This is a genomic window from Actinobacillus porcitonsillarum (assembly GCF_003101015.1).
Taxonomy (GTDB): Bacteria; Pseudomonadota; Gammaproteobacteria; order Enterobacterales; family Pasteurellaceae; genus Haemophilus_A; species Haemophilus_A porcitonsillarum.
Window position 1 is genome coordinate 865072 of record NZ_CP029206.1, and the last position, 115343, is coordinate 980414.

General features: G+C 40.3%; 110 protein-coding genes, 10 tRNA genes and 3 rRNA genes (2 of these 123 only partly in view). 70 read left to right on the forward strand and 53 right to left on the reverse strand.

Features of this window, described 5'->3' with window-relative positions; genetic code table 11:
- The 12 genes from murC to DDU33_RS04390 form a co-directional block, all read left to right on the forward strand.
- Positions 1–949, forward strand: the 3' portion of a protein-coding gene (gene murC, locus DDU33_RS04335) for a UDP-N-acetylmuramate--L-alanine ligase (RefSeq protein WP_108923372.1). Its footprint begins 479 nt before the window's first position; only the last 949 of its 1428 coding nucleotides appear in the window; its start codon lies beyond the left edge, outside the window; its stop codon occupies positions 947–949.
- 256 nt (positions 950–1205) lie between these two features.
- Positions 1206–2117, forward strand: a complete 912-nt coding sequence (locus DDU33_RS04340; RefSeq protein WP_108923373.1) for a D-alanine--D-alanine ligase — start codon at positions 1206–1208, stop codon at positions 2115–2117.
- Complete coding sequence (locus tag DDU33_RS04345; RefSeq protein ID WP_108923374.1) at positions 2117–2914, forward strand: cell division protein FtsQ/DivIB; 798 nt, start codon at positions 2117–2119, stop codon at positions 2912–2914. Before DDU33_RS04340 ends, DDU33_RS04345 begins: the two co-directional genes overlap by 1 nt.
- Before the next feature lie 18 nt (positions 2915–2932).
- On the forward strand, positions 2933–4207 hold the full coding sequence (ftsA, locus tag DDU33_RS04350; RefSeq protein ID WP_005820559.1) for a cell division protein FtsA: 1275 nt from the start codon (positions 2933–2935) through the stop codon (positions 4205–4207).
- A 51-nt stretch (positions 4208–4258) separates the two neighbouring features.
- Positions 4259–5497, forward strand: coding sequence for a cell division protein FtsZ (ftsZ, locus tag DDU33_RS04355; protein WP_005820560.1), 1239 nt, complete (start codon positions 4259–4261; stop codon positions 5495–5497).
- Positions 5498–5528: 31 nt separating this feature from the next.
- Entirely contained in the window at positions 5529–6449 is a 921-nt protein-coding gene (gene lpxC, locus DDU33_RS04360; protein WP_108923375.1) for a UDP-3-O-acyl-N-acetylglucosamine deacetylase, read from the forward strand.
- A 170-nt stretch (positions 6450–6619) separates the two neighbouring features.
- A complete protein-coding gene (gene slyD / locus DDU33_RS04365) occupies positions 6620–7231 on the forward strand; it encodes a peptidylprolyl isomerase (protein ID WP_108923376.1) in 612 nt (203 codons plus the stop codon).
- 136 nt (positions 7232–7367) lie between these two features.
- Positions 7368–8891, forward strand: a complete 1524-nt coding sequence (gene ilvA / locus DDU33_RS04370) for a threonine ammonia-lyase, biosynthetic (RefSeq protein WP_108923378.1) — start codon at positions 7368–7370, stop codon at positions 8889–8891.
- 24 nt (positions 8892–8915) lie between these two features.
- Positions 8916–10247 (forward strand): phosphoglucosamine mutase, encoded by a 1332-nt coding sequence (gene glmM / locus DDU33_RS04375; RefSeq protein ID WP_005820567.1) that lies wholly within the window; start codon positions 8916–8918, stop codon positions 10245–10247.
- An 86-nt stretch (positions 10248–10333) separates the two neighbouring features.
- Complete coding sequence (gene rpiA / locus DDU33_RS04380) at positions 10334–10993, forward strand: ribose-5-phosphate isomerase RpiA (RefSeq protein WP_005820569.1); 660 nt, start codon at positions 10334–10336, stop codon at positions 10991–10993.
- 129 nt (positions 10994–11122) lie between these two features.
- Positions 11123–12352 carry a phosphoglycerate dehydrogenase gene (gene serA / locus DDU33_RS04385; protein WP_108923380.1) on the forward strand — a complete coding sequence of 410 codons (1230 nt, stop codon included), beginning with the start codon at positions 11123–11125 and terminating at the stop codon, positions 12350–12352.
- A 101-nt stretch (positions 12353–12453) separates the two neighbouring features.
- On the forward strand, positions 12454–12777 hold the full coding sequence (locus DDU33_RS04390) for a zinc ribbon domain-containing protein YjdM (protein ID WP_005820574.1): 324 nt from the start codon (positions 12454–12456) through the stop codon (positions 12775–12777).
- 45 nt (positions 12778–12822) lie between these two features.
- On the opposite strand, the gene DDU33_RS04395 is transcribed toward DDU33_RS04390, so the two are convergent.
- The 9 genes from DDU33_RS04395 to yceD all read right to left on the reverse strand — a co-directional run bounded on the left by DDU33_RS04395 (position 12823) and on the right by yceD (position 18599).
- Positions 12823–13692: a VirK/YbjX family protein gene (locus DDU33_RS04395; RefSeq protein WP_108923382.1), complete on the reverse strand. Its 870-nt coding sequence runs from the start codon at positions 13690–13692 to the stop codon at positions 12823–12825.
- A 29-nt stretch (positions 13693–13721) separates the two neighbouring features.
- The gene (gene yggU, locus DDU33_RS04400) at positions 13722–14024 is read right to left on the reverse strand and encodes a DUF167 family protein YggU (protein ID WP_108923384.1); all 303 of its coding nucleotides are present in this window, start codon (positions 14022–14024) and stop codon (positions 13722–13724) included.
- A 1-nt stretch (position 14025) separates the two neighbouring features.
- Entirely contained in the window at positions 14026–14562 is a 537-nt protein-coding gene (locus DDU33_RS04405; RefSeq protein WP_108923385.1) for a YggT family protein, read from the reverse strand.
- 83 nt (positions 14563–14645) lie between these two features.
- Positions 14646–14987, reverse strand: a complete 342-nt coding sequence (locus DDU33_RS04410; RefSeq protein ID WP_005820581.1) for a YggL family protein — start codon at positions 14985–14987, stop codon at positions 14646–14648.
- A 23-nt stretch (positions 14988–15010) separates the two neighbouring features.
- Positions 15011–15769 (reverse strand): tRNA (guanosine(46)-N7)-methyltransferase TrmB, encoded by a 759-nt coding sequence (gene trmB / locus DDU33_RS04415; protein ID WP_108923386.1) that lies wholly within the window; start codon positions 15767–15769, stop codon positions 15011–15013.
- A gap of 12 nt (positions 15770–15781) precedes the next feature.
- Positions 15782–16732 carry a beta-ketoacyl-ACP synthase III gene (locus tag DDU33_RS04420; protein ID WP_108923387.1) on the reverse strand — a complete coding sequence of 317 codons (951 nt, stop codon included), beginning with the start codon at positions 16730–16732 and terminating at the stop codon, positions 15782–15784.
- Between the two features lie 116 nt (positions 16733–16848).
- On the reverse strand, positions 16849–17868 hold the full coding sequence (gene plsX / locus DDU33_RS04425; protein WP_108923388.1) for a phosphate acyltransferase PlsX: 1020 nt from the start codon (positions 17866–17868) through the stop codon (positions 16849–16851).
- Positions 17869–17887: 19 nt separating this feature from the next.
- The gene (rpmF, locus tag DDU33_RS04430) at positions 17888–18058 is read right to left on the reverse strand and encodes a 50S ribosomal protein L32 (protein ID WP_005598552.1); all 171 of its coding nucleotides are present in this window, start codon (positions 18056–18058) and stop codon (positions 17888–17890) included.
- A 16-nt stretch (positions 18059–18074) separates the two neighbouring features.
- Positions 18075–18599, reverse strand: a complete 525-nt coding sequence (gene yceD, locus DDU33_RS04435) for a 23S rRNA accumulation protein YceD (protein ID WP_005820589.1) — start codon at positions 18597–18599, stop codon at positions 18075–18077.
- A 220-nt stretch (positions 18600–18819) separates the two neighbouring features.
- Here yceD and DDU33_RS04440 point away from each other — a divergent pair, with 220 nt between their 5' ends.
- The 5 genes from DDU33_RS04440 (at position 18820) to DDU33_RS04460 (ending at position 23630) form a co-directional block, all read left to right on the forward strand.
- Positions 18820–19611 carry a cytochrome C assembly family protein gene (locus DDU33_RS04440; RefSeq protein WP_108923389.1) on the forward strand — a complete coding sequence of 264 codons (792 nt, stop codon included), beginning with the start codon at positions 18820–18822 and terminating at the stop codon, positions 19609–19611.
- Positions 19612–19665: 54 nt separating this feature from the next.
- Positions 19666–20934 carry an HlyC/CorC family transporter gene (locus DDU33_RS04445; protein ID WP_108923390.1) on the forward strand — a complete coding sequence of 423 codons (1269 nt, stop codon included), beginning with the start codon at positions 19666–19668 and terminating at the stop codon, positions 20932–20934.
- A 326-nt stretch (positions 20935–21260) separates the two neighbouring features.
- The gene (locus DDU33_RS04450) at positions 21261–22787 is read left to right on the forward strand and encodes a sodium-dependent transporter (RefSeq protein WP_108923391.1); all 1527 of its coding nucleotides are present in this window, start codon (positions 21261–21263) and stop codon (positions 22785–22787) included.
- A 5-nt stretch (positions 22788–22792) separates the two neighbouring features.
- The gene (locus DDU33_RS04455) at positions 22793–22888 is read left to right on the forward strand and encodes a methionine/alanine import family NSS transporter small subunit (protein WP_202795059.1); all 96 of its coding nucleotides are present in this window, start codon (positions 22793–22795) and stop codon (positions 22886–22888) included.
- Positions 22889–22967: 79 nt separating this feature from the next.
- Positions 22968–23630 carry a trimeric intracellular cation channel family protein gene (locus DDU33_RS04460; RefSeq protein WP_005820602.1) on the forward strand — a complete coding sequence of 221 codons (663 nt, stop codon included), beginning with the start codon at positions 22968–22970 and terminating at the stop codon, positions 23628–23630.
- A 92-nt stretch (positions 23631–23722) separates the two neighbouring features.
- On the opposite strand, the gene DDU33_RS04465 is transcribed toward DDU33_RS04460, so the two are convergent.
- Both DDU33_RS04465 and nirK read right to left on the reverse strand, forming a co-directional pair.
- Positions 23723–24709, reverse strand: a complete 987-nt coding sequence (locus tag DDU33_RS04465; protein WP_108923392.1) for an IS110 family transposase — start codon at positions 24707–24709, stop codon at positions 23723–23725.
- Between the two features lie 364 nt (positions 24710–25073).
- Positions 25074–26129: a copper-containing nitrite reductase gene (nirK, locus tag DDU33_RS04470; protein WP_108923393.1), complete on the reverse strand. Its 1056-nt coding sequence runs from the start codon at positions 26127–26129 to the stop codon at positions 25074–25076.
- 167 nt (positions 26130–26296) lie between these two features.
- Here nirK and DDU33_RS04475 point away from each other — a divergent pair, with 167 nt between their 5' ends.
- From DDU33_RS04475 to DDU33_RS04485, 3 genes are read left to right on the forward strand one after another with little or no spacing between them, the layout of a single operon-like run.
- A complete protein-coding gene (locus DDU33_RS04475; protein WP_108923394.1) occupies positions 26297–27220 on the forward strand; it encodes an aminoimidazole riboside kinase in 924 nt (307 codons plus the stop codon).
- 58 nt (positions 27221–27278) lie between these two features.
- On the forward strand, positions 27279–28700 hold the full coding sequence (locus DDU33_RS04480; RefSeq protein WP_108923395.1) for a glycoside hydrolase family 32 protein: 1422 nt from the start codon (positions 27279–27281) through the stop codon (positions 28698–28700).
- A 20-nt stretch (positions 28701–28720) separates the two neighbouring features.
- Positions 28721–29740 carry a substrate-binding domain-containing protein gene (locus tag DDU33_RS04485; protein ID WP_108923396.1) on the forward strand — a complete coding sequence of 340 codons (1020 nt, stop codon included), beginning with the start codon at positions 28721–28723 and terminating at the stop codon, positions 29738–29740.
- Between the two features lie 66 nt (positions 29741–29806).
- Here the strand turns inward: DDU33_RS04485 and DDU33_RS04490 are convergent, their stop codons facing one another.
- The 7 genes from DDU33_RS04490 to DDU33_RS04520 all read right to left on the reverse strand — a co-directional run bounded on the left by DDU33_RS04490 (position 29807) and on the right by DDU33_RS04520 (position 35684).
- Complete coding sequence (locus DDU33_RS04490; RefSeq protein ID WP_108923397.1) at positions 29807–30742, reverse strand: DMT family transporter; 936 nt, start codon at positions 30740–30742, stop codon at positions 29807–29809.
- The gene (locus tag DDU33_RS04495) at positions 30742–31380 is read right to left on the reverse strand and encodes a nitroreductase family protein (protein WP_108923398.1); all 639 of its coding nucleotides are present in this window, start codon (positions 31378–31380) and stop codon (positions 30742–30744) included. The genes DDU33_RS04490 and DDU33_RS04495 overlap by 1 nt, the downstream gene beginning before the upstream one ends.
- Positions 31381–31467: 87 nt before the next feature.
- Positions 31468–31761, reverse strand: a complete 294-nt coding sequence (locus tag DDU33_RS04500) for an AzlD family protein (RefSeq protein WP_005818425.1) — start codon at positions 31759–31761, stop codon at positions 31468–31470.
- Complete coding sequence (locus DDU33_RS04505; protein ID WP_157951828.1) at positions 31761–32441, reverse strand: AzlC family ABC transporter permease; 681 nt, start codon at positions 32439–32441, stop codon at positions 31761–31763. The genes DDU33_RS04500 and DDU33_RS04505 overlap by 1 nt, the downstream gene beginning before the upstream one ends.
- A gap of 10 nt (positions 32442–32451) precedes the next feature.
- The gene (locus DDU33_RS04510) at positions 32452–33246 is read right to left on the reverse strand and encodes a peptide ABC transporter ATP-binding protein (RefSeq protein WP_108923399.1); all 795 of its coding nucleotides are present in this window, start codon (positions 33244–33246) and stop codon (positions 32452–32454) included.
- An 82-nt stretch (positions 33247–33328) separates the two neighbouring features.
- Positions 33329–34405 carry a class II fructose-bisphosphate aldolase gene (gene fbaA / locus DDU33_RS04515; RefSeq protein ID WP_005821250.1) on the reverse strand — a complete coding sequence of 359 codons (1077 nt, stop codon included), beginning with the start codon at positions 34403–34405 and terminating at the stop codon, positions 33329–33331.
- Positions 34406–34508: 103 nt separating this feature from the next.
- On the reverse strand, positions 34509–35684 hold the full coding sequence (locus tag DDU33_RS04520; RefSeq protein ID WP_108923400.1) for a phosphoglycerate kinase: 1176 nt from the start codon (positions 35682–35684) through the stop codon (positions 34509–34511).
- A 331-nt stretch (positions 35685–36015) separates the two neighbouring features.
- On the opposite strand from DDU33_RS04520, the gene DDU33_RS04525 reads away from it, so the two are divergent.
- The 5 genes from DDU33_RS04525 to DDU33_RS04545 all read left to right on the forward strand — a co-directional run bounded on the left by DDU33_RS04525 (position 36016) and on the right by DDU33_RS04545 (position 40866).
- Positions 36016–37404, forward strand: a complete 1389-nt coding sequence (locus tag DDU33_RS04525; protein ID WP_208620295.1) for an SLC13 family permease — start codon at positions 36016–36018, stop codon at positions 37402–37404.
- A 295-nt stretch (positions 37405–37699) separates the two neighbouring features.
- Positions 37700–38677 (forward strand): PTS mannose transporter subunit IIAB, encoded by a 978-nt coding sequence (gene manX, locus DDU33_RS04530; RefSeq protein ID WP_108923401.1) that lies wholly within the window; start codon positions 37700–37702, stop codon positions 38675–38677.
- Between the two features lie 10 nt (positions 38678–38687).
- Positions 38688–39488, forward strand: coding sequence for a PTS mannose/fructose/sorbose transporter subunit IIC (locus DDU33_RS04535; RefSeq protein ID WP_005821257.1), 801 nt, complete (start codon positions 38688–38690; stop codon positions 39486–39488).
- A gap of 12 nt (positions 39489–39500) precedes the next feature.
- Positions 39501–40337 (forward strand): PTS mannose transporter subunit IID, encoded by an 837-nt coding sequence (locus DDU33_RS04540; RefSeq protein ID WP_005821258.1) that lies wholly within the window; start codon positions 39501–39503, stop codon positions 40335–40337.
- Between the two features lie 73 nt (positions 40338–40410).
- Positions 40411–40866 carry a DUF986 family protein gene (locus tag DDU33_RS04545; RefSeq protein ID WP_108923402.1) on the forward strand — a complete coding sequence of 152 codons (456 nt, stop codon included), beginning with the start codon at positions 40411–40413 and terminating at the stop codon, positions 40864–40866.
- 31 nt (positions 40867–40897) lie between these two features.
- Here the strand turns inward: DDU33_RS04545 and DDU33_RS04550 are convergent, their stop codons facing one another.
- The 9 genes from DDU33_RS04550 to DDU33_RS04590 form a co-directional block, all read right to left on the reverse strand.
- Positions 40898–42313: a basic amino acid/polyamine antiporter gene (locus DDU33_RS04550; protein WP_005821262.1), complete on the reverse strand. Its 1416-nt coding sequence runs from the start codon at positions 42311–42313 to the stop codon at positions 40898–40900.
- A gap of 9 nt (positions 42314–42322) precedes the next feature.
- On the reverse strand, positions 42323–43213 hold the full coding sequence (locus DDU33_RS04555) for a homocysteine S-methyltransferase family protein (protein WP_005821263.1): 891 nt from the start codon (positions 43211–43213) through the stop codon (positions 42323–42325).
- A 19-nt stretch (positions 43214–43232) separates the two neighbouring features.
- Complete coding sequence (rimI, locus tag DDU33_RS04560; RefSeq protein ID WP_420807411.1) at positions 43233–43682, reverse strand: ribosomal protein S18-alanine N-acetyltransferase; 450 nt, start codon at positions 43680–43682, stop codon at positions 43233–43235.
- A 91-nt stretch (positions 43683–43773) separates the two neighbouring features.
- Positions 43774–44718 (reverse strand): carbamate kinase, encoded by a 945-nt coding sequence (gene arcC, locus DDU33_RS04565; RefSeq protein WP_005821265.1) that lies wholly within the window; start codon positions 44716–44718, stop codon positions 43774–43776.
- A gap of 56 nt (positions 44719–44774) precedes the next feature.
- Complete coding sequence (locus DDU33_RS04570; protein WP_108923403.1) at positions 44775–45779, reverse strand: ornithine carbamoyltransferase; 1005 nt, start codon at positions 45777–45779, stop codon at positions 44775–44777.
- Between the two features lie 294 nt (positions 45780–46073).
- Positions 46074–47699 (reverse strand): phosphoethanolamine transferase, encoded by a 1626-nt coding sequence (locus DDU33_RS04575; protein WP_108923404.1) that lies wholly within the window; start codon positions 47697–47699, stop codon positions 46074–46076.
- A 120-nt stretch (positions 47700–47819) separates the two neighbouring features.
- Entirely contained in the window at positions 47820–49178 is a 1359-nt protein-coding gene (locus tag DDU33_RS04580; RefSeq protein ID WP_108923405.1) for an ATP-binding protein, read from the reverse strand.
- Entirely contained in the window at positions 49171–49848 is a 678-nt protein-coding gene (locus DDU33_RS04585) for a response regulator (RefSeq protein ID WP_108923406.1), read from the reverse strand. Before DDU33_RS04585 ends, DDU33_RS04580 begins: the two co-directional genes overlap by 8 nt.
- A gap of 338 nt (positions 49849–50186) precedes the next feature.
- Complete coding sequence (locus DDU33_RS04590; RefSeq protein WP_005820459.1) at positions 50187–50594, reverse strand: DoxX family protein; 408 nt, start codon at positions 50592–50594, stop codon at positions 50187–50189.
- A gap of 131 nt (positions 50595–50725) precedes the next feature.
- Between DDU33_RS04590 and DDU33_RS04595 the strand changes: the two genes are divergently transcribed.
- The gene (locus DDU33_RS04595; RefSeq protein ID WP_108923407.1) at positions 50726–51619 is read left to right on the forward strand and encodes a LysR family transcriptional regulator; all 894 of its coding nucleotides are present in this window, start codon (positions 50726–50728) and stop codon (positions 51617–51619) included.
- Here DDU33_RS04595 and DDU33_RS04600 read toward each other — a convergent pair.
- From DDU33_RS04600 to DDU33_RS04630, 7 genes are all read right to left on the reverse strand, one after another.
- Complete coding sequence (locus tag DDU33_RS04600) at positions 51605–52294, reverse strand: ComF family protein (protein WP_108923408.1); 690 nt, start codon at positions 52292–52294, stop codon at positions 51605–51607. The two genes, DDU33_RS04595 and DDU33_RS04600, sit on opposite strands and share 15 nt — an antisense overlap.
- A gap of 131 nt (positions 52295–52425) precedes the next feature.
- Complete coding sequence (locus DDU33_RS04605; protein WP_035293969.1) at positions 52426–53733, reverse strand: oxaloacetate decarboxylase subunit beta; 1308 nt, start codon at positions 53731–53733, stop codon at positions 52426–52428.
- Between the two features lie 114 nt (positions 53734–53847).
- Positions 53848–55659 carry a sodium-extruding oxaloacetate decarboxylase subunit alpha gene (gene oadA, locus DDU33_RS04610; protein WP_108923409.1) on the reverse strand — a complete coding sequence of 604 codons (1812 nt, stop codon included), beginning with the start codon at positions 55657–55659 and terminating at the stop codon, positions 53848–53850.
- Positions 55660–55700: 41 nt separating this feature from the next.
- Entirely contained in the window at positions 55701–55958 is a 258-nt protein-coding gene (locus tag DDU33_RS04615) for an oxaloacetate decarboxylase subunit gamma (protein ID WP_108923410.1), read from the reverse strand.
- A gap of 186 nt (positions 55959–56144) precedes the next feature.
- Positions 56145–57419, reverse strand: a complete 1275-nt coding sequence (gene sdcA / locus DDU33_RS04620; protein ID WP_108923411.1) for a sodium/C4-dicarboxylate transporter SdcA — start codon at positions 57417–57419, stop codon at positions 56145–56147.
- Between the two features lie 148 nt (positions 57420–57567).
- Entirely contained in the window at positions 57568–58380 is an 813-nt protein-coding gene (locus tag DDU33_RS04625; protein ID WP_108923412.1) for a DNA ligase, read from the reverse strand.
- A 141-nt stretch (positions 58381–58521) separates the two neighbouring features.
- Positions 58522–59355, reverse strand: a complete 834-nt coding sequence (locus tag DDU33_RS04630; protein ID WP_108923413.1) for a DUF5718 family protein — start codon at positions 59353–59355, stop codon at positions 58522–58524.
- A gap of 397 nt (positions 59356–59752) precedes the next feature.
- Between DDU33_RS04630 and DDU33_RS04635 the strand changes: the two genes are divergently transcribed.
- From DDU33_RS04635 to mltF, 19 genes are all read left to right on the forward strand, one after another.
- Positions 59753–61294 (forward strand): 16S ribosomal RNA (locus DDU33_RS04635).
- Between the two features lie 78 nt (positions 61295–61372).
- Positions 61373–61449: transfer RNA gene (locus DDU33_RS04640), tRNA-Ile, on the forward strand.
- A gap of 61 nt (positions 61450–61510) precedes the next feature.
- Positions 61511–61586, forward strand: a tRNA-Ala gene (locus DDU33_RS04645).
- Positions 61587–61903: 317 nt separating this feature from the next.
- A 23S ribosomal RNA gene (locus DDU33_RS04650) occupies positions 61904–64798 on the forward strand.
- A 158-nt stretch (positions 64799–64956) separates the two neighbouring features.
- Positions 64957–65072, forward strand: a 5S ribosomal RNA gene (gene rrf, locus DDU33_RS04655).
- The 16S, 23S and 5S rRNA genes sit together here with 2 tRNA genes alongside, the layout of an rRNA operon.
- A 172-nt stretch (positions 65073–65244) precedes the next feature.
- On the forward strand, positions 65245–65955 hold the full coding sequence (gene hda / locus DDU33_RS04660) for a DnaA regulatory inactivator Hda (RefSeq protein WP_108923414.1): 711 nt from the start codon (positions 65245–65247) through the stop codon (positions 65953–65955).
- 128 nt (positions 65956–66083) lie between these two features.
- Positions 66084–66719: a cytochrome c biogenesis heme-transporting ATPase CcmA gene (gene ccmA / locus DDU33_RS04665; RefSeq protein WP_108923415.1), complete on the forward strand. Its 636-nt coding sequence runs from the start codon at positions 66084–66086 to the stop codon at positions 66717–66719.
- Complete coding sequence (gene ccmB / locus DDU33_RS04670) at positions 66716–67378, forward strand: heme exporter protein CcmB (protein WP_108923416.1); 663 nt, start codon at positions 66716–66718, stop codon at positions 67376–67378. Before ccmA ends, ccmB begins: the two co-directional genes overlap by 4 nt.
- 51 nt (positions 67379–67429) lie before the next feature.
- Positions 67430–68170 (forward strand): heme ABC transporter permease, encoded by a 741-nt coding sequence (locus DDU33_RS04675; protein ID WP_005825217.1) that lies wholly within the window; start codon positions 67430–67432, stop codon positions 68168–68170.
- 9 nt (positions 68171–68179) lie between these two features.
- A complete protein-coding gene (gene ccmD, locus DDU33_RS04680) occupies positions 68180–68392 on the forward strand; it encodes a heme exporter protein CcmD (RefSeq protein ID WP_108923417.1) in 213 nt (70 codons plus the stop codon).
- 153 nt (positions 68393–68545) lie between these two features.
- A complete protein-coding gene (ccmE, locus tag DDU33_RS04685) occupies positions 68546–69088 on the forward strand; it encodes a cytochrome c maturation protein CcmE (protein WP_108923418.1) in 543 nt (180 codons plus the stop codon).
- Positions 69085–71025: a heme lyase CcmF/NrfE family subunit gene (locus tag DDU33_RS04690; RefSeq protein WP_108923419.1), complete on the forward strand. Its 1941-nt coding sequence runs from the start codon at positions 69085–69087 to the stop codon at positions 71023–71025. The genes ccmE and DDU33_RS04690 overlap by 4 nt, the downstream gene beginning before the upstream one ends.
- Positions 71026–71176: 151 nt before the next feature.
- On the forward strand, positions 71177–71515 hold the full coding sequence (locus tag DDU33_RS04695; RefSeq protein ID WP_108923420.1) for a P-II family nitrogen regulator: 339 nt from the start codon (positions 71177–71179) through the stop codon (positions 71513–71515).
- A gap of 10 nt (positions 71516–71525) precedes the next feature.
- On the forward strand, positions 71526–72833 hold the full coding sequence (locus DDU33_RS04700) for an ammonium transporter (protein ID WP_108923421.1): 1308 nt from the start codon (positions 71526–71528) through the stop codon (positions 72831–72833).
- A gap of 238 nt (positions 72834–73071) precedes the next feature.
- A tRNA-Ser gene (locus DDU33_RS04705) sits at positions 73072–73166 on the forward strand.
- Positions 73167–73179: 13 nt separating this feature from the next.
- Positions 73180–73256, forward strand: a tRNA-Arg gene (locus DDU33_RS04710).
- A gap of 68 nt (positions 73257–73324) precedes the next feature.
- Positions 73325–73401: transfer RNA gene (locus DDU33_RS04715), tRNA-Arg, on the forward strand.
- Between the two features lie 103 nt (positions 73402–73504).
- Positions 73505–74803 (forward strand): NAD(P)/FAD-dependent oxidoreductase, encoded by a 1299-nt coding sequence (locus tag DDU33_RS04720; protein ID WP_108923422.1) that lies wholly within the window; start codon positions 73505–73507, stop codon positions 74801–74803.
- 100 nt (positions 74804–74903) lie between these two features.
- Positions 74904–76400 carry a membrane-bound lytic murein transglycosylase MltF gene (mltF, locus tag DDU33_RS04725; RefSeq protein ID WP_108923423.1) on the forward strand — a complete coding sequence of 499 codons (1497 nt, stop codon included), beginning with the start codon at positions 74904–74906 and terminating at the stop codon, positions 76398–76400.
- Between the two features lie 145 nt (positions 76401–76545).
- On the opposite strand, the gene yjjG is transcribed toward mltF, so the two are convergent.
- From yjjG to gltX, 7 genes are all read right to left on the reverse strand, one after another.
- Positions 76546–77220 (reverse strand): pyrimidine 5'-nucleotidase, encoded by a 675-nt coding sequence (gene yjjG, locus DDU33_RS04730; RefSeq protein ID WP_108923424.1) that lies wholly within the window; start codon positions 77218–77220, stop codon positions 76546–76548.
- 14 nt (positions 77221–77234) lie between these two features.
- Positions 77235–78125: a transcriptional regulator GcvA gene (locus tag DDU33_RS04735; protein WP_005819031.1), complete on the reverse strand. Its 891-nt coding sequence runs from the start codon at positions 78123–78125 to the stop codon at positions 77235–77237.
- Between the two features lie 409 nt (positions 78126–78534).
- Positions 78535–79179: an adenylate kinase gene (gene adk, locus DDU33_RS04740; protein WP_005819029.1), complete on the reverse strand. Its 645-nt coding sequence runs from the start codon at positions 79177–79179 to the stop codon at positions 78535–78537.
- 60 nt (positions 79180–79239) lie between these two features.
- Entirely contained in the window at positions 79240–79839 is a 600-nt protein-coding gene (locus DDU33_RS04745; protein WP_108923425.1) for an aminotransferase class IV family protein, read from the reverse strand.
- The gene (locus DDU33_RS04750) at positions 79817–80788 is read right to left on the reverse strand and encodes an aminodeoxychorismate synthase component I (protein WP_108923426.1); all 972 of its coding nucleotides are present in this window, start codon (positions 80786–80788) and stop codon (positions 79817–79819) included. The genes DDU33_RS04745 and DDU33_RS04750 overlap by 23 nt, the downstream gene beginning before the upstream one ends.
- A 58-nt stretch (positions 80789–80846) precedes the next feature.
- A tRNA-Ala gene (locus DDU33_RS04755) sits at positions 80847–80922 on the reverse strand.
- Positions 80923–80970: 48 nt separating this feature from the next.
- Positions 80971–82410, reverse strand: coding sequence for a glutamate--tRNA ligase (gene gltX / locus DDU33_RS04760; RefSeq protein ID WP_108923427.1), 1440 nt, complete (start codon positions 82408–82410; stop codon positions 80971–80973).
- A 187-nt stretch (positions 82411–82597) separates the two neighbouring features.
- Between gltX and DDU33_RS04765 the strand changes: the two genes are divergently transcribed.
- The 4 genes from DDU33_RS04765 (at position 82598) to DDU33_RS04780 (ending at position 83048) form a co-directional block, all read left to right on the forward strand.
- Positions 82598–82673: transfer RNA gene (locus DDU33_RS04765), tRNA-Val, on the forward strand.
- A gap of 48 nt (positions 82674–82721) precedes the next feature.
- Positions 82722–82797, forward strand: a tRNA-Val gene (locus tag DDU33_RS04770).
- Between the two features lie 57 nt (positions 82798–82854).
- Positions 82855–82930: transfer RNA gene (locus DDU33_RS04775), tRNA-Val, on the forward strand.
- A gap of 42 nt (positions 82931–82972) precedes the next feature.
- Positions 82973–83048: transfer RNA gene (locus tag DDU33_RS04780), tRNA-Val, on the forward strand.
- Between the two features lie 22 nt (positions 83049–83070).
- On the opposite strand, the gene DDU33_RS04785 is transcribed toward DDU33_RS04780, so the two are convergent.
- The 4 genes from DDU33_RS04785 to dnaA form a co-directional block, all read right to left on the reverse strand.
- Complete coding sequence (locus DDU33_RS04785) at positions 83071–83508, reverse strand: methyltransferase family protein (RefSeq protein ID WP_108923428.1); 438 nt, start codon at positions 83506–83508, stop codon at positions 83071–83073.
- A gap of 19 nt (positions 83509–83527) precedes the next feature.
- On the reverse strand, positions 83528–84613 hold the full coding sequence (gene recF / locus DDU33_RS04790) for a DNA replication/repair protein RecF (RefSeq protein WP_108923429.1): 1086 nt from the start codon (positions 84611–84613) through the stop codon (positions 83528–83530).
- A 73-nt stretch (positions 84614–84686) separates the two neighbouring features.
- The gene (dnaN, locus tag DDU33_RS04795) at positions 84687–85790 is read right to left on the reverse strand and encodes a DNA polymerase III subunit beta (protein ID WP_005819748.1); all 1104 of its coding nucleotides are present in this window, start codon (positions 85788–85790) and stop codon (positions 84687–84689) included.
- An 8-nt stretch (positions 85791–85798) separates the two neighbouring features.
- Entirely contained in the window at positions 85799–87139 is a 1341-nt protein-coding gene (gene dnaA, locus DDU33_RS04800) for a chromosomal replication initiator protein DnaA (protein ID WP_108923430.1), read from the reverse strand.
- 170 nt (positions 87140–87309) lie between these two features.
- On the opposite strand from dnaA, the gene prfA reads away from it, so the two are divergent.
- The 6 genes from prfA to asd all read left to right on the forward strand — a co-directional run bounded on the left by prfA (position 87310) and on the right by asd (position 92940).
- Positions 87310–88392 carry a peptide chain release factor 1 gene (gene prfA / locus DDU33_RS04805; RefSeq protein ID WP_005819751.1) on the forward strand — a complete coding sequence of 361 codons (1083 nt, stop codon included), beginning with the start codon at positions 87310–87312 and terminating at the stop codon, positions 88390–88392.
- A gap of 73 nt (positions 88393–88465) precedes the next feature.
- The gene (locus DDU33_RS04810; protein ID WP_108923431.1) at positions 88466–89014 is read left to right on the forward strand and encodes a hypothetical protein; all 549 of its coding nucleotides are present in this window, start codon (positions 88466–88468) and stop codon (positions 89012–89014) included.
- Positions 89014–89883: a peptide chain release factor N(5)-glutamine methyltransferase gene (gene prmC, locus DDU33_RS04815; RefSeq protein WP_108923432.1), complete on the forward strand. Its 870-nt coding sequence runs from the start codon at positions 89014–89016 to the stop codon at positions 89881–89883. Before DDU33_RS04810 ends, prmC begins: the two co-directional genes overlap by 1 nt.
- 8 nt (positions 89884–89891) lie before the next feature.
- Positions 89892–90758: a SirB1 family protein gene (locus DDU33_RS04820; RefSeq protein WP_208620296.1), complete on the forward strand. Its 867-nt coding sequence runs from the start codon at positions 89892–89894 to the stop codon at positions 90756–90758.
- A gap of 55 nt (positions 90759–90813) precedes the next feature.
- Positions 90814–91668: a 3-deoxy-8-phosphooctulonate synthase gene (gene kdsA / locus DDU33_RS04825; protein WP_108923445.1), complete on the forward strand. Its 855-nt coding sequence runs from the start codon at positions 90814–90816 to the stop codon at positions 91666–91668.
- Positions 91669–91824: 156 nt separating this feature from the next.
- Complete coding sequence (gene asd / locus DDU33_RS04830; protein WP_108923447.1) at positions 91825–92940, forward strand: aspartate-semialdehyde dehydrogenase; 1116 nt, start codon at positions 91825–91827, stop codon at positions 92938–92940.
- Between the two features lie 66 nt (positions 92941–93006).
- On the opposite strand, the gene DDU33_RS04835 is transcribed toward asd, so the two are convergent.
- Positions 93007–94959, reverse strand: a complete 1953-nt coding sequence (locus DDU33_RS04835; protein WP_108923449.1) for a site-specific recombinase — start codon at positions 94957–94959, stop codon at positions 93007–93009.
- A 196-nt stretch (positions 94960–95155) separates the two neighbouring features.
- Here DDU33_RS04835 and nudB point away from each other — a divergent pair, with 196 nt between their 5' ends.
- The 5 genes from nudB (at position 95156) to DDU33_RS04860 (ending at position 98021) form a co-directional block, all read left to right on the forward strand.
- Positions 95156–95593: a dihydroneopterin triphosphate diphosphatase gene (nudB, locus tag DDU33_RS04840; protein ID WP_005819763.1), complete on the forward strand. Its 438-nt coding sequence runs from the start codon at positions 95156–95158 to the stop codon at positions 95591–95593.
- Positions 95594–95712: 119 nt separating this feature from the next.
- Positions 95713–96453: a YebC/PmpR family DNA-binding transcriptional regulator gene (locus DDU33_RS04845; protein WP_108923451.1), complete on the forward strand. Its 741-nt coding sequence runs from the start codon at positions 95713–95715 to the stop codon at positions 96451–96453.
- 117 nt (positions 96454–96570) lie between these two features.
- Positions 96571–97092 (forward strand): Holliday junction resolvase, encoded by a 522-nt coding sequence (locus DDU33_RS04850; protein ID WP_108923453.1) that lies wholly within the window; start codon positions 96571–96573, stop codon positions 97090–97092.
- Positions 97093–97167: 75 nt separating this feature from the next.
- Complete coding sequence (gene ruvC, locus DDU33_RS04855) at positions 97168–97746, forward strand: crossover junction endodeoxyribonuclease RuvC (RefSeq protein ID WP_108923455.1); 579 nt, start codon at positions 97168–97170, stop codon at positions 97744–97746.
- 2 nt (positions 97747–97748) lie between these two features.
- Positions 97749–98021 carry an acylphosphatase gene (locus DDU33_RS04860; RefSeq protein ID WP_108923457.1) on the forward strand — a complete coding sequence of 91 codons (273 nt, stop codon included), beginning with the start codon at positions 97749–97751 and terminating at the stop codon, positions 98019–98021.
- A gap of 68 nt (positions 98022–98089) precedes the next feature.
- Here the strand turns inward: DDU33_RS04860 and dusA are convergent, their stop codons facing one another.
- Positions 98090–99064, reverse strand: a complete 975-nt coding sequence (gene dusA / locus DDU33_RS04865; protein WP_108925242.1) for a tRNA dihydrouridine(20/20a) synthase DusA — start codon at positions 99062–99064, stop codon at positions 98090–98092.
- Positions 99065–99427: 363 nt separating this feature from the next.
- Here dusA and DDU33_RS04870 point away from each other — a divergent pair, with 363 nt between their 5' ends.
- Positions 99428–100408: a ribonucleotide-diphosphate reductase subunit beta gene (locus DDU33_RS04870; protein WP_005819774.1), complete on the forward strand. Its 981-nt coding sequence runs from the start codon at positions 99428–99430 to the stop codon at positions 100406–100408.
- Positions 100395–102059 carry a ribonucleoside-diphosphate reductase subunit alpha gene (locus tag DDU33_RS04875; RefSeq protein ID WP_005819776.1) on the forward strand — a complete coding sequence of 555 codons (1665 nt, stop codon included), beginning with the start codon at positions 100395–100397 and terminating at the stop codon, positions 102057–102059. The genes DDU33_RS04870 and DDU33_RS04875 overlap by 14 nt, the downstream gene beginning before the upstream one ends.
- Positions 102060–102188: 129 nt before the next feature.
- Here DDU33_RS04875 and pnuC read toward each other — a convergent pair whose 3' ends face one another.
- From pnuC to nrfA, 6 genes are all read right to left on the reverse strand, one after another.
- Complete coding sequence (gene pnuC / locus DDU33_RS04880) at positions 102189–102923, reverse strand: nicotinamide riboside transporter PnuC (protein ID WP_108923459.1); 735 nt, start codon at positions 102921–102923, stop codon at positions 102189–102191.
- Between the two features lie 189 nt (positions 102924–103112).
- The gene (gene pyrG, locus DDU33_RS04885) at positions 103113–104747 is read right to left on the reverse strand and encodes a glutamine hydrolyzing CTP synthase (protein WP_108923461.1); all 1635 of its coding nucleotides are present in this window, start codon (positions 104745–104747) and stop codon (positions 103113–103115) included.
- 184 nt (positions 104748–104931) lie between these two features.
- On the reverse strand, positions 104932–105897 hold the full coding sequence (gene nrfD / locus DDU33_RS04890; RefSeq protein WP_108923463.1) for a cytochrome c nitrite reductase subunit NrfD: 966 nt from the start codon (positions 105895–105897) through the stop codon (positions 104932–104934).
- Positions 105897–106574, reverse strand: a complete 678-nt coding sequence (gene nrfC, locus DDU33_RS04895) for a cytochrome c nitrite reductase Fe-S protein (RefSeq protein WP_005819784.1) — start codon at positions 106572–106574, stop codon at positions 105897–105899. Before nrfC ends, nrfD begins: the two co-directional genes overlap by 1 nt.
- On the reverse strand, positions 106574–107212 hold the full coding sequence (gene nrfB, locus DDU33_RS04900; protein WP_108923465.1) for a cytochrome c nitrite reductase pentaheme subunit: 639 nt from the start codon (positions 107210–107212) through the stop codon (positions 106574–106576). The genes nrfC and nrfB overlap by 1 nt, the downstream gene beginning before the upstream one ends.
- Positions 107213–107231: 19 nt before the next feature.
- The gene (gene nrfA, locus DDU33_RS04905) at positions 107232–108737 is read right to left on the reverse strand and encodes an ammonia-forming nitrite reductase cytochrome c552 subunit (protein WP_108923467.1); all 1506 of its coding nucleotides are present in this window, start codon (positions 108735–108737) and stop codon (positions 107232–107234) included.
- 398 nt (positions 108738–109135) lie between these two features.
- Here nrfA and ilvG point away from each other — a divergent pair, with 398 nt between their 5' ends.
- From ilvG to DDU33_RS04945, 8 genes are all read left to right on the forward strand, one after another.
- A complete protein-coding gene (ilvG, locus tag DDU33_RS04910; protein ID WP_108923469.1) occupies positions 109136–110791 on the forward strand; it encodes an acetolactate synthase 2 catalytic subunit in 1656 nt (551 codons plus the stop codon).
- Positions 110791–111018, forward strand: coding sequence for an acetolactate synthase 2 small subunit (gene ilvM, locus DDU33_RS04915; RefSeq protein WP_108923471.1), 228 nt, complete (start codon positions 110791–110793; stop codon positions 111016–111018). The genes ilvG and ilvM overlap by 1 nt, the downstream gene beginning before the upstream one ends.
- 60 nt (positions 111019–111078) lie before the next feature.
- The gene (rsmD, locus tag DDU33_RS04920) at positions 111079–111681 is read left to right on the forward strand and encodes a 16S rRNA (guanine(966)-N(2))-methyltransferase RsmD (RefSeq protein WP_108925245.1); all 603 of its coding nucleotides are present in this window, start codon (positions 111079–111081) and stop codon (positions 111679–111681) included.
- 3 nt (positions 111682–111684) lie between these two features.
- A complete protein-coding gene (locus DDU33_RS04925; protein WP_005823581.1) occupies positions 111685–111996 on the forward strand; it encodes an HI1450 family dsDNA-mimic protein in 312 nt (103 codons plus the stop codon).
- Between the two features lie 113 nt (positions 111997–112109).
- Positions 112110–112982 carry an SAM-dependent methyltransferase TehB gene (gene tehB, locus DDU33_RS04930; RefSeq protein ID WP_108923473.1) on the forward strand — a complete coding sequence of 291 codons (873 nt, stop codon included), beginning with the start codon at positions 112110–112112 and terminating at the stop codon, positions 112980–112982.
- 49 nt (positions 112983–113031) lie between these two features.
- The gene (locus DDU33_RS04935) at positions 113032–113337 is read left to right on the forward strand and encodes a DciA family protein (protein ID WP_108925246.1); all 306 of its coding nucleotides are present in this window, start codon (positions 113032–113034) and stop codon (positions 113335–113337) included.
- A 20-nt stretch (positions 113338–113357) separates the two neighbouring features.
- Positions 113358–113735, forward strand: a complete 378-nt coding sequence (locus DDU33_RS04940) for a copper resistance protein NlpE (RefSeq protein WP_108923475.1) — start codon at positions 113358–113360, stop codon at positions 113733–113735.
- A 252-nt stretch (positions 113736–113987) separates the two neighbouring features.
- Positions 113988–115343, forward strand: the 5' portion of a protein-coding gene (locus DDU33_RS04945; RefSeq protein ID WP_108923477.1) for a carbon starvation CstA family protein. Its footprint extends 231 nt past the window's final position; only the first 1356 of its 1587 coding nucleotides appear in the window; its start codon is at positions 113988–113990; the stop codon falls past the right edge of the window.

Below are 115343 nucleotides of genomic sequence, written 5' to 3' on the forward strand. Positions count from 1 at the left end.
AAATGCTCATTTAGGCGCGAGCCGTTACTTAATAGCAGAAGCCGATGAAAGTGATGCGTCATTCTTACATTTACAGCCAATGGTATCTGTTGTTACGAATATTGAACCTGATCATATGGATACTTATGGCGGCGATTTCGAAAAAATGAAAGAAACCTATGTACGTTTCTTACGCAACCTGCCTTTCTATGGTTTAGCAGTAATGTGTGCTGATGATGAAACAGTAATGGAAATTGCCCCGAAAGTGGGTCGCCAAGTGATTAGCTATGGTTTTAGTGAAAAAGCCGATTACCGTATTGAAGATTATCAACAAACCGGTTTCCAAGGGCATTATACTGTGGTTTGTCCGACAGGCGAGCGTATTGAAGTCTTATTAAATGTCCCAGGCAGACACAATGCATTGAATGCAACGGCTGCATTAGCGGTTGCGAAAGAAGAAGGCATTGCGAATGAAGCGATTTTGGCTGCCTTGGCTGATTTCCAAGGTGCAGGTCGTCGTTTTGATCAGTTAGGTTCATTTATTCGTCCAAATGGTAAAGTAATGTTAGTTGATGACTACGGTCATCACCCAACGGAAGTGGATGTAACGATTAAAGCCGCTCGTCAAGGCTGGGAAAATAAACGTGTGGTAATGGTATTCCAACCGCACCGTTATTCTCGTACCCGTGATTTATTTGACGATTTTGTACAAGTGCTGTCGCAGGTTGATGCGTTGATTATGCTCAATGTCTATGCTGCCGGCGAAGCACCAATTGTGGGGGCAGAGAGTAAAGACCTGTGCCGTTCAATTCGTACATTAGGCAAAGTTGATCCGATTTTAGTGTCAGATACTTCTCAACTTGGCGAAGTGTTAGATCAAATTATTCAAGATGGCGATTTAATCTTGGCACAGGGTGCAGGGAATGTGAGCAAACTTTCCCGTGATTTGGCGGAAAGTTGGAAGGCATAAAGAAGATTTAACAAGCGGTAGGATTTCGAGAAATTTTTGATATTGTGTAATTGCACAAAACCGCTCCTACGGTAAATCTGAAAATTTGCTAATAATTTCAATAAATTAACCGTAGGGACACACTGTGTGTGTCCGTTGTAAAAATGGGATATGGTTTATTTTGCGGACACACGCAGTGTGTCCCTACAGTTACCTTAATAATATCAAATTTTTGCAATAAATGACCGCTTGTAAAACATAAATAAGGTATAAAATAATGAGCTTAAAAAACGAAAAAATTGCGGTGTTATTTGGTGGCGTTTCTGCAGAACGTGAAGTTTCGCTTAATTCAGGCAAATCGGTGTTTGAAGCCTTACAAAGTTTAGGCTACAACGTTGAAGCGATTGATACAAAAGAATTTCCGATTGAAAAATTAAAAGAAAAAGGTATTCAGCGTGTATTCAATATTCTTCACGGTGGTATCGGTGAAAATGGCGTGCTTCAAGGAGCGTTAGAACAGCTTGGTATTCCTTATACTGGTTGTGGCGTAATGGCTTCTGCAATTACGTTAGATAAATTCCGCACTAAATTATTGTGGAATGCAGTTGGTTTACCAACGGCGGCAATGGAAGTCGTACGCCGTGGGCAAGCGGTCAATTCCGATGAAATTATTGCAAAATTAGGTTTACCGTTATTCGTGAAACCTGCGAGCGAAGGCTCAAGTGTCGGCGTGAGCAAAGTGAAAACTGCAGAACAGTTACTCCCTGCAATTGAAGAAGCATTAAAATTTGATTCGATCGTGTTAGTAGAAGAAAACTTAGCGGGAGCGGAATACTCTGTACCAGTGCTTGATGGTGAGGTGTTGCCGGCGGTACAAATTATTCCAGACGGTGAGTTTTATGACTACCATGCAAAATACATTTCAGACAACACTCAATATGTTGTGCCAGCGTTAAATGCGGATCGTCAAGCGGAAGTCGCTAAGTTAGTGAAACAGGCTTATGATGTGGTCGGTTGCCGTGGTTGGAGCCGAATTGATGTGATGGAAGATGGCGAAGGAAACTTCCGTTTAGTGGAAGTGAATACCTGCCCAGGTATGACTAGTCACAGTATTTTCCCAAAATCAGCAGCGACTGTGGGTTACAGTTTTGAGCGTTTAGTTGAGCGTGTATTGGAGTTAAGTGCGTAATGGTTGCGGTCATTCGCAAAAAGAAATCATCGAATTTTGGGCCTTTCAAAGCCATTCAAGGTAAAATTTCTTTTTTACCAAAGACATGGTTTGGATACATAAAGCCCCTAATTGTGTTATTATGTTTTTTGGTCGCTTTTTTAGTCTATTCGAATTGGCATAGTTTACTTGAAAGTTTAGATAAAACACCGATTCGATCTTATGCACTTACGCATAAAACACAATTTACGACAAATTCGGATATTCGTGAAACTTTATCTAAAAATCCTACTCTAAAAGGGTATTTCTCTCAAGATATTCAAGAAGTTAAAAATAAGCTGCTTGAAATGCCTTGGGTGCGAGATGTTGTTGTTCGAAAATTTTATCCTGATCGTTTAGGGATTACAATTTTAGAGCATCGTCCGGTTGCGATTTGGAATAACGTTAAATATCTTTCAGAACAAGGTGTGGTTTTCAGTTTACCTGCAGATCGGTTTGATCGAACAGGGCTTCCTTTAATGTATGGGCCGGATACTGAAAGTAAAGTTGTGTTAGAAGCATGGGGCAAAATCCAAGCAGAATTAAAAGCGCGTCAATTAGAACTTAAATCTGTGGCGATAGATAATCGTGGTTCTTGGTCGATAACATTATCAAATAATGTAGAATTAAAATTGGGGCGAGGAGAATGGACATCTAAAATCGATCGTTTTATGTTGATTTTCCCAGAAATAGATATTCCGGAAGGGCAACGTTTAGCTTATGTTGATTTACGCTATGAGCATGGTGCGGCGGTAGGATTCCTTCCATTACAAAAATAAGAATTGCAAACCAGAAATATGACAAAAGTAGCAGAATCAAGAATTATTGTTGGCTTAGATATTGGTACATCCAAGGTGGTTGCGGTTGTCGGTGAAGTGCTCCCCGATGGTGTAATTAATGTGATGGGCGCAGGCGTTTGTCCTGCAAAAGGCGTTGATCGTGGTGGTGTTATTGATTTAGATGCCGCAGTACGTTCAATTCAGAGTGCTATTGAACAAGCTGAATCTATTTCAGAATGCCAAATTATTGGCGTTACATTAGCATTATCAGGACAACATATTACAGCATTAAATGAAACGGGAGCCGTACCTCTAGCTAATACTGTCACAGAACAAGATATTGATTCTGCAATGCATTATGCTCGCTCAGTCCGTTTGCCAGATGGCTTAGATATCCTTCATGTACTTCCTCAAGAGTATAAGGTTGATCGATTACCTGCCACTAAAAATCCACTAGGTTTATCGGGTAACCGTTTAGTTGCTCAAGCTCATCTTATCGCAGCTCATCAAGACTGGTTGAGAAATTTGGTTAATGCAGTTGAACGGGCAAAATTAAAAGTAGATCAGGTTGTGTTTTCTGGATTAGCTTCGAGCTATTCTGTTTTAACTGAAGATGAAAAAGAGCTAGGTGTTTGTTTAATTGATATCGGTGGTGGTACGATGGATGTACTAGTATATACCGATGGCGCATTGCGTTTTAGTAAGGTTATTCCATTTGCTGGAAATAATATTACGGACTACCTTGCGCATGTTTTTGCAACATCTCGTTCAGAAGCTGAGAATATTAAGGTAAATTATGGTAGTGCGATAGAACAGCCAACACATAATGCCGATAAAAAAATTGAAGTTTCTGGTCTTGCAGGCAGTGCACCAAGAATTTACACAAAAACACAAGTTGCGTCAGTCACATCTCAATGTTACGCCGATTTGTTAAAAGTAATTGAGAATGAACTGGTTCAATTACGTCATGATCTTTTCCAAAAAGGTATAAAACAAGAATTAATTGCAGGTTTTGTACTAACGGGTGGTGGTTCACAAATCGAAGATATTGTAGAATGTGCAAAAAATATCTTTGGTTCGCACGTTCGGGTGGGATATCCACTCAATATTACAGGTCTAACTGACTATGTAAACAAACCGCAATATGCAACCGTACTTGGTCTGTTACAATTCAGCCATTACAATGTTGAAGAAAAAGGTGGAATCATTAGTAATCCTAAAGTAGATAACTTTGTGGAAGTATTAAAAAAAGGATTCCGTAAAGCCGTAAATTGGACCAAATCAAGTTTTTAAATAAATTTTATGATATTGACGATACGTCAAATCTTTAGGGGGATAAAAAGAATGTTCGAACCTATTTTCGAATCTACGCCGGATGCGGTAATTAAAGTCATCGGTGTTGGCGGTGGTGGCGGTAATGCCTTAAACCACATGGTCAAAAGTAGTCAAGAAGACGATGTAGGCAGTGTAGAGTTTTTTTCAGTCAATACAGATGCTCAAGTATTACGCACAAGCTCAGTACGTCAAACGATTCAAATCGGTGCTAATATTACTAAGGGGTTAGGTGCTGGTGCTGATCCAAACATTGGTTATCAAGCTGCGGAAGAAGATCGTGAAGCATTAAGTAATATGATTGCAGGTGCTGACATGGTCTTTATTGCTGCCGGTATGGGTGGCGGTACAGGTACAGGTGCTGCACCAGTCATTGCTGAAATTGCGAAAAGCCAAGGTGCTTTAACGGTAGGTATCGTTACCAAGCCTTTTAACTTTGAAGGTAAAAAACGCTCACACTTTGCTGAACAAGGTATTAAAGAACTTTCTAAAAATGTAGACTCTCTCATCATCATTCAAAATGAGAAATTACTTAAAGTTTTACCAAAAAACATTAAATTTAGTGAAGCTTTCGGTGTTGCAGATAGCGTTCTTCGTAATGCGGTATTAGGTATTACTGATATGATCACGAAAGAAGGTCTTGTAAACGTGGACTTTGCTGACGTGAAGAAAGTGATGGCAGAAATGGGACGTGCAATGATGGGTACTGGAATTGCAGAAGGTGAAGGTCGCGCAGAACGTGCTGCGGCAGAAGCGGTTGCAAGCCCATTATTAGAAGATGTTGATTTATCAGGTGCTAAAGGTATTCTAGTAAACATTTCTTCAGGTTATGACCTTGAACTTGCCGAAGTTGATACTATTATGAAGTATGTAACAGAAGCAGCAGATCCAGATGCAACGGTTATTTTTGGTTCTGCATTCTATCCAGAAATGGAAGGTCAAATCCGTGTAACTTTAGTTGCAACAGGTTTAGGACAGGCAGAAGAGCTTTCAATGCCTCGTGCGACAATGTTAAATCATACTCAACCTAACTTGCAGCAACCTCAAAATGTAAATCAAGGAGCACCAACAGGTTACCAAACATCACAAAATGGTGGCGGTTACCAAGGTCAGCCTCAAGTGCAACAGCCTGTACAACAACCGAATGTATTTGGACAACCACAGCAACCAGCACCGTCAAGACCACAAGCGATTGATAGTGCAAACGTATGGTCGCCGAACTCAATTCCAGGCTTTATGCGTAAAGGTTAGTAATTCCGACCGCTTGAATAGGAATCAGGAAATGATTAAACAAAGAACCCTCAAACAAGCTACAAAGGTTACAGGTATTGGCCTACATAGTGGCAAAAAAGTGACTTTAACGTTACGCCCAGCGCCTGCGAATACCGGTATTATTTATGCACGTACAGATTTAGAACCTGCAGTTTATTTCCCGGCAAGTGCTGAATCTATCCGTGATACACAACTTTGTACTTGTATGATCAACGATGACGGTGTACGTATTTCAACCGTAGAACACCTTAATGCAGCAATGGCTGCTTTAGGGTTGGATAATCTTATTGTTGAAGTGAATGCGCCGGAAATTCCAATTATGGATGGCAGTGCGAGTCCATTCATTTATCTGTTATTGGATGCAGGTATTGAAGAACAAAATGCACCGAAGAAATTTATTCGTATTAAAGAAACAGTACGTGTAGAAGAAGGTGATAAATGGGCTGAAATTCGCCCTTATGCTCACGGTTTGAAATTAGATTTTACCATTGATTTTAACCACCCGATGATTAGTAAAGCGGTACGTAATTTTAAAATGGAGCTTTCTGCAGAAAACTTCATTCATCAAATTAGCCGTGCTAGAACCTTTACTTTCATGAAAGATGTAGAATATCTCCAATCTATCGGTCTAGCATTAGGTGGTAGTTTGGATAATGCTATCGTATTAGATGAATATCGTATCCTGAATGAAGATGGATTACGTTATAAAGATGAGCTCGTAAAACATAAAATGTTAGATGCGATTGGCGATCTCTTTATGTGTGGCTACAATATCTTAGGCGATTTTAGTGCTTATAAATCAGGACACGGCGTAAATAATAAATTATTACGTGCGATTTTAGCCAATGAAAATGCGTGGGAATTTGTGACCTTTGAAGATAAAGAAGAAGTCCCACAAGGTTATCGTATCCAAGAACTTGTGCTTATCTAGGCGATATAGCGAAATGAGTCTGCATCCCAAAGGTTAAGAATAGGATTAGCCAAGTAGGATGCAGATTTATTTTATCTCTCACATTGCAAGCGGTTATTTTCTCCGAATCGTTTGCAAATATTGAATAAACCGCTACAATGCGGAATCTTTTTAAGATTAAGGATCATTAAATGAAAATTACAAAAAATGTTGTACCAAGCATTGCTTACCAAGTTCGTACGCAAGATGGTGTTTTAGTTGATGAAGCACCGGTAAATCAACCATTAGAATATTTACACGGCCATAACAACTTAGTTGAAGGTTTAGAAAAAGCATTAGAAGGTAAAGCTGTTGGCGATACTTTTGAAGTGCGTGTAAGCCCTGAAGAAGGTTACGGCGAATATAACGAGAATATGGTTCAACGTGTACCAAAAGATGTATTTATGGGTGTTGATGAGCTAGAAGTGGGTATGCGTTTTATTGCAGACACAGATTTAGGTCCATTACCTGTTGTGATCACTGAAGTTGATGGCGATGAAGTGGTTGTTGATGGCAACCATATGTTAGCCGGTCAAGAATTATTATTCTCTGTTGAAGTGGTAGCAACTCGTGAAGCAACTTTAGAAGAGATTGCTCACGGTCATATCCATCAAGAAGGCCACGGTTGTGGTTGCGGCGGTCATGATGAAGAAGAAGGTCATGGTTGCTGCGGTGGTGGTCATCACCATCATCACGACCATGAACACGATCATCATCACGGTCACGGTGGCTGTGGTTGCGGTGGTCACGGTCATCATCACTAATTCAAGCCAAATCTTCCCTGCCTATGTAGGGAAGATTTTGTCATTTAAGGCAAGAGAAAGCGGTTAAATTTGACGATCTTTTTGCTATTCTCTTGCACCTGATTTTCTTAACGATAATTTCAATAAATAACTTATTATGACACAGCAGCATCTATCCGATACCGATTATCTCCGAACCATTCTCAGTTCTAATATCTACGATCTTGCCCAAGTAACCCCATTGCAAAAAATGGAGAAATTGTCCGAGCGTTTAAATAACAAAATCTTTATTAAACGTGAAGATCGCCAGCCCGTACATAGTTTCAAGCTACGTGGCGCATTTGCGATGATTGCGAATTTATCTAAAGCACAAAAAGAAGCCGGTGTGATTGCCGCTTCAGCAGGGAACCACGCACAAGGTGTTGCACTTTCGGCAAAACATTTAGGACTAAGAGCGTTGATTGTTATGCCACAAAATACGCCAACGATTAAAGTCGATGCGGTAAGAGGTTTTGGTGGAGAGGTGTTGCTTTTCGGGGCAAACTTTGATGAAGCGAAAGCGAAAGCCTTAGAATTATCGCAAGAGTTGAATATGACCTTTATTCACCCCTTTGATGCGCCTGCGGTTATTGCCGGTCAAGGCACAATTGGTATGGAGCTGGTTCAACAGCGCTCGGATTTAGATCGTATTTTTGTGCCGGTGGGCGGTGGTGGCTTAATTGCCGGAATCGCTATTTTAGTTAAACAACTCTTACCAAATATCAAAGTGATTGGCGTGGAATCTAAGGACTCTGCCTGTTTATATCACGCCTTGAAAGCAGGAAAACCGGTTGATTTAGATCGTGTTGGTCTATTTGCTGACGGTATTGCCGTTAAGCGTATTGGCGATGAAACCTTCCGTATTTGCCAACAATATGTGGACGAAGTGGTTTTAGTCGATAATGATGAAATCTGTGCGGCGTTAAAAGATATTTTTGAAAATGTGCGTGCGGTTGCAGAGCCTTCGGGTGCAACTTCATTAGCCGGACTCAAAAAATATGTTAAAGCGAATAATATTGAAGATGAAAATCTAGCCTGTATTTTATCGGGCGCAAACCTCAACTTCCATACTTTACGTTTTGTTTCCGAGCGTTGTGAAATCGGTGAAAAACACGAAGCGTTATTAGCGGTAACCATTCCTGAACGTAAAGGCAGTTTCTTAACATTCTGCCAAATTTTAGGTAATCGTGCAGTAACAGAATTTAACTATCGCCACGCTGATGATACTAACGCTTGTATTTTTGTTGGTGTACGTATTTCAGGTAGCGCAGAAAAAGCTGAAATTATTAAAGAATTACAGCAAAACGGTTATAATGTTTCCGATCTTTCGGATGATGATATTGCGAAAACCCACGTGCGTTATATGGTGGGGGGAAGACCAGCTTCTCTTAAAAATGAGCAACTTTATAGCTTTGAGTTTCCGGAACAAAAAGGCGCATTGTTGAAATTCTTACAAGCCTTAACGGATTGGGATATTTCGTTATTCCATTACCGAGCGCACGGGGCAGATTACGGCGATATTTTAGCAGCATTTGCTATCGAGCCGGGTTCGGAAGCAGAATTAAATAAACATTTAGAGCAGCTAGGCTATCGTTTCCAAAATGTGAATGATAGTCCGGCATATCAATACTTTTTAAAATAATCGAATAAATGAAGGAATAAAAAAATGGCACGTAAATACTTTGGTACAGATGGCGTACGTGGCGAAGTCGGTAAATTTCCCATTACCCCTGAATTTGCTTTAAAACTGGGTTGGGCTGCCGGTAAAGTGTTGGCAACACAAGGCACAAAAAAAGTGTTAATCGGTAAAGATACTCGTATTTCAGGTTATATGTTGGAGTCTGCATTAGAAGCAGGTTTAACTGCTGCCGGTTTATCGGCAGTCTTTGTTGGTCCAATGCCAACGCCGGCAATTGCTTACTTAACACGCACTTTCCGTGCAGAAGCTGGGATTGTCATTTCGGCTTCACATAACCCGTATTACGATAACGGTATTAAATTCTTCTCTGCGGTTGGCGAAAAATTGCCGGATGAAGTAGAAGAAGCGATTGAAGCGATGCTAGATGAACCCATGGATTGCGTGGACTCAGCGAATTTAGGTAAAGCCAGTCGTATCAACGATGCAGCAGGTCGTTATATTGAGTTCTGTAAAGCTGGCTTCCCTTCACATCTTAGTTTAGAAGGCTATAAAATTGTGGTGGACTGTGCAAATGGAGCAACCTACCACATCGCACCTAATGTTATGCGTGAATTAGGGGCAGAAGTTATTGAAATCGGTACGCACCCAAATGGTCTGAATATCAATGAGAAATGCGGTGCAACGGATATTAAAGCCCTGCAAAAAGTGGTTGTCGAAGCAGGCGCAGATATTGGTTTAGCTTACGATGGCGATGGCGACCGTATTATGATGGTAGATCATTTAGGCAATAAAGTAGATGGCGACCAAATTCTCTTTATTCTTGCTCGTGAAGCATTACGTGCCGGCAAATTGCAAGGTGGCGTAGTGGGTACCTTAATGAGTAATATGAGCTTGGAAATTGCATTAAAAGAGCTAGCAATCCCATTCTCTCGCGCTAATGTGGGCGACCGTTATGTGCTAGAACAGTTAAAAGAAAAAGGCTGGAAGCTTGGTGGCGAAAACTCAGGGCATATTATCGTGCTCGATAAAAACACGACCGGCGATGGCATTATTGCTTCGTTAGAAGTTTTAGCTGCTATGGTGTCGCACAAAATGACCCTAAATGAATTAGCTAAAGCGGTACCACTATTCCCTCAAGTGTTGATTAACGTTCGCTTCTCAGGTGGCAATAATCCGTTAGAAAGCGAAGAGGTTAAAGCGGTAGCAAAAGCCGTTGAGGAGCGTTTGGCAGGTAAAGGGCGCATTCTATTACGTAAATCAGGCACAGAGCCACTTATTCGGGTAATGGTGGAATGTGAAGATGGTACGTTAGCCCAAAGCTGTGCAGAAGAAATTGCCGAAGCGGTAAAACGTAATTAATGACAAGCGGTCTTGTTTGCAAAAAAATTTGCAAATCCGACCGCTTATTTTCATCATTCATTTATGTGAAAAAGAAAGGATAGAATATGAACCAACAAGAAATGAAAAAAATTGCGGCAAAGGCGGCATTAAAATTCGTCACACCGGATACGATTGTGGGCGTTGGTAGCGGCTCAACGGTAAATTGCTTTATTGATGAATTAGCCTCAATGAAAGATCAAATTAAAGGCGCTGTGGCGGCATCAAAAGCTTCTGAAGAACGTTTAAAAGCGTTAGGTATTGAAGTCTTTAGTGCTAATGAAGTCAGTGAACTTGACGTTTATATTGATGGTGCAGATGAAATTACACCACAAGGTTATATGATCAAGGGCGGCGGTGCGGCTTTAACCCGTGAAAAAATCGTGAGTTCATTAGCGAAGAAATTTGTTTGTATCGTAGATAGCTCAAAACAAGTGGATGTATTAGGCTCAACCTTCCCATTACCGGTTGAGGTTATTCCAATGGCTCGCTCTTATGTGGCTCGTCAATTAGTCGCTTTAGGTGGTTCACCGGAATATCGTGAAGGCGTGGTAACCGATAATGGCAATGTGATTTTAGATGTACATAATTTCAAAATTTTAGAACCACTAAAAATGGAGCATACCATTAACAATATTGCCGGTGTGGTTACCAATGGTATTTTTGCCCAACGTTTTGCCAATGTGACGATTGTCGGCACGCCTGAAGGGGCAAAAATCCTTGAATAATTGACAAACACAATTTGCAAAAAAATAACGAAATCGAACCGCTTATAATTATTTGGTCTAAAAGATTCGTGAAATTTTGAGCGAATTGTGTTTAAATCCTCTCATCAAACACAACAAGGAATCATTATTATGGCTAAAGTTTCTCTCGATAAATCAAAAATTAAGTTCTTGTTATTGGAAGGCGTGCATCAAAATGCATTAGATGTCCTACAAGCAGCAGGTTATACCAATATTGAATACCATAAAAAAGCCTTAGACGGCGAGGAATTGATTGAAGCAATCAAAGACGCACATTTCATAGGGCTTCGTTCTCGTACGCATTTAACGAAAGAAGTGTTGGCGCATGCCAATAAGCTGATTGCGATTGGTTGTTTCTGTATCGGTACAAACCAAGTTGATTTGCAAGAGGCGAAACGCCGTGGTATTCCTGTGTTTAACGCCCCCTTCTCAAATACACGTTCGGTGGCTGAATTAGTGTTGGCAGAGATTATTCTGTTAATGCGCCAAGTGCCTAAAGCGAATGCAGAAGTGCATCGTGGTGTGTGGAATAAATCGGCGGCAGGCTCAAATGAAGTTCGTGGCAAAAAATTAGGCATTATCGGTTATGGGCATATCGGTTCACAATTAAGTGTGATTGCGGAAGCTGTGGGCATGCAAGTGTATTTCTACGATATTGAAAATAAACTCCCGTTAGGTAATGCGCAACAAATTGCTACGCTAGATGAGTTATTGAGTAGTTGTGATGCGATTTCATTACACGTGCCTGAAAATGCATCAACCAAAAACTTAATGAATGCGGCACGTATTGCCCAACTAAAAGAAGATGCGGTGTTAATTAACGCAGCACGTGGAACAGTTGTCGATATTGATGCTTTAGCCGCACGCTTAGAGGCTGGTTCATTACGTGGTGCCGCTATTGACGTATTCCCTGAAGAGCCGGCATCGATTAATGATCCATTTGAATCGCCGTTACGCCAATTCGATAACGTGATTTTGACACCGCATATCGGTGGTTCTACTTCAGAAGCGCAAGCGAATATCGGCACTGAAGTGGCAAATAAATTTGTGAAATATTCAGATAATGGTTCAACATTATCAGCGGTAAACTTCCCTGAAGTATCGTTACCAACCCACGATAATACAAAACGTTTACTCCATATTCATGCAAACAAACCGGGTATTTTAAATAAAATTAACCAAGTCTTTGTGGATGCGAATGTGAATATTGCCGGTCAGTATCTGCAAACCGATCCGGAAATTGGTTATGTTGTGATTGATGTACAATCAGAAGATACAGCAGATTTCTTAGCGCGTTTGAAAGAAATTGAAGGTACAATTAAAGCACGTGTGCTTTACTAACCATTGATTTAAGTAGAAAAGGGTGAATCTTGTGATTCGCCCTTACTTTTTAGAAGATTTCGTTATAAAATAAAGTTTTATTACAACGGAAGGATTTAAAAATGACATTCCCAGCTTGCCCTCAATGTAAAGGCGAAAATACTTACCACGATTCTATTCAATTTGTGTGCCCTGATTGTGCTTATGAATGGACTGGAGAAGAAACCGTTGAAGCCGATGACGATCAACTCATTGTTAAAGATAGCAACGGTAATTTATTAGCAGATGGCGATGATGTACTACTGATTAAAGATCTGAAACTAAAAGGTTCATCAGAAGTTTTAAAGAAAGGCACAAAATTTAAAGGCATCCGCCTTGTAAACGGCGACCACAATGTTGATTGTGGCAAAATTATGCTGAAGTCAGAATTTTTGAAAAAAGCATAATAGATAATTTCCAATAAAAAACGACCGCTTTCGGTCGTTTTTTTACTATTTATGTAAAATATTTTTCATACTCGCCAATAGATTATCTAGCATAGCATAACGTTTTCGATACATTGATCTTTTCTTGCTCGGGATCTCTTCTAATGATTTTGTTTCAAATGTGAGGGGGAGGGTCCAGTATTCGCCTATTTTGCCTGCACTTTCTTGGAAGATTGTATCATAATCTACAACATAGCGTTTACTTTGTATCAAACGTGATTTATTTTGGTATTTTTGAGGAATACCTAATAAAGTTTTATAACCTAATGTTAGAGTAAGCGCTTTCATTGTTTCAACCATTAAATAAGCAGGGCGTAATCCGTAGCACCGCTTTGTTAATGTTTTAACAACTTCTTTTGAACCTTCAAAATTAGGACCTTGAATGACAGCGATGAGTAGCGCTTTTTCTAATTTTCCAAAAGTGAGGAGATAAACTAATTGATTTGTTGGTTTATAGCGTAATTCCAATGCCCAGTAACCTTCCATCGCTTGGTGTTCATTGATGTTAAGATAAATTTCAAAACCTTCAATGACTTCGCCAAAGCAGAGCGGCTTTTCCCAAAGAGGAGGCAACCCTTTTTCTGCCATAACGTGAGGCAAAAAGGTTAAATTTTCATAAATCATTGCCAAACGCTTTTGGCTATTAAAACGTTTATCTAGAAAGCGGTGAACAAGCGGATAACTATAGCTTGCCCTTTCTAATAATAGTTTTTGTAAGTGAGGTTCTTGATTCACTTTTTGCTCAAAAGTTTTGATGAGTGAGTAGTGTAAAAGGGAGCGTAGATGATAACGAAAGCGTTTTAGACGATAAGATTTTTTTCCTTGATCAGGGTAAAGTAACCAGGGTGAGGGCCAGCGATAGGTATTTTTGTCCATAGTCTCCTAATTCCAATATAAAGTTTTAGTTATTTATCTAATAAATTTTTAATTTCTTGAGGGATTTGTTTCGGTTCTGGAATGAAAATTTGTTTATGACGTTGTAATTCGCCTTTTTCTAGCTCAATACTGCTTTTAGGTACTTTAAAGAGCTTGCTCAAAAACTTAAGTAAATGGGCATTTGCCGCACCATCAACAGGTGGGGCAGTAATGGCAATTTTGAGTTCTTCATCGTGCAAGCCGACAATTTGATCTCGGCTTGCTTTAGGTTGAAGAAAGATACGCAAACGAATACCGTTTGGGGCTTGGGTAATTTCAACCGCTTTTGTCATCTTATGCTATCGCCCAAAGTACACCAAAAATGTTATAGAACAGGCTATTTAGCAAAATAAGCGCAAAACCTAAAACCATGACCGAAAAATCTAGCATACCTGTGCGAGGCAGTAAGCGGCGAATCATACCAAGTACCGGCTCGGTAATTTGTGCAATCGTATAGTCTAACGGGTGATTACCTTGTGTTACCCAACTCATTAAAGCTCGAATAAGGGTAGTAAAGAATAAAATTTGCCCGAAAGTTTTGACTACGCCTAATACACCGGAAAGTACAGCAAGAGGAATAGCCGCTTGATACACAATCCATTTCTCCAAAGTAAAGAGTAATACTGACACCAAAATGGCTGCAAAATTAATCCCTTTTACTGTCGGAATGAATTTACTCACAGGGTTCAAAATTGGCGATGTCATTCTTAATAATGATTGTGAAATCGGTAATCGAATATCAACACGACAAAATTCAAACCAGGCACGAAGGATTAAGATAAAGGTTAAAAAACCAATAACGATTGACAGAATAGAAGCAAAAAATTCCATCTTATTTCCTTTTTAATTGATAAGATAAGCGGTCAATTTCTGTGAATTTTTTGCAAAAATTGACCGCTTGAAAAAGTGTTTAATTAGGCTTGAACAGGATAATCCCACCAAATATCAAATAACTCACTCACTTCAACATTTTGTAAGTTATTGCTTTCTAACCAACTTTTTACTAATTGGCGGTGTGATTCATCACATTTGCCTAATTTCTCTAAGCATACTAAACCTTCCCAAGCAAGGTAACCGCTACCTTCATAAGCTAAGCCGTTTGGACGGATAACTTCTTCAATAAAGCGATCAACCAAAACATCAATTTGATCGATACCGGTACCATCAGCAAATTGGAATTTAACTAAAAAGCCTAATTCTTGGAACTCTGCTAAGTGCATTTTTTTACGCTGACGCGCATTACGTTTAATCGCCATTTTATTCTCCTTATTGAATAAAATTAGTTAAAAGATTTTTTTGTAAAATAGAGATCCCAAACACCGTGTCCGAGTTTATATCCACGCTCTTCAAATTTAGTTAAAGGGCGGAAACTTGGACGAGGGATAAAATCATTGGTTTCGGAAGTATTGTGTAGCTCTCGTTCAAACTGGCGTAATACCTCTAGCATATGCTCTGCGTAGTTTTCCCAATCGGTCGCAAAATGGATAAAACCATTCGGCGACAGTTTGGTTAATACACGAGTAATAAATTCAGGTTGAACAATACGGCGTTTATGGTGTTTCGCTTTTTGCCACGGATCGGGGAAATAAAGCTGTAATCCACCCAATGAACCATCAGCAATACTATCTCGCAAAATCTCTGTCGCATCGTGACAGATCACTCGCAGATTTTTCACGCCTTTTTCCAAGGCATAAGCGATACAAGCCCCCACCCCTGGTGTATGGACTTCAATCCCAATATAGTTGCGATCAGGATTTTGCTCAGCCATTTCTACTAAAGAACGCCCCATACCAAAGCCAATTTCAAGCACCACAGGATTGTTGTTGCCAAAAATCGCTTCAAAATCAAAAGGCGTATTTTGATAATCTAAACCGAGATTTTCCCAGTTATTATTCATCATATCACGTTGATAATCGCTTAAACGCCCAGTGCGAAGAACGAAACTACGCACTTTACGTAGATAACGGCCATCAGGTGTAAATTCTGCTTGTTCAACAGTTTTACGTTTTTTATCGGCAAAAGTAATTTTTTCAGACATCATATTCACCGATTAAAATCTAACAAGGGCAGAACCCCAAGTCCAACCGCCACCAAAGGCTTCAAGAAGCAATAGTTGCCCACGTTTGATACGCCCGTCACGCACCGCTTCATCTAGGGCAACAGGAATGGTTGCAGCACTGGTATTACCATAACGATCTAAGGTGATCACAACTTGATCCATCGACATATTAAGTTTTTCAGCCGTTGCACTGATGATTCGTATGTTTGCTTGGTGTGGGATAAGCCAATCTAATTCGGATTTATCTAATTGATTAGCCGCTAAAGTTTCTTCAACCACATCAGAAAGCTGTTTTACTGCTAATTTAAAGGTAGCATTACCTTGCATAGAGATAAAACCCGAGCGATCGTTTCCACGTTCCACATTCGGTAGCACAAGGGAATCTTTAGTATCGGCAGATGCGTGTAAATGAGTTGAAATAATGCCTTTTTCTTCACTTGCCTCTAGAATAACTGCGCCAGCACCATCACCGAAAAGAACAACGGTGCTACGATCCGTTTCATCCAATTTACGAGAATTGAGATCAGAACCCACCACTAATGCTTTTTTAACTTTTCCAGTACGCACAAATTGATCGGCAACGCTTAAAGCGTAAACGAAGCCGGTACAAGCAGCTGCCACATCAAAAGAGATCGCATCGTCAATACCTAACATTCCTTGAATTTGGCATGCCGCACTTGGGTAGGCGTGAGAGTTACTGGTTGTCCCCACCACAATTAAATCAATCTCTTGCGGATCGAGATTGACTTGTTCCAAACATTTTTTTGCTGCTTCAAAACCCATTGTGGCAACCGTTTCGTCCGCTGCTGCAATACGGCGTTCTTTCATTCCTGAGCGGGTAACAATCCACTCATCAGAAGTCTCTACCATTTTTTCTAAATCAGCATTTGTACGAACTTGAGCAGGCATATAGCTGCCGGTTGCTAAAATCTTGCTGTTCATATTTTATTCTCAATATCTTAAAATGAATTCCACTATTATAGCGTGAAATGGGGTAAATTTATAGAGTAAACAAGCGGTATAAATTTGGCAAAAAGATGCAAAAATCGGTAAATAGATTACAAATGTACCAATCGTTGTTGAATTTGTTGGGGAATCTGAGATTGAACTTGCCGAGCCGCATATTCAATCGCATAAAAGAATGCTTTCTCGTTTGCGCCACCGTGGCTTTTTACCACAACTTTAGATAAGCCAAGGAGTGTTGCGCCATTGTGTCGATCAGGATTGATTTTTTGCAGTTTACGGTAGTAAGGATATAAAATTGCTTTCATTACATAATTTTTAACCATCAAGCAAAGGTGTGAGCTTTCGGGGTTTTTATGTAGTGAGATAATATTTTTCGCGGCTCCCTCTAAGGCTTTTAATGCAATGTTGCCACTTAAGCCATCGCAAACAATGACATCAGTGAGATGATTGAGCAACTTATCACTTTCAATAAAACCTTGATAGTTGATATCATGACGAGTTCGTAAATGTTGATGTACATCACGGATAAGTTGCGTCCCCTTACTATCTTCTGTGCCTATGTTAAGTAAAGATAAGCGAGGATAAACCAAATCTAACATTACTTCAGCAAAAAGATTGCCCATCTCAGCAAATTGAGTGAGTTGCTTTTTATTCACTTCAACATTCGCGCCTAAATCCAGCATTACGGTAGATTGTCCGTTCATTGTTGGAATAAGCGAAGTTAATGCCGGTCGATCGATATTTGGAAGTGGTGTAATAAGTAATTTGGCTAAGCCCATCAACGCCCCGGTGTTGCCGCCGCTGATACAACCATCCGCTAATCCTTTGGCTACGGCCTCAATGGCAAGTCGCATAGAGCTGTTTTTACTCTGTTTAATGGCAAGAGAGAAAGAGGCATTAGCATCAATAACCTGTTCAGTATGATGAAATTGGATACGCTGTTGATATTGTGGAGGGATTTTCTCTAAAAAAGGCGCAGATTGTTGCTGATTGCCAAATAGAAGAAAAGAAAGCGTTGGATTTTGCTCCAAGGCTTTTAAGGTTGCAGGAGTAGTAACACGGGGACCAAAGTCCCCGCCCATTACATCTAACGCAAGAGTCAGATGACTCAAGTGATACTCCAATAAGGAATTACTTGTTGATTACTTTACGACCACGGTAGTAACCGTCAGCAGTTACGTGGTGACGTAAGTGAGTTTCACCGGTAGTTTTATCTACTGATACTGCAGCAGTTGTTAAAGCATCGTGTGAACGACGCATATCACGACGTGAACGAGATTTTTTGTTTTGTTGAACAGCCATTGGCTATACTCCTAAGTTAGTTCTTTTTTAAATTAGCTAATACAGCGAACGGGTTCGGTTTTTTCGCCAGTTCTTCGGGCAATTCGCCAAAAACCTGTTCCTGCGTGGACACTTCACAGTGTTCAGCGTTATGCATCGGGACTAGAGGTAATTCAATGATAAATTCATCTTCAATCATATCTAGTAAATTTACTTCGCCAAATTCGTTAGTTTCGATTGGCTCATAAATCTCGGGCAAATCGTCCGCCTGATTCATATTTGACACTGGACTGAAACAAAATGTGCAGTCGAGCGTTTGCGTAAATGGGTTACCGCATCGTTGGCATTCAAGTTCCACATCAACAGTGGCTGTGCCTTTAATCACAGTCAGTTTTTGTGGATCGATGTATAACGAGAGAGTAACTTGTGCATCGCTTAGCACGTTACTAACAGATTCACCCAAACGACTAAGGAGACTAGCAGAAATGTAGCCTTCGTAATCCATTCGACGCTGTGCGTCTTTATATGGGTCAATAGTTAGGGGTAGTTTTACCTTTTGCATAGGGTCGATATATTACAGATAGAATGTCAAATAGTCAAAAGGAAAATCGGCTTTTTTGCAAAAATCCATTCAGAAACGACCGCTTACTGATGTCCCCTTTGATATAAGCTAAATTATTCAAAAAATTTTTCTTTAAAGATAGCCAAAAAGCGATAAAACTGGTAACTTTTGCAACTAGCTGAAAATTATTCTTAATTAGACAAGATTTATCGAGAGAGAAATGTTATTTGCCATTCTAACAATTATTGCTTATTCCGGTGCTTTATTATGGGTTGTGCCAACTTTGGTCAATCTTGAAAATCAAACAAACAGCGATAAAAAACCGAATATAAAAGCGGTATTTAGCATCGGGCTGTTGGCAGTTGTTTTACATCTATTCAGTTTATCTCGCGAGTTCTTTTTATCGGAAGGGCAAAATTTTACTTTAGCGAATGTGAATGCTTTGATGAGTTTACTTTTAAGTGCGGTCGCAACATTAGCGCTTCCTAAATGGAGAACATTATGGTTCCCGTTAATGGTGGTTTATACCTATGGTATTTGTAGCGTTGCCGTTACTCTGATTTCAACGGGGCATTTCACCAAAAATCTGTCTGAAAATGCTGGACTGATTTTTCATTTAGGTATCGCACTTTTTTCTTATGCACTTTTCTTCCTTGCTTTGATTTATGCCTTCCAGTTGAAATGGTTAGATCATAAATTGAAGAGTAAGAAAATGGTCTTTTGTGCCATGTTGCCGCCTTTGATGACGGTAGAACGCCACTTTTTCACATTAACACTTGCGGCTCAAGCTCTTCTAACCGTGACCTTAGTCAGCGGAATGATTTATTTACATAACTTTTTTGCACCGGAGCAAGTGCATAAAGCGATGTTCTCTTTTGCCGCTTGGATAGTGTATAACATTCAATTGCTTGGACAATGGAAGTTACGTTGGCGAGGAAATCGTGTGCTGGTTTATTCAATCTTAGGCATGCTTTTATTAAGCATAGGTTATTTTGGTAGCCACCTGATTTAGGAAAGGTACTTTCTGTACTTTACAATACGTTATTTTTGATTAAGGATTTTCGTTTTGGACAGTATCCCCCTGAGTAGTTTATTTATTACTTTAGCGATTCTTCTACTTTTATCTGCTTTCTTCTCCGGCTCTGAAACAGGGCTGATGTCTTTAAACCGTTACAAAATGAAGCACCTTGCCGAACAAGGGCATAAAGGTGCTCGACTTGCGGAAAAACTGCTTGAAAAAACCGATGTATTACTAAGCTTCATTCTCATCTGTAATAACTTGGTTAATATCGCCGCTTCAGCGATTGCCACCATGATCGGTATGCGTATTGCCGGCGATGCCGGTGTGGCAGCGGCAACGGGTATCTTAACTTTTGTGATGTTAGTTTTCTCTGAAATTTTGCCAAAAACCATAGCAGCCATTTACCCGGAACGCATCGGCTTTTTTGTCAGCTATATTCTTACACCGCTCAAAAAATTATTCTTACCGCTCGTCTTTTTGATGAATTTAATCATCAATGCGTTAATGAAGTTGCTGCATATTCGTAAAGATGAAAACACGGGATTAAGCGCAGAAGAATTAAGAGGCGTAGTATTAGAAGCCGGCAAATTTATCCCAACCGAGCACCAAGATATGCTGATTTCTATCCTTGATATGGAAAAAGTCACGGTGGATGACATTATGGTACCTCGCAATGATATTGGCGGAATTGATATTGATGACGACTGGAAAGCCATTATGCGCCAACTCACCGGTGCGGCACACGCCCGTGTTGTGATTTATAAAGGCAATATGGATAAAAACGTCCTCGGTATGCTCCGTGTACGAGAAGCGTTCCGATTGATGCTAGAAAAAAATGAATTCACCAAAGAAATGCTTGTGAGAGCGGTTGATGAAGTCTATTTTATTCCCGAAGGCACGCCATTGACTACGCAGTTGATGAATTTTAAAACCAATAAAGAACGCATCGGCTTAGTCGTAGATGAATACGGCGATATTAAAGGCTTGGTCACACTCGAAGATATTTTAGAAGAAATTGTCGGAGAATTTACCACCTCAACGGCACCAACGTTAGAGGAAGAAGTGAAGCCCCAATCAGACGGTTCAGTCATTATTGAAGGCTCAGCAAATCTGCGAGATTTGAACAAACTCTTCGGCTGGCAATTGCCTCTGGATGAAGTTCGTACCTTCAACGGTTTAATTCTAGAGCACCTTGAAAAAATCCCCGATGAAGACACGCAATTTGAACTATATAACCTAAAAGTGACCATTCTAGAAGTGGCGGACAATATGGTTAAACAGGCAAAAGTTGAGCCGATTATTTTAGAGCAATAACATACTTAACGATAAGCGGTGGAATTTGTAATGTGATTTACAAATTCCACCGCTTGTTTTTTACTCAATTAAAAAAGAAATAATCCTACTATTTTTCTAAAATGAAACTATGTAATAAATCTAAAAAGTTGAACCTGCCAGTTTTTAAAACTTACGCAAACGTTGTCGTTTAGAGTTTTATGCTAATAAAAGGCCTAAATATACATTATTTCTTATATTTTCTTCCTTTACTTTTTTTCCTCTTAGGCATATTCTTCAACTGTTTACGATTTTTCGTATTTTTTTGACTTAAAACAAATAGATTTATTTTTTTAGAGGAACTTTTCGTGTCTAATCAAAAAATTCAACCAAAACGTGAGACCTTTGCCGGTCGTAAAGCGTTTATTATGGCTGCCATCGGTTCAGCTGTTGGATTAGGGAACATTTGGCGTTTCCCTTATACCACTTATGAAAATGGTGGCGGTGCATTTATGATCCCTTATATCGTGGCACTTTTAACCGCCGGGATCCCACTTCTCTTTTTAGATTTTGCCATTGGTCATCGCCATCGTGGTGGTGCACCTCTTTCATATCGCCGTTTTAACAAACATTTTGAAACCTTTGGTTGGTGGCAAGTGTTAGTAAATGTCATTATCGGGCTTTACTATGCGGTGGTACTTGGCTGGGCGGCAATTTATACCTATTTCTCTTTCACGAAGGCGTGGGGCGAAAAACCGGTAGATTTCTTCGTAGGCGAGTTCTTAAAAATGGGCGATATTGCCAATGGCGTGAGTTTTGAATTTGTTGGTATGGTGGTAGGCCCACTACTTGCAATGTGGATTATTGCCTTAGCTGTATTGGCATTTGGTGTTCAAAAAGGGATTGCAAAAACCTCAGGAATTTTGATGCCGGTGCTTGTTGTGATGTTTGTGGCGTTAGTAGGCTATGCATTAACCTTACCGGGGGCGGCAAAAGGCTTAGATGCACTCTTCACACCAAACTGGGAAAAACTTTCTGATCCAAGTGTGTGGATTGCCGCATACGGTCAAATTTTCTTCTCTCTTTCAATCTGTTTCGGGATTATGATTACTTATGCTTCATATTTGAAGAAAGACTCGGACTTAACGGGAACAGGGTTAGTTGTTGGTTTTGCGAACTCAAGTTTTGAAGTGTTAGCCGGTATCGGGGTATTTGCAGCACTTGGCTTTATGGCAATGGCAGCAGGGCAAGAAGTGAGTGATGTGGCAAAAGGTGGTATCGGCTTAGCTTTCTTTGCTTTCCCAACCATCATTAACGAAGCGCCATTCGGCTCAGTATTAGGGGTGTTATTCTTCGGCTCATTAACCTTTGCCGCATTAACATCATTTATTTCAGTTATCGAAGTAATCATTTCAGCGGTACAAGATAAATTACGTACAGGACGTGTGCAAACAACCTTAATCGTAGGTGTGCCAATGATGATCGTTTCAACCGTTTTATTTGGCACGACAACAGGTTTACAAATGCTCGATGTGATGGATAAATTTGTAAACTACTTTGGTATTGTTGCGGTGGCATTTGTTTCATTAATTGCGATTGTGGCGAATGAAAAATTAGGTTTATTAGGCGGACATATCAATGCAACCTCTTCATTTAAAGTGGGCTTTGTATGGCGTTTATGTATCGTGATTACCACGGGTATTCTTGCATTTATGTTGTTCAGTGAAGGAGCAAAAGTGTTTACCGAAGGTTATGAAGGCTATCCTAGCTGGTTTGTGAATACCTTTGGTTGGGGCATGGCAATCAGCTTGTTAGTAGCGGCATTCTTGCTTTCTCGCCTAAAATGGAAAGATTTAAATCTTGCCGAACATAAAGTTGATAAAGATTTTGAGTAGGAGGAATGATGAGTACTTCAGCAATTATTATGATGCTCGTGGCGTTAGTGATTATTTGGGGCGGCTTAATCGCAGCGATTAAACACTTACCAAAAGAATAAACGAGTTTGTAAAATTATCTTAAAAGATGACCGCTTGTAGGTATAATACAAGCGGTCATTTTTATAGGAATTTTTACGCATGTTGCTTTTAACACTCTATATTATCGGGATTACCGCAGAAGCGATTACAGGTGCGTTGGCTGCCGGTCGGGAAAAAATGGATATGTTCGGTGTGATTATTATTGCATCGGTTACAGCCATTGGTGGTGGTTCGGTACGAGATATGTTATTAGGACACTACCCGTTAGGCTGGGTAGCACATCCGGAGTACTTGCTCATCGTGGCAGGCGCAGCCGTTTTCACGATGTTTATTGCGCCTTTTTTAGGTTATTTCCGCACGATTTTTTTAGTGTTAGATGCCCTCGGACTGATTGTGTTTTCGATTATTGGTGCACAAGTTGCCTTAGATATGGGGTATGGTTTAGTGATCGCTTGTGTAGCGGCGGTGGTAACGGGTGCCTTTGGGGGTGTGTTACGAGATTTGTTGTGTAATCGTATTCCGCTGGTTTTCCGAAAAGAGCTCTATGCCAGTATTGCGTTTCTCTCTACTTGTATCTACATCGGCTTGCAAGAAATAGGATTGAACCAAAATGTCGTGGTTATTGCCACGTTAATTTTAGGCTTTGGGCTTCGGTTATTGGCGATGCGGTTTAAGCTGGGCTTGCCTGTTTTTGAATTTGATGAAGCACAGTACTTAGGCAAGGGCGATTTGGTGGATAGATTGTCAAAACGGAAGAAGTGAGTTGATAATGAAACGCTAAAGTTATTTAACTATGCGGTATTATGTAGTGTTATGTGAGCAATATATGTAGATACCATAAGACACAACAAATTTTATTTCATAAATGTATCTAAATTAAATGCCGTCTGTTTTTGCAATACAGCCTGTGCAATAGTGACTAATTTACGCATTAAAGCAGTGATAATTACCATTTTAGGCTTACCACACTCAAGCAACCGCAATACAAACGAGCGATATACGCTATTTTTGTAGCAGCCAAAGGCAAAATTCATTGCAGGACAAAAGAGCGCCTTGCGAATGTCGGATTGCCCGATTTTTGAGATACCAATAACGGTATTTAAACTTTTCCCCGAACTTTTAATCATCGGGGTTAAGCCTGTAAAAGTGGCTGCTGCTTTTGCATTTTTAAAACGATTGCCATCACCTAAATGGGCAATCAGTTGAATGGCGGTTGCAAAGCCAATAGCAGGAATAGTGCAAAGCAATTTTACATTGTTTTTCAATGTGTTATCTGCATTAACGCACTGTTTAATCGTTTTCTCCAAAGCCTTAATCTGCGCTTTGATGAAGGCAATCATCTGCTGTGTTGAAGCAATGCAATCGCTATCAATCAACATCGTTAGCCGTGTTTTTTCTTGTGCCAACTGTTTTTTCAGGTGGTCAAGTTGGCGATTTTTACGCAACAATTCCCGTTGAGCAGGGGAAATTGGCTGATAAATCGGTAATTTATGACGCTTTTCATCGGCATAATCGGCAAGCATTTTTGCGTCGATTTTGTCGGTTTTAGGGCGTAAATTATCGGTTCTCGTGAAATTTGCACTACATTTAGGGTTAATTACGCTAACGGTGATTTGCTGTTGAAACAGAAAATCAGCTAGGGCTTCGTGATAAATATTGGTGGCTTCCATTACGCAGTGAAAAGTTTCACCAAATGTATTGAGCCACTGCATAAGTGATTGAAATCCTTCTGGATTATTTTCAAACACTTTATGCTTATGTTTGCTGTTTTGTAATTTAATGGCAACATCAAATTTAGCTTTGGCAATATCAATGCCAACGTAATATAATGGGTTATCCATTTGACCTCCAAACCTTGTGAATGCGGGCTACGGAAAACGTGCCTGAGATACCATTCGGGGTGATAGTGGATGAGGAAGTAGGCTTATATCTACACTACGTGCTTAATAGCACTAGGGACGCCACAACTTTCTCTTTAACCCCATTATGATAGTACTCGTAATGGGGTTTTCTTTTACCCATATTCTAATACAAGGGACGCCACGCTGGCGTCCTAAAAAAAACACTATTTATAACGTTGCCTTAACTTTAAAAGGGATTTAGTTTGTCTATATTGTGTTAATTTACGGACGCCAGCGTGGCGTCCCTATGTCAACTAAAGGTTTTTGCAAGCACTACGTAATGTAGTAACTATACAACCTAAACTTAATGCGTAAACCCTGCATTCACATCCGCATCAGGGTTGTGTTTATTAAAAGGTTCTTCTTTGATTTTACCTTGATAGATTTCCGGATTATCTTTTCCCTCAACAATTAATTGACCTTTAGCCCCTTTTTCTGCACGAAATAGACTGTGATCTAAAAACGTATATTTCCCCGGCACTTGCATTTCCATTTCAACGATTGTAGTACCACCAGCTGGAATAAGCGTGGTTTGTACATTATGATTTTGTAGTGTGCCGCCTTCAACATAAACGGTATCAAAAGTGCGACCGATAAGATGGAACGAAGATATTTTATTGGGGCCGGCATTCCCGACAAAGAAGCGGACATTTTCCCCCACTTTGGCTTTTAGCGCATTTTGTTCGGTTAAAGCGCCGACTTTGCCGTTAAACACCACATAATCAGGCAGTTCATAATCGGCTTTCATCATATCAAAGACTTTAAGGTTAGGATTAGCACCATCTTTTACATAAAATTCATTCTGCATAATGTAGAATTCTTTATCGACTTTCGGTAAGCCCTCTTTAGGCTCGACTAACATTAAACCAAACATGCCTTTACCGAGATGTACGCCAACCGGAGCGGCACCGCAGTGGTAGACATACAGTCCGGGTGTCATCGCTCGGAAAGCAAATGTGGTGCTTTTCCCCGGTGCGGTTAAACTGGCTTCGGCTCCCCCATCCGGTGCGGCAGCAGAGTGGAAATCAATAGCGTGTTCCATCTTGCCATTGATAGGGTTTGAGAGCTGTACTTCCACCATATCGCCCTCACGTACCCGAATAAAAGGTGCAGGCGTTGAGCCATTAAACGTCCAATATTTAAATTGAACGCCTTTATCAATAGTCATGATTTTCTCAAGGCTTTCGAGTTTGACAACGACTTTTGCCGGAGTTGTGCGCTCAAGTGGTTTTGGCACATTGGGGGCTGTCGTTAATTCTGCTTCAATAGTAGGCAGTTGAGCGGCTGGGACTAATTCTGCAACGGGGATCGCAAAAGCAGATGATGATAGAAATCCTAGGAGGAAAAACGTTTTTTTCATAGTAAAGACCTTTGTATAATCGGTAAACGTTTTAGATTATAATGCTTTAAATGAACAAGCGGTATTTTTTCAAAAAAAGTTTGCAAATTTTAAGTTGAATTTGCAAACCTAAACCGTTTTAGCTAAGATCCGTTTCAATATTTTTTGTTATTAAAGAGAATTATTTTATGAGTAAAATTTGGGTAACAGGCGATGCCGTTGTTGATTTAATTCCAGATGGAGAAAATCACTATTTAAGATGCGCAGGTGGTGCACCGGCAAATGTGGCAGTTGGGGTTTCTCGCTTAGGTTGTGAGGCAGGATTTATTGGTCGAGTGGGTAATGATCCGCTGGGTAAATTTATGCAACAAACGCTTCAAGCGGAAAAGGTTTCCACCGATAATATGATTTTAGATCCGCAACAACGTACATCAACGGTCATTGTCGGCTTAGACGATGGCGAACGTAGCTTTACGTTTATGGTTAATCCAAGTGCCGATCAGTTCTTAGAAGTTGGCGATTTACCGACTTTCCATCAAGGCGATTTTTTACATTGTTGCTCGATTGCGTTAATCAACAATCCTTCTCGTTCAACCACTATTGAGGCAATTCGCCGTATTAAAGAAGTTGGCGGTTTCTTCTCTTTCGATCCGAATTTACGTGAGTCGCTCTGGGCAAGCCTAGATGAGATGAAAGAGGTGGTAAACAGCGTGATTGCAATGGCAGATATTCTGAAATTCTCTGAAGAAGAATTAACGCTTTTAACTAACACCACGAATTTAGAAGAAGCCACGAAGTTAATTACTGCACAATATCCGGAAAAATTGATCATCATTACCTTAGGGAAAGATGGGGCAATTTATCACTTAAACGGTAAGAGCCAAGTGGTAAAAGGCAAAGCATTAAAACCGGTAGATACAACAGGTGCAGGCGATGCTTTCGTAAGTGGATTATTAGCCGGTTTATCGCAAGTATCAGATTGGAAAGAAGAAGCAACGTTAGTTGAAGTCATCCGCAAAGCAAATGCTTCAGGTGCTTTAGCTACAACGGCAAAAGGTGCAATGGCTGCGCTTCCAAACAAGGCGCAATTAGAAGCATTTTTAGCGAATTAAGGATATAGGTGCGTTAATACGCACCTTATTTATAAACAAAGTTTTTTGAGAATTCATTATGCACATTTTCAACAACGGCAAATACAAAAGCCTTCACGCACAATCCCCAGATGAGTTAAACCAAATTCGTCAAACGGTACTTTCTGATCACGATTTCTACCCAACTTACCACTTAGCACCAAAAACAGGGTTATTTAACGATCCAAACGGTTTGATTTTTGATGGTGAGAAATATCACATTTTTGCGCAATGGTTCCCTTATGATGCGATGCACGGCATGAAGCATTGGGAGCATTTCATTACCACCGATTTTCAAACTTTCACAAAAGGCGATTTACTTATTCCTGATGAAATGTTTGAGTCGCACGGTTGCTACTCCGGCGGTGCGATTTTATGGGAAGATAACATTGTCGCATTTTATACCGGCAATACACGCCGTCCATCAGATAATGAACGTGTACCACACCAAAACATTGCGATTTTTGATAAATCGGGCAAATTATTAGAAAAACGTTGCATTATCGATCAAGCACCGCAAGGCTATACCGAACACGTGCGTGATCCAAAACCTTATATTACCGCAGAAGGTAAAATCCGTTTTGTATTGGGAGCGCAACGTGAAAATCTAACGGGAACCTGTTTAATCTATGAAATGGATAATTTAAATGACACACCTCGTTTAGTGTCAGAGTTAGCGGTTAAAGATTTTGATAACAGCCACGTCTTTATGTGGGAATGCCCTGATCTTTTCCAATTAGGTGGTAAAGATGTTTTTGTTTGGTCGCCACAAGGGAAATTACGTGAGCAGTACCAATTCCAAAATAACTATCACGCGACTTATGCTTTGGGTACGCTTGAAGGTAATCAACTCAATGCGGAGCATATCGAAGAGTTAGATTACGGCTTTGATTTTTATGCGCCGCAAACGGTACAAAACAGCGATCGCATTTTATTTGGTTGGATTGGTCTGCCGGATTTAACTTACCCAACGGATAAATACAAATGGCATTCTACGCTGACAATGCCACGTCAATTAACGTTAGAGAACGGCAAAATTACACAACGCCCTATCGTGAAATTAGGCGAGAAACAAGCGGTAAAATTGTCGGGCGAAATTGCAAATTTAGATACCAGTTATTTGCAAGTTAAGGTTGAAAATCAACCGCTTGAATTAACATTCTTCCGCAATACAGAAGGGCAACATCTTGCCTTGCGTTATGAAAATGGCGTGTTAAGCTTGGATCGTTCTCAAACCACACAAACGGATCTGATGGAAAAATTTGATACAGTGCGTAAAGTGAAAGTGGATCGTCTTGATGAAATTGAGATCTACTTTGACCGCTCAATTGTAGAAATTTTTATTAACGGTGGCGAGAAAGTGATGACCTCACGTTTCTTTATTGCACAACGTGAAAATCAAGTCACAAGTTCTCGAGCAGTGGACGCTCAAATCGCACAGGTTCAAGCCATTCAATTTTAAGGAAAATAAAGGGTAGGGTTGTGAAATTAACGCAACAAAAAAGATTAACACTGAATGATATTGCTAAATTGGCAGGCGTTTCGAAAACGACTGCCAGCATTATCTTAAATAATAAGGAAGAGGATTTTCGTATCAAAGCGGAAACGAGCCGTAAAGTTCGTGAGGTGGCTGAGCAATATGGCTATCGAGCTAATGTGTATGCTAAAGCCTTGCAAGCGCAGCGAACGAATGTGATTGGCTTGGTTATTCCCGATTTGACCAACTACGGTTTTGCCCAAACAGCCAAAACCCTAGAAAAACTCTGCCGAGAAAATGGGTTACATCTGTTAATTGCGTGTTCAGACGATAACCCTACCCAAGAAAAAAATGCGATTGAGAGTTTGCTAAACCGCCAAGTCGATTTATTGATTACGGCGCCAACGCATCAAGATCCGGATTATTATCAGGCGATCTTAAAACATACGCCTGTATTGCAATTAGACCGATACATTCCTGATTTGGCTATTCCTTCCATTACCAGTCAGGATACCGAAAGTATTGCGGAATTGGTTGAAAATATTGTTCGGGCTTATGAATTAAACTCTTTTTACTACCTCGGCGGGCAACTGTCGCTATCGCCGAGCCAAAATCGTTTGAAAGGGTTTCAAATCGGGCTGGAACAAGCGCATTTAAAAGCGGAAAGCGGTTGGATTTTACATAAAGATTACCAACCTGAATCCGGCTATCAAATGTTAGCGGAGGTGGTTGAAAAATTAGGGCATTTACCCGATGCGATTTTTACCGCTTCTTACACCCTTTTAGAAGGCGTTTTGCGTTATTTAACCGAACACAAATTGATGAGTAAGCTGGTGACGAAAGAGCTACATTTGGCGACGTTTGACGATCATCATTTGCTAGATGCATTGCCTTTCCACATTCATTCCATTAAGCAAGATCACGAAACAATCGCTAAACAAACGTTCAGGCTAATCAATGAGATCTTGCAACATCAAACCACTCAAAGTGTGAAGATTGAGTGTGAAATTATTTGGCGTAGGTAGGTTGAAATGAAAAGAGGAGCAATTGCTCCTCTTTTTCTAGGGGATATTGTAACAAGCGGTTCAATTTTACCCTTGTTTTGCAAATTGGATAATGATGACGCCGATGAGGAGTAACATTAGCCCAATTAGTTGCAAAATCGAAATGGCTTTTCTCGTTGAACCAAATAAACCGAATTTATCTATGGTAAGGCTACCGCTGATCAAACCCAGTAGAAAAAGTACAACAACACCGCCTGTTCCTAATTCAGGAACAAGTAGAACGCTTCCGAAAATAAAGCAAGCACCTAATGAGCCACCAAACCAGATCCAAATCGGTCTCTCTTTTCCTATGGCATTTTTGAGCTGTTTAAAACTCCGTTCGTAGCATAAGATGAGTAGAAATAATCCGGCTCCGCCTACAACGAAAGAAACCCAAGCAGCATAAACGGGGGAATGAATTTCTTTAGCAAGCTGTGTGTTAATAGCTGTTTGGCTCGCAAGTAATAATCCAACACCAATACCAAGTAATTGCCAGAGAAAAAGCCATTTTTCATTAGCGTTAGTTTTAGCCGTTTTAAGAGAAGGAAGTAAAACGGCGCAGAGAATACCTAAACACACGAAAAGTATGCCGATACCTCTCATCAAATTAAAACTGTATTGAGGGGCATTAAACCAGCCAAAATGATCGATTAGCATCGCCATGATCACTTGCCCTAAAATCGGCATAATGGCAGTTTGTACTGCCCCTAACTTGGGGAAGAGGAGAATGTTGCCTGTTAAGCCGAACATTCCCAATAATCCACCAATCCAAACCCACCAAGGCACATGTGCCCAGGTCTCCATATTGAGCAAGAATGACGCTTCTTGCCATTGAGCCGCAATGGTCAGTGTGAGCGTACCCACCGAAAAAGAGACAAATGAGGCAAGAAAAGGGGCTTTTAAAAATGAGCGTAATTTGGCGTTAATGGCGGTTTGAAAACTGACACCAATGCCTAACAAAATACCAATAAGTGAAAAGAGCATTATTTTTTAAACCCTTTCCCATTGTTCCACGAGAGCGTATATTCCAACGGTAAACGCACACTTGGGACAGGATCTGTAGCCGCTTTGCCCACAGCAAGTAACATTACCGGTGCATAGCGTTCAGCATCGACTTCTAATAATTCAAGGACAGCTTGGCGATTGAAAATACCAATAGCATGGCTATCGTAGCCTTTATCTTTGATAGCAAGCATTAATTGCATGGCGGCTAAACTGGTATCAATCAGAACTTGGTCACGAATTTCTGCCGGCGAAGCGGCTTGATGTACGCTAAGTAAAAAATTAAAGGCATTTTGGCGGAAGCCTGCACCTAAACAGCCTTTTTCCACGGAATAGTCCAGAATATCGCCGAGTAATTTTTCGTAAGCTAAATCCGCTAATACTAAGACTAAAACCGGTGCAGTTTCACAAGGCGGAACGTTGTGGGCAACGGAGCCAAGCAGCCTGCTTTTTTGAGCTTCATCATCAACCACCACAAAACGCCACGGCTGGAGGTTGGCTTTTGAAGGGGCTTGTAGGGCAAGGGTAAAAATCTCTTCCAGTTCAGTGCGGGGGATTTTAACAGTAGGATCAAAACGTTTAATGGTTTTACGTTGTTCGATAACATCTTTGAGTTGCATAATGTTTTCCTATATGTGATGAATGATAAGCGGTCAGATTTTGTTTTTTATTTGCAAATGAGAAAGAAAATTTAACCGCTTGTTGGTTTAAAAAAGCATACGTAATAATCCTGTTGCGGCAATAGAAATAACCACTGTGGGAAAAAGTGAGAATTTCATCATAGCAAAAAAGGTAATAATTACAGCGAGCGTATCCGCAAGGTTGCCGGATAATATGACCGGCGCAATAACAGAAATCAACACACAACCCGGGACGGCTTCCATCACTTTTTCTGTGGTTGGGCTCAGTTTACGGTTTCTTAAAATAAGAAAGCCGACAATACGGGTTAAGTAGGTGCTAAACGCCATGAGAATAATGGCAAAAAAAACATTCCATTCCATTATTTTCTACTCCAAAAATAGGCTGATAATACGCCCGAAATCGCACCTGCTGCGACATACCAAGCCCCTTCAACGGTATGATAAACACTACCGGCGACAATTAAACTCACAAACCAAGGGCGAGCAGCATCAAAGGTTTTCCACATTTCTTTAAGCATAACCATAAAAACAGCGGTAAATGCCATATCAAAGCCGTATTGTTCAATATCGCCTAAAATCGGTCCCAAATAAGCACCCAAGGTAGTAAAAATGAGCCACATCAAATAGAGGCTAATGGCAACGCCCATATAGTATTTCACATTGATTTGCTGCTGCTTGTGCTTTTGGGTATCCGCTAATGACATTGCCCAGACTTCATCACACATAAAAAAGAGTAAGCCGAGTGATTTAAGGCGGCTGATATGCTTCATATAGAGAGAAAGCGTTGCCCCCATAATCAAATGACGGCAATTGACTAATACAGACATCATCACAATTAAGCTAATATTTACCGGATCTGTCCATAAGCTGATAGCCGTAAACTCTGAACCACCGGCAAAATTCAGCCCGGTCATCATACCTAATTCATAATATTGCATTCCCTTTTGTGCCGCTTGTGCGCCAAGCACGAGGGCAAAGGGAACAAAGCCCAGCATCACGGGCAGGGCATCTTTTATGCCTCGTTTGAAATCGTTATACATATATTTCCTTCTAATCTACCCAAGAGGCATCTGTCAATTTTTTTCCAAAATGGCTTTCGATTAAACGCTCGGTAATTGGACTTTGTGGATTTAGCAGAACCTCTTTGGTTGCGCCATAATCAATGGCTTCTCCTGCATCCATGACTAAGAGTTTATCGGCAATGTGTTTAATTAAGCCAAGATGTTGACCAATATAAATGAACGATAGCCCGAGACGTTGTTGAAGTTCTAACATTAAGTTAATCATTTGTGTCTTAACTGAAAAATCGAGAGAGCTTGAGGTATCGTCAATAATCAAAATCTCCGGTTCAAGAATTAAAGCTCGAGCTAGTGCGACACGTTGTTTTTGGCTACTCGAAGCCGATTGAATGGGCGTTAATACGTGTTCTTTATATAGTCCGACCCATTTGAGGGTATGAAAAATCCGCTGATTACGTTCTTCTTCCGAGAGAGTCGTGAGTGATTTTAATGGTGCATCAAGAATTTGCCCGATATTATGGTTGGGATCGAAGGCATCATTCGGATCTTGGAAAACCATTCGAATATGTTTTGCCCGATATTGGTAGTCGCCAAATGACAGAGGTTTATTACGATATAAGATCTGACCCGAAGTGGGTTCAGTTAGCCCGATGATCATTTTCGCTAATGTGGATTTGCCTGAACCATTTGCGCCTAAGATCGCAAGGGTTTCTCGCTTATTGAGTGAGAAAGAGATGTTGCGGACGGCATAAAAATCTTGTTTACGAAATAAACCAATTTGATCGGTAAAACGTTTATTTAATTGCTGAATTTCAAGGAGCGCCATTCAATCTTTCCTCTTTTCTATGACAGAGAAAAATGGAAAGACCGCTTTTGCAAGCGGTCTGATTTTGCGAAAAGTTTACAAATTATAATACGTTTACGCAGTTTAAGTCTTCGAAAGATTGCTCTAAACGTTTAGACATTGATTCTTCCATTTTACGTAACCAAACACGTGGATCGTAGTATTTTTTGTTTGGAGAATCCGGACCTTCAGGGTTACCTAATTGACCTTGTAAGTATGCTTCGTTCGCTTTATAGAAGTTTAAGATACCGTCCCAAGATGCCCATTGTGTATCTGTATCGATGTTCATTTTGATTGCACCGTAGCTGATTGCTTCACGGATCTCTTCACGAGAAGAACCTGAACCACCGTGGAATACGAAATCGATTGATTTTGCAGGAAGGTTACGCTCTTTAGAAACGAACTCTTGTGATGCACCTAAGATAGATGGTTTTAATTTTACGTTACCTGGTTTGTAAACACCGTGTACGTTACCGAATGCTGCTGCAACGGTGAAACGTGGGCTTACTGGGTTTAATTGGTCGTAAACATATAAAACGTCTTCAGGTTGAGTATATAATTTAGACTCTTCAACATCTGAGTTATCTACGCCATCTTCTTCACCACCGGTAATACCGATTTCGATTTCAAGCGTCATACCCATTTTGTCCATACGCGCTAAGTATTCACGGCAGATTGCCATGTTTTCTTCCATTGGCTCTTCTGATAAGTCGATCATATGAGAAGAGAATAATGGTTTACCTGTTTCTGCGAAGTGTTTTTCGCCAGCTTCTAATAAGCCATCGATCCAAGGTAATAATTTTTTCGCTGCGTGGTCAGTGTGAAGGATTACCGGTACACCGTATTCTTCCGCTAATGCGTGAACGTGTTTTGCACCTGCGATAGCACCAAGAACATCTGCACGAGCACCGCTTGTTGGTTTGATACCTTTACCTGCGTAGAATTGTGCACCGCCGTTTGAGAATTGTACGATAACCGGTGCTTTTACACGTGCTGCGGTTTCTAATACTGCGTTTACAGAGTCAGAGCCTACACAGTTTACTGCAGGGATTGCAAAGTTGTTTGCTTTTGCATAAGCGAAAACTTTTTGAACGTCATCGCCTGTTACTACACCTGGTTTTACAATGTCTAATAATGCCATTTTAGTGTTTCCTTTAAATGTAATGTTTAAGAATTTTTCTTTAGCAGCCCCAGAGGGGCTGAACTATGCTTAACCTAGGGCGTAAGCCCTAGGCTATTAGAAATTAACCGTTTGCACGTTTCTCTAAAATTTCAACTGCCGGTAATACTTTACCTTCTACGAATTCTAAGAAAGCGCCGCCGCCTGTTGAGATGTAAGAGATTTTATCTGCGATACCGAACATATCGATGGCCGCTAATGTATCGCCACCACCTGCAATAGAGAATGCGCCGTTAGCTGTTGCATCAACGATAGCTTGAGCAACCACTTCAGTACCTTTACGGAAGTTAGGGAACTCAAATACGCCTACCGGACCATTCCAAAGGATGGTTTTTGCACTGCGGATAATAGCCGCTAATTCTTCTGCTGATTTATCGCCGATATCGAAGATTGACTCATCTGCTGATACTTCGTTTACCGCTTTTTGTGTTGCTGCCGCTGTTTCAGAGAATTCTAAACCTACACGTACATCAACCGGTACAGGAATGTTTGTTGCTTTTGATAAACGTTGTGCTTCAGGGATTAAATCTGCTTCGTATAAAGATTTACCTACATTGTGGCCTTCTGCCGCAATGAAAGTATTTGCGATACCGCCACCTACGATTAATTGGTCAGCGATTTTTGATAAGCTGTCTAATACAGTTAATTTAGTAGATACTTTTGAACCACCTACAATCGCTAACATTGGGCGTTGTGGTTCTTTTAATGCTTTACCTAAAGCATCTAATTCTGCTGCAAGTAATGGGCCTGCACAAGCAACCGGTGCGAATTCTGCTACGCCGTAAGTTGAACCTTCAGCACGGTGAGCTGTACCGAATGCGTCCATCACGAATACATCACAAAGTGCTGCATATTTTTTCGCTAGTTCAGGATCGTTTTTCTTTTCACCTTTGTTGATACGTACGTTTTCAAGTACCACGATTTCGTTTTCTTTTACATCAACGCCATCTAAGTAATCACGCACTAAACGTACAGGCACGCCTAAATCTGAAGCGTTTAAGTAATCAACCACAGGTTGTAAAGAGTTTGCTTCTTCGAATACACCTTCAGTCGGACGACCTAAGTGAGAAGTAACCATCACTTTCGCACCTTTTTGAAGTGCTAATTTTAATGTTGGGATCGTTGCACGGATACGTGCATCAGATGTTACTTTGCCATCTTTTACCGGTACGTTTAAGTCAGCACGGATAAATAGACGTTTGCCCGCTAAGTCAAGGTCAGCCATTTTAATTACAGACATAATAAGCCCTCTTTTTGTCAAAGTTAAAAATGATAAACGAGTGAAGTATATCACTTTATAATTAGATTTTGCGAATGTAGATCAAATTATTATTTAATTTTTTTATTAAATAAAATAATTCGCTCAAATTGTAAAAAATTTTCTAAATCAGACCGCTTGAATGCTAAAAAAGTTTATTTTTTGTAGTAAATTTAACAATTATTTCACAAAATAATAGAAAAAAGCCAATTTTCAGCTATTGCATTATCTAAAAAAGCATAGTATAACGCAAACGATTGCGATAAAAATTGCATAAAACAAGTTCAAAATTTCAACACAACAGGAAGATATTATGTCAAGCACTACTAAAAATCCAAAGAGAGGCTTGGTCATTCTCGCTCTCGATTTATTGCTCTTTTTTGCCTTGCTGAAAGGGTTGCCATTTTCACCAGAAGAAAATAAAGGGTTAGCTTTATTAGTGTTTGTGGGGATTTTATGGCTAACAGAAGCCTTCAATATTACGGTAACATCATTGATGGTGCCAGTATTTGCGATAGGTTTAAATGTATTGAATACGAAAGCTGCCTTCGCCCCTTTCTCTGAACCTATCATCTTTATGTTCTTCGGTGGTTTTGTGATTGCCGCCGTGCTTAATCTGCAAAAGTTAGATTTATGGATTGCCAGCCACGTGATCCGTTTGGCAAAAGGGAATTTAAAACTGACGATTATTTATCTTTTTGCTGTAACCGCATTACTTTCTCTTTTTATTAACAACACTGCAATCGCCGCAATGATGCTACCGCTAACCCTTGGTATTCTGCATAAAGTGGATTTAAAAGAGAATCGCCGCTTATACGTGTTTGTTTTGCTCGGTGTGGCTTTTAGCTCAAGTATCGGTGGTATGGGGACGTTAGTTGGCTCTGCACCCAATGCGATTTTAGCTTCACAAATTAAGGTCTCTTTCTCTGAATGGTTGCCTTATGGTATGCCGGTAACCATTTTGTTAATGCTTTCAATGGTCTTTTCTTTGTGGGTGGTGTTGCGTCCTAATTTTAATGTGCCATTTGAGACGAATGTAGAAGAGATCCCTTTAACTTCGCAACGTATTATTACCCTTGTGATTTTCGTGGTAACGGCAATTTGCTTAACGGCAGGATCAGTGATTGAGCCTTTAATTCGTTCCGGATTAGGATTAAGTTCATCCATAAAAAGTTTTGATGCAGTAGTTGCAATGGTTGCAGTCGTTGCGCTTTGTATTTTTAACACGGCAACATGGGCTCAAATTCAAGAGCGTGTTGAATGGGGCGTGTTGATGTTATTTGGCGGCGGCTTGGTGCTTGGAATTGTGTTAAAAGATACCGGCGCAAGCAAACTTCTTGCCGATTTAATTGTAAGCTATATTGGTAACCAGCACTGGTTAGTGATGACTTGCGTATTAGCCGCATTCATTGTGTTCTTAACCGAATTTACTTCAAATACGGCAAGTGCTGCATTAATGATGCCGATCTTTATTTCTGTGGCGAATTCACTGGGTTTACCGCCAATTTCATTAGCAGCAATTATTGCTTGTGGTGCAAGTTGTGCCTTTATGTTGCCAATTGCGACACCGCCGAATGCGATTGTGTTTGCGACCGGCTATATCAAACAGTCTGAGATGGTAAAAGTGGGGCTGATTTTAAATATTGCTTCCGTACTTATCTTAGGTTGTCTATCTTACTTCTTCTGGACAACATGGTGGTAGAAAAGAGAATTTAATTTCCATATTAAAACCTCGATATTGAATATCGAGGTTTTCTTTTTTAAGTATAAGTTCTGATTAAGCGGTTGATTTGTAATTATTTTTTACGAATTATTTTGCTATTTAAAAATATAAGCACAAAAAATATTCAGTTAGATAGAGGAAAATGAGAGGTAGATCACATTTTTAAACAAATTTCATTGCCGAAAAATCCCCTTTCATTAAAATCCACCCCGAACAATTTTTTTATGTTGTAAAAAATTAACTGATTTTTAAATTCTCATATAAGGAGCAACCTATGAGCATTGCTATTATCATAGCAACCCACGGTGTCGCTGCAAAAGAACTTCTCGGCACGACCGAGATGTTAATCGGGGAACAAGAAAATGTGGCATACATTGACTTTGTCCCAGGTGAAAATGCAGAAACCATTATGGGTAAATATCAAGCCTTAGTTGAAGGGCCTCTTTCACAGTGTGATCAAGTTCTTTTCTTAGTCGATATGTGGGGCGGTAGTCCGTTTAATGCGGCAAACCGTTTCCAAGAAGGCAAAGCTAATATGGACGTGGTGGCTGGTGTAAACATTCCAATGTTAGTAAACACTTGTATGGCTCGTGATGATGTTGAAACGCTAGAAGAGTTAGTTGAAGTTGCGCTTGAAGCCGGTTCAACAGGTATTCGTTCGTTAAATCATCAACCAAAAGAAGCTGCTACACCAGCACCTGCGGCTCAAACACAGGCACCGGCTCAACCTCAAGTGGCGCAAAAAAATCAAGAAGGTAACTTAGTGATCGGTTTGGCTCGTATTGACGACCGTTTAATTCACGGTCAAGTGGCGACTCGTTGGACGAAAGAGAGCCGTGTTAGCCGTATTGTGGTAGTAAACGATGATGTGGCAAAAGATAGCGTGCGTTCAACGATGCTGAAAAGTGTTGCACCACCAGGAGTAACGGCTCACGTTGTGCCTGTGGATAAAATGATCCGTGTTTACAACAACCCTGAATATGCGAACGAACGTATGATGTTACTTTTCACTAACCCGACAGATGTGGTTCGTTTAATGGAAGCAGGTGTTGAGTTCAAATCGATCAATATCGGTGGTATGGCGTATAAAGACGGTAAGAAAATGATTACTAGCGCCGTTGCTGTTGATGATAAAGATATCGAAGCATTTAAAGTATTAGATGCGAAGGGCATTGAGCTTGATGTGCGTAAAGTATCGAACGATAGCCGTCAATATATGATGGATTTACTCAAGAAAAATAACTTAATCTAAGGAAATTATTATGGAAATTTCTACATTACAAATTATCTTAGTATTCCTTGTTGCCTGTATTTCAGGTATGGGATCAATCCTTGATGAGTGGCAAACTCACCGTCCGTTAATCGCTTGTACCTTAATCGGTATCGTATTAGGCGATATGAAAACGGGGATCATTGTTGGTGGTTCATTAGAATTATTAGCGTTAGGTTGGATGAATATCGGTGCGGCATTAGCACCAGATGCGGCATTAGCGTCAGTAGTTTCAACCATCTTAGTTATCGTGGGCGGACAAGATATTCCAACTGCGATTGCGCTAGCTATTCCACTTGCTGCGGCAGGTCAAGTTTTAACTTACGTTGTACGTGCGATTACAGTTGGTTTCCAACACGCAGCAGATAAAGCCGTTGAAACTGGCGACTTAAATAAACTGGATTGGATTCACCGTTCAGCGTTATTACTTCAAGCAATGCGTATTGCCATCCCAGCGTTAATCGTTGCGATGACGGCAGGTACGGATACTGTTCAATCTATGTTAGCAGCCATTCCACCAGTTGTAACAACAGGCCTTAAAATTGCCGGTGGCTTTATTGCGGTTGTAGGTTATGCGATGGTTATCAATATGATGCGTGCAGGTCACTTAATGCCATTCTTCTATGCAGGTTTCGTGATTGCGGCATTTACCGATTTCAACCTTGTAGCATTAGGGGTTTTAGGTACTATCACAGCGATTATTTATATCCAACTTCACCCGAAATACAACCAAAGTAAACAAGTGGTGCAAGTGCAAGCAACAAACAACGACCTTGACAACAGATTAGACTAAGGAAGTAAGACTATGACAACTGAAATCAAAAAAGTAACACAGAGCGATTTAAATGCGGTGGTACGCCGTTCTAATCTCTTCCAAGGTTCTTGGAACTTCGAGCGTATGCAGGCGTTAGGTTTCGCCTACTCAATGGTACCGGTCATCAAACGTTTATATCCGGATCCAAACTCACCAGAGCGTAAAGATGCGATCAAACGTCACCTTGAGTTCTTCAATACTCAACCATTCGTAGCGGCTCCTGTATTAGGGGTAACCATTGCGATGGAAGAAGAGCGTGCAAACGGTAAACCTATTGATGATGCGGCAATCAACGGGATCAAAGTTGGTTTGATGGGGCCTCTTGCCGGTGTGGGCGACCCGATTTATTGGGGAACAGCACGTCCGGTATTTGCAGCATTAGGTGCAGGCGTTGCCTTAACAGGTAGCTTATTAGGTCCACTACTTTTCTTCGTATTATTTAACCTTGTACGTTTAGCAACCCGTTACTACGGTGTCGTTTACGGCTACAAAAAAGGCTTAAACGTTGTACAAGATATGAGTGGCGGTTTATTACAAAAATTAACCGAAGGTGCATCCATTCTCGGCTTGTTTATTATGGGAGCGTTGGTTCAGAAATGGACAAGCATTAATGTACCGCTTGTGGTTTCTACCATTCAAAAACAAGACGGCACAACGGAAATTACCACCGTTCAATCTATCTTAGATAGCTTAATGCCAGGTTTATTGCCGTTACTCTTAACCTTTGCATGTATGTGGTTATTACGTAACCGTGTGAATGCACTTTGGATTATCGTTGGCTTCTTCGTTATCGGTATCTTCGGTGCGTGGACAGGTATTCTTGCATAATTTGCAAAAAATCCGATAAATCAGACCGCTTGTGCTAAAATACAAGCGGTCTTTTTTTAAGAATATTTTACAAATGACAAATATAATTCTGATTTTAGCTATTGGCTTGAGCTTGCTCTATATTCTTTATGATCAGCTCATTATGGACAGACGAAACGGCGAAACTCGATTAAGCGTGCCGTTAGTTCGACAAGCAAGTTTAGACACTGGGATTTTGATTGCCCTAATTGTGTTAATTATCGTGCAGGGCGTACAAACAGGTATTGAGCCTCTCACTGTATTCTTATTGTGCGGTTGTATTGTCTTAGCGGTCTATTCGGCGTTCATTCGTTATCCTCGTTTACTATTAAAAGAGCAAGGCTTTTTCTTTGGCAATTTCTATTTTTTATATGAACAGATTGCACAAATCAATTTAGCCGATCAAAATGTGTTAGTGGTAGATCTGAAAAATAATCGTCGCCTTTTTATTCGGATTAAAAAGCAAGAAGATCTGGAGAAGGTTATTGCATTCTTTGGTGGTTATAAATAAAAAAAGGTTGCTCAATGAGCAACCTTTCGTTTTAGCTCCAATCCATATTGGTTAGGCTGTGATAAACCGCCCATACAAAGAGCAAACAAATAATAAGAAGTAGCCCTTTTTCCCATTGGGTTAGGTTAAATTTCTTCCCATTAAACTGATAGCGTGAATAAAGGAATAAACCTATTCCAGGCAGGTATAAAATCACTGAAAGCAACAGATAATCTAAACCTGCCGCATATAAGATCCAAATGCCATAAAGTGTTGCAATCAGACCTGTCAGTTTAATATGCCAAGCCGCATTTTGTTGAATTGCCAGTTTAAGTAAATAAGCGCCAATCAACAAATAAGGCACGAGGATCATTGAGGTTGAAATCAATAATAGCGTTTCGTAGCTTTTGCCTGTCATTAAGACTAAGAATAAGCAAAGTTGGACAACTGCACCAGTAAACCATAGTGAGTTGATGGCAACATCATTTTCATTGAGCTTATCTAAAATTTTAGGAAACGCACCATTTTTTGCACCTCGATAAGGAACCTCAGAGCAGTACATTGTCCAGCTAATGTAAGAGGCTAATACGGAAACAATTAAGCAAAATGTAATGATAATTTTACCGCTTGCACCTATCATTTGTTCAAGTAAGCCAGCCATAGACGGGTTGGACATTTCTGCAATCACTTCTCTTGGTAAAATACCAAGGGCAAGCACTGTAATAGCAACATACAACACTAAAGCGATGATAATCCCTAATACGGTTGCTAAACCCACATCACTTTTTTTCTTTGCGTGAGCAGAAAGGACGGAAGCACCTTCTACGCCCGTAAATACCCAGAGTGTGATGAGCATTGTATTTTTGACTTGATCAGAAACACTGTTATTTAAAGCCGTTGCTTTGATGTCTTGGCTAAATGTTTCTGGAGAGAAATACCAAATAGCAAGCCCAATAAACAAAATAAGTGGGAAGACTTTAACAAAAGTGGCAATAAGATTAACGGAGGCTGCTTCTTTAACCCCATTGGCAATCAAAATATGGACGAGCCAAACGATGATAGAGGAGCCAATAAAGGAAGCGAGCGTATTACCTTGCCCAAAAATGACTGTGCTTTCGCTATCTGTAAAAGTACCGAGCCCTTCAAAAGCGACCACCAGATAACCGACAATACCAATCGTTGCACAAAGCCAGTAGCCCCAAGCAGACATAAAGCCCATTAAATCGCCAAAGCCTTCTCGAGCATAAGTATAAATTCCTCCGTCTAATTCCGGTTTTAAACGAGAAATATAGAAAAAGGAAAGTCCAAGGAAGATAATGCCCACGCCGGTAATTGCCCAACCGATAAGCAATGCCTCAGAGCCTGCTACAGCAGCCATATTTTGCGGTAAACTAAAAATACCTGAACCGATCATTGAGCTAAGCACTAATGCGGTCAGGGAAACTAATCCAATTTTTTTATTTGACATCTCTTTCCCTTATTTGAGGTTTGCTGATAATGCTTGAATATGCTCAAGCCCAATACCGCAGCAGCCACCAATAATGGTTGCGCCACAATCCACCCATTTTTGTGCCCAAGTGAGGTAGGCTTGCGGATCAAGATCAGGACGCACTTCATCTAAGCCATCGTTAGCCGTGGCATCTTTTGGTTGAGGAGCAAATGCATTTGCGTAAGCACCGATCTGAATATGTGTCGCTTGATGAGCCGCTAATGTTTGGCGGGTAATGTTTAATGCTTCGGTAATAACTTCAGGTTGGCAGCAATTAAAGAGAATGGCTTGTACACCAAGTTCAATCATTTTCTCCACTGCCATTTTGACACTTTCGCCTGAACGTAATTGTGGCTCTGGTGTAGGTTCATCATCAGTTAAAGTGAATGAAACCCATAATGGACGGTTGTCAGGGAGTAATGGCTTGATCGATTGAGGCTCAATAATGGCGCTTTGGGTTTCACATAACCAAAAATCGACATAAGGTGCTAAGCCGTCAATCAATGGTTGAGCCGTTTCTTTCACTTTATCAGCTTGGAAAAGATCTGGGCGATATGAGCCAAATAAAGGTGGCAATGAACCTGCGATTTTGACATCTTTTTGGCTATTTTTAACCGCTTGTTTAGCTAAACGCCCAGCTAAATCAGCAAGCATTTTTCCATCGGCAATAAAGCGTTGATCGCCAATATGAAAAGGCACTACTGCATAGCTGTTTGTGGTAATAATTTCTGCGCCACTTTGAATAAAGTTTTCGTGTACTTGTTGAACAGCACTCGGTTTTTCATATAAAGAAAGGGCAGACCATTCCGGTTGGCGGAAAGGGGCATTAAGGCGCATAAGCTCACGGCTCATACCGCCGTCAAGAATTGTGATTGTCATATTGTGTTCCTATGAAAAATTATAAATAAAGCGCCATCACAATGGCGTTTTCTTTTTGCCCATTGGGGCAAGGGTAGTAGTTTTTTCGCACCGTAACTTCATTAAACCCTAAAGATTGGTAAAGTCGTTGGGCGGTTTGATTACTTTCTCTTACTTCTAGCCATAAAGTCAGGATCTTTTGTTCTTGTAAGGCGTTAATTAAAGCTTCGAGTAGCTTTCTGCCGTAGCCTTTACCCTGTTTTTCGGGCGTGACGGCAATATTGAAAAGTGTGGCTTCATCTAGTACCGTTTGGCAAATCGCAAAGGCAACGATTTGTCCATTTTCAGTTAATTTTAGATTAAGATAGCGTTCGCCTTGGTTATTAAGCAAAGTGCCTTTTGACCACGGCACGAGGTGTGCTTTTTGTTCAATGGTAAAAAGAATTTCAAAATCCGTGTCGGTAACAGGCTCAATCAATAGCTCAGACATAAAACCTCTCATAAAGAAAATAAGCGGTTGAATTTTAAGTGGATTTTGCAAAATACACAATCAATTCAACCGCTTGTCTATGTGGGGAAGATTAGTAGAACTCTACACCGTCAATGCTGTTCGTTACACGGGTTCCTGCATTGCCTTTGACAATTTCTTCAATATCAGACAGTGAGCCGATAACCGCATCTTTGCCTGTTGCTTTAACGAAATTAATGACTGCTTTTACTTTTGGACCCATTGAGCCGGGTGCGAATTCGCTTGCAAGTGCTTCGAGCGCTGCCGGGCTGGCTTTAGCAATGGCTTTTTGATCTTCTTTTTGGAAGTTTACGCACGCTGCTTTCACATCGGTTGCGATCACAAATAAGTCCGCATCAAGTTCTTGTGAAATGACCGCAGTGCAAAGATCTTTATCTACAACGGCTTCTACGCCCTGTAATTCACCTTTTTCATTGCGGAAACTTGGGATACCGCCACCGCCACCGCAAATGACGATATTGTTATTAGCAAGAAGTGCTTTAACAGAATCGATACCTGTTACACCTTGTGGTAATGGGCTTGGTACAGCACGGCGATAATATTGACCGTCCGGCATTACTGTCCAACCTTTTTCTGCTGCAAGTTTTTCGGCTTCTTCTTTGCTATATACTTGACCAATTGGCTTACTTGGCTTTTGGAAAGCCGGATCGTTCGGATCAACAAGCACTTGGCTTAGTACGGTAATAGTTGGGGTTTGAGGCACAAGATTGGTCAGTTCCTGTTGTAACATATAGCCAATCATACCCACTGTTTGAGAAACCAATACATCAAGGGGATAAGGCTCAATTTTATTATCTACGGCGTGATAAGCGGCGTGTTGTAATGCGAGTAAGCCGACTTGTGGACCATTACCGTGTGAGATCACTAATTCATTATTGGGTTTAATTTTTGCCAGTTGTTCCGCGGCTAAACGGATATTAGCCGATTGATTTTGGGCGGTCATTGGTTCGCCACGTTTTAATAGGGCGTTGCCGCCAAGCGCTACGACAATTCTCATGATGTTATCCTTCTTCTTTTTTCACGCCCTCTATAAGTAGAGGGAGCGAAGTTCAATTACGCTAAACTTGCTACCATAACCGCTTTAATGGTGTGCATACGGTTTTCTGCTTGTTCAAATGCCACGTTTGCCGGCGATTCAAACACATCTTCGGTAACCTCAATACCATTGGCTAACGCCGGGTATTGTGCGGCAATCTCTTTACCGACTTTTGTTTCACTATTGTGGAATGCCGGTAAACAGTGCATAAATTTCACTTTCGAATTGCCGGTGCGTTTCATTAATTCAGGGGTAACTTGATAAGGCATTAACATCTCAATACGCTCGCCCCAAGTCTCTAATGGCTCGCCCATCGATACCCAAACATCGGTGTGGACAAAGTCTACGCCTTTTACTGCGGTATCAATATCTTCTGTTACGGTAATTCTTGCACCAGATTCTTGCGCAAATTTTTGACACATTTCTACAAGTGAATCTTCAGGTAACAGTGCTTTTGGTGCGCAGATACGTACGTCCATACCTAATTTTGCGCCGATAAGTAATAAAGAGTTGCCCATATTATTGCGAGCATCGCCAATGTAAACATAGCTAATTTGGCTTAATGGTTTTTCACAATTTTCAATCATCGTTAAAACGTCGGCTAACATTTGCGTTGGGTGGAATTCATCGGTTAAGCCGTTGAACACAGGTACGCCGGCATATTGTGCTAATTCGTTTACGACTGATTGCTTAAAGCCACGATATTCAATGGCGTCATACATACGACCTAACACACGAGCGGTATCTTTCATTGACTCTTTATGTCCAATTTGTGAAGAAGTTGGGTCGATATAAGTAACGTGTGCGCCTTGATCGTAAGCAGCCACTTCAAATGCACAGCGAGTACGTGTTGAAGTTTTTTCAAAAATCAGAGCAATATTTTTCCCTTTTAAGCGTTGCTGTTCTGTACCGGCATATTTTGCTTTTTTCAGATCCGCAGCAAGATCTAATAAAAATCGGATTTCACGTTCGGTATGGTTTACTAAACTGAGTAAATGTCTATTTTTTAGATTAAACGCCATAATATTGCTCCTATTTGATGTGTGTGAAAAAATCGGGCTATTTTAGCAAAGCAAACGTTTGCACTCAATTTAAAAATAGCCAGATGAAATTCTTTTTAAATAATTATGCATTATGATTGCATAATTATTTATTTGAGACAATAGGAGAAAGAAAATTTTTGAAAGGAAAATAGAGATAATGTAGCTGTTGCACAAAGCTTTGATTTTTGTAGGATGGGCATCCTTGCCCACCTTTTGAGTACTCTCATCGTTGTTTTGGTGAGCTAGGATGCTCACCCTACGTGAGGTAATAGACTATTTCTTTTTACACTGAGCCAAAATATCAAGCTCCGGGCGGTACTCTTTCAGACTTGTCATATCCATATCCATTAGGCTAAATACGGTATGGAAGAAGTTATCGTGCGAGTAAGGTTGTTCTGCATTTTTACGTAAACAATCTAAATCGAACGGTTCATTTTTTGTCCATGAATCAGAGAACCACATCATCATTGGAATATGTGTTTGCTCTTTTGGTGCAATGGCATAAGGCGCTGAATGAAGGAAAAGCCCTTTTTCACCTAAACTTTCGCCGTGATCTGAAAGATAATAGACAACGCTTTCCCACTCTTTATGTTGCTCAAGACGAGCGATAACCTTATCTAAAAACTGGTCAATATAAACAATCCCATTATCATAGGTATTAACTAATTCTTCTTGAGAACATTGGCTGATCTCTTTGGTATCACAGGTTGGTGTGAATACCCGTTCTTTATCTGTGTAACGTTCAAAATAGGTTGGACCGTGGCTACCAATGGTATGTAAAACAATGACGGTATCTTGTTTTACGTTAGCAAGTGCTTTATCTAACTCTGGTAACATAATGTTATCTAAACACTCTCCTTCCGTACAAAATTCAGGTAAGTTCAGATCAATGGTATTCACGGTTGGTACACGATTACACATATCTTTACAATCGCTGTTGTTCTCTACCCATTGGACGTTTACACCAGCGTGTTGTAGTGTATCGAGCAAATTATCTTGATGTTTAGCCGTCACTTCATCATAGTTTTCACGATTAAGATTTGAGAACATACAAGGCACAGAAATCGCCGTCGCCGTGCCACAACTTGAGACATTGCTAAAATTCACTAAATTCTGACCGCTTGCAAGGCGTTTTGCCATTAGCGGCGTTGTTTGGCGTGAATAACCGTTTAGCCCCCAGTTTTGTCCACGTGTGGTCTCGCCAAGTACAATCACGGTAACGTGTTTGTAATCGTCCGGCTTCTTCACTTTGGCATCTTTGCCGGTTTGAACAAAGGGCATATTTTCCATTCTGGTATGCTTGATTTTACTGATGGTTGCAGCGACAAAATTAGACGGTACAATCAAATGTGGAAGATATTTGTTGTTACGAAAAAAAGAGGCGTAATCCTGATAGTAAACAGAACCGACTGCCACCACCACTAAAGCCGAAGCTAAAATAGCAGCAAAGCGAGCGAAGAGTTCTTTCCACCATTTTCTATATTCCACTTTCACGCAAAGATAAAGTACTGCGGGAAGCACGCCTAGAGTCAATAACCATAAAAGATAACTGAAGCTCATCATTCTCGAACTTTCTGCCCAGTTTGTTTGTAGCACGTTGGTCAGCATATCACGGTCAAAATAAACGTTATAAAACAGTGAGTTATAGCTTATCGCCGCACTTAAAATCAAAAAGAGGGGAATAATGATTTTATGTAAAACCGGCACGGCAAGAATATTAAAGACGATATTACACGCAACAAAAAGCACGAGCGGCGTAGTGTAAGCAAAAAGCTCCCCATTGCTAAGGCTAAACACCTCACGGAAAAAAGCGAGGTTAAGTACAGCAGTAAAGTAGAGCGATAAAATCAGGTTAAGGGTCGTGGAAGAGAGTTTCCACTTAGGTAAAAAACGGCGCATAGAACTCCTACAAGCGGTTAATTTTCATAAAAATAACCAAGAAAAAATACTAATAAAAAACACCATCAAAATGTTGATGGTGTTATTGTAGGAGATGAAAATTAGCCAAAAATTAGCGGATTATTTATTTTGCGTTTTTTTGAAAAGTATTTTGACCATTAACCCACTCTCAAAATGTGGACTGTCCAGTAGTTGCAGTTCACCACCGTAATTTTGCACAATTTGATGAGTAATGGCTAAGCCCAAACCGGAACCTTGCTCGTCTGAACCTAAAATACGATAGAATGGATCCAGTACTCGTTCACGCTCCTCCTCCGGAATACCTTTACCATTATCTTCTACGAAGATTTCCAAAACATCATCATACTCCACCGCACTCAAATCAATCTGCGAGCCTTCAGGTGTATAGCGGATCGCATTATCAACCAAGGTTTTTATCAGTAGATAAGCATCGGTTTCATTGGCATAAAAAGTGGGATTACCGGTTGAAATCACGCCAATATCTTGGTTTTTCTGCTCAACTAAAGGGTATAAATCTTCGATGACACGATTAAAAATCGTATGAAGATTGAGCATTCCTTGATGTTTGTGTTCCTTATTTTGACTGCGAGCAAATGAAAGAAGCTGCTCCAATAAGTTACAGCTACGGCGAATACCTTGGTTAAGTTGCAGCACTTGCGATTTTGCCTCGGCAGGCATATTTTGATTTTTTAAACGCTCCGCTTGTAGAGAAAGCGCGGTCATCGGGCTACGTAGCTCGTGAGCAGCATCCGCAATAAAGCGTTTTTGTTGTAGCATAAAGGCTTCTGTTCGCCCTAAAAGCTGATTGATAGCCTGTACAAAGCCAGTCACTTCGGTCGGGATTTTGGCGAGAGAAAGTGGCGTAAGGTCTTGCTCTTGACGTAATGTCAGGCTGTTTGACAACTGTTCGACCGGTTTCATCGTTCGTTTGACGATCCAGAAAATTAAACCGGCAATCAGAGGCAAGAGAAGCAATAACGGCATTAAACTAGCCCAAGCCGCGTGTAGTGCAAGCTCTTCACGGTACTCATTTTCTTGCATCACAATTAGCGTTCCTTCCGAGGTTGAACGGAAGTAAGCACGATAAGGGACTTCGGAATAGAGTAGATTTGAGAAAATATTGCGTGGGTTCTGATTTGAAGCCAACACAAATGTACTTTCTTTTTGACTGATATTGTAGAACTGATTTTCTAAGTTTTCAGGTAGTTGAAAATAAGGGTGTGGCTGCCCCTTTGCGATCCAATAAACCGCAATGCGGTTATCATCGCCCTGTCGAAAGCCTTCTTGAATAATGGCAGGGGTACCAATGTATTCGGAGATCTGTTTTAGAGTACGATCTTGCAGTTTATAAGTTTCACGATAGGTATCGTAAAAAGCGATCCCAGAGGCAATGAAGCTTGTGAGAGCCGTAGAAAGCAGTAAACAGGTTATCAGTTTGGCTTTTATGGATTTAAACATTGCTATCTCCTTTAGGCATCATCCAACCTACACCTCGCACATTTTTGATTTGTTCTTTGCCAATTTTTTTACGTAAACCGTGAATGAGAAAATCAATGGCATTGCTTTCGACTTCCTCGCCCCAAGCGTAGATTTTATCTTCTAAATCGGCTCGAGAGAGAATAATTCCAGCTCGGCTGATTAATGCATGTAATACCGAAAATTCTTTGTTGCTGAGCGTAATTGTGCTGTTTTGCCCCGCAATTTCAACCACGTATGAAGTTGGGTCAAGTGTAATCACACCGTTGGTAAGTTTAGGCGAACTTTGTCCACCGTGGCGGCGTAAAACCGCACGCATACGAGCTTGGAGTTCCGCCATATCAAAGGGTTTGATAATGTAATCATCGGCACCACCGTCTAATCCGGAAAGACGGCTATCTAAATCATCTCGGGCGGTCACAATCAACACTGGGGTTGAATTCTTTTTCTGGCGAATATGGGAAAGTACTTGTAAGCCATCTTGCCCAGGCAAGCCAAGATCAAGCAAGACCAAATCATAAGATTGGATCATTAAGGCTTCTTCTGCGGTTTTGCCATTATTGACCCAATCGACCGCATAATGGTTATCTTTTAAGTTCGCTGATACGGCATCGGCGATCATTCTGTCATCTTCAACCAATAAAATTCGCATTGTTTAATCCTTTTTGAACCGCTAGCTTTATGTAGGGGCAGGGTTTATCCCTGCCCGTAAACAATTATTAATATTCGGGCGGGGATAAACCCCGCCTCTACGAAAACATTTAAGGTTTGTGCAAGTACCACATAATACCGTTTTTTGTTAAAAAAAACCGCATCAGAAGATGCGGTAAAAGTATGAAAAAATATAGTTGCATCGAGTTTTATTCGATGTGGGTATAATAAGTGCTAAAAATTAGCAGAAAATTAGCGTTTAAAATTTTTGGCAAAATTAAAAACGGTACTTACCGAAGTGAGTACCGTTTTACCTTTGGGGGTCTATATTATTAAGAGTTATTTATTGTTTAATTTGGCATCTAACGATAATTTTCCAGCACCTGTTACTAATAAGATTAAGAATGCCATGCAGTACATTACCGCTAATTCGCCTTTATTTGTTAAAGGATCGAAAATCGTATCTGCTGTCATATGCATAAAGAAGTAAGCATATGCCATTTGACCTGCTAATAAGAACGCAGTTGGGCGGGTGAATAAACCTAAAATAGTGAATAAACCGCCTACGATTTCAATAATACCGCCAACGCCGTAAATAGAGAAAAGTGGTACGCTACCGTTTCCACCGGTCATTGACATTGGAAATTCAAAGAATTTCGCGGTGCCGTGAAGTAAGAACATATAGCCGATAACAACACGTGCTAATAAAAGAATAACCGGGCTTAATTTTTCAATTGCTTGGTTCATTTTGTTAAATTCCTCGATAAAAAAGTAAAATAAATGTTACGGCGTGCATTATAATGAAAAATTCTCATTTGATAACCCTGCTATTCCTAAATAAACTCTTTAGCTTAACTTAATAATAAAGGTTATTTTATATGTACGATTTTAAATCAATGTCGGTTTTTGTGATGGTTGTGGAGCAAGGCTCTATGCAGGCAGCCGCTGAAAAATTACAGATGACGCCTTCTGCGGTTACGCAATCTTTGCAAAAGCTGGAACAACAACTTCAAATCAAATTATTAAATCGTACAACACGTAAACTCTCTTTAACTGAAGCCGGAGAGGTATTTTATCAACATGTAAGGCAAATGCAAAAAAATGCAGAAAATGCGGTAAAGTGTGTGGAAGTACTACGTTCAGATCCTATTGGCTGGCTAAATATTTCTTGTCCTTCCGGCTTTATGGATTCCAAATTGCTTGATGTTTTAAAAGAAATTATCGAGAACCATTTGGGTTTTTCTCTCAATATTTCTTTTTCTGATAAGAATGTCGATCTCATCGAAGAACAAGTTGATATTGCCTTAAGAGTGGGGACAGGTGCATTACACGACACGATGATTGCCCGTCATATTTATGATGTTCAATTTGCGATTCTCGGGCAAAAGGATTATTTGAGTAAGCAAAAACTCCCAGATTCACCAGAAGGGTTATCAACATTAGATTGGATTCATTTCTCGCCGTTAGCGCCGAGTGAAATAGAATTATATCAACAAGATAAAAAAATTAAGGTGTTACCGAATTATCGGATTAAAACAAATAGCTTGTTGGCAAGTCGGTGCTTAACGATGAAAGGATTTGGCATTTCATTACAGCCTTTAGTGGATTTAGATCATGAACTGCATTCTAAGGAATTAGTGAAGCTTTTTCCTGAATGGCATTTGCCTTCAAGCCCACTCTATCTGGTCACTTTACAGCGAATTCAGTCTGAAAAAGTGCGTATCGCTTGTGAGGCGATCACGCATTATTTTCAACAACTAAGCGCGCGCTAAAGTCCAAACCTGTACTTCTTTAACACCGGCTTTCTTTAATTCAAGGCAAATAGTATTTAAGGTTGAGCCGGTGGTTACCACATCATCAATAATTGCAATACGTTGATAAAATTTACCCGCTTGTCGTTGAGGTTGGTAACGAAATGCACCTTTTAGATTTCGCCTTCTTTCTTTTGCACTCAATTCTCGTTGCGGTGCGGTATGGCGAATTCGGCTTAAACTTTGAGTATCGAGTGGGATTTTCAACCAAGTGGAAAGGCATTTTGCAATCAATTCTGATTGATTATAGCCTCGTTGCCAATGTCTCTGCCAAAAAAGTGGTACAGGGATGATAACTTCAGGTAATTCCAGTTGATGTTCACGCTGTGCTTGTTTGACCGCCAGCAACAACAAACGGGCAAGCGCTTGATCTAACCAGTAGTGTTGCTGAAATTTAAAGCGCTGAATCCAATCTGCAAGCGGTGGTTTATACAAGGAAATTTGCACAATGCGTTGCCACTTGGGCTCATTTCTTAAGCACTCTCCACAAGATAAACTATTCTCAGCGAGTGTCGCGCCACAATGTCCGCAATAGGGCGATATTGTGATCTCTTTAATACATCGACTGCAAAAGCCATGTGAAGCAATCATGAGTGGTCTATCGCAATGAAAACAGCGAAAACGTAATATATTCATCTTTTTTCCTCTTTGGGAAAAAGGTAACAGAAATGGCGTTTTTGTTTTGCGATCATGCTCGAAAAAAGGATTTCTCGATAAAAAAACGGCTAATCAGAAGATTTGATTAGCCGTTCTACTTTTACGATGAATTACATCATCGCAGAAATGTATTTCAACATGACGCCTGCGGCAATGGCGGAGCCAATAACGCCGGCAACGTTTGGACCCATTGCGTGCATCAATAAGAAATTTTGTTTATCGGACTCTAAGCCTACTTTATTCGATACACGGGCTGCCATTGGTACGGCAGAAACCCCTGCAGAACCGATAAGTGGGTTGATTTTATTTTTGCTAAATTTGTTCATTAATTTAGCCATCAACACACCGCTTGCAGTACCAATACCGAATGCGATGACGCCGAGTAATAAGATACCTAAGGTTTGTGGTTGTAAGAATTTATCCGCAACCAATTTTGCGCCAACAGATAAGCCTAAAAAGATGGTAACGATATTGATCAGAGCGTTTTGTGCGGTGTCATTTAAACGTTCAACTACGCCACTTACACGCATTAAATTACCGAAACAGAACATACCGAGTAGTGGCGCAGCATCTGGTAGTAATAACGCTACGAGAAGCAATAACACGATAGGGAAAATAATTTTTTCACGGTTACTTACGTGGCGGAGTTGCACCATACGGATTTTACGTTCTTGCTCTGTCGTTAAGGCTTTCATAATTGGCGGTTGGATTAACGGTACTAACGCCATATAAGAGTATGCCGCAACCGCAATAGCACCTAATAATTCAGGGGCGAGTTTGCTGGCAAGATAAATGGCAGTCGGACCGTCTGCACCACCGATAATCCCGATAGCTGCCGCTTGCGGCAGGGTAAAGTCGATAATGCCTAACCAGTTTAGGCCTAATGCACCTAACACTGTTGCAAAGATCCCAAATTGAGCTGCCGCACCGAGCAATAATGTTCTTGGGTTGGCAAGGAGTGGACCGAAATCTGTCATTGCCCCTACACCCATAAAGATGATAAGCGGTGCAACACCATAGCCAATCGCAACTTTATAGAATAGAGCTAAAACACCTGCGGTATAACCCATATCTCCGGCAATGACTTCAAGCTCATTTTGCACCGAAGGAGCAGTCATCGCAATGGCTTCTTTAATGCTATGAACATCAAGATTCGCACTATTTACTTTTGCAGCAATGAGGGCTAATTGTTCAGTTGTTCCGTGATGTAGAAGGTTATCAAGTGCAGTCATCGCAAGCCCTGCTTCAGGGATATTCGATAACAGCCCCCCAAAGCCGATAGGGACAAGCAGTAACGGCTCAAATTTTTTGGCAATGGCAAGCCAGAGTAAAAGCAAGCTCACTGCAATCATAATGGCTTGTCCAAACTCCATATGCATAATGCCCATACCTTGGAAGAGAGCGATAATACTATCAATCATATAAAAATCCTTAAGTTATTTTTCTTCTCTTAATTGACTTGTTTGAGCCTTCCTCCCCAACATTACAGGTTTAAGAGGAAGGAATAAGACAATTTCTAAGAAAAGGATAAATTACGCAATGCTCATTAATACTTGATCGACGGCAACCACATCGCCTTGTTTGGTGCTAATACCTTGTACTACACCGGCTTTTGCCGCACAGATTTGCGTTTCCATTTTCATCGCTTCAAGAATGAGTAATACATCGCCTTCCGCAACTTGCTGTCCTTCGCTAACTTCTACTTTAAGAATGTTACCTGCCATTGGTGCTTTGACAGGTTCTGCATTTGCAGAAGTTGGTGCAGAAGCGACCGCTTGTGGCGCAGCAGGAGCTGGTGTAGCAGTAGTTGGTGCGATATTAGTAATATCGCCACCTTCGCTGACTTTAACCACGTAGGCTTTGCCTTCAACTTCAATCGTATAAACCGCAGGACCTGTTTGTGGTTGTGCTTTAGGTTGAGCCGCTGTTGCCGGTTTCGCTTCTTCGCCGTTTGGTACAGGTTCGAATGCAGATGGATTGTTACGGTTTTCTAAGAATTTCCAACCCACTTGTTGGAAGAGTGCGACGATTAACGCATCATCAACGGTGTTTTCAGATAAGCTAATGCCTTTTTCTTTGGCGGTAGCCACGACTTCTGCCACAATTTTATCCATTTCCGGTGCAATATGGTCTGCAGGGCGATCGGTAATTGGTGCGGCGCCTTCTAATACACGAGCTTGTAATGCCGCATTTACCGGTGCCGGCGTACGTCCGTATTCGCCTTTTAAGATCCCCGCAGTTTCTTTAGCAATAGTTTTATAACGCTCGCCCATCAACACATTCATTACGGCTTGTGTACCAACAATTTGCGAGGTTGGCGTAACAAGCGGAATGTTACCGAGATCTTCACGCACTTTTGGAATTTCTTGTAAAACGAGATCGAGTTTATCGGAAGCATTTTGTTGTTTAAGTTGGCTTTCGAGATTGGTTAGCATACCGCCCGGCACTTGAGCCACCAAAATGCGGCTATCAATACCACGTAATTGACCTTCAAATTTGGCGTATTTTTTACGAACATTACGGAAGTATGCGGCAATTTTTTCTAATTCAGGAATGCTAAGTCCGGTATCGTAAGGTGTGCCTTGAAGGGTTGCCACGATAGATTCTGTTGCAGGGTGTCCGTAAGTTCCACTCATTGAAGAAATTGAAGTATCCACACCATCTACACCGGCTTCAATTGCTTTAAGCAATGCCATTTCAGCCATACCGGTAGTTGAGTGGCAATGTAAGTGAAGTTCAACGTCATAACGTTTTTTGATTTCATTGACTAATTCGTAAGCCGCCATTGGTGTTAAAATACCCGACATATCTTTGATAACGAGCGAGTCAATACCGATTTCTAAAAGTTGTTCGGTAACGTCTAACCAAGTTTGTAAAGTATGTACCGGGCTGGTTGTATAGCTTAATGTACCTTGTGCGTGTCCGCCTTGTTTTTTGACCGCTTGTAGCGCTTGTTTCATATTTCGAGGGTCGTTTAAGGCATCAAATACACGGAAAACACTCATCCCATTGGCAACAGAACGTTCGACAAACTTATCAACAACATCATCAGCGTAGTGGCGATAGCCTAATAAATTTTGACCACGTAATAACATTTGCAATGGTGTTTTTGGCATCGCTTTTTTGAGTTCACGTAAACGAACCCAAGGATCTTCACCTAAAAAACGAATACAACTATCGAATGTTGCTCCACCCCAAGCTTCAAGAGACCAATAACCGATTTTATCTAATTCTGCGGCAATAGGAAGCATATCATCTAAACGTAAACGGGTCGCAAAAAGCGATTGATGAGCATCACGAAGTACTACGTCTGTAATAGCAATTTTTTTGGTTTGAGTTGTCATAATTATTATCCTTTAGTTATTTTTGTTTGAATGTAACTTGTTTATAGTCCTTGCATTTTTCGATGATGGGCAATGGCTGCCGCAATAACAGGGCGTAAACGGGAAAGATCATCTGTTTGGGCAACGGTGGCTTTAGGCTTAGGTGGTGGTGCTTCAGTTATGGGCTCGGGGAAAAATTTATTGATCAGCGTTGAGATAAAGCTGATCGCATAAATTAACACGAAGAGGAAAAAGAGCACAAAGCCCATACCTGAAATCATCAGGTTTATCCCTTCTCCGAACAGTTCTGCATTAGTCATAGTGTTTCCTCTCGAAGTTGAATAGTCAGTAGCTTAAAGCATAATCTTGAACATCGGTTGTTGCAAAGACTCAAGATGAAAAATGAGGTATAGATCACAAAAAAATCTTTAAGCTTTTGTAAGCGGTTAAATTTCAAACTTTTTTGCAAAAAATATTAAAAATCTAACCGCTTGTTCTCGCCATTTTTACGGGAAAAATGGGAAGAAAATAGGGAGTAAAATCATTGCTGAAGCAATCGTAATTGCAATGAGTGGTAAACCAGCTTTGACATAATCCATAAAGCGATAATGCCCGACAGAAAGTACCATTGTGTTGGCAGGAGTGCCGATTGGTGTAGCAAACGCGCAAGAAGAACCAATCACGACCGCCATCAATACTGCACGAGGGTCAGCACCAAGCGAACCGGCAATGGATAAGCCAATCGGTGCTAAAAGCGCAGCAGTTGCAGTATTAGACATAAAGTTTGTTAATAAACAGCTAAGCAATAAAATGGTTAGCAATAAAATCGTTGGGCTTGGTTGTGAACCGAGTAAGCCTAAAATAGAGTGTGCGATATCAGCACCTGCTCCGGTACGTTGTAGAGCATCGGCAAGAGCTAATGTTCCAGCAAAAAGGAAAACCACTTGGCTATCGATCGCTTCATAGGCTTGTTTTTCCGTAATAACGCGCATGATGACTAAAATCAATGCGCCGATACAAGCTGAAATATAGAGCTTAATGCCAATCACATCTTCAAAAACCATCGCTAATAATGTAGCGACTAACACACAAAGCGAAAGGTATTGTTTCCATTTTGGGATCTCATTATGGTGATTATGGAAAGCATAATATTCACTCTCTTCTACGTGGATATTAGGTTGTGCTGGTAAAAAACGATAGCCAATAAGAACAAAATAAAGAATACCAACGATTAAAATCGGTAAGCCTAATTTTGCGTATTCAAAGAAGCCAAATTTCAATCCTGTTTGTGATAAAACGCCTTGAACCACTAAGTTGTTTGGTGAACCAATCAATGAAAGATTGCCTCCGAGTGTTGAGGCAAATGCCATTGGCATCAGTAACCGAGAGCGAGCAAAGCCGGATTTCAGCGCAACCCCTAGAATAACCGGAATTAAAATAGCTGCCGTACCTGTGTTAGATAATACGCCGGACATTAAACCGGTAATGACCATCAATACCACCATTAATTGGCGCTCACTTTTGGCAAAACGGCTTACCACGCCTCCAATTTTATTCGCCATACCGGTTTCAAATAACGCGCCACCGATAACGAACATCGCTACAAATAAAATTACATTGGTATCGATGAAACCTAAAAAGGCTTCTTTAGGCGGTAATACACCGGTTACAGCCAATCCCACGGTAACGATCATTGCGGTAACAGCAAGCGGTAGTTTTTCTAGCGCAAACATCAACACCGCAAAACCTAAAAAGCATAAGGTAATTACACTTAGGGTCATTTAATCTCCTTCAGTCATTTATATGTATGAACTTTCAAATCATACCGAGCTTACCAAACAACAATTTGATCTGGCACAAAAAAATGAGCTATTTTGCAATTAGAGATACAATTTTGTGAATAGGATCACATTTTTATTATGGATTAGCTTAATTATCAGCCCGTTGGTGCAGATAAGTCGCAAAGCGAGGTTTACCTTTTTCGGTTAGTCCACGATATTTATAAGTAATAATGGCGCCAATAGGCGGAGGTGTAAGGCGATCTTGATCTTTAAAACCTGAACCAATACGAAAGATCCCTCGATGGTTTTTACAACTAATTGCACCTAATTTATCTGCATATTTTCCTTTCCCCTGATGATGGGCAATCACTTTACACTCTTCATCAAACTCTGGTTTTAATTTCAATATTTGGGCAGAACGTCCATGAATATAAGGCGACTGTGGATTTCTTACCACGGCGCCTTCGCCGTTATGTTGAAGTACATTTTGGTAGAACTGTTGCAAATGTTCTGAACTTTGGATCGGAATTTGTTGAATAATTTCAATATAGGGGGTGGGATTGGCTTGTAAGTATTGTTCCAGTTTTGCCAAGCGCTCAAATAAATTCCCTTCTGCGTGAGGGACATCAAAAACATAGAGTTTCAGCTTATACCAGCCTTTTGGTTCAGCGGATCGAGTGATCGCTGATATTTCTTCAAAGGAAACTTGCTTGCCATAAATTTCGCCATCAATAGCAAAAGGGGGAAATGATTTGAAAAAATAATCGGGCGGAGAAAATGCGTTCCCTTGGCGGCTAAGCAGTTGCTTACCGTCCCAAAATCCTCTCACACCATCAAGTTTTTCACTCATTACCCAGCCGTGAATGTCCTGATTTTTATATTGCCCGAGTAACATCAAATCGGGTTTTTGAGCAAAAAGATTGATAGGCAAAAGAAAGCAGAGTAAAAAAAGAAATTTCATCGTAATACCTCATACCTTAAATCAGATGGAATAACGATGAATATAAAAGAAAGTAAACAAGCGGTCAGATTTTATTGCTGATTTTTCGAGTGAGATCGCAAAAATAAGTATAAATTTAACCGCTTGAATAAATGATCTCGGCTAGACAACTTTTTGAACTAGCGCTGAAATATCATCGGCAAAGGTTTCTTTCTCTGCCATTTCTACAATTTGCTGATGAGAGTATTTAGTTGCATTGTAAACAACGACGATACTGGTATCGTTAGGTTGTAAGAAATTGCTTTCACCAAATTCGGTATAACGAGTTGCGCCAATGCTAATAATGGCTTTTGTTGGATAATCGGCTTGTTTAATCAATTCAGCAATGTAGCTCATTGGTCCTTGATCCGGTTGGTTATTCATTTTATCCACAATCCAATTTAATAATTTTTGATGGAAGTAGCTGTAACTTACCGCAGGGCTATCTTCACCATAAGTATTGAGTTGCCCATCACGTTTGTGAAAACAAGCGATGTTATAATTATCTAATACCCCACCTTTTGTGAATGTATCTAATGCAATCTGTGTTGCTGAAATACCTTTTGAATTTGCGCCCCAATTTTTCTTTTCACAAATTTTACGAGCATTTGGACGGCGAATAGAGCAGTCGTTATAAGCGGCAAAATGTGTTGGCTTGAGAGCGACAACTTTGTGATCTTGGTATTCGATATCACAAATAAGAGCAACTTCAGGTTCAATTTGCAGATTATCGGCATCGTTAGGAAAAGCGATCGTATGATGAGAGAGTGGATAAACCGATAAGAATGCTTCGGTTTCACTTAATGTTTGGCTAGGCACATAAAATGGAAAAATGGCTTTAGGCTGGATAGCTTCTTCTGTTTTTACTTGTAAAAAATCGGCAGCTTCGCCCGCTTGTTCTAAATGTCCAGCAAAGTTTCCAGCAACGCCTAAACCAATAAATAAAGTATTTTGCATTATAGAAATCTCCTAGAAGGCTAAATAGGTATGGAAAATATACTAATATATGACAAAAAATAAAAGAAAATATTGATTTTGAATAATTTTCAAGCGAATGAGGTGTTTTTCAAATAAATTTTTAAAAAAGTACTTGCAAGGTTTTTATTTTTCTCTATAATGCATCACACACAACGACGCACTGTTGTGAGTAAGTTAAATTGATTAGCAGTGCGTCGTTATTTTTTGTTCTTTAACAACTTATCAGACAATCTGTGTGGGCACTTGTTGATTGACTTTATTTGAAAATATTATTTAATTTTGAAGTCTTAATAGGTGCTTAAACTAGAAATTCATTTTTACTTAAAAGTAATATGTAAACTTTAGCTAAGCAGTTTATTGAGCGATTAAACTTTTTGAATTGAAGAGTTTGATCATGGCTCAGATTGAACGCTGGCGGCAGGCTTAACACATGCAAGTCGAACGGTAACAGGAAGAAAGCTTGCTTTCTTTGCTGACGAGTGGCGGACGGGTGAGTAATGCTTGGGAATCTGGCTTATGGAGGGGGATAACTACGGGAAACTGTAGCTAATACCGCGTAATATCTTCGGATTAAAGGGTGGGACTTTCGGGCCACCTGCCATAAGATGAGCCCAAGTGGGATTAGGTAGTTGGTGGGGTAAAGGCCTACCAAGCCGACGATCTCTAGCTGGTCTGAGAGGATGACCAGCCACACTGGAACTGAGACACGGTCCAGACTCCTACGGGAGGCAGCAGTGGGGAATATTGCACAATGGGGGGAACCCTGATGCAGCCATGCCGCGTGAATGAAGAAGGCCTTCGGGTTGTAAAGTTCTTTCGGTGATGAGGAAGGCAGGTAAGTTAATAGCTTACTTGATTGACGTTAGTCACAGAAGAAGCACCGGCTAACTCCGTGCCAGCAGCCGCGGTAATACGGAGGGTGCGAGCGTTAATCGGAATGACTGGGCGTAAAGGGCACGCAGGCGGTGACTTAAGTGAGATGTGAAAGCCCCGGGCTTAACCTGGGAATTGCATTTCATACTGGGTCGCTAGAGTATTTTAGGGAGGGGTAGAATTCCACGTGTAGCGGTGAAATGCGTAGAGATGTGGAGGAATACCGAAGGCGAAGGCAGCCCCTTGGGAATATACTGACGCTCATGTGCGAAAGCGTGGGGAGCAAACAGGATTAGATACCCTGGTAGTCCACGCTGTAAACGCTGTCGATTTGGGGATTGGGCTTTAAGCTTGGTGCCCGTAGCTAACGTGATAAATCGACCGCCTGGGGAGTACGGCCGCAAGGTTAAAACTCAAATGAATTGACGGGGGCCCGCACAAGCGGTGGAGCATGTGGTTTAATTCGATGCAACGCGAAGAACCTTACCTACTCTTGACATCCAAAGAAGAACTCAGAGATGAGTTTGTGCCTTCGGGAACTTTGAGACAGGTGCTGCATGGCTGTCGTCAGCTCGTGTTGTGAAATGTTGGGTTAAGTCCCGCAACGAGCGCAACCCTTATCCTTTGTTGCCAGCGGTTCGGCCGGGAACTCAAAGGAGACTGCCAGTGATAAACTGGAGGAAGGTGGGGATGACGTCAAGTCATCATGGCCCTTACGAGTAGGGCTACACACGTGCTACAATGGCGTATACAGAGGGAAGCAATATGGCGACATGGAGCAAATCTCACAAAGTACGTCTAAGTCCGGATTGGAGTCTGCAACTCGACTCCATGAAGTCGGAATCGCTAGTAATCGCAAATCAGAATGTTGCGGTGAATACGTTCCCGGGCCTTGTACACACCGCCCGTCACACCATGGGAGTGGGTTGTACCAGAAGTAGATAGCTTAACGGAAACGGGGGCGTTTACCACGGTATGATTCATGACTGGGGTGAAGTCGTAACAAGGTAACCGTAGGGGAACCTGCGGTTGGATCACCTCCTTACCAAAATGAAGCGACTGCAAGTGTTCACACAGATTGTTTGATAGGAAGTAGACAAGAAAGAGAACGAAACATCCTTTTGGGTCTGTAGCTCAGGTGGTTAGAGCGCACCCCTGATAAGGGTGAGGTCGGTGGTTCAAGTCCACTCAGACCCACCACTCGAATGTGAGATAGTGATATTGAGCAAAGATGAGTGAAAACTAAGAGATGTGATGAATTGGGGATATAGCTCAGCTGGGAGAGCGCCTGCCTTGCACGCAGGAGGTCAGCGGTTCGATCCCGCTTATCTCCACCAATCATCATATTTAAGCGAATAGGCAAAGATAGCATGCAAAGTGAAAGCAAGAATTGACCGTTTATTCATTTAAATATGATGATTATCCGAAAGGAAATTGTCTTTTTGTTCTTTAAAAAATTGGAAACAAGCTGAAAAACTGAGAGATTTTTCAAGTCAGCGATGAATAAGCAAATGATTCTGCTGATAAATAAGAAAAGTCTGAGTAGTAAAAAATCTTAACTGAACAAAAGCAGTTAAGTGTTTAGTAGTTAATATCAGTCTCGAATGTCTTATCTTTCTTTAAGATAAAGAAAGTAAAATGTTTGAGGTTGTATGGTTAAGTGACTAAGCGTACACGGTGGATGCCTTGGCAATCAGAGGCGATGAAGGACGTGCTAATCTGCGATAAGCTTGGATGAGTCGATAAGAGGCGTTTAATCCAAGATGTCCGAATGGGGAAACCCAGTAGATGAAGAATCTACTATCACTTGTTGAATACATAGGCAAGTGAGGCAAACCGGGAGAACTGAAACATCTAAGTACCCCGAGGAAAAGAAATCAACCGAGATTCCGTGAGTAGTGGCGAGCGAAAGTGGAAGAGCCTGTCAGTAATAGCAGTTTTGTTAGAGGAATGAGTTGGGAAGCTCAGCAATAAAGGGTGATAGCCCCGTACTCGAAAACATTATTGTGGTACTAAGCTGACGACAAGTAGGGCGGGACACGAGAAATCCTGTTTGAAGATGGGGGGACCATCCTCCAAGGCTAAATACTCCTGATTGACCGATAGTGAACCAGTACTGTGAAGGAAAGGCGAAAAGAACCCCAGTGAGGGGAGTGAAATAGAACCTGAAACCGTGTACGTACAAGCAGTGGGAGCCCAAAAGGGTGACTGCGTACCTTTTGTATAATGGGTCAGCGACTTATATTTTGTAGCGAGGTTAACTGAATAAGGGAGCCGAAGGGAAACCGAGTCTTAACTGGGCGTTGAGTTGCAAGGTATAGACCCGAAACCCGGTGATCTAGCCATGGGCAGGTTGAAGATTGGGTAACACTAATTGGAGGACCGAACCGACTAATGTTGAAAAATTAGCGGATGACTTGTGGCTGGGGGTGAAAGGCCAATCAAACCGGGAGATAGCTGGTTCTCCCCGAAATCTATTTAGGTAGAGCCTTGAGCGGACACCTTCGGGGGTAGAGCACTGTTTCGGCTAGGGGTCCATCCCGGATTACCAACCCGATGCAAACTGCGAATACCGAAGAGTGATACTCAGGAGACACACGGTGGGTGCTAACGTCCATCGTGGAGAGGGAAACAACCCAGACCGCCAGCTAAGGTCCCAAAGTCTATATTAAGTGGGAAACGAAGTGGGAAGGCTTAGACAGCTAGGATGTTGGCTTAGAAGCAGCCACCATTTAAAGAAAGCGTAATAGCTCACTAGTCGAGTCGGCCTGCGCGGAAGATGTAACGGGGCTAAAATATAGCACCGAAGCTGCGGCATCAGTCGAAAGACTGTTGGGTAGGGGAGCGTTCTGTAAGCGGATGAAGGTGAATCGAGAGGTTTGCTGGACGTATCAGAAGTGCGAATGCTGACATAAGTAACGATAAAACGAGTGAAAAACTCGTTCGCCGGAAGACCAAGGGTTCCTGTCCAACGTTAATCGGGGCAGGGTGAGTCGGCCCCTAAGGCGAGGCTGAAAAGCGTAGTCGATGGGAAACGGGTTAATATTCCCGTACTTGGATAAACTGCGATGTGGGGACGGAGAAGGTTAGGTTAGCAGACTGTTGGATGTCTGTTTAAGCCGGTAGGTGGGAAGTTTAGGCAAATCCGGACTTCCTTAACACCGAGAAGTGATGACGAGTCTCTACGGAGATGAAGTAACTGATACCACGCTTCCAGGAAAAGCCACTAAGCTTCAGGTTTATCTAAACCGTACTGAAAACCGACACAGGTGGTCAGGTAGAGAATACTCAGGCGCTTGAGAGAACTCGGGTGAAGGAACTAGGCAAAATAGCACCGTAACTTCGGGAGAAGGTGCGCCGGCGTAGATTGTAATCCCTCGCGGATGAAGGTTGAACCGGTCGAAGATACCAGCTGGCTGCAACTGTTTATTAAAAACACAGCACTCTGCAAACACGAAAGTGGACGTATAGGGTGTGATGCCTGCCCGGTGCTGGAAGGTTAATTGATGGTGTTATCGAAAGAGAAGCTCCTGATCGAAGCCCCAGTAAACGGCGGCCGTAACTATAACGGTCCTAAGGTAGCGAAATTCCTTGTCGGGTAAGTTCCGACCTGCACGAATGGCATAATGATGGCCAGGCTGTCTCCACCCGAGACTCAGTGAAATTGAAATCGCCGTGAAGATGCGGTGTACCCGCGGCTAGACGGAAAGACCCCGTGAACCTTTACTATAGCTTGACACTGAACATTGAATTTTGATGTGTAGGATAGGTGGGAGCCTTAGAAGCAGTCACGCCAGTGATTGTGGAGGCGTCCTTGAAATACCACCCTTTAACGTTTGATGTTCTAACGAGGCGCCCTAATCGGGTGTTCGGACAGTGTCTGGTGGGTAGTTTGACTGGGGCGGTCTCCTCCCAAAGAGTAACGGAGGAGCACGAAGGTTTGCTAATCACGGTCGGACATCGTGAGGTTAGTGCAATGGTAGAAGCAAGCTTAACTGCGAGACAGACAAGTCGAGCAGGTGCGAAAGCAGGTCATAGTGATCCGGTGGTTCTGAATGGAAGGGCCATCGCTCAACGGATAAAAGGTACTCCGGGGATAACAGGCTGATACCGCCCAAGAGTTCATATCGACGGCGGTGTTTGGCACCTCGATGTCGGCTCATCACATCCTGGGGCTGAAGTAGGTCCCAAGGGTATGGCTGTTCGCCATTTAAAGTGGTACGCGAGCTGGGTTTAGAACGTCGTGAGACAGTTCGGTCCCTATCTGCCGTGGGCGTTGGAGAATTGAAAGGGGCTGCTCCTAGTACGAGAGGACCGGAGTGGACGCATCCCTGGTGTTCCGGTTGTGTCGCCAGACGCATTGCCGGGTAGCTACATGCGGAAGAGATAAGTGCTGAAAGCATCTAAGCACGAAACTTGCCTTGAGATGAGTTCTCCCAGTCTATAAGACTGTAAGGGTTGTTGGAGACTACGACGTAGATAGGCATGGTGTGTAAGTGTAGTGATACATTGAGCTAACGTGTACTAATTGCCCGAGAGGCTTAACTATACAACCTCAAGCGTTTTTGGAAGGAACGTGAGAGAGTTGATAAGCGAAAAGCTTAAACGAACTAAACAAAAAACGAATAAAGATACTCAGACAGCTTGTTTCGAATTAAGATTAAAGAAAGAACAAAAGAAAAGAGATAACAATCATCGACCGGATATTCTGGCGACCATAGTGCGGTAGTTCTACCTGACTCCATTCCGAACTCAGAAGTAAAATGCCGTAACGCCGATGGTAGTGTGGGGCTTCCCCATGTGAGAGTAGGGCATCGCCGGATTGAATTAAGGAACCCTGAGCTTAGAGATAGGCTTGGGGTTTTTGCTTTTTTATATTCTGTGTTGAGGCTGTTTTTGGGCTTTCGTGTTCAGTTTTTTCTATATTTCCCTTCTCAAATATAAAAAATTCCGTTATTCTTAAAAAAATTATTTTATTTGTTTTTAAGGATCACCTTGCAATTATTACTTCCTATTTATCAAGTTGATGACGAAACATTTGATAACTTTTATGCAGAAAATAGTCCAATATTGTTGGATTCTTTGCAGCAAAATTTTTCAGATGTACATCAGCCATTTTTTTTCATTTGGGGAGGAAAAAGCTGCGGGAAAAGTCATCTATTAAAAGCAGTGAGCAATTATTATCTACAAAATCAACGCTCATCAAGTTATATTCCTCTGAGTAAGTCTCACTATTTTTCCCCGATGGTATTAGATAATGCTGCTCAATTAGATGTCATTTGTTTAGATGATATTCAAGCTATTGCGGGAAATGAGGAATGGGAAGTCGCTATTTTTGATTTATTTAATCAAATTCGGGAGCAGCAAAGCCTGTTTAGCAATGGACATAAAACATTATTACTGATTAGTGCTGATTGTCCCCCTCACGAGTTGAAAATTAAATTACCAGATTTACGCTCTCGCCTAATTTGGGGCGAGGTGTACCATTTAAATCACTTAAATGATGAACAAAAGCAAAAAATTCTGAAAACGAGTGCATATCAAAAAGGTATTGATTTGCCTGATGAAGTTGCTGCCTTTTTGTTGAAACGTTTAGGAAATGATTTGCAAGTTCTTTTGACGGAGCTAGAACGTTTAGATCGAGCTTCGTTACAAGCCCAGCGAAATCTTACCGTTCCCTTTGTAAAAGAAGTGTTGGGGCTATAACAGTTTGATTCCTATCAAAATTTCTAACATAAATACCTCTACATACCCCTAAATGAGTAATGCTTTTTATACGATAACGAATAGGGTTATGGTAAACTTTTATCTCTTTCTTACATTACGATAAATTTATGAATTCATTTAACCAACTTTCTATTGAGCGTATTGCTTGTGAAAAGGGCGATACGCGTTTATTTGAAGCTTGTTCTTTTAAGGTACAAGAAGGTGATTTGGTTCAAATAGAAGGACATAACGGTATAGGCAAAACCAGTCTATTGCGTATCTTAACAGGGTTATCATTACCCGTAGAAGGCGATGTGCTTTGGAACGGCACAAAAATTCAAAAATGTAGAGAAGAGTATAATCAAATCCTTTTTTATTTAGGGCATTACCCCGGAATAAAATCCGAATTAACACCCTGGGAGAATTTGCGTTTTTATCAAAAGTTGCAAAACTTACCTTTAAACGATGAATTACTTTGGGATGCTTTAGAAAGGGTTTCATTGATTGGCCGAGAAGATTTACCTTGCTCTCATCTATCAGCCGGGCAGCAACGGCGAGTTGCTTTAGCGAAATTATGGCTTACACAGCAAAAGCTTTGGATTTTAGATGAACCTTTTACGGCAATTGATAAGAAAGGTGTTTTAGACCTCATTCACTTGTTTGAAAAGCATTGTGAGCAAGGTGGTATGATTATTTTTACCAGCCATCAGGCAACCGAAAGTCAAAAAGTTAAAACTATTTCACTAGATCAATTTAAACTATGATTTTATTGCACATCATCCATAGAGAAATAACGATAGCTTTTCGTAAACCGGCAGAAATTTTAAACCCACTTTGGTTTTTTCTAATGGTAATTACATTATTTCCTTTACTTATGGGGCCGAATCCGGAATTGCTTGGCAAAATTGCGCCTGGTATTGCTTGGGTTGCAGCCTTACTATCTGCTTTGCTTTCTTTTGAGCGACTATTTCGTGATGATTATGCCGATGGCTCTTTAGAACAACTAATGTTGTTGCCTATCGGATTACCCCAAGTCGCTCTTGCAAAAGTAATTGCACACTGGTTGCTGACAGGGCTACCTCTTATTCTGCTTTCTCCCGTTGCGGCTATATTGCTTTCTTTAGAGACACACGTTTGGTGGGCGTTGGTTTTAACCTTATTGTTAGGTACACCGATTTTAAGCTGTTTAGGCGCAATAGGCGTAGCTTTGACGGTTGGATTACGTAAAGGTGGAACATTACTAAGTTTGCTGATTTTACCTCTTTTCTTGCCGGTATTGATTTTTGCTGCAGCCGTACTTGAGGCTGCTACATTAAATATGAATTATAGTGGGCAAATTGCAATTATCGGGGCAATTTTAGCGATTACCTTAACATTTTCCCCATTTGCGATTGCAGGTGCATTACGCATTAGTGTGCAGTAGCTTACAAGCGGTTATTTTTATTTTATTTTTTACTTATTTGGAGAATGGGTTATGTGGAAGTTTCTACATCCTTACGCAAAACCAGAAACACAGTATCGATTACTGGGAAAAATTCAACCAGCATTGGGTTGGCTAAGTTTTCTATTATTAGCTGCTGCATTCATTTGGGGATTGGCATTTGCTCCCAAAGATTATCAGCAGGGGGATAGCTATCGCATTATTTTTATCCACGTGCCTGCTGCAATTTGGTCGATGGGGATTTATGGTTCAATGGCATTATCCGCACTTATTGCATTAGTTTGGCAGATTAGACAAGCTAACCTAGCGATGATTTCAATGGCGCCAATAGGTTTAGTTTTTGCATTTATCTCTTTAGCAACAGGTGCAATTTGGGGAAAACCAATGTGGGGTACTTGGTGGGTCTGGGATGCACGTTTAACCTCTGCTTTGGTGCTTTTCTTTTTGTATATCGGTGTTATGGCACTTTATTCTGCCTTTCAGGATAAACAAACAGGTGCAAAAGCTTCTGGTGTGTTAGCAGTTGTTGGTGTGATCAATTTACCTATTATTCACTTCTCTGTTGAATGGTGGAACACCTTACACCAAGGGGCTACAATTACCAAATTAGATAAACCTTCAATGGCAACAGAAATGCTTATTCCGCTGTTATTAGCGATTATGGGGAGCCTCGTGTTTACGGCTTGGTTTAGTATTTGGCGTTATCGTATCGCTTTATTACAAGATGAACGTAAACGCCCTTGGGTAAAAGAATTGGTGAGAGCAACCGTTTAAGGAACTATTATGCAATTAGAATTCCAATTTGAATCTTTCTCTGCCTTTTTAGCAATGGGCAATTATGGCTTTTATGTGTGGTTATCTTACGGTGTTTCTTTTGTTGCTATGGCGTGGTTGATTTGGCAGTCGCAACGTGAACAAAAACAAATTTTTCAACAAATTAAGAAAGAACTCAGCCGAGAAAAGCAACTTAACCAACGTTCTGAATATATGAAATAATTTGTAGGGGCAAATTACATTTGCCCTAAAAATCTATTGGAAAATGGGGCTAATATAATTAGCCCCTACGAAAATTTTTTGTAAGAGCTGTAACTTTCACAAATTTATAGTTTGATAACAGGTATTTTCAGTTTACTTGATAGGAGAGTAACGATGAATCCAAGACGTAAGTCTCGACTAAAAGTAGTGCTTTCTGTAGTATTGGGTATTGCCGTAGCAACAGGGCTTACACTTTATGCATTAAGTCAAAACATTGACTTATTTTATACCCCTTCAGAAATCGTAAAGGGCAAAAATGACGATCCATCACAAAAACCAGAAGTCGGACAACGTATCCGAGTCGGTGGTATGGTAGTCGAAGGCTCGGTTAAACGTGATGATAAAACCCTTAAAGTTGAATTTGACGTGAATGATATCGGACCTTCCATTACGGTGGAATATGAAGGCATTTTGCCAGATTTATTCCGTGAAGGGCAAGGTATTGTTGCTCAAGGGGTGTTAATTGAACCAACACGCTTAAAAGCTACCGAAGTGTTGGCAAAACACGATGAAAACTATATGCCACCGGAGTTAGGCGATAAAATGAAGCAACAACACGGTGAAATGGGCATTTCTGAGCAAGAGTTAAAAGGCGAATCTAACCGTGATAAAGAGGTAAAAAAATTACTGAATACCCTAGAAGGGGGGAATAAATGATTGCGGAATTAGGCAATTATGGCTTGGCACTTGCGTTAGGCATTTCAATCTTTTTAGCTACTTTGCCTTTATGGGGAGCTGAAAAGAACAATGCGACACTCATGGCATTAGGGCGACCGCTTACGTGGGCAATGTTCCTTGCATTAACGCTCTCGTTTGGTGCTTTATTTTACCTATTTGCGGTAAATGATTTTAGCGTTCAATATGTTGTGAATAATTCCAATTCAACATTGCCTTTACAGTATCGCTTATCGGCAGTTTGGGGATCGCACGAAGGCTCTCTCTTGCTTTGGATTTGGTTACTCTCATTGTGGGCTATCGGTGTGGCTTCTTTCACGAAAAAAATGCCTGAAGAAGCGGTGGCAAGGGTATTAAGCGTAATGGGGCTGATTAGTATCGGCTTTCTTGTCTTTATTCTGTTTAGCTCTAACCCCTTTAGCCGAACATTCCCGGATTTCCCTGCGGATGGACGAGAATTAAATCCGATGTTGCAAGATGTGGGATTGATTTTCCATCCACCGCTATTGTATATGGGCTATGTAGGATTTTCTGTGGCATTTGCTTTTGCAATCGCTTCATTGATGACAGGGCGTTTAGATACCGCTTGGGCAAGATGGTCTCGCCCTTGGACAATGGCAGCATGGGTATTCCTCACATTAGGCATCGTGCTAGGCTCTTGGTGGGCATACTACGAACTAGGCTGGGGAGGCTGGTGGTTTTGGGATCCGGTTGAAAATGCCTCGTTAATGCCGTGGATTGCAGGAACCGCATTAATTCACTCTTTAGCCGTAACAGAAAAACGCAGTACTTTTAAAGCTTGGACAGTATTATTAGCAATTTTAGCCTTCTCACTTTGCTTGCTAGGCACATTCTTAGTACGTTCAGGTATTTTAGTTTCAGTACACGCATTTGCTTCTGACCCTACTCGCGGCTTATACATTTTAGCTTATTTAGTATTGGTAATTGGCGGCTCATTATTATTGTATGCTTTTAAAGGCTCTTTAATCAAAAGTCTAGATAATTACGAACGCTACTCTCGAGAAACAGTGCTATTGCTCAACAATATCTTGTTGATGGCATTTTTATCGGTGGTATTTTTAGGGACCATTTTACCGTTAATTCACAAACAAATTGGGTTAGGTACAATCTCAATTGGTGCACCTTTCTTTGACCAAATGTTTGTGATCTTAATGGTGCCTTTTGCATTTTTACTCGGAATTGGACCGCTTGTAAAATGGCGTCGCGATCAAATCTCGGCAATTCGTAAACCTGTTCTGATTTCGTTATTCGTTATGACGGGGTTAGGTTTTGCCCTTCCTTATCTCATCGGCGATCGTATTACAGCAACCTCTGTATTGGGGACGATGATGGCGGCAATTATTGTGCTGCTCAGTTGTTATGAAATTCATCAACGAGCAACACATCGCCAGCCATTTTTTACGGGGATGTTCAAGCTCTCTCGTTCCCATTGGGGAATGACATTAGCTCATTTAGGCGTAGCAATGACAGTATTCGGTATTGCGATGAGCCAAAACTTCAGTATTGAGAAAGATGTTAGAATGCGTGAAGGCGATCAGGTTCAGATTTTGGATTACCATTTCACGTTTAAAGGTATCAAAATTACAGACGGTGCAAACTATCAAGGTGGCACGGCTGAAATTGAAATTACCAAACAAGGACAATATGAAGCAACCTTAAATGCAGAGAAGCGTTTTTACAATGTCAGTAAAATGGGAATGACCGAAGCTGCAATTGATTGGGGCTTTACTCGCGATTTATATGCTGCATTAGGCGAACGTTTAGATGATGGCTCTTGGGGATTGCGTTTATATTATAAACCTTTTATCCGATGGATTTGGTTAGGTGGCTTAGCAATGGCGCTAGGCGGATTACTCTGTATGATGGATAAACGTTATCGTTTAAGAGTAGAAAAATAAGTTTTTAATTCCTTACAAGCGGTTGAATTTTTAAGTTCAATCGCTTTTTTTATTTCTCAACCATTAGAAAAAGTATTGTTGATCATCAATAAATTTGATGATATAAATAATTAAAACTAATGATTTTGATAAATAAAAATAGGGGTAAATTATGAAACAGATCATTGCGATTATAAAACCATTTAAATTAGATGATGTGCGAGAAGCGCTTTCTAATGTGGGAATTAGCGGTATGACCGTTACGGAAGTAAAGGGTTTTGGGCGGCAATTAGGCCATACAGAAAGTTATCGAGGGGCTGAATATGCGGTTGATTTTCTACCTAAGATAAAAATTGGGCTAGTGGTTACCGATGAAATGGTTGAAGAGGTAATTGAAGCAATTTTGAAATCCTCTCATACGGGAAAAGTTGGGGATGGGAAGATTTTTGTCGCTCCAATTGAACAAGTTATTCGGATCCGTACCGGTGAAAGAGATGAAGAAGCTGTTTAAGGAGTTAAAAATGAAAAAGATCTTTTTGAGTTTAGTGATGTTATTCAGCCCTTCTTTGACTTTAGCCGAAACAAATTGGTGGCAACCAATGTCGGCGATTAACGATGGTGATACGGCGTGGGTAATGATTTCTGCAGTGTTAGTGCTTTTTATGACAATACCTGGCTTAGCGCTTTTTTATGGTGGAATGGTTCGGAAGAAAAATATTTTAAGCACGATGATGCATAGTTTTTCTGTCACAGCGCTCATTAGTGTATTGTGGGTTGTGATTGGCTATTCACTCGCTTTTACGGAAGGGAATGCCTTTATAGGTGGGTTAGATCGCTTATTTCTAAATGGCATTGGGGTTGATGTCGTTAATCAAACCGCAACCATTGCACCTAATGCTTCTTCCATTCCTGAAACGGTATTTATGTTTTTCCAAATGACCTTTGCGGTAATTTCAGTAGCAATTATTTCAGGTGCTTTTGCGGAGCGAATGAAATATTCTGCAATGATGTGGTTTTCAGGATTATGGTTTTTATTAGTTTATGTGCCAACCTGCCATTGGGTGTGGGGTGGCGGATTTATGGCTGAAGGCGGCGTGTTAGATTATGCGGGCGGTACGGTTGTTCATATCAATGCTGGAGTGGCAGGTTTAGTCGCGGCAATTGTTGTGGGCAAGCGTGTGGGCTTTGGTAAAGAAGCGATGCCACCGCATAATATGGCATTTACCTTAATTGGGGCAGCGATGCTCTGGATTGGGTGGTTTGGGTTTAATGCCGGCTCGGCAGTTGCTGCTAATGCTTCGGCTGGAATGGCGATGGCGGTTACACAAATTTCAGCCGCTGTTGGGGCATTAACTTGGCTACTGTGTGAAAAAATCGCTGGACATAAAGCATCCTCACTTGGACTCGCTTCAGGGGCGGTAGCCGGATTGGTTGGGATTACGCCGGCTGCTGGTTTTGTTGATCCACAAGGTGCTTTGGCGATAGGTATCATCACTTCACTGTCGTGCTATTTTTCTGTGGTGGTAATGAAACATAAATTAGGCTATGACGACTCGCTTGATGCTTTTGGTATTCACGGTTTCGGTGGCATTGTTGGCGGTTTGCTTACAGGTATTTTCTTTAATAATGCGGTATTTGGCGGAGAAACGACTATTGTTCATCAACTTTTCATTCAAATGAAAGATGCGGCTATTACCGTCATTTATAGTGGTGCAGTGAGTTTTATTTTATTGAAAATTGTTGAGAAAATGTGTGGCGGGCTCAGAGTTGAACGAGATGATGAACGCCAAGGCTTAGATATTTCTGTTCACGGCGAACGTGTAGAATAGCTTGGTAAGCGGTTGATTTTTATTTGGAAATTGCAAATCACGGTTTATCTCAAACCGTGATTATTTTCTCAAATAAAGAGTAACTCTATGAAATCGTTATTCTTTCTGTCTAAAAAAGGTAAAAATTGGGCGTTCTGCTTGTAATCTAGTCAAATGGCTGATTTTTTTAGGTTTTTAAGAAAAAGCGTTTGACATATTTTTTTATTCTAGTAATATACGCCGCACAGACACAGTGAGTGGTGAGATGGCCGAGCAGGCTGAAGGCGCTCCCCTGCTAAGGGAGTATGGGGTTAAAAAGCTCCATCGAGGGTTCGAATCCCTCTCTCACCGCCATTTACTTTATCACGCACCCGTAGCTCAGCTGGATAGAGTACTCGGCTACGAACCGAGCGGTCAGAGGTTCGAATCCTCTCGGGTGCGCCATTTAATTGTTTTTCTATCAACATTAAATGGTTGCGGATAAATTAAATAACACAGTTTCTTTTCAATACGCACCCGTAGCTCAGCTGGATAGAGTACTCGGCTACGAACCGAGCGGTCAGAGGTTCGAATCCTCTCGGGTGCGCCATTTTACTTTTCTATCTTTAATTCAAATCTTTTTCGTAATTCATCAAAATAAAAATAATCATATTCCGGTTACGGATCAGGTTTTACTTTGTTGATGACAATTTATGCTTAAATTTGCTTATCAAGAACATTATCGTTCTTATTATCTCGATTCTCGAAATCTGCAACTCCAATTTCCTGCTATTTCTTCTAATCAAACGGCTGATGTTTGTGTGATTGGCGCTGGCTTTTTAGGGCTTTCTACGGCATTAGAATTAGCTGAAAAGGGCAAAAAAGTGATTGTGCTTGAAGGGGCGAGAGTTGGCTTTGGCGCTTCAGGGCGTTCTGGTGGACAGGCGATCAACGGTTTTGAAGAGGGAATTGATGAATACATTAAGCAAGTTGGGTTCGAAAAAGCACGCAAACTTTGGGATATGTCGCTCGAAGCGATTGATATTATTGACGAGCGTATTCAAAAATATGCTATCCAGTGCGATTGGAAGAAGGGCTATGCGACCTTAGCATTAAACGAGCGCCGAATGGACGATCTGGTTGCAATGGAGCAAGCCAGCCGAGAGCATTTTGGTTATCAAAAAATGCAGCTTTGGGATAAAAATCAGTTAAAGCAGCATTTAGGAAGTGATATTTATGTTGGCGGATTGTTTGACAGTAATTCAGGGCATTTACACCCATTGAACTATTGTTTAGGGCTAGCGAAAGCTTGTGCCGATCTTGGCGTGCAAATTTATGAACACTCTCCTGCAACCGATATTCAAGTCAAAAGTCATACGCAAGCGGTTGTTTTTTCAGAAAATTTTACCATTCAGTGTGAAAGTGTTGTTTTAGCAACAAACGCTTATATCGATAACTTATCGAAAAAGATAACATTTGGAATTGAAAAAACGATTTTACCGGTAGAGAGTTTTATTATTGCGACAGAACCACTAGAACAAAAACTGGCGGATAGTTTAATCAATAACGGTATGTCCGTTTGCGATAACAACTTGTTACTAGATTATTACCGCTTGTCCGCTGATAACCGCTTATTATTCGGGAGCGATTCAAGCACCAATGTGGATATGGTGGCAAAAATGCGATCAGAAATGCTGGCGGTTTTCCCTCAATTAGAAGAGACGAAAATCGAGTATGGTTGGGCCGGTCCAATTGATATGACGATGAACTCTACACCTCATTTTGGACGAGTAAAACCCAATGTGTATTTTGCGCAAGGTTTTTCGGGACACGGCGTTGCTTTAACCGGACTAGCCGGCCGTATTATTAGTGAAGCTATTGAAGGTAATGACGAACGTTTGGCGATTTTTGAAAGTCTGAAAGTGCCTAAATTATATGGCGGAAAATGGGTCAAGCGAGTAGCATTAAAAATAGGTATTCCTTATTACCGTTTTTTAGATAAATATCGTTAATGAGAAAGATGTAGGTAAATTGCCTACATCTTTTTTGTTTTGAAATTTAGAGACTTTCGGATAGACTGACAACTATTCATTTGAACATAATGAGGTTATTTTGAAAGGATTATTACTCCGTTTCATTGGGGCGATAGCATTACTTTTGTGGGCATGGGATATGGTTTTTCCATGGCAAAAATTGATGCAGGCTGAAGAAAATCGTTATACACACATTCAACATCAAAAACAGTTGAAAGTGGGTATGATCAATCACCCTTTATCTTATTTTGTGAATGCGGAAGGCGCATCGGGGATTGAATATGAGTTATCAAAAGCCTTTGCTGATTATTTAGGCGTTTCCTTAAGTGTAGAATCTTTTGATAATAGTGATCAGTTATTTAAGGCATTAAAAGAAAACCAAATTGATATTGCTGCCGCCGGTTTGTTGTATCAGCCTGAGAGAGGAGAACAATTTCAAATTGGTGCGAGTTATTATTCAGCCTCTTGGCAAGTTGTTTATAAAAAAGGAAATACCAGACCTTATAAATTGGGTGATCTTCAGGGGGAGTTGCTTGTTCCATCAGGTTCAGCTGTGATACCCATTTTAGAGCAGCTTAAAGAAGTTAATCCAATGCTAACTTGGAAAACCACCGATAAATATACGCAAGAAGAACTGCTATTACAGGTGGCGGAAGGTAAGTTACCTTATACGATAGCTGTCTCGGTTGATATTTCTGCTGCACAGCATATTAGCCCGAATATTGCGGTTGGGTTTGACTTAACAGATGAAATGCCGGTTATTTGGTATTTACCAAACAGCTCTTTTAGTGAGTTGCAAGCAGCTGTTCTAGAATTTATGGATAGTGCGAATGAAACAGGCCTATTGTCTCGTGTCGAAGAAAAGTATTTTAATCATTTAAGTCGTTTTGATTATGTTGATATACAGAGTTATTTAAATGCTATCAAAAATATTTTGCCTAAATATCAACCGCTGTTTGAAAAATATAGAGGCGAGTTAGAATGGCAAATGTTAGCGGCAATTGCTTATCAAGAGTCGCATTGGGATCCTAACTCCACTTCTCCTACTGGGGTAAGGGGAATGATGATGCTAACTCGAGACACGGCAGAGCGTATGCGTGTAGCGGATAGAACAAATGCAGAGCAGAGTATTCGAGGTGGTGCAGAATATTTACAAATGTTAATTGAACAGCTTCCGACAACAATACCGAAGGAAGATCGCATTTGGTATGGATTAGCTGCCTATAATATGGGAATGGGGCATCTGCTTGATGTTAGACGGCTGACTAAACAGCTTGGTGGCGATCCGGATAATTGGCTAGATGTGAAGAAAAATCTACCGCTTTTAGCAGAAAAACGCCATTATAGTGGGTTGAAATATGGCTATGCTCGAGGGTTTGAGGCCTATAACTATGTTGAAAATATCCGTAAATATTACAGCAGTATTATCAATCATCAACGTGTAGAAGAGCAAAAAATCCAAGCTGAACAAAGAGCACAACAAGAAAACATTAACAACAATAATATGATATCGGAGAAATCAATCAATGAAATGCAAAGTGAGACTGAAGCAGAGAAGAAGCCTAACAACGAATAAAAACCGAAGAATTATGCATATTTGGAAAAGAAAACGCTTAATTAAGGAGAGAAGAGAAGTTGCATTTACAATCATGAATAGTCTATAACCTAAACATAATCTGACTGTATTTTACAAGCGGTCAGATTATGTTTTATTTTTACGATTAACCATTCACGATATCAATTAATTCTCGGATATGGGTAATTTCATAGGTAGGATGAATTTCCGTCTCGTTCGTTTGTTTGGCGTGATTAAACCAACAGGTATCAATACCGGCATTATATCCACCAAGAATATCAGAAGCCAAAGTGTCTCCAACCATTAAAATTTTGGTCTTGTCTAAATTGTCCATCAATGAGAAGGCATAATCAAAGACTTTGCGATCCGGTTTAGCAACGCCGATTTGTTCTGAAACTACGACCATTTCGAAGAACTTTTTAGTTTGTGTATTGTTCAAACGGCTTTCTTGAAGCTCGGTAAAACCATTTGTGATAATGCCCATTTTTACCTTGCCATATAAGGCATCTAGCATTTCCATCACGCCATCTAGAGGTTGGCTCACTTTTGCCATTTCTGCCATTAATTCTTGATTAAGTTGTAATTGATTTACCCCAATTTGAGCAGAAAGTTTTGCAAAGCGGCGCATTTGGATATCATTAGCGGTAATTTCATTATTCTGATAAGCAACCCAAAGTAATTTATTGACCGCTTGAAATGCCTCATAATCCTCTGGTGTAAACTCTATGCCGTAGCGTTTTAGCATAGAGGTTAAACCAAGATAAGAATTGAATGAAAAAAGTGTTTCATCGGCATCAAATAAAACCCAGTTATAGCGCATGCTCGTCATCCTTATTATTTATAGCTGTTTTTAATTTCTTCGGTAATCCAGTTTACAAAATGTTTAACTTTTTCGCTCTGAGCCATTTGCGGTGGATAAACAACATAGAAGGCTTTTTCGTCATAAACATCTGTTGAGAATGGCTCGACAACTGTACCGGCTTCAATCTCGTCTTGAGCTAACATTCGGTTAGCAACGACAACACCTTGCCCATGTTTTGCAGCTTGGATCCCCATTGAGGTTGTACTAAACATCGGGCCAATTTCAGTATTCACATTCCCTAAATTTAAGTGATCGACCATTTGGTTCCATTTTGTATAAGAACAAACATGGATTAGGTTTTTACCTGCTAAATCTTTAGGTTCTGTGATTGGATTTTCTTTTAAATAATCCGGTGAAGCTAATAGCATAATACGTGCTTTTACCAGCTCAATAGCTTCTAGGTTGTTCCAATTGCCGTTGCCATAATAGATCGCAACGTCTGTATCTTTGCCAAAAAGTCCTTCATCTTGTGGCATCGTAGTTAAACGCACTTCAATATCAGGAAAGCGTTGATGGAAATCGTTTAAACGAGGTACTAACCAATGCATACCAAAAGATGGAGTAGTACTGATTGAAAGAATTTGACGGCTTGCTTTTAATTTTACTTTTTCAGTTGCTGAAGCAATCTTGTCTAAAAGCGGTTTAATTTCTTCGAAATATTGCAAACCGGTTTCAGTAAGTTCAAGTAAACGATTTTTACGATGAAATAATTTAATCCCTAGAAACTCTTCAAGTAATTTAATTTGATGACTTACGGCTGCTTGGGTTACAAATAAATCTTCCGCGGCTTTCGTAAAATTTAAGTGGCGAGCGGCGGATTCAAACGCTTTGAGCGCATTTAATGGAGGGAGTTTTTTATTCATAGGTATTATTTCTTAGATTCAGTAAAGAGGTAGATTTATAACATTATTTTTTTTGATAATTTAAATTAAAATTTCTCGTTTGCATTCTTATGCTAGATCACTATAATTCGCACCGTACTTAGGATGGATAGTGATAGTGCATTGGTTTTACCGGTAGCTATTTCTTAATTTTAAGTATGATGTTGTGTTTGCATATTGGTCTAGGAAACTAGACAGGAGTAATAATTCATTTATTACTCATTTCACTTCCTGTATATTTTAAACCCTTTTGGTTTTATGCCCCTCCTTTTGAGGGGCTTTTTTTATCCTTAAAAAAACTAATCTATTGTACCGCTTTCTTCAGGTTTGATTCAATAAAAAACGGCAAGATTCTTAAAAAATCTTACCGCTTGTTTATTTTTACGTAGAATTACGCCAAAATTTTCGCTAATTCAGCGCTGACTTCTTCCACCGGTTTTGTACCGTCTAAACGTTCATAACGTGTATTACCCGCTTCTGCTTCAGCAGTATAGTAAGCGATTAACGGCTTAGTTTGTTTATGATAAATTGCTAAACGTTCTAATACGGTTTCTGGCTTATCATCTTGACGAATAATGAGATCTTCACCAGTAACATCATCTTTGCCTTCAACTTTTGGCGGATTGTAAACCACGTGATAAGTACGACCTGAAGGTTGGTGAACACGGCGACCGCTCATACGCTCAACGATCACTTCATCAGCCACATCGAATTCTAAAACCAGATCAATTTTTACACCGGAATCTTTTAATGCGTCCGCTTGTGGGATAGTACGTGGGAAGCCGTCTAATAAGAAGCCATTAGCACAGTCCGGTTGAGCAATACGATCTTTCACGAGAGCAACGGTTAATTCATCCGGGACTAATTTCCCTTCATCCATTAATGCTTTGGCTTGTTTACCTAATTCAGTGCCTTCTTTAATCGCAGCACGGAACATATCGCCTGTTGAAATTTGTGGAATACCAAATTTGTTCATAATGAATTGTGCTTGAGTGCCTTTACCTGCACCTGGCGCACCTAAAAGAATAACTTTCATGAAAACCTCTTTAGTTTGGAGTAATAATAGACTTATTCTATATGCTAAAGTTTATTTAGTCTATAAACGAATCTGTTTTACTGAAATCGCACGTTTTTCATCGAAAGGATTTAACGCATTGATCATCATGACTTTCTCAAAAGAAGACAAATCAACGACACTGATTTCAGTTAAACAAACTTGGTTTTGGGCTAATAAATAGCTTAATTGCGTACCTTTTAATAAAAAGTGCGTTGGACTATACCATTGATTTTGTTTAAGAAACAGCAGATTGCCAATAGTGCAATCGCTCACAAAGCCGTTATTGATAATGATCACTTCATCTGCAGCTTCTGTTTTTAATTTTTCTAAGCATTGACGATCACTATACTTAAAGCGGTAATCTAAGCCCTCTACATACACACATTGAAAGGTGCGAATTTCCTTTGGTGTATAAGGAAAATACTTTACCTCAAATGCCTCGTGATTATAATCAATCCGACATCTTATTTGTCCGACACGATACTCTTCTGGAACCTTAATCAAAGCGACTAATTGAATATCAGGCGTTTTTTTGAAAAAAGTACGCATCGTGTTTTCAAAACGAGCTTGATGATATTCAAGATTTTGTACTACACCATCAATAATAGAGAGGGTTTCAAAGGTTGGATAAAGGGACATAAACTTTCTCTAAAATCTCGTTGTATTCTTCTTCAATAAGGCTTTGTGATGTAATACCACCACCGCTACGAAAGCACAGTTTGCCAAATTGAGTTTGCTCAATATAGCGAATAGCGACAGCACTTTCTAGCGAGTCGCCATCAAAATAGCCAAAAACGCCTGTGTAATAGCCCCGAGGCGTAGATTCTGCTTGCTGAATAATTTGGACTGTTTTCTCTTTAGGTGCGCCACTAATCGAGCCTGCGGGGAGGAGTTTTGCTAAAATCGTACCAATATTCTCTTGCCATTTTTCAGGCAGCTCCCCGCAAATTTCAGAACTAGTCTGAAAAATAGCACCTTTATGCGTATTTATTTTCTCAACGTAGCGATATTTGGTCACTTGAATATTTTGAGCAACGATAGCTAAATCATTCCGAATTAAATCCACAATCGTATTATGTTCTTGAAATTCTTTCTGAGAATTTAACAATCGTTCTTTAGCATTTTCTTCCTCCGCATTGATTGTCCCTTTCATCGGATAAGAGAATATCTTATTTTCCTTAATTCGAATAAAGGTTTCAGGCGAAAAACAGACAAATTGATCCGGTAAAAAGAGCTTATATTTCGCTTTACTTTGGACAAAAATCGATTTTAAAGAATAATTTGTTTCAATCTTTGTCGGAAAAGTCAGGTTTAATAAATAGCTATTCCCTCTTTGAATTTCATTTTTTACCAAATCAAAAGCTATTTGATACTCTTTCAACGCTATGGGAAAAGCTTTTAACTGAAACACCTGATTTTCCTGTTCAAAATGATGATTTTTAATATGCCCAAACTCAAAAAAGAGAGGGGAAGAAGTATTTTCTTCTAAAGCAAAAATCAGTGGCTTCTGTTGTTCAAAATCAATCAAGAAAAAAAAGGGTTTATGTTGTTTACCAAACTCATTGGCTTTATGGATAAATGATTGCATTTGTTAAAAGAAGGGTAAGAAAAAAGCGGTTGTAAAAACCGCTCTGTATAATGATGTTTGGTGGAGATAATCGGGATCGAACCGACGACCTCTTGAATGCCATTCAAGCGCTCTCCCAACTGAGCTATATCCCCATGAATGGGCGGTATAATAAAATGCTCCGCCCTTGATGTCAATACCAATTATGCTTGTGCGTTGATAAAATCAATCGCTTTTTGAAGGCGTTCAAGCGTTCTTTCTTTACCGACTAATTTCGCCGTAATATCCATAGATGGCGATTGACCTGAGCCGGTTACAGCAAGGCGGAATGGCATACCCACTTTACCCATACCGATTTCAAGCTCTGCAGCGGTTTGGTTCATTGCATCGTGGATATTTTCAACCGTCCAATCATCACAAGCGGTCAATTTTTCTAATAATTTTGCAAGTGGTGCAACTGCTTCTGCTTTGAAGTTTTTCGCTACCGCTTTTTCATCGTAGCTATCAAATTCTTGATAGAAATAACGGCTTTGGCTTGCTAACTCTTTTAAGGTTTTTGCACGTTCGCTTAATACAGGGATAATTTCTTCCAATGTTGGACCATTTGCTGTATCAATGTTTTGATCATTCATGTGCCATGCCAAGTATTTAGCGACATGCTCTGCCGGTAAACTACGCATATAGTGTTGGTTTAACCACTGTAATTTTTCAGTGTTAAAGGCACTTGCTGATTTGCTTACAGAATGAATATCAAATAATTCGATCATCTCTTCACGAGTGAAGATCTCTTGGTCGCCGTGTCCCCAGCCTAAACGTACGAGATAGTTAATTAAGGCTTCCGGTAAATAGCCATCATCACGATATTGCATTACGCTGACCGCACCGTGACGTTTAGAGAGTTTTTGACCGTCATCGCCGTTAATCATCGACACGTGAGCATAAGTTGGAATTTCTGCCCCTAACGCTTTTAAAATGTTGATTTGGCGCGGCGTGTTGTTGATATGATCTTCACCACGGACAACGTGGGTAATGCCCATATCCCAGTCATCAACAACGACACAGAAGTTGTAGGTTGGCGCACCATCGGTACGGCGGATAATTAAGTCATCTAATTCGCTGTTGCTGATTTCAATGCGTCCACGCACCGCATCATCAAAGACCACTGAGCCTTCTGTTGGATTTTTAAAACGAACAACGTGCGGTTCGCTTGGATCGTGAGAATGATCACCTAAGCAATGGCGATCATAACGTGGTTTTTCTTTGTTTGCTTCTTGGTTTGCACGTAATTCATCTAAACGCTCTTTTGAGCAATAGCAGCGGTATGCTGTGCCTTCTTCAATCATTTGATCGATCACTTGGTTATAACGATCAAAACGTTTTGTTTGGAAATAAGGACCGTGTTCCCACGCTAAGTTAAGCCATTCCATACCTTCAATAATCGCAGCGGTTGCTTCTGGGGTAGAACGCTCAAGGTCAGTATCTTCAATGCGTAATACAAATTCGCCGTTGTTATGTTTAGCATATAACCAAGAATAAAGTGCGGTTCTTGCACCACCAACGTGTAAATAGCCTGTCGGGCTTGGTGCGAAACGAGTACGCACTTTTACATTCGGGTCTAAAGGGAAAAGGGTTTCAATTTTCATTCTATTTGCCTATTTTGTAAAATTTGAGTCAAAATCGACCGCTATTCTACTCTTTTTTTGCTTTCTTTTGGGGAATAAAATGCTTAAAAACGGGTGTTTTGGACGAAAAAAACGCCAAACAGCACGAAATTACAAAAAAGCGTTTGACGAATGGTTAAAAACCTCTATAATGCGACCTCACGACAACGGGCGATTAGCTCAGTTGGGAGAGCACCTCCCTTACAAGGAGGGGGTCACTGGTTCGAGACCGGTATCGCCCACCACTTCAACTTTTGAAGTCTGTTGTCAAAAAATCTAATTTAGTTTGAAAAGGGCGATTAGCTCAGTTGGGAGAGCACCTCCCTTACAAGGAGGGGGTCACTGGTTCGAGACCGGTATCGCCCACCACTTTTTTAAAGTGCCAACCTTTCAAACTTCCCATTAGTTTAAATGCTTATCTTAAGTGGGCGATTAGCTCAGTTGGGAGAGCACCTCCCTTACAAGGAGGGGGTCACTGGTTCGAGACCGGTATCGCCCACCACTTAATTAAAGTGTTTAAACTAGTCGAAACCGCAAGGTATTCGGGCGATTAGCTCAGTTGGGAGAGCACCTCCCTTACAAGGAGGGGGTCACTGGTTCGAGACCGGTATCGCCCACCACTCATACTTTATCTTCTATTTTTTATATCCAACGTCTTACTTGCTTTTTGTATTGTAAATAGTTTTGTCCGAATTTTTCTTCGAGTACTTTTTCTTCAGGGATAATCTGTAAATAATTTATGATACACACAAAAAGTGGCAAGCCTAGCCAAGCCAGTAAATGCGACAAATACATTGCCCAAGCACAAAGTAATAAGGTAAGGCTTAAATACATTGGATTGCGTGTAAATCGATAAATACCATCCGTTACCAACGCTGATGTTTTATTTGGATTGATGGGGGTTATGGTTGTTTTTGCTTGATAAAATGACATTAGACTCATTGCACCTATGATAAAGGCAAGAGCTATCACAGGTAAAATGAGGTAAAAAGGAAATACAAGCGGGTAAATTTGAGGCAAAAAATACATAAAAGCCCCAGAGAGCAAAAATAAAAGTGGCGGAGGTAAGGTTAATTTCATGCTCATCTTCCTTCAAGGATTATAACGGAGTGATAATTCCTTCTTTAACTTCAAACGATGAATCAGTTTGGTGTTCTTGCCATTGCATTTGATTTAGTTGTTCTTTTGTGATTGCTGTCACAAACACTTGTGAATGGCTCTTTCGTAAGCGTTGAGAGAGGAGCTCACGTTTTGTAGGGTCAAGTTCTGATGCAAAATCATCCACTAAAAAGAGGCATTGGCGTGCTTTTTGTGTCATTAAAAATTCGCCTTGTGCTAAGCGTAGCGCACACATCAATAATTTTAATTGTCCTCGAGAAAGTACATCCTCAACAGGTAATCCATTTGCTTTAATCCGTAAATCAGCTTTTTGCGGCCCCATCATCGTATAGCCCAAATTCTGATCTCGTTCAAAGCCTTGAGCAAGAATATCTGCGTAATCGGCTCCTTTTTCCCAGCCTTGATAGAACGAAATTTGAATGTCTAGCTCCGGTAAAAAGAAACGGCAAGTTTTATCAATTTCAGGCAAGATCGCTTCGACATAAGCGGCTCGCATTTGGCTTACTTTTTCAGCTAGCTTGGCTAATTCAATATCCCACGCTTTTAATTCAAAATAACTGCGTACTTGATGTAACGCCGCATTACGTTGTTTAAGTAAACGTTTAAGATTAACCCAATCGCTATAAAATTCGGTATGTTGATGAAACAGCCCCCAATCTAAAAAAGCTCGACGATAGCTTGGGCCATCATTTAATAGCGTAAGTCCTTCAGGGGTGATGACCTGCATTGGTAATAATTGCGCAAGATCGGCAATTTTATTGCCATCTTCGCCATTAATTTTAAGCGTGGTTTCACCGGAACGCTGTTTTTGAATGCCCACAGACCAACTATGTTGCGCTTCCTCAATCTTTCCGTGTAGCACAAAATGATCCGCATCATGATGAATAATGCGATTGCTAATATGGCTTTTAAATGATCGCCCATGACCAAGGTAGAAAATACTTTCTAACAGGCTCGTTTTTCCGCTGCCGTTTGCACCAATAATAAAATTAAACTGTGGGCTGAGTGTTAAATCAACAGCTTGGAGATTACGAAAATTTTGAACGATAAGACGAGATAAAGGCATGGTAGAGTATAGAATTTAAGGTAGAAAAGTAAGAGAAGGCTATAAATTTTCATTTATAACCTTCTTTAACGAATTATAAACGCATTGGCATAATCACGTATTCAGCGGTGTTGTTATCGCAATCTTCAATTAAGCAACTTGAGCTTGCATCAACTAAGCTAAAACGGACACGTTCGCATTTTAGGGTATTCAATACATCTAACACATAGCTGACATTAAATCCCACTTCCATTGCCGGGCTTTGATAAGCGACATCAATAATTTCTTCCGCTTCTTCTTGTTCAGGGTTATTTGCGGTAATTTTTAGAATATTGTCGCTTAATGATAAGCGAACACCACGGAATTTTTCGTTTGATAAAATAGCCGCTCGCATTAACGCACGTTTTAATGTTTCTGTATCGGCTTCAAGAATACGATCCGCATTACGTGGTAGAACACGGCGGTAATCTGGGAAGCGACCATCAATCAGTTTAGATGTAAACACAATGCCATTCATGGAAATACGAATATTACTTGAACCGATTTCTAAACGTACGATATCGTGGCTTGTAGAAACTAAACGTGATAATTCTAGTACTGCTTTACGAGGCACAATCACCGAATGTGAGGCTAACTCTTGAGTCAATGCCATCGTACAAACAGCAAGACGGTGGCCATCTGTTGCGACCGTACGCAATAGGTTTCCTTCGGTTTCAAATTTCATACCGTTTAAGAAATAGCGTGCATCTTGGTTCGCCATTGAGAATTGTGTTGCGTCAATGAGGCGAGCCAAAGTGGATTGCTCAATACTGAAATCGACCTCAGGTGTCCAATCCATTAAGTTTGGATAATCACTTGCCGGTAATGTTGCAAGACTGAACTTACTCCGTCCGGCTTTAATTACCGCTTTATCTGCCTCAAATGCAATCGAGATCACACTATCATCAGGCAAACTTTTCGCAATATCTAAAAATTTCTTTGCCGGAATGGTAAATTTTTCAGAAAAATTGACCGCTTGTGCTAATTGCGCTTGGGTGGTCAGTTCAACTTCTAAATCGGTTCCCGTCATGGAAAGACGTTCGCCTTCTACTTCAAGTAAAAGATTACCAATGACAGGCAAGGTCGGACGGCTTGCAAGCACACCGCACACTTGTTGCAATGGTCTAAGTAATTGTTCTCTGGTAATAGTAAATAACATAGCCGTTCCTATGATGATAATTTGCGTGTTAAATTTGTATAATCTTCTTGAATGGTACTTTCTGTTTCACGTAATTCGCTGATGGTTTTACAAGCATGCATCACAGTGGTGTGATCACGACCGCCAAATTCTCGACCAATTTCCGGTAAACTATGGTTTGTGAGCTCTTTGGCTAACGCCATTGCCATTTGTCTTGGACGGGCAATGGTTCTTGTCCGGCTTTTCGATTTAATATCGGTTAGTTTGATATTGTAATACTCTGCCACCACTCGCTGAATATTCTCAATGGTAATCAATTGATCGTAAGAAGCAAACATATCTCGGAGCGTTTCACGCACCGCATCAACGGTAATCGGTCTGTGGGTTAATTTTTGCCACGCAATCACACGATTTAATGCACCTTCCAATTCACGCACGTGAGTACGCAGCTTTTGCCCCATCAAATAGGTCGCCTCTTCCGAAATATCCGCACCGCGCTCTTCGGCTTTCTTGCGCAAAATTGCAACGCGCGTTTCCAACTCAGGCGGTTCGATAGTTGAGCTAATTCCCCAGCTAAGGCGAGATTTAATTGCATCATCAATGCGTTCAATGTTTTTTGGGAACACATTGGAGGTTAAAACAATCTGCTTTTTCTGTTCAAAAAGCGCATTAAACAGATGTAAAAACTCTTCCTGAACTTTCGGTTTATCGGCTAAAAATTGGATATCGTCAATCATTAGCACGTCTAAAGAACGATAGAATTTTTTGAGTTTATCCGCTTCATTACTGTTTGTATTGATCGCTTTTAAAATATCACGATAAAAACGTTCAGAGTGAATATATAACACACGTAAACTCGGATCTTTTTTCTGTAATGCATTACCGATAGCATGGAGTAAATGCGTTTTCCCTAAACCTGTGCTGGCATAAAGTGAGAACGGATTACAATGGCTCTCGCCCAAATCACTCACCACTTGCTGAGCGACTGCTTTGGCTAATTGGTTAGATCGCCCTTGCACGAAGTTATCGAAACGTTGCGTTGGGTCGATGCCGCTTCTAAAAGTTGGCGTCCCTATGTTTTCCCCTGAAACTGTAGGCGCAGATACGGATCTTTCTGCTTGTTCAGAAGGGCGGATCCCGATACGGGTTGAAACCACAAGTTGATCGTTTCGAGATAAGAAACGAGCAAGATCGATGATTTCAGCCAGAAAATGATCTTTTACGTGCTTTTCCACAAATGGATTTTGAGCGTAAAGTGTGAGTTCACCATTTGAAAAACTTGGCTGTAACGGACGTAACCAGATGTTATATTCTGTATCTGAAACTTTTGTTTTTAAATGGCTAAGACAATCAGTCCAAAGAGAAGACACGTTTTACTCCCAAAAAGTTGTGAAAAGGTTGTCTATAATACCTTAAAATCTTGTGGAAATCTTGCAAATTTTCAGGAAAAAATCACCGCTTGTTTTTATTCAAGCAATTTGAAGAAAAATCCGCTATAATTTGCCCTATTTACGTCCATTGAACAGATATTAAGAGAACAATGAAAGATTCTATTATCAATAAATTAGAAAGTTTAAGTGAGCGCCACGAAGAGTTACAGGCTCTATTAGGCGATGCAACGATCATTAATGATCAAGATAAATTCCGTGCTTATTCAAAAGAGTATGCACAACTTGAAGAAGTGGTTAGCACCTTCAACCGTTGGAAAAAGCTCCATAGCGACATTGAAGAAGCACAAATTTTGCTTGATGATCCGGACATGAAAGATATGGCAGCCGAAGAGATCGAAGCAAATAAAGCCGAGATCGAGCAACTTGAGCAAAATTTACAAATTTTATTACTACCAAAAGATCCGAATGATGAGTATAACTGCTTCCTTGAAATCCGTGCCGGAACAGGTGGTGATGAAGCGGGTATTTTCGCAGGCGATTTATATCGTATGTACAGCCGCTACGCAGAAGGCAAACGCTGGAGAATCGAAGAGTTAAGCGCTAACGAAAGCGAACAAGGCGGATATAAAGAGATTATCGTCAAAATCAGCGGCGAAGGTGTTTACGGACAGCTCAAATTTGAGTCGGGCGGTCATCGTGTACAACGTGTACCAAAAACCGAATCGCAAGGGCGTATTCACACTTCTGCTTGTACGGTTGCAGTAATGCCTGAATTACCGGAAAGTGAAATGCCGGAAATCAACCCAGCAGATTTGCGTATTGATACTTACCGCTCATCGGGCGCTGGCGGTCAGCACGTTAATACCACCGACTCTGCGGTGCGTATCACCCACATTCCGACAGGCATTGTGGTGGAGTGCCAAGACGAACGTTCACAACACAAAAATAAAGCCAAAGCCCTTGCTGTACTTGCATCACGCATTGTTCAAGTTGAGAAAGAAAAACAAGCTCAAGAGCAAGCGGATACTCGCCGTAACCTACTTGGCTCAGGCGACCGTTCGGACAAAATCCGTACTTATAACTACCCACAAGGTCGTGTAACGGATCACCGTATCAACTTAACTGTTTACCGTTTAGACGAAGTGATGAATGGTAAAATTGATGAGTTAATTCAGCCGATTATTACCGAATATCAAGCGGATCAGTTGGCAGCGTTGTCTGATCAAAACTAAGATTATAGCGGTTATTTTTGGCAAAATTTTTGTGAAAATAACCGCTTATTTATCATAAAACAAAGAGAATCTTATGAAAAAACTGCTTCTTGTAGCATTTGCAACATTTTTAGCTTCTTGTTCAACATTTCAATTTCCTTCAACATCTAAAACTGAAACAGAATCGACCTCGCAAATAAGTCGTAAACAATTTATTGGAAATTGGCAATGTGAAATGGATGGTGGAAAAATCGGCACATCAAATAAAGTGAAACTGAGTGAGGATGGGCATGCCGGTTATTTAGGGTTAATTACCATGCCAAAAGAAGATCCCCTTTTCCAATATAAAGTAAAACGTCAAGGAACTTGGTCTTTTGCGGATAATACGCTTTTCTATATTTTTACGCAAAGTAGTGTAGAACGCGCTCATACATCTGAAATGTTGCGTAAAATTAAGACGAGCAAAGAGCTAAATGCAACGGAAAATGAGTATTTTGCAGCAGTAAAATCACAAATGACGAAAGCAGATCAAAAGCCAATTTCGTTAGCTGTAAGCGATTTTACGGCGCAATCTTTTGCGATTAAGCAAACGGTGGCAGAAACGGCTCGTACAGGTCGTTGTGTAAGAGTGGCTTCACATTAATGAATTATGCCCAATGGCTTCGTTATGCGGAGCAAAGACTACTTGAGAATATTGAGCAAGATCCTTTTCTTAATGTAAAAGTTGATGCCAACATTCTATTACAAGCGGTCACAAAGCGTTCGAAATCTGCAATTTTTGCATTTAGTGAAACGGTACTCAGCGAAGCAGAATTAACCGAACTAAACGCATTATTGGCTCGCCGTGCAAAAGGCGAACCGATAGCATACATTTTGGGCGAAAAAGAATTTTGGTCGTTACCTTTGGCGGTTTCAACAGCAACGCTTATCCCCCGTCCTGATACAGAATGTTTAGTGGAAGTCGCACTCGAATGGGCATACAAGCGGTTAAATTCTCAAGAAACATTGCACATTTTGGATTTGGGGACAGGAACAGGGGCTATTGCTTTAGCCTTAGCCAGTGAATTGGGCGAAAAAGCCCAAATTATTGGCGTGGATAAACAAGCCGAAGCCGTGCAGTTGGCGGAACAAAATCGCCAAAAATTAGGCTTTGAGCAGGTTTGTTTTTTACAGAGTGATTGGTTTAGTGTCCTTGAAAATCACTGTTTTGACCTTATTGTAAGTAATCCTCCCTATATTGATAAAGATGATGAAAATCTCACAAAAGGCGATGTGCGTTTTGAACCCTTAACCGCCTTAGTTGCCGAACAGCATGGTTTGAGTGATCTGCAAAAAATTATTGAAAATGCACCGCTTTATCTGGCTAAACAGGGGGCATTAATGCTTGAGCATGGCTGGCAACAAGCGGCTGATGTGCAGCAGATTTTCAAACAAAATCAATGGGATAAAATTGAAACTTTTAAAGACTACGGCAATCAAGACAGGATTACCAAAGCAGAGAGATTAAGCTAATGGATAACATGGACAATATAATTAAAGAACTTTTAGATGTGATAGATAAACCAGATAGCCTGATGGAAGATCGTGAGTTACAAAAATATCTCTTTAATGAAATGTCGAGATTAAGCTGTATTGTTGATGATCAAATTCCACCGCGAAGTGTGAGTGCTAAAATGGCGGCATTAGTCCGAAAAGCAAAACAAGCGGTAACGGCAGAAGATGAGATGATTCGCCTTACCCAATTGCTAAATTGGTTTTATCAAGAGATGCATTTTTCATGCCATTATGCAGAGTACTTTAATACGGAAAATTTATTGCTCCATAAAGTGATGGAAAGCAGACGAGGTATGCCGATTTCGTTAGCTGCATTATTTTTATATTTATCAGCATCGTTAGCATTGTCTGTTTATCCGGTTAATTTCCCGACTCAGCTGATGCTACGAGCTGAAATTCAGACCGCAACAGGGCGTAGAGAAACCCATTTTATCAACCCTTGGAATGGCGATTTTTTAACATTAGCTCAGTTGGAAAAATGGCTTGTGGGTGAAGCCGGTATTGGGGCGGAGATTACGCCTGATCTTATTCGCCGAGCGGAATCGATGGAATTACTTGAAAGAGTTGAAACGCTCTTTAAGATGTCGCTGACCAAAGAGAAAAAATATGAAGAAGCTTTACGAATGATCGAGTTTCGTCTCATTTTCTCACCGGAAGATCCCTATGAAATTCGAGATCGAGGCATGATTCTGGCGAGTATGGATTGCTACCAAGCGGCTTATGAGGATTTAAGTTATTTTATTGACCAATGCCCGGATGACCCTTCAGCCGTAATGCTTAAAGTCGAAATGCAAGGCTTGGAACAAAAAAGTAAAGAAATGCGCGTGCATTGATTCAGTTTATTATGTGTACGAATTATCGTGCAAACACTTAGAGAAGGAAAAATTTATGACAAATAAAGTTGTAACACTTGGTCATATTGAAATTGCAAACAATAAACCGTTTGTGTTATTTGGTGGCATGAATGTGCTTGAAAGCCGTGATATGGCAATGCAAGTCTGTGAAAAATATGTTGAAGTTACGCAAAAATTGGGCGTGCCTTATGTTTTTAAAGCATCATTCGATAAAGCGAACCGCTCATCTATCCACTCTTATCGTGGGCCGGGTATGGAAGAAGGTTTAAAAATTTTCCAAGAACTGAAAGAGACTTTCGGTGTAAAAATTATTACCGATGTGCATGAAATTCATCAGTGCCAACCTGTTGCCGATGTGGTTGATATTATCCAGCTACCGGCATTCCTTGCTCGTCAAACGGATTTAGTTGAAGCGATGGCTCGTACAGGTGCGGTCATCAACGTGAAAAAACCACAATTTTTAAGCCCGGGGCAAATGGGAAATATCGTTGAAAAAATCGAAGAGTGCGGTAACGATAAAGTGATTTTATGCGATCGTGGCACAAACTTTGGTTACGATAACTTAGTTGTAGATATGCTTGGTTTTAACGTCATGAAAAAAGTGTCAAAAGGTTGCCCTGTGATCTTTGATGTTACCCACTCATTACAATGCCGTGACCCATTTGGTGCAGCATCAGGTGGTCGCCGTGATCAAGTCACCGAACTTGCTCGTGCAGGTATGGCAATTGGCTTAGCCGGTTTATTCCTAGAAGCGCACCCGGATCCAAACAATGCGAAATGCGATGGTCCGTCAGCATTGCCACTTTCTAAGTTAGAAGCCTTTGTTTCACAAATGAAAGCAATTGATGATTTAGTAAAATCGTTCGAAGAAATTGATACCTCAAAATAATCAATTAAAAGGTATTATGATTAAGATTGTAGAAGGGAATTTCTCTTCTACAATTTTTTTATCAATTCGCAAATTTCACGTTGCTTTTTCCATAGAAATCTTGTATTTATTCAAGGTATTCAACACAACATCATTTTATTTTTTAGGAGTAACACAATGCAGAATGTTGGTTTTATCGGTTGGCGTGGTATGGTTGGTTCCGTACTGATGGATCGTATGGTTCAAGAAAACGACTTTTCAAACATTAACCCAGTCTTTTTTACCACTTCACAAGCGGGTCAAAAAGCCCCCGTTTTTGCAGGTAAAGATGCCGGTACTTTAAAAGATGCTTTTGATATTGAAGCATTAAAACAACTGGACATTATCGTAACCTGTCAAGGTGGCGATTATACTAATGAAGTGTATCCAAAGTTAAAAGCAACAGGTTGGAACGGTTATTGGATTGATGCAGCATCTGCATTACGTATGGAAAAAGATGCAATTATCGTTTTAGACCCAGTAAACCAACACGTGATCGATGAAGGTTTAAAAAACGGCATTAAAACGTTCGTTGGCGGTAACTGTACCGTAAGTTTAATGTTAATGGCAATCGGTGGTCTTTTCGAGAAAGATTTAGTGGAATGGATTTCTGTTGCGACTTACCAAGCAGCTTCAGGTGCGGGCGCAAAAAATATGCGTGAACTACTTTCACAAATGGGCGAATTAGAAGATGCCGTGAAAGCAGAACTTGCTGATCCGGCTTCTTCAATCTTAGAAATTGAACGCAAAGTAACAGCGAAAATGCGTGCAGAAGACTTCCCAACAGCAAACTTTGGCGCACCACTTGGCGGCAGCTTAATTCCTTGGATTGATAAATTATTACCGGAAACAGGACAAACCAAAGAAGAGTGGAAAGGTTATGCTGAGACCAACAAAATTTTAGGTTTAAGCGAAAACCCAATTCCTGTGGATGGTTTATGTGTGCGTATCGGTGCATTACGTTGCCACAGCCAAGCGTTCACGATTAAACTCAAAAAAGATATTCCATTAGCGGAAATTGAACAAATCATTGCAAGCCACAATGAATGGGTAAAAGTGATTCCAAACGACAAAGAAACCACATTACGTGAATTAACCCCAGCGAAAGTCACTGGCACCTTAAGCGTACCGGTTGGTCGTTTACGTAAATTAGCAATGGGACCAGAGTATTTGGCAGCCTTTACCGTAGGCGACCAATTATTATGGGGCGCAGCAGAGCCTGTACGCCGTATTTTGGTTCAATTAACGAAGTAATCATTTAATGTAAAAAGCCACTGAGTTTTTATACTTGGTGGCTTTTTTCCTATAATACCAAATTAATTAAACCGGCAAAATCAAACTCAATGGTTTTTGTTTAACGATTTGCCATACACATTTTACAATGTTTCTCCAGCTGTCTATTTCCGCTCCAAGAGAACGCAATGCTAAAGAGAGGGTAAGTGAGAAACTTACCACTAAATTGACGACTCCAATAAGTAAAACGAAGCTAAGACTTTGTAAAAATAAGCTAAGAGGCAACTCTCCGCTTATTACTGCATAACCGACATTAGCTGACGAAAAGGCAATATGGCGGATATCTAGCGGTAAATTTAGTAGATAGCCAACGACACTTGTCAAACCTAATAGCATACCAAAACCGAGATTTCCCATAATTGAACCAAAATTTTGGTGCATATATTCTGCCAGACGCAAGCGGTAATTTTCAGGTAATATTTTGCGTAATAATGGATGATTTTGTAATCGCATACGAGTATTCAAATAATTTGCTCGGTTGTCAAAATAGCCTGAAATAAGCCCTGAACAGAATAACCATACTCCAGCAATTGCGGCAAACCAAAGGGTTCCACCCAATGGATCAATACTATGAAGTTGGTAGTTAATTTGTTCGGTCGTCAATAAAGGGGCTTGGGAGTAGGCTTGATAACCTAGAGCGATTAATGAAGCTACTGTCATTGCCACAAACACATTTCCGATTACTGCAATACTTTGAGAACGAAATACATCAACTAAGAGTTGAGCTAGTTTCATATTAACCGCTCGACCTTGAGGATTTTTCCCAACAAAGTCAGCAAAACGGGCAGCCGTCATCGCAGGTTGTTTGGTGGCAACGGTAAAATGCAACATAAAAATGAGGGTAAAACCAATGCCGTAATTTAAACCCTCAGCAATACCTTTCCAGACTTTATCTTCAATAATTTCACCTAGATAAATTTTAAAAAGCGCCATAAAAGCAATCAGTACACCAGCCCCAGCAGCAGAAGAAAACATCGCCCAGTATTCGCTTTTAGAGCGTGTAATATAGTGCTCACCATGATCGCTTGTATTTTGTGTAATGCTTTTTGCTAGCATACTAACACTTTGTTTCCAAAGCTTGGATACGCTATGTTGATCCGCTGAAGCGATAGCCAGATTCCCTGTGAGTAAGAGGATTCTTCGAGGTAGGAATCGATTAGAAGCAAAAACGTCCATTAACATAGCGAGGCGATCTAGTGTTTGTTCTAATCGCTCCAATAAATAAGCAACATTGAGAGAAGAACCCATTGCAGCGCCTTTCTTTTTTAAGCGCTCAATCAATTCTTTACTCTGTGTAAACATGACTTGTAGATGCGCTTCATCAAAAGGTTGATTTTTTCGTCGTGCCTCTATCCATAAGCTAACTTCACGTTGTAAGGCAACAAAAGGGCTATCAGCATCAATCAAACTTGGGTCGAGCCGCATGAGTTCAGGCTCCATTTCCTCTGCGGCAATCCAAATAGCCAGCATTTTGATCGCAAACAAACCTTCGGCACGCAAATGATGCTTAACCCATTCACGTTCTTGAACCGTTGCATAGCGGCTTAATAATTTAAGTAAATTACCCCAATAATGAAGCGGAATATTATTCAACCAGTTTGAGTCATTTTTGTCGTTAAAGAGAAGAAAGAAAATATCGCGCAAATCTTTCACATCTCGCACAGCAGGATTAAGTTTTTCGTACAAACGTGTACGAAATTCTCGCCCAAACCCATCTCGACTTAAAATACCATTGCTGATCAAGAGGGGATATAAACGTGTATTACATAACCAGCGACATAACTGTGATGAAAGTTGCTGAGTAAGCGCTTTATTCTGCTTTAAGGTTTTAATTAAAAAATAGAGTTGTTCTGTACGTTGATTATTGTGTCTTACCCAATAACAAAAGCCATTGAGAAGAGCAAAGATATCATTTTGTGTGAGTTTTTCTTCGATAAATATGAGGATTTCGTGTTGTGATAATGTTCTTTCTTTCGTCAAAATATCTTGTCCTTATTTGTCATCATTATAAAAAGCAAAAACGATAGAAATACGTTAAATATCTCTACCGTTTGATACTATTCTATCATTTTTTGCGTATTTTGTGAAATTGTCTAGAAAAACATCATCTTCTAACACGCTATTGGTTGTGAATTTAGTATAAAATAAGCGAGGTTTTAGTAAGATAATATTGAATATGAACTATAAAAATCCTTATTCTGTACTCGTTGTTATTTATGCAAAAAATACAGGGCGTGTGTTGATGCTTCAACGAAATGATGATCCATATTTTTGGCAATCAGTAACAGGGTCAATTGAAGTTGGGGAAGAACCTTATCACACGGCATTACGAGAAGTGTTAGAAGAGACGGGAATTGATATTATTGAGCAAAATTTATCCCTTTATGATTGCAATTATCGTGTGAAGTTTGAGATTTTTCCACAATTTCGCTATAAATATGCCCCTGAAATTACGTATAATACGGAACATTGGTTTTTATTAGGGGTGCCTGATGAGATCGAGCCCGTATTGACGGAGCATTTAGCATATCAATGGCTTTCGGTAAGTGAGGCGGTAGCATTAACGAAGTCGCCAAATAATGCCGAGGCAATTGCAAAATATTTGGCGGAATAGACCGCTTGCGTATTTGTAGGGTGGGCATCCTTGCCCACCATTTTTCGTGCCTATCGTTTTATTGGTGGGCAAGGATGCCCACCCTACATGTTTATAAATTTAAAGAAGGAAACAAGAGAATGGCAGGTCATAGTAAGTGGGCTAACATTAAACACCGCAAAGCAGCACAAGATGCGCAACGTGGTAAAATTTTTACAAAATTAATTCGTGAATTAGTGACGGCGGCAAAATTAGGTGGCGGAGATGTTGGTTCTAACCCTCGTTTACGTGCAGCCGTAGATAAAGCGTTATCAAATAATATGACACGTGATACGATCAACCGTGCGATCGATCGCGGTGTGGGTGGTGGTGATGACACCAATATGGAAACCAAAATTTATGAAGGTTACGGTCCGGGTGGTACAGCTGTAATGGTTGAGTGTTTAAGTGATAACGCGAACCGTACGATCTCACAAGTTCGCCCAAGCTTTACTAAATGCGGTGGTAACTTAGGTACTGAAGGTTCGGTGGGTTATTTATTTAGTAAAAAAGGTTTAATTTTAATCTCAAGTGCTGATGAAGATGCTTTAACTGAAGCAGCAATTGAAGCAGGTGCTGATGACATTCAACCACAAGAAGATGGTTCATTTGAAATCTATACCGCTTGGGAAGATTTAGGCTCTGTACGTGATGGCATTGAAGCGGCTGGTTTTAAAGTTGAAAATGCAGAAGTAACAATGATCCCATCAACCACTGTTCAACTTGATGCAGAAACTGCACCAAAATTATTAGATTTAATTAACCGCCTTGAAGATTGTGATGATGTGCAAAACGTGTATCACAACGGCGAAATCAGTGATGAAGTAGCAGCGTTACTCTAAGAATTAAATGATGAAAAATCCCTCAGCTCAAAAAGCATTGAGGGATTTTTTTGAACTTTTCATGATTTAAAACTTCTAAGAATGTGAATTTCTTCACTTTAACAGAAAGGAAACACAATGAAATTAATTAAATTACTTCCAACATTAGGTGCAATTGCTGTATTAGCGGCATGTTCAACGGCTTCAGATATCGCTTCTTCAACAGTAAGCGCAGTAGGAAGTGCAGGAAGTGCTGTTGTTGATGGCGCAAAAGCGGCAGGTGGTGCGGTAGTTGATGGTGCTAAAGCTGCAGGCAATGTTGTTGCTGATGGCGCAACAGCTACAAAAGATCTATTAACTGGCTCTAAAACCGTTTCTTATACTTGTGATGCAAGTGGCAAAACAAACCAACCGGTTGTTGCTGTTTATACCTTCAGTAATGGTGAACCTTCAACTGCAACCGTCACAATTAATAAGAAAGTTGTCGGCAAAGATTTAAAAGTCGATACTGCTTATAAAGATGGTGTGAAGTTTATCTCAGGTACAAAAGTATGGAGCTTAGATACTGGTTTCAATTCAAAAACAGCTGAAACAACTGTACCGGTTATGTTTACTTCAAACAACCAAATCTTAGCGAAAAACTGTGCAGTTGCAAAATAGTTTGATTCTTTAATAGGATTTAATATAAAGTGGATTTGTAAAACAAATCCACTTTTTTATTTTTTGGAACAGCGCATGGCGATTATTTTAGGTATTGACCCAGGTTCCCGTATTACCGGTTATGGGGTCATTCGGCAAACAGGAAAGCATTTAGAATATTTGGGCAGTGGTGCAATTCGGACATCTGTTGATGATTTGCCGACTCGCTTAAAGCGAATTTATGCAGGCGTTACGGAAATTATTACGCAATTTCAACCCGATATGTTTGCGATCGAGCAAGTTTTTATGGCAAAAAATGCTGATTCAGCCCTTAAATTAGGGCAAGCTCGTGGCACAGCGATTGTCGCAGCGGTAAATCACGACTTACCCGTATTTGAATATGCCGCACGTTTAGTTAAGCAAACGGTTGTGGGAATTGGTTCGGCAGATAAAGTTCAAGTGCAAGATATGGTAACTCGTATTCTACAACTTTCAGCAAAGCCACAGGCGGATGCCGCTGATGCACTGGCAATTGCGATTACACATGCACACTCAATTCAACATTCTTTAACTGTTGCAAAACAAAGTAAGCAAGCCGTATCGAGTGAAAAAGAACAGCTCTTAGCCTTGATGAAAACTCGTTACAGTCGAGGACGTTTTAGATTAAAGGGGTAGGTATGCAAACAAAACAATTTTTTGTCTTTGGTCGAGTACAAGGTGTTGGCTTTCGCTTCTTTACTTTGCAAGAAGCTAAGCAAATCGGTGTAACAGGTTATGTGAAAAATCGAGAAGATGGCAGCGTTGCTGTGGTTGCCCAAGGGAGTGAAGCGCAGATACAGCAACTTCGGCTTTGGCTATCAAAAGGACCTCGCACATCTCAGGTAGAACGTGTAATTGAACAGAATTACCAGACAAATGAACGCTTCGAACAATTCGTTATCTTGCGTTAGCCTTTACAAGGCATAGTAGACAAAATAGTAAAAAGCGGATCAAATTGACCCGCTTACGTTCTATTTTGCTAGTTTTCTTGAACAAAACTCAGTGCTTGCTCAACAACTTCAACGCCGGCACCTGCTTTACAAGCATTTTCACTTAAATGACGGCGCCACTGTCTTGCCCCTTTACAGTTTTGGAATGCACCTAACATATGGCGTACAATATGATTGAGGTAAACGCCCTTCGCTAATTCTTTTTCAATGTAAGGTAGCATTTTCTCTACGGCTTCTCGAGCTGTTACAAGCGGTTTATTTTCATTGAAAATTTGCGAATCAATTTCCCCTAACAAAGATGGATTTTGATAAGCTTCACGTCCTATCATTACGCCATCAACGAATTGTAAGTGGTGTTTGATCTCCTCAATCGTTTTAATTCCCCCATTAATGGAGATGTTTAAATGTGGAAAATCACGTTTTAATTGGTAAACTCGTTCGTAATCAAGTGGTGGAATTTCACGATTTTCTTTTGGACTTAGCCCTGAAAGCCATGCTTTTCGAGCGTGTACGATAAAATCATTTGAATAGGGTTGGATTTTCTCAATAAAGTCACATAAAAATGCATAGCTATCCAGCTCATCAATACCGATACGATGTTTTACGGTGACAGGAATTTCAACGGCATCTTGCATCGCTTTAATGCAATCAGCAACAAGGCCGGCTTTTCCCATTAAACAAGCACCAAACATTCCGTTTTGTACGCGATCAGAAGGGCAACCCACATTTAAATTGACTTCAGCATAACCTCTTTCCTGTACTAGTTTAGCACAGTGCGCTAATTGAGCAGGATCGCTCCCGCCTAATTGGAGTGCGACAGGATTCTCAGCAGGATCATATTCTAACAAATCATATTTTGCATGAATGATAGCCGGTGCAGTAATCATTTCCGTATATAGCAAAGCATGTTGGCTAAATTGGCGATGAAAGTAGCGGCAATGGCGAGTCGTCCAATCTAACATAGGGGCAACAGAAAACCGCCCTGAATAAAATTGATTTTGCATATTTTGAGTTAATTTAAAAAGAAACAAGCGGTTTAATTTTTGTTGAGATTCGCAAAAAAGCAATCAAAATTAACCGCTTGTAAGATAACGCTAGAATGGCGTGAATCATACTACAAAACAGCAAAATTGTCCTGATTTTCCCTAAAAATACATTATTAGTATAGATAGGTGAAATCTATGAAGTTACTATATATAGTGTTTTACATGCCGTAAATGCACTAGATATTGATTTTAATAAGTTGAAAAATATTTTCCTTTATAAATCAAAGGGCTAATAAAAAACATCTTTGTCAAGACTTGTTCTTCTAAAAAATTTTACCTAAAATCTCCACCTCTTTTAAGGAAAAATCATAGAGCAGCAGTATGAAAAGAAGAAATCTCTTTGAAAAACGCTTGAATATCAAGCCATACGAATACCCAGAACTCCTTGAGTTTAAAGATGCCATTCGCCATTCTTATTGGTTACACACTGAGTTTAATTTTACAGGGGACATTCAAGATTATCGTACCACGATTACGGATCATGAACGCCATGTATTGACTCGTGCAATGTTGGCAATTTCTCAAGTTGAAGTAAATGTAAAACGTTTCTGGGGTGAGCTTTATCGTTATTTCCCGAAACCAGAAATGGATGATGTTGGTGGAACTTTCGCAGAATCCGAAGTTCGTCATAAAGATGCCTATTCTTTCTTACTTGAAAAACTTGGTCTAAATGAAATGTTTAGCCAAATTCAAGATATTGAGCCTTTGATGAATCGTATCCGTTATATGGAATCGTTCATGAAAGATAAGGATGCGGGTAAAGGAGAATTTGTATTATCGCTTGTGTTATTCTCTTTATTTGTTGAACATATTTCATTGTTTGGTCAGTTCTTGATCATGATGTCTTTTAATAAGTATAAGAATTTATTTAAAGGCATTTCAAATGCAGTAGAGGCAACTTCTAAAGAAGAAGAGATCCATGGTAAATTTGGTATTGCGTTATACGAAATTTTACGTGATGAACATAGTGAATTATTTACACCAGCATTCTTTGAAGAATTACAAACGCTTGCGAATCAGGCTTTCGAAGCTGAAAAAGGGATCTTAGATTGGATCTTCGAAGAGGGCGATTTGAGTTTTATCAGCAAAGAAACGGTATTAAATTACATTAAGAGTCGTTATAACAATTCACTTGTTACATTGGGGTTAGAACCACCACATAACATTAACCCTGAGTTATTAAAAGAAACGGCATGGTTTGATATTGAAATTCTTTCAACAAAAGAAACAGATTTCTTTAACAAACGTAGTACCGATTATAGTAAAAAAATGAAACAGATTACCGCCGATGATTTATTCTAATATTCGCCCAGATTTTGCATGGCTAAATGAAGATAGCCGTTTATTTTTACAACGTGGTTATTTGCTAGAAGGCACAACCGCATTAGATCGCATTCGTTATATTGCAGAACATGCTGAACATAAGCTTGGTATTGAAGGCTTTGCAGAGAAATTCTACCACTATATGGCTCGCGGTTATTTCTCACTTTCTTCGCCAATTTGGTCTAATTTTGGCTTAGATCGTGGTTTACCGATTTCTTGCTTTGGTAGCTATATCGGCGACTCTATCCATGAGATCATGGAAACAACCGCTGAAGTGGGAATGATGAGTAAAATTGGTGGGGGGACATCAGGTTACTTTGGCGATATTCGTCCGCGTGGTTCAGCCATTAAAAATAATGGTAAATCAGACGGTTCGTTTAACTTTAGTAAATTATTCGACACAGTGATCGATGTAATTTCACAAGGGACATCACGTAAAGGTCAGTTTGCCGGCTATATTGATATTGAACATGGTGATATTGATGAGTGGCTAGATATTCATACGGAAGGTAATCCGATTCAGTTGATGTACTATGGCGTTTGTGTGGGGCGTGAATGGTTAGAGTCCATGAAAGCCGGCGATCCATATAAACGTCAATTGTGGGCAAAATTATTACAACGCAAAACGGAAACCGGTATTCCGTATCTATTCTTTAAAGATAATGCGAATGCAGGTCGCCCGGATGTTTATAAAGATAAAAACATGACTGTACATGCGTCAAATTTATGTACTGAAATCATGTTGCCATCAAGTTCAGATGAAAGTTTTGTTTGCTGCTTATCTTCTATGAACCTACTTTATTTTGATGAGTGGAAAGATACAGATGCACCAGAAGTATTAACTTACTTCCTTGATGTTGTAATGAGTGAATTCATTGAAAAGAGCAAAGAAATTCCGTTCTTACACCGTGCAACAAAATTTGCAATTCGTCACCGTGCACTAGGTTTAGGCGTATTGGGATGGCATAGTTATTTACAGGCAAATAATATTCCTTTTGACAGTTTTGAAGCAATGCAAAAAAATAACCTAATCTTCAAAACGTTACAGGAAAAGACCTTAAAAGCATCGCAAGAGTTAGCACAACGTTTTGGCGAGCCAGAACTATTAAAAGGTTACGGACGCCGCAATACTACTTTGATGAGTATTGCACCGACTAAATCAAGCAGCTTTATTTTAGGTAGTGTTTCGCCATCTGTTGAGCCGTTTAAATCAAATTACTATGTAAAAGATTTAGCGAAGATCAAAACTGTTTATAAAAACCCATTCTTAGAGAAATTACTCAAAGAAAAAGGGTTAGATAAAGAAGAGATTTGGGAATCGATTTTACATAATGATGGTTCTGTTCAACATTTAGAGCAGCTGTCAGAGCATGAAAAGGATGTATTTAAGACATTTGCTGAAATCAGCCAATTAAGTGTGATTCAACAAGCAGCACAGCGTCAAAAATATATCGACCAAGGTCAAAGTATTAACTTAATGATTCATCCTGCAACACCGGCACGTGATTTGAATCAGTTATATTTAACCGCTGAAGAGCTAGGTCTAAAATCAATTTACTATCAAAACTCAATGAGTGCTGCGCAAGTGTTTAACCGTAATTTGCTCAGCTGTTCAAGTTGCGAAGGTTAATATTAAATATGATAAAAATACCACCGAGAGGTGGTGTTTTTATATTTGAAATCTGTATTTTGCAACGCTATGCAATAAGCCTTTAAGTAAAATACCCTCGTTTGAGATACAAGCGAGGGCATATTATTTTTAGTGTTGATGGTGTCGTTTTTCTAACTGAATCCAGTTGTAGTAACCATAAATAGAGTTACATAAATACATCATATACATCACTAATAATGGTGTACTTGTTTCACCATTTTGGAAATACATCACCGCCCAAAGCGAGATCGTCATAATATTCACAATAATCCATAATGCCCATTGCTCACGATAACGCATAATCATCAAGACTTGAGCAACAATCGAAATTACAACCGTAGCACCATCTAATACGGCTAATGCACTGCCTAGATATTTTAATAATTCAATATAAGAGAACGTTCCTATTACGGTCACAATAGCTAAAATAACCCACTGTTTGGCATTGAGTGCTTTGGCAATCACTTCGCTTGCACCGGCAGTATTTACGGTATTTTTATTGGTCATATTTTTACGCCAAAAGTAAAATCCAATAAACTGAACCGGTACGTAAACTAATAAATTAAGCATCATTTCGCCGTATAGCTTAAATGTATAAGAAATGTAAGCGTAGAGTGAAACGGAGATCAGACCAAAGAAATAGTTACTGATTTTACCTTTACCGACAAAAACGACACATAAAATGCCTGTGATTGCAGCAATGGTTGCAATCCAAGAGTCAGGCTGAATAATAAAAATACCGATTTGAATCGCAAGAAAAAGCAATAGCCAACTGGCTTCAAATTTAGTCCAACCACTAAAGAGTTCCTGCTTAAGTTTGGTAAGAAGAGATGTTGAATTCATATAACCTCCTAAAATATTCAACTGCGTTTTATTTTACCTCTTTAATATCAGAAATGTAAAATATAAATAACATTTTAGTGTTTCATTTTGATCTTTTTTGTATTTTATGGAGGGTATAAAATACAAAAGCGGTCTATTTTGTTGCAAAATTTGCAAAAAATAGACCGCTTATTTTCTTAAATGTTTAAATTACATTTGTTTATCTTGATGATCTTTTGCTGCTTTGACAAAGCCTTCAAAGAGTGGATGACCATCACGAGGCGTAGAGGTAAATTCCGGGTGGAATTGCGCTGCTACAAACCAAGGGTGGTTTGGTACTTCAATAATTTCCACTAATTTACGATCTGCTGATAAACCACTGACTTTTAAACCTGCCGCTTCGATTTGTGGTAAAAGCACATTATTCACTTCATAGCGGTGGCGATGGCGTTCTTCAATCGTTGCTGAGCCATAGACTTCACGTGCTTTTGTACCTTCGATTAAGTGGCACTGTTGTGCACCTAAACGCATTGTACCGCCTAAATCAGAGTCATCAGAGCGGACTTCAACATTACCTTCCGCATCTTGCCATTCCGTAATTAAACCAACAACCGGATAAGCACACTCTTTATCAAATTCTGTTGAGTTTGCGCCTGTCATACCGGCAACATTACGGGCATATTCGATTAACGCAATTTGCATACCTAAACAGATACCGAGGTAAGGAATGTTATTTTCACGAGCATATTGTGCTGTACGGATTTTACCTTCTACACCACGATAACCAAAACCGCCCGGCACGAGGATCGCATCAACGCCTTGTAATACTTCAACGCCTTTGGTTTCCACATCTTGTGAGTCGATATATTTAATGTTTACCGCTAAACGATTTTTTAAACCTGCGTGCTTCAGTGCTTCATTGACCGATTTATAAGCATCTGGTAATTCAACATATTTACCCACCATACCAATAGTCACTTCGCCTGTTGGGTTAGCTTGTTGATAAAGTACTTGCTCCCATTCAGATAAATCTGCTTCAGGGCAATTTAAGCGGAAGCGCTCACAAACAAAGCTATCTAATCCTTGAGATTTTAATAACTCTGGAATGCGGTAGATAGAATCCACATCTTTTAGTGAAATCACCGCACGCTCCGGTACGTTACAGAACAGTGCAATTTTCTTACGTTCGTTAGCCGGAATCGCACGATCTGAACGACAAATTAACACGTCTGGTTGAATACCAATAGAAAGTAACTCTTTTACCGAATGTTGAGTTGGTTTTGTTTTTACTTCGCCTGCAGTTGGAATATATGGCACTAACGTTAAGTGCATAAATAAGGTTTTTTCACGACCAACATCTACGGCTAACTGGCGTAACGCTTCTAAGAATGGAAGAGACTCAATATCGCCAACAGTTCCGCCCACTTCAACGATAACCACATCACGCCCTTTACCACCTTCGATCACACGTTCTTTGATTTCGTTTGTGATATGTGGAATAACTTGAATGGTTGCCCCTAAATAGTCGCCACGGCGTTCTTTACGTAATACTTCAGAGTAAATTTTACCGCTGGTAAAGTTATTCGCTTTGCTCATTTTTGAGCGAATAAAACGCTCGTAGTGTCCTAAGTCTAGGTCAGTTTCTGCACCGTCTTGAGTCACGAATACTTCGCCGTGTTGCGTTGGGCTCATTGTACCCGGATCAACGTTGATGTAAGGATCAAGCTTCATAATGGTGACATTTAAACCACGAGCTTCAAGAATAGAGGCTAAAGACGCAGCGGCAATCCCTTTGCCTAAAGATGAAACAACACCGCCCGTCACAAAAATATAATTCGTTGCCATTTTATTTGCCTTTGTGATGATAATTGATTGGAAAATAGATTAAGAAAGTTTACTTTTAAAAGCGAAGTAAACCATCAGGACGGGATAACAGTTTACAGGAAAACGGGCTTTTTTGCTAATAGAAAAACGAGAAAGCGGTCATTTTTGCAAAACTTTTTACAAAAATAACCGCTTGCGAGAAGGCTTAACTTGCAACCGTTAATTGCCCTGCATAGAGGATAAAATAACGTAAACAGAGTACCCCAATTAAGTCGAAAATGGAGACTAAAATAATGGTTTTTACACTGTGTTTCACTTTATCGCCGCCAAAAATGTTGGCAACTAATGGAATTAAAATCCCGATAAAGAATACCCCAATCCAGAATACCATTCCCCAGAAACCGGATAAGGCGTTGTGTAATGCAAGGGTTTTATCGCCGCCACCAAAATGTAAACCAACAAAGAAGCAAACTAATAAGCCTAATTCAGTAACCATAATCGGTACTTCAAATTTGTGAATAAAGTTCACTTCTTGGCTATGTCCGGACAATTTTCCTGCGATTAAAATCATCAAGAAAGTGGCCGCAATCCCTGATGATGTTCCTGATGCGAGGAATAGCGCAGGAAGAACAGGGTTGTTTAACATTGGGTAGCTAATCAATGCTGAAAGTAAGAAGCCGGTATAAGCCCCTAAGACGGCAGCTAATACAAATAGCACAAACTCAACCACTTTAAGCAATTTATTCTCTGCAAAATCGATCCAGCCTAAAAGGAATTTGAATGCAGGAAAATAACGATGAACAAGGTTTGCAATCCAGTCCTTAAACATAATGGCGATCCAGACGACCAGTACAGCCATATAGACTTGGAAAAGCATTACCCCCATTGACATCACAGAGCTGCCATTATAGTTGAACATTAATTTCCAGAACGTCCACGGTTTCGTTAAGTGAAAGATCAATAACGTTAAACCGATAATCGTTGGAATGGTGCCTAACACCGCAGCACTGCGAATGATCCAGTTTTCACTCGGTTTTTCAACCTTCACACTATTGCGGTAAGCAATGGCTAACTGCACAGAACCTGAAGCAATCCCTAATAAAAAGAGATAAATGGCAATGGTGCTGTCCCACACTAAATTAGGGGTTTGAAATGGAATATAGTTACTCATTATCTATGCTCCCCTTTACCAAATGGAATGTGGTATAAATTCGGCTCTGTACCTAAATTTACTTTTGTACGATAAACCGGATTTTGACGAACTTTTTGTACCACAGCACTACTTGGATCGTTCATATCGCCAAATGTTAATGCCTTCGTTGGACAGGCTTCCACACAAGCCGGCTGTTTGCCTTCAGCAAGATTGGTATCGCGACAGAAGTTACATTTATCAGCAGATTTTTTCTCTGGGTGGATAAAACGAACACGATACGGACATACTGCGATACAGTATTGGCAACCTACGCATAAATCTGAATGAACATCCACAATACCCGTTTCAGGATCGACAAAAGACGCTCCAGTCGGGCAAACGCTTACACAAGGTGCATTAGAACAGTGTTGGCAAGATTGGCGGAAAAATTCATATTTAACGTTAGGGAATTCGCCATAAGGTTCACTACGAATGATCTCTAAACGAGAAACACCTTCCGGGACTTTGTTTGTTGTGCGACAAGCGTCCATACAAGCAGTACAACCGATACAGGCATTTTCGTCATGCACCATCGCATAGCGAATTTTCTTTTCTTCTTTCCCAGTAGCAAGGCTGACTCCGGTAGCAAGCCCTGTACTTGCTACCACAGCGATTGCACCTGCCCCTGAGACGAAGTCTCTACGGGTGCAACTCATTATTTATTTTCCTTAGCTTCCTGAGCGTTAGCTTCTTCTTTTTTAGCTTGGATACGGGTATGACAATCTGTACAAAGTTTAATACGTTGTTTTTCAGGAATGTCTTTCATCGGATCTTTTTCTGGGTGAAGTTCGTGGCAGTTTGCACAAGCAATTTTGTTTGCGTGTGTATCGTGTGCCCAGAATTTTTCACGTAATTTATCTTCCGTATGGCAAGCGACACAAACTTGATTTTGTTCGTGAACAGAGCGTTCTAACTTATCATTGCTTGTTTTGCCGTGAGCATTAAAACGCATCACATCTTTCACGCCTTTACGGTGATCTTCAGAGATGTTTCCGTGGCAGCTTACACAGGTTACTTGTTTGCCGTTGTTTGGGCTTTTTGCACTTTCTTGAAAGTGTTTGCCGGCATGGCTAAATGGTTTACCTGTTGCATTTGCAGATTCGTGACATTGCGTACAATATTTATTCGGATCACGGCGAGCATCTTCGGCCATTTGGCTGTTTGATTGCTCTGTCCATAGCGGTTTAGGCTGTGCCGGCATTTCTGCATTTGCAGTTGAAATCGCAAAAAGACCGGCAAAAACGACCGCTTGTAGGGCGATTGCTCGCCCTGCTTTGGTAATGATATTTTTCATAATTCACCTCAAGCTTCAATTATTTTGCTTCTGCTTTTGGTGCGGCAACGGCTTTTGGCTCTTCTTTAGCAGGTAATAAACCTTTTTCACGTGCTTGAGCTTCCCATTGTGGAACAACGGTTTTTAAGAATTCATCTTTTGCGGCTTGTTCTTTAGGAATATCTAAGCCAATTGCTTGTTGTGCTTTTTCACGTGTTGAAATATCTGGAATTGCAACTGGTGTTGTAACACCGTGTTTCGCTAATACCACACCTAATTTCGCACGAGCATCGGCAGCACGGTCAATACCTGTTGCAATCACGTGTAATGTTACATCCGGTGCGTGAATATGGCTACCGTGACCCGCCGCTGAGTAGTCCCAACGCCATTGAGCGTGACGGATTGCTGTTAAGATGTCTTTCATCTCTTCTTCTGTTGCACCGTTATCCCACGCAGCTTTTGCTTCGAAGTGAGCTTTAACTAACTGATCTTCTAATTTGATCATGGCATCTTTCACTTGTTTTTTGTGCTCTGCTACACGTTTTTGCAAGGTTTCTTTGCTTTGCTCGTGGCAGGTTTTACAAGTTGCATCAAATTGATCGAATGGATTACCGATTTTGTGATCAGTATAAACTTTGCCATCTTTATCTTTTACTTTTGGCATATGGCAGTCGATACAAGTCACACCATTTTTACCGTGAACACCTTGCGCCCAAACTTCAAAATCAGGGTGCTGTGCTTTTAACATCGGTGCACGAGATAATTTATGTGTCCAGTCTGTAAATTGGATTTCATCATAGTATTTCTCAATGCTATCAACATCCACGCCTTTATCCCATGGGAAGGTTACATCTTTCTTATCTTTGAAGTAGTATTCCACGTGGCAGTTTGCACAGACAGCCGCACGTTTGCCGTGTTTGTCGAGGTCTTCAAATTTCCAACCTACTGTTTCTAAAGCACGTAATACGTGAGGACGCGCAATGCGTAATGCCGGTTTACCCTCTTGGAAATCTTTTGATTTGGTGTCGTGGCAGTCTGCACAACCAATTGAGTTTACGATTTCCGCACCATATTTCGCCCATTTTGGATCAAAGTAGCCACGTTCGCCTTTCTCTTCGATTAAACGTGCTACATCCGGACCTTTACAAGTCCAGCACGCCATAGGTTGAGGACCATCATTTTCATCTTTAGGCGCACCGGTACGTAAAATATCACGTACATCGGTTATGGAATAATAATGTCCACGAGGTTTGTTATATTCTTTAGAGAAAGCATAACCTGCCCATAAAACAACATAACGAGGGTCAAGTGCTAATGCACTACCACGGTCTGTCGATTCAGAGGTTGCTTTCCAAGAGTTGTATTGAAGTGGGTATTTTTCAGCGAATTTATGGTTTGCTGATTCCACCTCAACCCCTAATTTTTCATGTTTTAAAGCTTTATCTGTTAAGCTTTCAGCCGCTTTTTCTTCAGCCCATGCCGAAGATGATAAACAGCCCAACATGGCAATTGTTGCCATTGCTAAACTTTTAGTTAAACGTTTCACTTTAGGTCCCCCCACAAGGATTAATTAAATGAGAATTCTTCTTATTAAACAATAAGATATATACTGCTATACGCGTGCGAGCATATAAAATTCATCTCTTATTTGCTACGGTAAAATTCACTTTCTTTGAAATAAATCAACAAAAAATCGTGAAATACCTCGTTATGGTTATGAGGTGTTTTAAGCAAAATAACTCCTTGTAGGTAGAATTTTATGTGCCTAAATTGATACAAGAAAAAATGTTCTCTCTCAAGAGAGAGGTAAACGTTTGTCTTTGGTTGTACGTTATTCGTAAAAATTTCATAAAATTTACAAAATAGAATTTAAAAACAGGGGATTTTATGTTATGAATAATCCTTTCCATCAAGTATTAAAATAGCAAAGGAACACAACGTTTAATGAATGGCTCAACTTTAGTAATAGAAAGCTTAAAAGCGCAGGGCGTAACACATTTATTTGGTTACCCCGGTGGGGCGATTATGCCAACTTATGATGCAATTTATGATTCGGGGTTAGATCACCTTCTTTGTCGTAATGAGCAAGGCGCGGCAATGGCGGCAATTGGTTATGCAAGAGCGACAGGCAAAGTCGGCGTATGTATCGCGACATCAGGGCCTGGGGCAGCAAATTTAATTACCGGTTTAGGCGATGCCTTAGCGGATTCTATTCCTATCGTAGCCATTACAGGGCAGGTTGCCAGCCCATTAATTGGCACAGATGCTTTCCAAGAAGCCGATGTTTTAGGGCTTTCTTTAGCGTGTACCAAACATAGTTTTATTGTGCAAAGTATTGAAGAATTACCGGAAATCATCGCAAAAGCCTTTCAAATTGCGCAAAGTGGTAGACCCGGTCCGGTGTTAGTTGATATTCCTAAAGATATTCAAGTTGCACCAACTTCAGCACAAGCGGTTAAATATGAGAAAGATCTTGCAAATGCACAGGAGCCAGCAAAATTAGCCGCAGCCTTTGAACTACTCAAGCAAGCCACCAAACCGATCTTATATGTAGGCGGTGGTGTTGGTATGGCTGGCGGTGTACAAGCGGTCAGAAATTTCCTTGAAGTAACTCAAATGCCTTCGGTTTCAACCTTAAAAGGTTTAGGGACGATTTCGCCGGAAGATCCGTTATATATGGGTATGATCGGCATGCACGGCACTCGTGCGGCAAATTATGCGGTTCAAGAGTGCGATTTATTGATTGCTTGTGGTGCTCGATTTGATGATAGGGTTACCGGTAAATTAGACACCTTTGCACCTCATGCAAAAGTGATCCATATTGATATAGATGCCGCAGAAATCAATAAACTTCGTCAGGCAAATGTGGCGTTAAAAGGCGACCTAATTGAAGCGGTAAATGCCCTTGCCCAACCGTTAAATATTGACAGCTGGCGTGAACATATCCGCCAATTAAAAAGTAAACTTGATTTTACTTATGTGGAAAATCAGGGCGAAGGCGATATCGAACCGACCGCTTTATTACACACGCTTTCGCAACGTAAACCGAAAAATGCTGTTGTTACAACAGATGTCGGTCAGCATCAAATGTGGTCGGCACAGCATATGCAGCATTTTGCACCAGAGAATTTTATTACCTCTGCCGGTTATGGCACGATGGGATTTGGTCTACCAGCTGCCATTGGTGCGGTAAAAGCCCGCCCAACCGATCCGGTAATTTTAATCACGGGCGATGGCTCTTTTATGATGAATGTCCAAGAGCTTGGCTCAATTAAGCGTGGAAATCTGCCAGTGAAGATTTTACTGCTGGATAATCAGCGTTTAGGTATGGTAAGACAATGGCAATCACTTTTCTTTAAAGCGCGCCACAGTGAAACCATTTTGGACGATAATCCTGACTTTGTGATGTTGGCAAAAGCATTTGATATTCCGGCTGAACGCATTGAAAAGGCCGGCGAAGTGTCTGAAGCTTTAGACCGCTTGTTAAATGCTAAAGGTGCTTATTTACTTCACGTTTGTATTCCGGAAGAGAGTAACGTTTGGCCGTTAGTTCCACCAGGGGCTTGTAATACTGATATGCTTGATGAGGAGAAAAACTAATGCAACAGTATCATTTAACCTTAAAAGCACATCAACGCCCAGAAACCTTGGAGCGCATTTTACGAGTTGTGAGACATCGAGGCTTTGAACTTTGCACGTTAAATGCGGAAATTCAACAAAAAGAGCTGGTGTTATCACTTGTTGTACAAAGTAGCCGAGAGCTTTCTTTACTGGTTACACAGCTTGAAAAATTGATTGATATAGTCGAAGTGGATTATAATCAGTAGATGATATGGGGTATTACCTTATTTTGGGGTAATACCTTTTCACTTTATTTTTCCTATGTTATGAAAGCAAAATCAACACAAAAACAACAATCTCTCGGCGAAGTAAGAGTTATTGCCGGTTTATGGCGAGGGCGAAAACTTCCCGTCTTAAATGCCGAAGGGCTAAGACCGACCACAGATCGAGTAAAAGAAACCTTATTTAATTGGTTAATGAGCGATATTGCAGATAACCGCTGTTTAGATTGTTTTGCCGGAAGTGGCTCTTTAGGCATTGAAGCCCTTTCTCGCCAAGCACAAGCGGTGGTTTTTCTTGAAAAATTTACCAATGCGGCAGCACAGTTGAAAAAAAATCTTGAGAAATTAAAGACAGAAAAAGGCGTGGTCTTTAATGTAGATACACTTCAATTTTTAGCGAAACCAAACCAAGATAAGCCTTTTGATGTCGTTTTTATTGATCCGCCGTTTCATCATCAACTTGTTCCTAAAGTTTTAGCATTGCTCGCCCAAAATCATTGGCTCTCTGAACAAGCAATTCTCTATGTTGAAACGGAAAAAGATCATCCGCCTTTAGTATTGCCGGAAGGTTGGCAAATGATTAAAGAGAAATCGGCAGGTATGGTAACCAGCCGATTAATTCAATTAACCCCTTTAAAAAGTGAGTAAGACATGACGAAATTAACCCCTGATGAAGCAATTGATATTGCTTATGATATTTTCTTGGAAATGGCAGGAGAGAACCTTGACCCTGCGGATATTTTGCTTTTCAACTTGCAATTTGAAGAGCGTGGTGCGGTTGAAATGGTTGAAACCGCTGATAATTGGGATGAAGAAATCGGAACGTTAATTGATCCGGAGGCGTTTGCCGAAGTCTGGGTAGGATTAGTGAATGAGAAAGATGAAATGGATGACGTTTTTGCTAAATTCCTCATTTCTCATGATGCTGAAAACCGTGAATATCACGTTGTTTGGAAAGAATAAGAAAAATCTGACCGCTTGAAATTTAAATCCGACTTTTTTAGTCGGATTTTTATTGCCTTCAGATTGTAGAGTGATAAAATGCCAAATATCATTTATTTTTTGAAGGAAAAAACATGGAAAATCTTATCTGTTATAAACAAATGCCTGTTTGGACAAAAGACACCTTACCGCAAATGTTCCAAGAAAAACATAACACCAAAGTGGGGACTTGGGCAAAATTAACCTTATTAAAAGGCTCACTCAAATTTTATGAATTAACGGAAGAAGGTGAAATCATCAGTGAGAGTTTATTTGATACGGAACATCAACCGCCTTTTGTTGAGCCACAAGTTTGGCATCGGGTTGAAGCTGCTTCGGACGATTTAGAATGTCAATTAGCCTTTTATTGTACGGCAGAAGATTTCTATGCGAAGAAATATAATTTAACCACAACCCATTCTGAAGTTGTTAATGCCGTGAACTATGTAAAAGGGGGGAAAGCCTTAGATTTAGGTTGTGGCCGTGGGCGAAATTCCCTTTATCTCAATTTATTAGGATTTGATGTAACGGCGGTCGATCATAATCAAGAGAGTATTGATTTCTTAAATTATGTGAGAGAAAAAGAAGCCTTAACAAAGCTTGATACTGCAGTTTACGATATTAACCAGGCGAATATCGGTACAGAAAACGCCGAATATGATTTTATTGTATCTACAGTGGTTATGATGTTCTTAAACCGTGATCGCATTCCTGCAATTATTGAAAATATGCAAAAAAATACCAAAATCGGTGGCTATAACTTAATTGTTTGTGCAATGAGTACCAAAGATTACCCTTGCCCAATGCCATTCTCGTTTACTTTTAGCGAGGGAGAGCTTGCAAATTATTATCAAGATTGGGAGTTGGTTAAATATAATGAAGATCTTGGGCATTTGCATAAAACAGATGCTAACGGCAACCGTATCCAATTACGTTTTGCAACCATGTTAGCAAAAAGAGTAAAATAATTTATATTGCCTTAATCTCGGCACGGCTGTTGTCGTGCCGCTTTTCCAGATGAAAAATCACTCAATCAAAAATATAACGGATATTTTACAGAACTCCAGTCTGACAAAAATTGTCCAACGAGCCAATGAATTAAATGATTTAAATCAAAAAATTCAGAAATTATTGCCTAATCAATATCGTGGGCTTTACCGCATTGTGAATTTAGTTGATAATCAACTTATCTTTGATGTGCCAAATGCGACAATTCGCCAAGGCTTACAATTACAGCAAGCTGAAATATTGGCGCTCATTCGTAACGATTATCCTCAAGTAAGCGAATGCCTATTTAAAGTTAATCCGAATTTTAAACATTGATAAATGAAGAGGAAAAAAAGATGAAAAAAATCGCAGTGATTACACTGGCTACATTGTTAGGGGCTTGTTCAATGTTACCGAAAAAAAATGTAGCAGGGACTTATCAAGGAGAATTACCTTGTGCAGATTGCGATAAAATTCAGGCTGAGTTAATTTTAAATGCCGATAATACTTATCAATATAACACTGTTTATTTTAAAAATAGTAAAGAACACGCCTTCACAGACAAAGGTAAGTTTACTTGGGATCAAAATAAATCCAATGTTATTCGCTTAGAACAAGACTCAGGGAATTTAGCATTCCAAGTGACAGATGGTTATGTGGAAATCTGTGATGCAAGTGGCAACGTGGTTAAAAATAGCCAACTGAATTATAAATTATTAAAAGTTACCAAATAATATCTATAAGCCTCTTTGAATAAAGAGGCTTTCTTTTTGTAAAATAAACTTAAAAAATTAACCGATTTCCCCTTAATTACCACATAAAAATAAAGTGAAGCCCCCTCCAAATGGATTATAAAATTGTGATCTTTATCACATTTTTTACAAATTTTTTCATATATAGTTATCCTGATTTACTTTTTTAACATAAATCACTAGAATAAGCCGCCTTTTGGCTCATTTTCTATTTTTTTAAATTAGGAACTCTATATGTTGTGGTTTTTTTTCTGTGTAGCTATTCTTGTATTAGGCTACTTCATTTACGGGAAAATTATTGAAAAAATCTTCGTAATTAACCCAAAACGTCAAACACCGGCTTACGCTGTTAATGATGGCGTAGACTATATGCCAATGTCAAAAACCAAAATTTGGTTAATTCAGTTGCTCAACATTGCAGGAACCGGTCCGATTTTTGGTCCGATTCTTGGGGCATTATATGGGCCTGTCGCTATGCTTTGGATCGTGTTAGGATGTATCTTTGCCGGTGCAGTGCACGATTATTTCTGCGGTATGTTAAGTATTCGTCATGGCGGTGCAACAATGCCTTACCTTGCAGGAAAATTCTTAGGTCGTCCGGTTAAAGTCTTTATCAATACATTAGCGCTTATCTTATTACTGTTAGTTGGGGTAGTTTTCGTGGCAAGCCCGGCTCAGTTAATGGGTACAATTACCATGGATGTTCTTGGCGCTTCTCAAGGTGCATTACAATTAGGTGATGCAGAAGCTGTACATCAAGCGGTTGAAGCGGGTGGCTTAACCGTGTGGGGTATGGATAAAGCAACGGTTGTAGCAGTATGGACAGCAATTATTTTTGCATACTATATTTTAGCAACCCTATTACCTGTTGATAAAATCATTGGTCGAATTTACCCATTCTTCGGCGCACTATTGCTCTTTATGTCTGTGGGCATGGTTTATGGCTTAGTGACTTCTCACTTTAGTGCAACGGATCCAATCGAGTTTTTCCGTACAATTAACCAAGATGGTCAAGGCTTAACATGGGAGAAATTTGCACAAAACTTCCAAGTGAAAGGTGATGTACCAATGTGGCCGTTACTTTTCTTAACGATTTCTTGTGGGGCATTATCTGGTTTCCATGCAACGCAAACTCCGTTAATGGCACGTTGTGCAGAGAATGAGAGTGAAGGTCGTTTTATTTTCTATGGTGCGATGATTACTGAAGGTGTAATTGCCTTAATTTGGTGTATGGTCGGTCTTGCATTCTATGAAAGCCCTCAAGCACTTCAAGATGCCATTTCAGCAGGTTCACCATCTAAAGTGGTTTATGATAGTTCATTACACTTCTTAGGCTTTATTGGTGGTATCTTTGCTGTATTAGGGGTTGTGGTATTACCAATTACTTCTGGAGACACAGCTTTCCGTGCAGCACGTTTACAGTTAGCGGAAATTTTCCATATTGACCAACGCTCATTACCAAAACGCTTAATGATCGCTGTACCATTATTTGTGTTAGGCTTTATCGTTTCAAAAATCGACTTTAGCATACTATGGCGTTACTTCACATGGGCAAACCAAATGACTGCAATGGTTATGTTATGGACAGCT

Excerpts from the sequence above, each read along its gene's own strand:
- DDU33_RS04340 (WP_108923373.1), top strand. The coding sequence starts at position 1,206 with ATGAGCTTAAAAAACGAAAAAATTGCGGTGTTATTTGGTGGCGTTTCT.
- DDU33_RS04345 (WP_108923374.1), top strand. The coding sequence starts at position 2,117 with ATGGTTGCGGTCATTCGCAAAAAGAAATCATCGAATTTTGGGCCTTTC.
- ftsA (WP_005820559.1), top strand. The coding sequence starts at position 2,933 with ATGACAAAAGTAGCAGAATCAAGAATTATTGTTGGCTTAGATATTGGT.
- ftsZ (WP_005820560.1), top strand. The coding sequence starts at position 4,259 with ATGTTCGAACCTATTTTCGAATCTACGCCGGATGCGGTAATTAAAGTC.
- lpxC (WP_108923375.1), top strand. The coding sequence starts at position 5,529 with ATGATTAAACAAAGAACCCTCAAACAAGCTACAAAGGTTACAGGTATT.
- slyD (WP_108923376.1), top strand. The coding sequence starts at position 6,620 with ATGAAAATTACAAAAAATGTTGTACCAAGCATTGCTTACCAAGTTCGT.
- ilvA (WP_108923378.1), top strand. The coding sequence starts at position 7,368 with ATGACACAGCAGCATCTATCCGATACCGATTATCTCCGAACCATTCTC.
- glmM (WP_005820567.1), top strand. The coding sequence starts at position 8,916 with ATGGCACGTAAATACTTTGGTACAGATGGCGTACGTGGCGAAGTCGGT.
- rpiA (WP_005820569.1), top strand. The coding sequence starts at position 10,334 with ATGAACCAACAAGAAATGAAAAAAATTGCGGCAAAGGCGGCATTAAAA.
- serA (WP_108923380.1), top strand. The coding sequence starts at position 11,123 with ATGGCTAAAGTTTCTCTCGATAAATCAAAAATTAAGTTCTTGTTATTG.
- DDU33_RS04390 (WP_005820574.1), top strand. The coding sequence starts at position 12,454 with ATGACATTCCCAGCTTGCCCTCAATGTAAAGGCGAAAATACTTACCAC.
- DDU33_RS04395 (WP_108923382.1), bottom strand. The coding sequence starts at position 13,692 with ATGGACAAAAATACCTATCGCTGGCCCTCACCCTGGTTACTTTACCCT.
- yggU (WP_108923384.1), bottom strand. The coding sequence starts at position 14,024 with ATGACAAAAGCGGTTGAAATTACCCAAGCCCCAAACGGTATTCGTTTG.
- DDU33_RS04405 (WP_108923385.1), bottom strand. The coding sequence starts at position 14,562 with ATGGAATTTTTTGCTTCTATTCTGTCAATCGTTATTGGTTTTTTAACC.
- DDU33_RS04410 (WP_005820581.1), bottom strand. The coding sequence starts at position 14,987 with ATGGCGATTAAACGTAATGCGCGTCAGCGTAAAAAAATGCACTTAGCA.
- trmB (WP_108923386.1), bottom strand. The coding sequence starts at position 15,769 with ATGTCTGAAAAAATTACTTTTGCCGATAAAAAACGTAAAACTGTTGAA.
- DDU33_RS04420 (WP_108923387.1), bottom strand. The coding sequence starts at position 16,732 with ATGAACAGCAAGATTTTAGCAACCGGCAGCTATATGCCTGCTCAAGTT.
- rpmF (WP_005598552.1), bottom strand. The coding sequence starts at position 18,058 with ATGGCTGTTCAACAAAACAAAAAATCTCGTTCACGTCGTGATATGCGT.
- yceD (WP_005820589.1), bottom strand. The coding sequence starts at position 18,599 with ATGCAAAAGGTAAAACTACCCCTAACTATTGACCCATATAAAGACGCA.
- DDU33_RS04440 (WP_108923389.1), top strand. The coding sequence starts at position 18,820 with ATGTTATTTGCCATTCTAACAATTATTGCTTATTCCGGTGCTTTATTA.
- DDU33_RS04455 (WP_202795059.1), top strand. The coding sequence starts at position 22,793 with ATGATGAGTACTTCAGCAATTATTATGATGCTCGTGGCGTTAGTGATT.
- DDU33_RS04460 (WP_005820602.1), top strand. The coding sequence starts at position 22,968 with ATGTTGCTTTTAACACTCTATATTATCGGGATTACCGCAGAAGCGATT.
- DDU33_RS04465 (WP_108923392.1), bottom strand. The coding sequence starts at position 24,709 with ATGGATAACCCATTATATTACGTTGGCATTGATATTGCCAAAGCTAAA.
- nirK (WP_108923393.1), bottom strand. The coding sequence starts at position 26,129 with ATGAAAAAAACGTTTTTCCTCCTAGGATTTCTATCATCATCTGCTTTT.
- DDU33_RS04475 (WP_108923394.1), top strand. The coding sequence starts at position 26,297 with ATGAGTAAAATTTGGGTAACAGGCGATGCCGTTGTTGATTTAATTCCA.
- DDU33_RS04480 (WP_108923395.1), top strand. The coding sequence starts at position 27,279 with ATGCACATTTTCAACAACGGCAAATACAAAAGCCTTCACGCACAATCC.
- DDU33_RS04490 (WP_108923397.1), bottom strand. The coding sequence starts at position 30,742 with ATGCTCTTTTCACTTATTGGTATTTTGTTAGGCATTGGTGTCAGTTTT.
- DDU33_RS04495 (WP_108923398.1), bottom strand. The coding sequence starts at position 31,380 with ATGCAACTCAAAGATGTTATCGAACAACGTAAAACCATTAAACGTTTT.
- DDU33_RS04500 (WP_005818425.1), bottom strand. The coding sequence starts at position 31,761 with ATGGAATGGAATGTTTTTTTTGCCATTATTCTCATGGCGTTTAGCACC.
- DDU33_RS04505 (WP_157951828.1), bottom strand. The coding sequence starts at position 32,441 with ATGTATAACGATTTCAAACGAGGCATAAAAGATGCCCTGCCCGTGATG.
- DDU33_RS04510 (WP_108923399.1), bottom strand. The coding sequence starts at position 33,246 with ATGGCGCTCCTTGAAATTCAGCAATTAAATAAACGTTTTACCGATCAA.
- fbaA (WP_005821250.1), bottom strand. The coding sequence starts at position 34,405 with ATGGCATTATTAGACATTGTAAAACCAGGTGTAGTAACAGGCGATGAC.
- DDU33_RS04520 (WP_108923400.1), bottom strand. The coding sequence starts at position 35,684 with ATGTCTGTAATTAAAATGGCTGACCTTGACTTAGCGGGCAAACGTCTA.
- DDU33_RS04525 (WP_208620295.1), top strand. The coding sequence starts at position 36,016 with ATGTCAAGCACTACTAAAAATCCAAAGAGAGGCTTGGTCATTCTCGCT.
- manX (WP_108923401.1), top strand. The coding sequence starts at position 37,700 with ATGAGCATTGCTATTATCATAGCAACCCACGGTGTCGCTGCAAAAGAA.
- DDU33_RS04535 (WP_005821257.1), top strand. The coding sequence starts at position 38,688 with ATGGAAATTTCTACATTACAAATTATCTTAGTATTCCTTGTTGCCTGT.
- DDU33_RS04540 (WP_005821258.1), top strand. The coding sequence starts at position 39,501 with ATGACAACTGAAATCAAAAAAGTAACACAGAGCGATTTAAATGCGGTG.
- DDU33_RS04545 (WP_108923402.1), top strand. The coding sequence starts at position 40,411 with ATGACAAATATAATTCTGATTTTAGCTATTGGCTTGAGCTTGCTCTAT.
- DDU33_RS04550 (WP_005821262.1), bottom strand. The coding sequence starts at position 42,313 with ATGTCAAATAAAAAAATTGGATTAGTTTCCCTGACCGCATTAGTGCTT.
- DDU33_RS04555 (WP_005821263.1), bottom strand. The coding sequence starts at position 43,213 with ATGACAATCACAATTCTTGACGGCGGTATGAGCCGTGAGCTTATGCGC.
- rimI (WP_420807411.1), bottom strand. The coding sequence starts at position 43,682 with ATGTCTGAGCTATTGATTGAGCCTGTTACCGACACGGATTTTGAAATT.
- arcC (WP_005821265.1), bottom strand. The coding sequence starts at position 44,718 with ATGAGAATTGTCGTAGCGCTTGGCGGCAACGCCCTATTAAAACGTGGC.
- DDU33_RS04570 (WP_108923403.1), bottom strand. The coding sequence starts at position 45,779 with ATGGCGTTTAATCTAAAAAATAGACATTTACTCAGTTTAGTAAACCAT.
- DDU33_RS04575 (WP_108923404.1), bottom strand. The coding sequence starts at position 47,699 with ATGCGCCGTTTTTTACCTAAGTGGAAACTCTCTTCCACGACCCTTAAC.
- DDU33_RS04580 (WP_108923405.1), bottom strand. The coding sequence starts at position 49,178 with ATGTTTAAATCCATAAAAGCCAAACTGATAACCTGTTTACTGCTTTCT.
- DDU33_RS04585 (WP_108923406.1), bottom strand. The coding sequence starts at position 49,848 with ATGCGAATTTTATTGGTTGAAGATGACAGAATGATCGCCGATGCCGTA.
- DDU33_RS04590 (WP_005820459.1), bottom strand. The coding sequence starts at position 50,594 with ATGAACCAAGCAATTGAAAAATTAAGCCCGGTTATTCTTTTATTAGCA.
- DDU33_RS04595 (WP_108923407.1), top strand. The coding sequence starts at position 50,726 with ATGTACGATTTTAAATCAATGTCGGTTTTTGTGATGGTTGTGGAGCAA.
- DDU33_RS04600 (WP_108923408.1), bottom strand. The coding sequence starts at position 52,294 with ATGAATATATTACGTTTTCGCTGTTTTCATTGCGATAGACCACTCATG.
- oadA (WP_108923409.1), bottom strand. The coding sequence starts at position 55,659 with ATGACAACTCAAACCAAAAAAATTGCTATTACAGACGTAGTACTTCGT.
- DDU33_RS04615 (WP_108923410.1), bottom strand. The coding sequence starts at position 55,958 with ATGACTAATGCAGAACTGTTCGGAGAAGGGATAAACCTGATGATTTCA.
- sdcA (WP_108923411.1), bottom strand. The coding sequence starts at position 57,419 with ATGACCCTAAGTGTAATTACCTTATGCTTTTTAGGTTTTGCGGTGTTG.
- DDU33_RS04625 (WP_108923412.1), bottom strand. The coding sequence starts at position 58,380 with ATGAAATTTCTTTTTTTACTCTGCTTTCTTTTGCCTATCAATCTTTTT.
- DDU33_RS04630 (WP_108923413.1), bottom strand. The coding sequence starts at position 59,355 with ATGCAAAATACTTTATTTATTGGTTTAGGCGTTGCTGGAAACTTTGCT.
- ccmA (WP_108923415.1), top strand. The coding sequence starts at position 66,084 with ATGAATTCATTTAACCAACTTTCTATTGAGCGTATTGCTTGTGAAAAG.
- ccmB (WP_108923416.1), top strand. The coding sequence starts at position 66,716 with ATGATTTTATTGCACATCATCCATAGAGAAATAACGATAGCTTTTCGT.
- DDU33_RS04675 (WP_005825217.1), top strand. The coding sequence starts at position 67,430 with ATGTGGAAGTTTCTACATCCTTACGCAAAACCAGAAACACAGTATCGA.
- ccmD (WP_108923417.1), top strand. The coding sequence starts at position 68,180 with ATGCAATTAGAATTCCAATTTGAATCTTTCTCTGCCTTTTTAGCAATG.
- ccmE (WP_108923418.1), top strand. The coding sequence starts at position 68,546 with ATGAATCCAAGACGTAAGTCTCGACTAAAAGTAGTGCTTTCTGTAGTA.
- DDU33_RS04690 (WP_108923419.1), top strand. The coding sequence starts at position 69,085 with ATGATTGCGGAATTAGGCAATTATGGCTTGGCACTTGCGTTAGGCATT.
- DDU33_RS04695 (WP_108923420.1), top strand. The coding sequence starts at position 71,177 with ATGAAACAGATCATTGCGATTATAAAACCATTTAAATTAGATGATGTG.
- DDU33_RS04700 (WP_108923421.1), top strand. The coding sequence starts at position 71,526 with ATGAAAAAGATCTTTTTGAGTTTAGTGATGTTATTCAGCCCTTCTTTG.
- DDU33_RS04720 (WP_108923422.1), top strand. The coding sequence starts at position 73,505 with ATGCTTAAATTTGCTTATCAAGAACATTATCGTTCTTATTATCTCGAT.
- yjjG (WP_108923424.1), bottom strand. The coding sequence starts at position 77,220 with ATGCGCTATAACTGGGTTTTATTTGATGCCGATGAAACACTTTTTTCA.
- DDU33_RS04735 (WP_005819031.1), bottom strand. The coding sequence starts at position 78,125 with ATGAATAAAAAACTCCCTCCATTAAATGCGCTCAAAGCGTTTGAATCC.
- adk (WP_005819029.1), bottom strand. The coding sequence starts at position 79,179 with ATGAAAGTTATTCTTTTAGGTGCGCCAGGTGCAGGTAAAGGCACTCAA.
- DDU33_RS04745 (WP_108923425.1), bottom strand. The coding sequence starts at position 79,839 with ATGTCCCTTTATCCAACCTTTGAAACCCTCTCTATTATTGATGGTGTA.
- DDU33_RS04750 (WP_108923426.1), bottom strand. The coding sequence starts at position 80,788 with ATGCAATCATTTATCCATAAAGCCAATGAGTTTGGTAAACAACATAAA.
- gltX (WP_108923427.1), bottom strand. The coding sequence starts at position 82,410 with ATGAAAATTGAAACCCTTTTCCCTTTAGACCCGAATGTAAAAGTGCGT.
- DDU33_RS04785 (WP_108923428.1), bottom strand. The coding sequence starts at position 83,508 with ATGAAATTAACCTTACCTCCGCCACTTTTATTTTTGCTCTCTGGGGCT.
- recF (WP_108923429.1), bottom strand. The coding sequence starts at position 84,613 with ATGCCTTTATCTCGTCTTATCGTTCAAAATTTTCGTAATCTCCAAGCT.
- dnaN (WP_005819748.1), bottom strand. The coding sequence starts at position 85,790 with ATGTTATTTACTATTACCAGAGAACAATTACTTAGACCATTGCAACAA.
- prfA (WP_005819751.1), top strand. The coding sequence starts at position 87,310 with ATGAAAGATTCTATTATCAATAAATTAGAAAGTTTAAGTGAGCGCCAC.
- DDU33_RS04810 (WP_108923431.1), top strand. The coding sequence starts at position 88,466 with ATGAAAAAACTGCTTCTTGTAGCATTTGCAACATTTTTAGCTTCTTGT.
- prmC (WP_108923432.1), top strand. The coding sequence starts at position 89,014 with ATGAATTATGCCCAATGGCTTCGTTATGCGGAGCAAAGACTACTTGAG.
- DDU33_RS04820 (WP_208620296.1), top strand. The coding sequence starts at position 89,892 with ATGGACAATATAATTAAAGAACTTTTAGATGTGATAGATAAACCAGAT.
- kdsA (WP_108923445.1), top strand. The coding sequence starts at position 90,814 with ATGACAAATAAAGTTGTAACACTTGGTCATATTGAAATTGCAAACAAT.
- asd (WP_108923447.1), top strand. The coding sequence starts at position 91,825 with ATGCAGAATGTTGGTTTTATCGGTTGGCGTGGTATGGTTGGTTCCGTA.
- nudB (WP_005819763.1), top strand. The coding sequence starts at position 95,156 with ATGAACTATAAAAATCCTTATTCTGTACTCGTTGTTATTTATGCAAAA.
- DDU33_RS04845 (WP_108923451.1), top strand. The coding sequence starts at position 95,713 with ATGGCAGGTCATAGTAAGTGGGCTAACATTAAACACCGCAAAGCAGCA.
- DDU33_RS04850 (WP_108923453.1), top strand. The coding sequence starts at position 96,571 with ATGAAATTAATTAAATTACTTCCAACATTAGGTGCAATTGCTGTATTA.
- ruvC (WP_108923455.1), top strand. The coding sequence starts at position 97,168 with ATGGCGATTATTTTAGGTATTGACCCAGGTTCCCGTATTACCGGTTAT.
- DDU33_RS04860 (WP_108923457.1), top strand. The coding sequence starts at position 97,749 with ATGCAAACAAAACAATTTTTTGTCTTTGGTCGAGTACAAGGTGTTGGC.
- dusA (WP_108925242.1), bottom strand. The coding sequence starts at position 99,064 with ATGCAAAATCAATTTTATTCAGGGCGGTTTTCTGTTGCCCCTATGTTA.
- DDU33_RS04870 (WP_005819774.1), top strand. The coding sequence starts at position 99,428 with ATGAAAAGAAGAAATCTCTTTGAAAAACGCTTGAATATCAAGCCATAC.
- DDU33_RS04875 (WP_005819776.1), top strand. The coding sequence starts at position 100,395 with ATGATTTATTCTAATATTCGCCCAGATTTTGCATGGCTAAATGAAGAT.
- pnuC (WP_108923459.1), bottom strand. The coding sequence starts at position 102,923 with ATGAATTCAACATCTCTTCTTACCAAACTTAAGCAGGAACTCTTTAGT.
- pyrG (WP_108923461.1), bottom strand. The coding sequence starts at position 104,747 with ATGGCAACGAATTATATTTTTGTGACGGGCGGTGTTGTTTCATCTTTA.
- nrfD (WP_108923463.1), bottom strand. The coding sequence starts at position 105,897 with ATGAGTAACTATATTCCATTTCAAACCCCTAATTTAGTGTGGGACAGC.
- nrfC (WP_005819784.1), bottom strand. The coding sequence starts at position 106,574 with ATGAGTTGCACCCGTAGAGACTTCGTCTCAGGGGCAGGTGCAATCGCT.
- nrfB (WP_108923465.1), bottom strand. The coding sequence starts at position 107,212 with ATGAAAAATATCATTACCAAAGCAGGGCGAGCAATCGCCCTACAAGCG.
- ilvG (WP_108923469.1), top strand. The coding sequence starts at position 109,136 with ATGAATGGCTCAACTTTAGTAATAGAAAGCTTAAAAGCGCAGGGCGTA.
- ilvM (WP_108923471.1), top strand. The coding sequence starts at position 110,791 with ATGCAACAGTATCATTTAACCTTAAAAGCACATCAACGCCCAGAAACC.
- rsmD (WP_108925245.1), top strand. The coding sequence starts at position 111,079 with ATGAAAGCAAAATCAACACAAAAACAACAATCTCTCGGCGAAGTAAGA.
- DDU33_RS04925 (WP_005823581.1), top strand. The coding sequence starts at position 111,685 with ATGACGAAATTAACCCCTGATGAAGCAATTGATATTGCTTATGATATT.
- tehB (WP_108923473.1), top strand. The coding sequence starts at position 112,110 with ATGGAAAATCTTATCTGTTATAAACAAATGCCTGTTTGGACAAAAGAC.
- DDU33_RS04935 (WP_108925246.1), top strand. The coding sequence starts at position 113,032 with ATGAAAAATCACTCAATCAAAAATATAACGGATATTTTACAGAACTCC.
- DDU33_RS04940 (WP_108923475.1), top strand. The coding sequence starts at position 113,358 with ATGAAAAAAATCGCAGTGATTACACTGGCTACATTGTTAGGGGCTTGT.